Origin of the sequence: Nostoc sp. (assembly GCF_036917195.1) — a bacterium.
GTDB lineage: Bacteria > Cyanobacteriota > Cyanobacteriia > Cyanobacteriales > Nostocaceae > Nostoc.
This window is the reverse complement of sequence record NZ_JBALDG010000028.1, coordinates 115,344-230,686: the sequence shown is the minus strand read 5'-3', so window position 1 is coordinate 230,686 and position 115,343 is coordinate 115,344. Positions and strand designations below refer to the sequence as shown.

The following is a 115,343-nucleotide window of genomic DNA, read 5'->3' as shown; positions in this document are numbered from 1 at the left end:
CTGCTAAATCTGGCTCTAGCACAACGGCTAAAATATCCCCAGTCTTTGAAGATTGAGCAAGTCAGGCGTAAGGAAGCAGAACTGGGCAGTGGATTAACAAATTTTCTCAGTCCTGATTATCCAAGACGCAACCAAACCCGGACACTTGCGCCACAACCCTTTCAACCATTGAGATTGCGCTGGTTATTACCCCTAACTCTGATATTGAGCTTGTTGATCGGGTTGATCCTGGCTCACTATAGTAAGATTGCTCTTTTCTACTGGCATTCTCCAGTTAATAACGCTAGTCTACCCATTCCCGCCTTATTCCGCCCAGAGACAATCTGGCAACTCTTGAGGCAAATTGTTTCTCAAGTCTGGGATCTCGGTTTAATTGTGGGAGTAGCGATCGCAATCTTAATTTATCCCCAATTTTTACTCACTGCGATCGCAGTTTTGTTCAGTCCCATTTTTGCCTTTATCCTATTCCAACACTGGCCAAAGGTGCTGCAATATTTCCACCCCACCCTTTTCAACAGCACTGAGCCTTTATTTGGTCAAGATATCAGCTTTTACATCTTTTCCTTACCCTTTTGGGAACTGCTAGAACTCTGGCTGATGGGATTATGTTTGTATGGCTTTGTCGCCGTTACTCTCACTTATCTCCTGTCAGGGGACAGTTTGAGTCAGGGAATTTTCCCTGGTTTTTCACCCCAGCAGCAGCGTCATTTATCCGGTATGGGTGGCTTATTAATGCTGGTAGCAGCTCTGAGTTATTGGCAAAGTCGCTATGAACTGGTGTATTCTACCCGTGGAGTCAGTTATGGTGCCAGCTATACGGATGTGACAGCCCAGTTGCCAGCTTACACCATCTTGTGTGTCCTGGCAGTTGCGATCGCCTTTTACCTCCTTTGGCGAACGTTTTTCTGGAAACCTAAATCTCAGTATCGTCCTTTGGTATTTTACGGGTTAGGGGTTTATCTAGTTCTAGTTGTAGCAGCTGAGGTTCTTCTACCGACTGTGGTGCAATATTTAATTGTCCAACCTAATGAGTTGCAACGAGAGCAACCCTACATTCAGCGGACTATCGCCTTAACTCGCCAAGCATTCGATTTAGAAGCGATCGATGCTAGAACCTTCAACCCGCAAGGAACATTGACTGAAGCTGATATTCAAAAGAATGACTTGACAATTCGCAATGTTCGCCTGTGGGATGAGCGACCACTGTTAGAAACCAACCGTCAGCTGCAACAAATTCGGCCCTACTATCGGTTCCCCGATGCCGATATTGACCGCTACATTCTCAAAACCGATGTCAGCCAACCATCAGCCTCCCAAAAGCTACCAGAACCAGTTGAACCAGCAGAACGGCAGCAGGTACTGATTGCTGCACGAGAATTAGACTACAGTGCTGTACCACAGGAAGCTCAAACATGGGTTAACCGCCGTTTAATTTATACCCACGGTTTTGGGTTTACTATTAACCCAGTTAATACAGTTGGGCCAGGTGGGCTTCCAGAATATTTTGTCAAAGATATTAGCGGTGATAGTAGCGCCCTTACAACTTCCAATCAAGCTATTCGTGACAGTATTCCCATTGGTCAACCCCGGATTTATTACGGCGAGATTACTAATACTTATGTGATGACAGGCACAAGAGTTAGAGAGCTAGACTACCCTAGTGGTAGCGACAATGTTTATAACTATTACGATGGTCTGGGTGGCGTTGAAATCGGTTCAGCATGGCGACGCTGGCTATTTGCGATGTATTTGAAAGATTGGCAGATGGTGCTGACGCAGGACTTTTTGCCAGATACAAAAGTGCTACTTCGACGAAATGTCAAGCAAAGAATTGAAGCGATCGCCCCCTTTTTGAAATTTGACAGCGACCCCTATTTAGTAGCTGCTACTGCTAATCAAGATTTCCCAAGTAATCCCAGTTATCTTTACTGGATTGTTGATGCCTACACCACGAGCGATCGCTATCCTTACTCAGACACAGGTAACGATGGGATCAATTACATTCGCAATTCTATCAAAGTAGTGATTGATGCTTATCACGGCACTGTTAAGTTTTACATTGCCGATCCAAGCGATCCGATCATTGCCACTTGGTCAGCGATATTTCCCAAAATGTTCAAACCGCTCAGTACAATGCCAGTCAATCTCCGCAGTCATACCCGGTATCCGGTGGACTTTTTCAAAATTCAATCTGAGCGGTTGATGACCTACCACATGACCGACCCCCAGGTATTTTACAATCGGGAAGACCAGTGGCAAATTCCCAACGAAATTTATGGCAGTGAACCCCGTCCAGTAGAGCCGTACTATTTGATTACTAGTTTACCGAATGTAACCTTTGTTGGTGCAGCCTCTCGTAGAGAAGAATTTATCCTGCTGCTACCTTATACTCCCAAACAACGGACTAATTTAATCGCTTGGTTAGCGGCGCGATCGGATGGCAATAACTACGGTAGGCTGGTGCTATATGTCTTTCCTAAGGAACGCCTGGTTTACGGGCCAGAGCAAATCGAGGCGCGGATTAACCAAGACCCAGTAATTTCCCAGCAAATTTCCCTCTGGAATCGCCAGGGGTCGAGAGCCATTCAAGGCAATCTACTAGTAATTCCCATTGAGCAATCGCTGCTGTATGTCGAGCCAATCTATCTAGAAGCCAGACAGAACAGTCTGCCAACTTTGGTGCGGGTAGTCGTGGCTTACGAAAACCGGATTGTCATGGCACAAACATTAGAACAAGCATTGCAGGGAATTTTTAAACCAGAAGTTACACCAGCCCCTGCGATTGTCCGTCCAGTAGAGGAAGCAGCCCCGTCAGGTCAGTGATCTAAATAATTAGCCATTTCACCCTGTTATCGGGTGCAAGACTAATTAACTTTTTGAGAGAAATAAATCAGCCATTCCCTGAAAATCTAACAGTGCTTCACCTGTCTACAACGGGCTACGCCTACGCAGACTCTTGGGCGAGGGCGATTGCCTTTCTAATTTTAGATTATGTATGTTTTTATATTTGTAAATTTATTTATAAGTTTTTTTACTTAGAGTAGAAGCATAAGGAATTGGTATAAATTTTTGTGCGATATCTCTTGACTCGCCAAAAAAGCCTCTACGCATTGTATCAGTTCAATTCTTGCGTTGCTCTACAGCCCTTTGGGCAGCCTACGGCAGACGTTGGCAAAGCCATCGCTTTCGTGTTTAATAAAAGCAAATTTGCTAACTTCCTATATTGAATTCGGGCAGTCGTTGATTGAATTCGGGCAGTCGTTAATTGAATTCGGACAGTCGTTAATTGAATTCGGACAGGCGTTAATTGAATTCGGACAGGCGTTAATTGAATTCGGGCAGTCGTTGATTGAATTCGGGCAGTCGTTAATTGAATTCGGACAGGCGTTAATTGAATTCGGACAGGCGTTAATTGAATTCGGGCAGGCGTTAATTGAATTCGGGCAGTCGTTAATTGAATTCGGGCAGTCGTTGATTGAATTCGGACAGTCGTTGATTGAATTCGGACAGTTGTTGATCGAATTGGGGCAATCACCAAGAATTTACATAAAAAAAATCAATATTGTTGTAATAAATAACTAAAAATATACTGAATAATGCGGGTGTCAATTAACCCTAATTTTATCTATCCTAGTACTGTACAGTCCAGGGTATAAGTCAGTTTTTCTCCTGGCGCATTATTAATAACCGGAGAGTAATTTATGTCACGTCCAAAACGCGGGTCTAAAGTACTTGATAAAGCACAGCGTCGGATTGCGGCTTTGAAATCGATCAGTACCACCTTAGACTTAGGTAATGGGGTAACAATTGACTCCTTTGCAGCCGTCATCAAAACAACCCAAGACAAGTTAGAAGCTTATAACTCAAGCCTCTCCACCGTGGATCTGACTCAGGGAGCCTTAGAACTTGCGGAAAAGTCGCTAATGGAACTAACAGAACATATGTTACTCAGTGTAGCTGCAAAGTATGGCAAGAATAGCGATGAGTACAAAATGGCAGGAGGCGTTCGTCGAAGCGATCGCAAGCGTCCAGTGCGTCAGCCTAAAAAAGAGGCTGTTGCTTTAGGGAACTCTAGAAAATAAATTATCCAATTTCACGCCGATCAAAATGACTTTCCCTCCCCCTGCTCCCTGCTCTCTGTCCCCTGCCCTCACGATGGGATATTTTTTAAATTGGAAGTCCCTGATAAAGATGATGTTCGATGTGGAATATTCAAAATGTTACCCTTACGGGTAACTAAGGAAATCCTGTAGCGTTTGGCGTTCACGTAGTGTGTGCGAAGCACAATCGCGACTAGAATTGTGTCTACTGGATCTTTCTCAAATGTGCCAGCTAGCTGTGTACTTGCGATCACGATTATGAATGTATTCTGCCAAAACTGGAATCAAGTTGATAAAATTTGCGTTAATACCAACCCTGTAATTTTAGAATCATACAATTAATTGAAGCGATCGCACTATTCCAGCACTCTCAACCAAGCTTCCAAGTCTGCGATCGCTTCAAACTTCATCAATGTCTCACCCAGATTTTCTAGTTGTTCCAGAGAAAGGGCGTGGATACGCTATCGTCTCTTGTAGCAGTTCTTGTCCCAATCGGCGCGTTAACTGTTGGGTAATGAGTGCGATCGCTTCCACTTCTGGTTCTTCTTCCTTGGTTTTCCAAATGGCGCGTGGCTCTTGGGTCAAATCCAGTCCTAGCATTGCCCGAATCTTTGCCCGACTTAAATTGGCAAACTTATAGACCATTATAGAGGTGATAATATCGATAATGTCCCCTCGTTGTCTTGGTGTAAATTCCTGTTGCTCAGTCCCAGAGAGCAAATACCGTGCCACTTCTGGCGCTTGTGCTTCTTCTATAATTGTCAATACCGTTGCTGCAACCGTAGGGTGGGAGAATTACTTCAAAAGGTGCTAGAGCGTATTGAAACTCTCTCCTTAGAACAATTAGAAAGCCTCAAAGAAGCATTGTTAGATTTTCAAGCGATTGCTCAAGGGACAATGGCAAAGCTGAACGCAGATTTAGAAGCCTGGTTCAGTACATCAGAGTAACACAAACAGCATCACTAACACTCCATTCTGTTTTGCACTTATTTTTTCAGCAAAAATAAAATTGGAGTCCTATAGTTCAACATATGTAATAGACACTAAAAGTTAATAGACATGGTACAAAGTAACCAACTAGAGATTCGCCACATTAGTTCTAAAGTGAGGCAGTTGATTCAAATGTACGCCGATGTTAATAACTGTACGCAGCCTGAAATGTTAGAAGGCATTGTTTTGGAGTGGAACGCCGAACAAAGCGAGAGCGAAGACTAGCAGGAGACGAAGATGAATAGCTTTCTGCTACAATCTTTAGTCCGCTTTAGGGAAACGTTTTCATTAATTTGGCTCTCTAGTTCAAGAAAAACTTTCTAGAGATTGGATCTTGTTTGAGGGATTGAATAAAATCCCTTAAAGTCATCATGTTGCCCGTTAAGGTAAACTTAGGAGTACCATTTTGAGCAACGATTCTCACTTCACCGTCTTTGATCTGAATCTTATTCTTAATGCTGTCCCATAGAGTATCGAAGCTCTGATCATCCTTGCAACCATTGGCTTCAAGGAATCTTTGGCGCACTTCTGTTTTTAGTGCTAGTGCTTCTGCTGCTTGAGTCCGCGCCTCAAAGTGCTTAATTACATCTTTATAAGCACTCTCCCTCAGGGTTTTGTTTTCAGCCTGAACTTGCTCTAACTGAGTTTTTATGGCTTGCAGTTGGGACGCTAAAGCAGTTGATTTATGGTATTCAAGTTTTAAGGCTTGCTTTGCATTGACTAACAAGGTTTTATAATCTAGCTGATCTTGATCTTGATTTTTTTCAGATTGCATTTTTCTCTCTTGATCAACAGATTTTTGGTGAGAAACTCTCGTCAGTTATATAATAAAAACTGGCGAGAGTTTAGTAAATATTTTCTGTGTTATCTAAGTATTAGTTATTTCACCAATAATGGTAATTCAGAGCTAGGATTATCCTTGATACTACTCACACAAAAATTAATGTGGGAACGGATAGCTCGCTCATAAACTCCAGTCTGCTGAGTGCGTACCCCCACAGCTTGATATATTAAGTTAACTTCTGGGAATTCAGACCAATACATCAAAAAAATGTCTTTAGCTGGAGTAATAATTTCATAATTATTCTCTTGTCTTTTCTTTCTGAGTTTACAATTATTTAGTTGTAATTTTTCTCGGAATAGTTTTTCAAATTCTGGAATGAAATCTGAAGTAATTTTCATGGTTGATACACGTTAAAACGTGTTAATAATGCAAAGACTATCTGGTGATATTACTAAGTATGACACTTCAGATACCTCTTACGATATAGTGTATCAGTTATCGGGTATTTGAGAAGGGAATTTAGACGCAGAATAACTCGTTGGCATAGTCTCTTGTAGAGTTGAGGCTGTGCGATCGCCGCGACCTGTTGATCAGGATTTTACATAGCACAACTCTGCTATTTATTAACCTATAACTTACCAAGAGTTTGGTACAGACCCATTCGCGTAACGTCTTGTAAAGAAGCCGCTTGCCGTGAGGCATCGCTTGGTATCTCAGTGTAGCTAGTTGGCAAAGACACCTGGATAATTGCACGGCTAAATCATTTTCGAGGTAGAAGCCCTGCGGGGCATTCAGTACCTACAGGCTACAGCCTGGGCCTTCAAGACCCTTTGCAAAGCTGATTAATTCCAAGTACTCTAGATTTTCTAGGAACTTTTTAGCAGCCAGCAATCCAGCAATGCTCCAAGTTTGATAAATTCTAGCTTCTTTGGCCATCGTAGTATTCTGAGAATTTATCCTTAAATAAACGCTTTTTGGCAATAGCGATCGCTGCTTGGGCAAGTTCTGTTCGATCTGTTTTCTGTGCCGCAGTCCGTAGCAGGAGAATCCACCACATACAGGAATCAATTGGGGGAACGCGAGCGATCGCCTGCTCACCAAAATCAGCGACCAAAAATTCCTCATTCCCATTAAAGTGTACTTTGAAACTCGCAGGCATTAACCCTGCTCCTGGTTCAAAGCAGTCCATCAGCTTTTCATGACTTTGTAATTTCAGTGAACCAGCAGCTTAGGCGAAAACTTCAAAAAATGCTGGTCATCAAAGTTAATGAAGGCGCAAGAGCCAAGAAACCTATTTTTGAGGTGTAATGAGAAAGTATTTGTTAAGGGATTACGAAATACCCGAGTTAGCAGTTGTAGGTATAGTTATGCCTTGAAGGTTCAGTGAAAATTATCTGCTACAAACCATGAGCAATAACGACCAACCCAAAAATTTTTTTGGTCAGGGCAGCAATTTCAACTCAGACAAAATTAGAGTAGAGATTCTTGCCGAGCAAGAACCGATTTATCACCAGAAAATTCCCTTGAGACTGGTTGAAGACAAAGGTTAAACTGGTCGTCGCATACGTAATTACTTACGCCGTCACGGTATCCATCTAATCAGATCACGGTTATCAAATGAACCACGTCGAGAACCTTTTAGCCGTGAAATTTATCGTCAACGCAACGAACAGTTGACGCGCTATCAATAGACTCAAGCAATTTCGCTGCATTGCTACTCGATATGAAAAACTTGCAGCCAATTATACAGCTATGTTAACCATCGCCTCAATTCTGTTGTGGTTATAGTTTGAAAGCACGCCCTAACGTTAAATTAAGCAGAGACAATGAAAATCATCTATCCCGCTTTAGATTACGTCAAATCTCGCAGTTTTAATTTACGCTTACAGAATCTTCAACATAACGCATTTTTCAAAAACTTTATTCCCGAAATATTTGCAGCTTTAATAATAGTATTTTTTTCGGGAGAATCTTTAAGGCTATTTCCAATTTGGTTCATATTTTTAGTAGGTTCTATCCTACTAAGATTGCTGTGGAATAGCGCGATCATCATTCATGGTTTTGGTCATACTTTATTTACAGCTATTTTTGACAAAAATCGATGTTTTATTAAACTGCATAACGTCTTAGAAAATAGAAAGCCTTTAGATATTCTAAAATCGTTACTGCCTTTTCAGCCAATATTTATCCCATTTATTAATAACGAATTTTATCCTTGGATAGCAGCAGGTAATACTAATATCCAAGCTAAAGCTTTAGGTGGGATATCTTTTAATACTCTGGCTTTAGTAATTACATTTTGGTTTTTATTTACAAAACCAGGTATTAACTTAGGAATGCAGTTTTTTCTTAAAGCTTTTATTGCTGCTAATCTTGTCATCACTTTTAGCTCTTGGTCAGATATAGCCGCTTTTATCCAAGGAACAGCCGCTTGCTTCTATTGCGGAAATTTTGGAATTATCGGTAAACCCAACTCAAATGATGGCAACCAACTTTTACCTAAGCGATTTGTAGATTTTTTTTACAAAATGGGTTACGAAACTGAAATTCGGGGTGAACAAGCAGGAGGTGGGTTAGTTATAGGGCAGAACAAAGACAATCAAATCGTATTTGTTGGTAAAAAGGTTGTCAATCAAAAGAGAAGCAATCTGACAAAATCGTTAGAAGCAGCTTTTGCCCCAGCTAGACAAAAAGCTAAAATTGCAGGGATTAAACCTGCAAAATTGATTGTAGGAGTGTGGCATTACCGTTTCGGTACGAGTTGTCCTCCTTCGGTACTAGAAACTCATTGGCATGAATGGATGCCAGCTAGATTTACTTCAGTTTGGCAAATTGAAAACGGACAATGGGTATGTCAGAGAAAAAATGCCAATCATCGCATCACTCACAACGGCGATTTTGACGCTTGGGCAATTTTTGATCAACAAATAGAAAATACTGAACTCGGCTTGTGGCTAGAAAGAGTATTGCATACCTCTAATGCGACAACGGGGGACTCTCCTAAAATTGCTGGGATGATGGATTTATTAATTACCCAAGGTATGTGGTATGCCTCAACCAGACTAGCTTATCAACTGGCGATCGCAACTTCAATTACAGAGGCTTTTGGCGGAGAAACACCAGCTAAAGATGCGCCTAATACTGCACCAAGCGAAATAGATTTAAGTCGCTGGGCAGACATATTCGATCAGATTTTTTCTTTTTATACCATGCTTCTACCAGAAGCAAAATCGCTTTTTACTTCCGAATATTGGCAGCGCTTTGAGAATGATGCTTGTAATGTGATCGCTAAAGATAGCACAATTGAAAAATGGACGCAGCAACAAAAAACTGCATTCGTAAAAGCGACAATTCAAGCATTTTTATTTAACGACCTCTATCGCGCTATACAAATATTTATGTCTGGCGCACAAGGAAGTTTTGGTTTGATAACGGTTTCCACGCTCGAACCAGAAAGGCTACTATTGAGTGCCAAAGGACAACCAATTGAAATTGGTTGCAATCGCTTGCAAGAATATACAGTTTATGCTTCTGAACCAGCCGCAGTGGATGCAATTTTATTAGGTCAGCCTGAAGCTTACCGCTTAGATTTAGACCAAAAAACAGGAGAAATTGCTGTAGTTAGTGCGACAAATATTCAGCTTTATGCAATGGCAGAAAAACGAGAGTTACTGGCAAATGAATTAGAGCAAAGATGGATACCAATGCAAGGTAATTTACACATTAAGCCTGCCAAACCCACTACCAAAGATCCGGTAGAACGTGACATAAAAGAAATTCCGCAAGTTTTGAGAGCAATTGAAGAGTCTTGGCTCAATCCTTTATCTATTAACTGCCAAAGTGCCAGATATCTCACTCATCTTTTCATCGAAAAAGCGAAATACTTTGAAGCCAAGCAAATCAAAATGCTCCAAGCTGGATTGCAAAGTCAAGTAGGAGTTTCGCTAAGTGTAGATCTGCTAATTATTGGCATTGAGAATAGTTTGTGGTTGGGAGAAAGATTTGCTCAGGATTTAAAGACCATCTTTCCTTTTTTACAAGTTAGCGTTATTTCTTCTAACCAAGTATTGAAAAAGCTGAAACACGATTTTAACAGCTTGTGTTTGGGAAAGCGATCGCTCGTACTAGCAATTACTCAATCTGGTCAAACATTTTCAACCGTACAAGCGATTAATGCTTTTGAGCAACTATCCCGTAAAGGAATTATTAGCGAGTTATTTATTCTGACTGGGGAATTGAGTAGCTTCATGGGTTCGCCAGTTGCACGTGGCGATCACGGCGTTTTTAGTCGGAAAGTTTTCACCAACTGTAGCGGACGAAGAACGGCTGAACCTGCAACTGTTACTACTGCGGCAACTCATCAGACTTTGACAGAAGTATTATTCTATCTTGCCAAGCAACTGAGACGAACTTTTACTAACTCTAGTCCCTTTGGTATGACGCTCACAGAAGTAGATTTATTGGATTTGGAAATTGTCAAAGAAGAGTTTCTCTATAAAAGTGCTGTTAGTATTTGTGGCGCAACAATAACGGGAGCAGCAATTCCTTCTACAATCTATCTTCAAGCGATCGCCAGTGGCAAAAAGTGGGCGCTTCACGTTACAGAAACGCTTTTAGTATGGGGAATTCATGCTTTATATGTATTGATAACGGTTGGCTGGGTAATTCCTTTTGGTTACACGATTCCTATACTACAAACGATTTTAAGTCTAATACTCTGGGCAACAAATCTACCGCCCCTAGGGATACCGCTAGTCACTCTTGTAGTCACGTCAGCGGATATCGCTATTTATATTTTTGGTCCCTGGTTGTGGACGCTCGGCTTACGTTACATTCAAGGTCGGCAATTATTGGCTCGCACGGGGAAAAGAACGCTAGTAATTGGCGATGTGCCTTGGGTGCATCAGTTATTGACAGTTTACGTTAGCAAACTATTTTCCCTGAGTTACGGCATTGCCTCTTTAGAGGTACACGGAGCCAATCCCCAAGATCATTTATTACATCACTTCGGGCATCGAATCGTGAGAGGTACTTTAGTATTTTTAGGCATACCCGATGGGCGGCAAAGTCAGAAGCAACAAAATGAAGCAAATGCTGTTATCATGACGGGGAAGCAAGCAGACGGTGTCAGAAATATTGGCGTAGGTCCAGAAATTATTGTTTTGGGACACAATCCAGAAATTGCTTGCAAAGGATTTCACGGCGCGATCGTTTTGAAAAGTCGTTCTGAATCTCAAGACGCACAAATTTTAGATGGAAAACAGACGATTGAGGAATTAAGAGAATCGCGTTTTAGCGCTTTTGAGCGATTGTTAGCAAGCTACGTATTTTTTTGGGCATTGGCAAAGAAAGTTGCGACGTTTCCTTGTCTCAAGTATCAGTTTTGGAAGTCGCAAAGTAGAACCAAAATTATGACAACTGCTGCTCCTGTATCGGGTTCAAACCTCGATTTATTTGAGGATGAAGCAGTTGAAACTCATCGCCAATCCTCTTTTTTCACTTTCTTGAGAAAATAATTGCAAATAAGCGACGAAACTAAGACTCTAAGCATGAAAGAGCCTCTAAAGTTCAGATAATCAGACTTATCCAACAATAAGAATATATTACTTAACCGTATACTGTATTAAATAAAACTTTTATTTAATACAGTATATTCCTCCATTAAGAACAAGAGTACTAAATTTTTAAACACTAAAGATGTATAAGTAAATTAATTTTGACTTTCAGCTATTTGCCATCAAATTTAATGAAGAGGTGGTTACAATTCACGGTGTACAACTTTGACAACTGTCCACAATAGTGTTGCATGTCTCAAGCTCATGGTAATATTATTTTACTATCAGGAGATACTATTTTATACATCAAGTTACAACCATGCTGAAATAGCTAGTTAAGTGTGCTACCTCCAGAAAACAAAAAATTATTCAATCCACCCAGGAAACCAACAAAAGCGCCAAAGTACAAAGCACGGAGCTTTTGAAAATCTGCTTATATAAGGCACTAAATAGCTAACAAAGCCCTTTTTTAGGAATCATGAGAGCCAGCTAAGAAGGCATAAAAGCCTCTTACAATGGCAAAAAATTAACCAGAATAAATATAAAAGTTTTGACACAATGTCAATTGTTTTTTGTATATGTAAAAGTATCAAAAAGCCCAATTTGTCTTGTCAATAAGACATTAATATTGTGTGTTTTATTTAGATATTTATTCTCTTTGTGCTTAGTCACCTATATATAAAAGTCCTATTTGATTGGTGAAAACTTAAGCTACCCTCGACCAAATGAGGCAAACCTTAAATTCAGCAAATGATTTAGGACTGCTAGATCAATTCTGATTTAGTAACAACTCGATTATTAACAACGTAAAAGAGTAACAGGAAAAATATGAATATCATTGTTCGTTTATTTGGAGCGATCGCTCTCCAAATATCTGCGTTTGCTGCGATGTCTAGTATGGCGATGTCTGATAACAAGCCCCTGCCTATCTATACCCAGGAGGCTCCTACTGTTTCTCAACCGAAAACAACACAGAGGATTTGCTCTTTAGATCCCATTGAGGATTTATTACCTCCACCACAAACCAAAGCAAGTAATTCTTTGCTTTCTTACCTTGCTGAACAGGGTTTTACACAGAATCAAGAGGGTTCCTGGGTCTGTTATGCGAACGATCCTAAAAAAGAAGGGCGTTACTTTACTCTGTTTAAGGTTAAACAAGTTGATGGCAGGCTCATAGCAAGTTCTTTCCTAGATGAGGGCAGTCTGATTCAGGGGCAGGAAAATCGTAGCTTGAACTTCTTTATGATGCTGATTGAGCGTCATATGAATACTACTCAAGAGAATCGTCAAGGTATACGTAGGTATTTAGAAGCCTTCGTTTCCTTAGTAAAGCAAGGGAAGATCAAACCCACACGTCGTGGGTTTCTTTTCGATCAACCAAACCGGGCATTGGTCTTATATCACACACTCTCATCAGGAAATCTCAAAGGTACCGGAATCACGATCAATATTTCTTTACCTAAGAGTTGAACCGGGGAGTGAAATGGGTATAGATGGGGATTCAAACCTCACCCAACTCGGAAAAAATTTTCTCCCAATCCCCAATCCCTAGTTACCAAGGATAGGAACGTTGTTTACAGACTCGATGAGTCTGCGGTATTGCTGCGACTTGTTGAATTTCCAGAGCTATTAATATCGACTTCTCACGGACTGAAAGAGGGACGTGAACAACCAATGAAATTACTGTCATTTAGTGGAGGTGCATCTTGCCTAAATCAATTGTTCAGAGAATTGCAATGCTAAAGACGGTTCGCTTGGCGACCATCGCATTCTCATCTGTTGCAGTAGTACTCACTACGTGTCAGTCTGCTTTTGCACAGCTCAATATTGGACGCTATGGTATCCAACAAGGACTGGAGTCTGAGTATCTCCAGTACCAAATCAATAACCAGAATCTGAGCCAGATGCGAGTCATTCCTGGATGTGATGTGGGATTTGGTCTGACCTGCAATAAAACTGGATCGGTAATCCAACGATTAGTGGAGTTAAACGACGGGACTAGCTATCAAAACCTCCTGATCCGAGCAGCAGGTGGGGAGAAAAACTTTCAGAATTTCGCTAGCTTTTACGGTAACAATCCTAATCTCTCTGCGGTGCCTTACGCCTCATTTTGGAGAAACCAATCCCCCGCAATCATGGATAGCTCTCAATACCTTCTTGGACAACCTGTTGGTCGCAACCCAGTAGAAGGACTCGGACTTGTAACCAAGCAGTTTTACTGGTCACCAGACTCAGGAGTCAATAACTCGGTCAGCCTCCGTAATGGATTAGTAGACTTGAAATTGTCATACGGACGACTGCTGTTTGAGGAGGCCTCAAAAATTTCCAACATTAAGGAGCAGATTCAGTCTTTGGGTCTGTCGCCAGAGATGACTAATTTTTATTTAGATAAAATCTCTACAGGCTTGGATGCGTTGAGTTCTGGAGATCAGAACCAACTCCAACAGAGGATTTTTGAAGTACTATCCTTTCCATACTCCGAAGATGGTGGGGAACTCGGACGCCCCAATAACGCGATTCCACAGGAATTGAATCAACTCTTGGGAGAAGATGTCCCAGGAGATATTTTACTAAGTGACAATCCACTAGCGTTGGAGGGAGAAGCTATGGGACTCGATACTTTCCCTGACGCTGTGGGAGATGTTTTGGTACAAGACAGTTCTGATTCCTTTCCACTCTGGCCAATAATCGGAATTGGGGGTCTTGCTTTAATTCTGCTTCTATTACTAAATGGGGATAGTTCTTCAGATCAAGCATCTGTTTCTTCAGGAAATACACCTACACCTTTGTCTCTCACGAGCAAAGGCGAATGCGATCTGACTCCCAGTGGTAATGGTTCTGATCACACACAGATCATTGAGATTCCATGTAATGTTACTCCTAAAACCCCTACGGAAGTGAAGAAGGTAGTGGAGCCATCAATGATCAAAGCGCTTGTATTGCTAATTGTTCTACTATGCATAGTCCGTTACAAACACCGATCTTTAAAAATCCGTAATTCGTAATTATGTTACATAAGGGGATTTAGACCCCACCTCAAACAAAGCTACCTCTACAGGTAGCTTTGTACAGATTTCTATGAGCGGTTTGACGTCCTTGATAGTATTGCTAACGAGGCTGTTGTGATAAAAGTTGCGTTAGCAAAGCTTACCGAAGGTATCGCCTGTTAATCTGCGGCCAATTCACCACATTCCACCAATTAGTCAAATACTCAGCCCGACGGTTGCGATATTTCAGGTAATAAGCGTGCTCCCATAGATCATTACCCATAATCGGATATAAACCGTCTGTAATCGGGTTATCCTGATTTGCTGTGGTCACGATCTGGAGTTTATTTTGAGGATTGCGTACTAGCCAAACCCAACCACTACCAAAGCGAGCAGTACCGGCTGCGTTAAACTGTTTTTTAAAAGCATCAAAACTGCCAAAAGTTTGGTTAATTTCTTGAGCGATCGCTCCTGATGGCTGTCCACCACCTTCAGGACTCATAAGTTGCCAAAAAATCGTGTGGTTGAGGTGACCACCACCGTTATTACGTACCTTCGTCCGAATATCTTCAGGTACACTATTCAAATCTAGTAGTAAAGCTTCAACACTTCTTTTTTGCAAATCTGGATACTGCTTCAATGCATCATTTAAGTTCTTGACGTAGCTAGCATGGTGCGCGTCATGATGCAATTTCATTGTTTCAGCATCAATAGCTTTTCCTAGTGCCCCATAAGCATAAGGCAATGGTGGTAGCTGTGCGGGGAAAGCACTTAGTGCCCTATTGGGATAAGCTACAGAAGAAAATGACCTAGCAACCGTTGGTGTTGGTATAGAAGATTGTGCCTCAGCTATTAGTACTGGTTCATAATAAATTACCAGAATTGTCAGCACAATTGTTGTGAAGAAAAAAACTGTAGTTTCTCGCCAAAACCTGATCATAAATTGTAGCCTCAAAATCAATATTATTTGGCTTGTAATCTGATCATGTACTGTTGTTTGACAGCCCAATCAAGCCAAATATATATCTTACCTTAGTTGTCAAGTAATTCGAGCAAAAATACTCAAGAGAATAGAATTAATCACAGCCAATGCATGGGGCCACTTAATGCACTTCAAAAGCCCCATTTTCAGCGAAAAAGCTCCACTAGATGCAAAAAAATAATTGCATTCAAAATTTTTGTAATAAATATAACTTAAAAGTGACATAGCTTTAATGTCTAGAAACTTTTAAGAATATCTCTTAATACACTGTAACAACATGCAAATATCTAGTTATAAGTCCATTATCTAATTTCTTCCCTTGGGTATATAACTTAAAATTACAAGCAAAATTCTTGATAGATATAGCTGAAGTTTTATTTTGCTAAACCTATAATTAAAACCTTGTAAACATGAAAATTTGAGATCCTGACAACTGTGTTGTGATTTTTATTTAATTAAAGTACAGATAAACAAATCTAATCTATAAATACCCTTACGTTACCATAATTTTTGATATTTATATCTTTAATAGAGGCGATTTGTAAATTTTCACGACCAATGTAAAATCAAGTCTTATTTATAAATTTATGCTAAATTTTATTTCTTAAAAAATGTTTATATATACCAAAATAAAGAGTCTTGTCAACCTAATAGAGTAATAGGAAAACTTACCGTACCCGTATGGGGAAGCAAGCTAGGCGTAGCGGACGCACCAGAAGGTATCGCTGCGTCTATCTTTAAGATTTCCAATTAAAAAATATTAGACATCTCCCGAAAAGATGTAGAGACGCTTAAGCGGAGCGTCTCTAAGTGCAATTTCGTTTCTATACAAACAATTTCGGGTAAATTTTCCATTATTCAGCTTAGTTTTTTAGTTTTAATCTGTCTGTAGATAGCTGCAATGTTGCGGGCATCATCAATGCCACGATGGTGTGTGCCTTTCAATTCTATCCCCAACTCATTGAGAGCTTGTGCCATGCCAAATTTCTTAGACACACCAAGATATTCTGAAAATTCCTCTTTGATATTTATGTGTTCTGAAATAAAAGGATAAGGGAAATTATGAAACGCGCAGTCTTGAATAAATTGCTTTTTGTCGTAATTACCCCAAGAACAAAAAATATAATTGGTAAATGAATCAATCCATTCTTTGAAGCGAGAAATTGCCTCTATAAATTTTGGTGCTTCGTCAACATCTTGCTGTCGAATACTAGTCAATTCGGTGCAAAAACCTGTCAGTTGTGGATGTCTCACGGGTTGAATGAATTGCTGAAACTCGGAATCAATTTCCCACGTTGCTCGATTAAGCATCACTGCACCAATTTCGATGATTTCCATTTCGTGACGAGGAATAGTCCTATTGTCACAGCACGTAGCCTCCAAATCGACTATCAGATAATAGTGGGATCTCTTCGTTTTCATATTAAGTAATAGAGGGTGAAAATTAGTATCAATCACTCTATATAGAAATTAGGGATTGGCTACTTGTACTGAGCGTTGCCGTAAAGCCTGCGGCATAGCTACGCTTAGGGCGCAGCCTCTCGTAGAGAAGTATTGGGAAAATTCTTTCCCAGTCTTCGTATAATAAATGCTAGAGCAGTTTTGTAATTAATTAAATGCTGCTCTCATGTGGGAATTTTGATGATAAACTCGGTTCCCATACCTGGTTGAGAATTCACATCTAATACACCTTCGTGTTTCTCTACAACTATTTCATAAGCGATCGCCAAGCCAAGTCCAGTACCTTTCCCAACGGGTTTTGTGGTAAACAACGGTTCAAACAAGCGTTTTTTAAGTCGTTCAGGAATACCAATCCCATTGTCAGCAATCCGAATTACAACCAATTCTTCAAAATCTATTTCTGTGGCAATTTTAATCTGAGGAATTAGATTACTCATTTTGCCTTGTGTTATAGCTTCATCAACAGCATCAACTGCATTTGCCAGAATATTCATAAATACTTGATTCATCAGCCCAATATAGCACTTTACCTCTGGTAATACTCCATAATTTTTAATAACTTCAATGCGGGGACGAGCGCCATTAGCCTTGAAGCGGTGTTGCAAAATCATTAGCGTACTATCTAGTCCTTGGTGCAAATCAGCAGATATTTTGGTATCCCTATCCGAGCGGCAGAAGTTGCGAAGTGAATTAGAAATGTTCCGAATTCGTTCACTTCCTAGCTGGAGTGAGTTCAATATTTTTGCCATGTCTTCGAGAACGAAGTTTAGATCCAAGTCTTCAATAGCAGTAGTAATTTTTGCTGTTGGGTTTGGATACTCTTGTTCATACAGTAGGAGCAACTCAGTTACTGCTGCAATATATCCTTGCAAGGGAGAAATATTGCTGGAAATAAAGTTGATGGGGTTGTTGATTTCATGTCCAATACCAGCGATTAATTCTCCAAGTGTTGATAACTTCTCTTGCTGCACTAGCTTGACTTGGGCTTTTTGCAAAGCCTTGGTGCGATCGCTGACTTGTTGTTCCAAAGATTCAGTCAATTGTTTGAGTTGTAAATGCACGCGCACTCTAGAAATGACTTCCTCTTGTGCAAACGGTTTAGGGATATAGTCTACTGCACCAAGGGAAAATCCCTTCGTTTTACTCTCCGTATCCGCTAAGGCAGTGGTGAAAATAATTGGGATATTTTGGGTAACAGGATTGGCTTTGAGGCGACAACAAGTTTCAAATCCATCAATACCCGGCATTTGTACATCCAGCAAAATTAACTCTGGTTGATTGCGTTCAGCTTGGGCGATCGCACTTTCTCCATCGACTGCAACACGGAAACGAAAACCCTCACTATTGAGCGCTTCACACAGGACAGATAAATTTGTCGGATTATCATCCACAATCAAAATAAATCCGTTATTTTGAGTTTTGTTCATGATGGATTTAAAAGTAAAATTTAACTCCAATTAATTGAGATATTGTTGAATAAAAGTTTCCAAACGTTTTAGTTGAAAATTACTAGCAAGCTGGGTGATTTGCTGGGTAAAAGCGCTTAATTGCTCATCAGCTACAGAAAGTTGCTGAGTTATTTCTAAAATACTTTGAATATCCCCGTCTTGTGCTAGTTCGAGTAACTGTTGTAAAACCTCTTTGGCAGGATAAATCATCTCATTGGGTTGATCCAAACCACCTGTATAGGTTTTTTTAATGGCGTCTACCTTACCATCAAAAATCCATTCTAGTTGCAAAAATTGTCGTAGCATTTCTAGAAGCGTTTCCGCTTCAACAGGTTTTGGTAGAAATACATTTGCACCTACATCAATACTCTTATGCTGGTCAATTGCAAACACACTGGCTGAGGAAGCGATGATCGGAATCTCTTTAAATTGCCCAGACTCACGCAAACGATTTATCAATTCAAATCCATCCAATATAGGCATCACTAGGTCAGTGATAATCAAGTCTGGTTTGTGGGCGAGAGCCTGTTCCCATGCTTCCTCACCCTGACTAGCTTCTACAACAGTAAACCCAACTGGCTCTAATAAATTTACAATTACTGATCGGTTTTCCCATCTGTCATCTGCAACCAAAATGGTGCGCCTTTGTCCTTGATAATCAATAATAGTTCCCTGCTCAACCACTCTGGAAACCTTTGCCCAGTCTTTAGATTCTGGTAATTTTGCCTCAAACCAAAAAGTGCTACCTTTACCAAATTCACTTTCTACCTGAATTTGACCACCGAGCAACAAAACAATTTTTTGGCTGATTGCTAATCCCAAGCCTGTACCTTCAGATTGTTGTTTTTGATTTCCCACTTGCTCAAAGGGCTGGAAGATTTTCTCGGCTTGTTCAGGGGTTATACCCGTGCCGGTATCTATTACTTGAAAGCGAATTTTGTAGTTAGTCTGTCCATTGGCATTTGATTCTTGGCCAATGACCTGAACTTTGAAGGTGACACTGCCTTGATGAGTAAATTTAATGGCATTACCAAGCAAGTTAATCAGTACTTGCCGCAAGCGTTTTTCATCAGCATGAATGCCCGTTGGCAAATCAGGATCGAGTTCGACGAGAAATGCGATCACCTTTTGTTCTGCCCGGATGCGGCACATTTCAGTCACACTATCTATAAAGGCAGGCAAGTAGAAATCAACAGCATGCAATTCTAATTTGCGAGCTTCTATCTTCGAGAGATCCAGGACATCATTAATTAGAGTTAGTAGATGGGAACCACATTGATAAATAACCCCAACTCCTTTGCGTCCTTTCTCGGTCAAAGATTCTGTGCGTTGGAGGATTTGTGTAAAGCCCAGGATGCCGTTAAGGGGTGTGCGTAGTTCATGACTCATATTGGCAAGAAATTCACTCTTGGCTTGACTGGAGTTTTGAGCGACTTCTTCTGCAAAGCGTAGTTGTTTCTCGATGCGCTTGCGCTCGACAATTTCAGTTGAAAGCACTCGATTGATAGCTTCTAACTGGGCTGGGCTGGGTAGTGTCAAAGCTTGAGGTATGAGATAAAATAGCGCAAATGCCGTATATATCGAAATAATGGCAGTTAAAGCTTTTAAACTACCTGCAATCCAATAGTCTGGATACCAAAGCGTCCAAATGTCCATCAAGTGTCCAGTACCGCAGGCAATGATAAAAGCACCAAATAATAAAAAGACTCCATTGAAAGGAACGTCTTTGCGCTTGGAAATAAAGTAAATCAGTAGGAAGGGAATAGAATAATAGGCAAGAGCGATCGTGGCATCAGAAATAATATGGAGCCAAACTAATCCAGTTTGCCAGAGATAACAATGTCCGTGGGGAATAAAACCGTTAGAGTGGAAAGGATAGTTGAAAAATGTCGGCATAATACTAGAGGTTGCTGGATTTGAAATGTAGACCGATAACCTTAGTATTCCCAAAACATCAAGACAAAAGCGCGATCGCCACTTTTTTATATTAGTTTTTATTATTACGTAAAGTACTAGGGTATCAAGAAAAGATGGTGTCTGGTTTGCGACGCCGATAGCGTTCGCGCAGCGTCTCGTAGAGAAGCGTTAGCGAGTCTTGTCTGCGACACGCTACGCGAACGAGCGTCATAGCCCGTCTTAAATATCGCCTGCAAAACTTACAATCTCATTGAGAAAAAAATCTCAGCCTGCCCAATCCCTGTATGATAAATATTAGAAACCTTTTGTAATTATTTGAAAACTGGGACTATGGAGATTTTGACACTAGGTTGGGTATCACTGTTAGTTGTGTTCACTTGGTCAATTGCAATGGTAGTTTGGGGACGTAACGGACTGTAGAGGCATGGTGGAAAGTCCATTTTTGAGTATTTTGGCTTTATTTGCTGTAGTGCTGCTGGTTGTAGTCACTGGTGGTATTGGTTATTTGACCCTGGCAGATTGGCGCGATCGCCGTCGCCGAGATGAAGAAAAACGCACTAGCCGCAGCGCCACTCCCAAGCGGCGATAATTTTCTCGTAGTTAAAAAATGTTTTTGTAGGGACACGATATTATCGTGCCCCTACACTGTTTTATCTGGCATTTAAAGGAAATAACTGTTACCTTTGCGATCGCTGCGGGAATCATAAGATAGAAGACTTTCAATATTTTAAGTCCCACTGGGAATGGAAAACTCCTCTACTATTCAACCCATACAACCAAATTCAGAACAGCAAAAATCTCATTCAGATATGACATTCTCCCTGCATCAGAATGAGCAACAAAAAGCCTTGTCTGGAGTTATTGCCCGCATTCGCGAGTCTCTAGACATAGACGCTATCTTCAAAATTACAGTCACTGAAGTACGTCAGCTTCTGAAAACCGATCGGGTTAGTGTGTTTCGTTTTTATCCTGATTTGGCATCGGAAGGGGAATTTATCTATGAAGATGTGGGAGAAGAATGGGGTTCGACACTAGCAGCCAAACTACGCGACCACTGCTTTGCTACGGAGTTTGCTGGACTATATCAGCAAGGTCGGATTAAAGCAATGGCTGATATATATCAAGCTAGTGTCAGTGATTGTCACGTCCAGATGCTAGAAAGATTCCAAGTACGTGCCAATATAGCTGCCCCCTTGATCAAAGGTAAAAATTTATGGGGATTGCTGTGTATTCATCAATGTAGTAGTCCTCGGCAATGGGAAGTATCAGAAATTGAGTTTGTGCAACTTATTGCTGAACATCTAGGAGTTGCTTTGCAGCAAGCAGATTACCTGGAACAAGTAAAACTACAATCGGCACAACTAGCACAAGCAAAAGCTAGAGAAAAAGCAGCCGAATGGCAAAAAACCATAGCCATAACTATTGAGAAAATTCGTCAATTCCTAGACTTGGAAAGCATTTTCCACACAACCACCGCAGAACTTAGGCGGTTGCTAAATGCTGACCGCGTGGGTATTTATCGCTTCAATCCCGATTGGAGTGGTGAATTTGTGTTTGAATCAGTGGCAGAGGGTTGGATCTCCCTGATGCATGAGCAGTTGCAGCGGCCGGAATTGAATGAAAACATCAGCGAATGTAGCACCAAAGATTTAGCTAAACCCCCAGTGGCTGATACCTACTTACAAGATACAGAGGGTGGTAGCTTCAGCAGTTCTGAAGTATACCGGATTTGTAATGATATTTACAGTGCAGGCTTTAGCGATTGCTACATTAAAATCTTAGAAATATATCAAGCAAGAGCTTATGTGATCATTGCCATTTACCATGGTCAGAAGCTCTGGGGTTTGCTAGCAGTATACCAAAACGCCAGAACCCGTGATTGGCAAAAAGATGAGGTTTACTTGCTCACCCAAGTTGGCACCCAACTAGGTGTGGCTTTGCAGCAAGCGGAATTTATCCAACAAATGCAAATCCAAGCAGCAGAGATTAGCAAAGCTGCCCAAAGGCAAAGGGCGTTGGCGAACACCATAGAAAAAATTCGTCAGTCACTTGAAATTGAAGCCATATTTAAAACGACTACTCAAGAAGTCCGTCGGCTATTAGAAGTGGAACGAGTCGCAATTTACCGCTTTTATCCTGACTGGAGTGGCGAATTTGTGGCTGATTCGATTGTTGATGGCTGGATGCCACTGGTTAAGCCGCAGCCTGTCACAGAAAGCGTTCTAGTGCAGGGAACCAAAGCGGGTAAGTATGCACGAAATGAAATTTTTGTACCAATTTCTCAGGGCGAAAAGCTGTGGGGATTGCTAGTCGCTTATCAAAACTCCCAGCCCCGTTATTGGCAAGATGAGGAAATCAACTTATTGGCACAAGTTGGTGTCCAATTGGGGGTAGCATTACAGCAAGCTGAGTCCTTGAAACAGATGCATGTGCAGACCCAAAAACTGGCTCAAGCTGCTGCACGAGAACGGAAAGCAGCCGAAAGAGAGAAGGCTTTAGCCGCAACCGTGGAGAAAATTCGCCAGTCTCTTGATATTGATACCATCTTTGCCACCAGTACAGAAGAAGTCCGGCGGTTATTGGAAGTTGATCGAGTGACAATCTATCGATTCCGCGCTGATTGGAGTGGCGAATTTGTTGCTGAGTCTTTAGCCCCAGGTTGGACACCAGTAAGGGAAATTGTACCTGCAATGTCTACGACGGGCGTAGCTGCCTCAGGTAATTACCTGCAAGAAACCCAAAGCGGAGATTTTGCTAATAGTAAAACTCTTGTTATTAAGGATATTTACAGCAGTGATGATTCTATTCCTTATATTACCCTGATCGAGCTAATGGAGGCTAGGGCATATATGATTGTGCCAATTTTTCAGGGTGAGAAACTTTGGGGATTACTAGCAGCTTATCAAAATATCAAACCCCGTGATTGGCAAGAAGATGAGGTAGATTTGCTGATGCAGATTGGTATTCAGTTAGGGGTAGGACTTCAGCAAGCGGAATTACTCGAACAAACTCAACGTCAAAAAGAAGAACTCACCCAGACTCTTAAAGAATTACAGCACACTCAGAGCCAGTTGATTCAAAGTGAGAAAATGGCAGGCTTAGGGCAGTTAGTTGCTGGTGTATCACATGAAATTAACAACCCGATTAGTTTCATTTACGGTAACATCACTTATGTTACTGAACATGCCGAAAATTTATTTAAAATACTGGGCCTCTATCAGAAACAGTATCCTAAGACAACAGGAGAAATTCAAAAACAAGCAGCAGCACTGGATTTAGATTTCATTAGTAATGACTTGCCCAAAACTCTGACTTCAATGAAGATGGGGGCAGAGCGAATTTCTAGATTAGTCTTGTCATTACGAAGTTTTTCTCGACTTGACGAAGCAGGAATGAAGCCCGTTGACCTACATGAAGGCATCGACAGTACTTTGCTAATTTTACAAAATCGACTGCAATCACAGACTAATTCTTTTGCTATTGAGGTAGTTAAGCAATATGGTGAATTGCCCCCATTAGTCTGCTATGCAGCCCAGATAAATCAGGTGTTTATGAATATTCTCAACAATGCGATCGATGCACTGGAAAACTCAGTAACTAGTGGAAAAATAATTGACAATCCTAAAATTTGGATTCGTACAGAAGTTATAGAAGGGAATACTATTCTTATTTGGATTGGCGACAATGGTTGTGGGATTCCAGAGATTATGCGATCGCGCATTTTTGAACCTTTCTTTACTACAAAGGAACCTGGTAAAGGTACTGGTTTAGGTCTATCTATTAGTTATCAAATTATTGTAGAAAAACACGGCGGCCAACTCAAGTATGTTTCTGAACTTGGTAACGGCTCTGAGTTCTGTATCCAAATTCCGAGCAAACTGTGAGTTAGCTAGAAGAACTCCAAGCCCAACACAGCACTGTCAGACGACGATAATTTTTTTATATTTCGCTCAAAGGTAGAAATATTTATTAGTACTTTTACACCTATGCTACAATCAGCCCCTAGCTTGGAGAACAGCTACTCTGTAGAAAAGCTTACAGAAAAAGTGAATACTAGTTGTTGGGCTTTCACTAAAGGTCTGAAAAGTTTGATTCTTATTAATATACATAATTATAGATTTATATAGTGCGTAAGTCTTACCTAAGAATGAGGGCAATTCCGTAGAGTCTTTATAAAGTGATACCTGTACACTTATTTAATTTTGTTACGGAAATTACACCATGAGTTCTCAACAAAAATCCAATAGTAAACAAGGGGAGACTGCTGCCAAGAAAGAAAGCACAGCAGCTAAAAAAGCTGATAAAGCTGATAACTTGGATTTAGATTCACTTCTTTCTGCATTAGAAGGAGACTTGACTGCTCTTGATAGCGAAACTGCTACTGGCTTAATCGAGGAGTGGTATACTTATTTACACAAAGCTAAAGAGCCAGAAATCAAAGAAATTGCCGATAACCTTAAGCAACTCAAGCAACTGGTGAAAAGTGGTAAGGCCACAGGTCATGAAATTGGTGAAGTGCTAACTGAAGTTGGTGAGCAAACAGGTAATGTCGCTTCTGATACTGATAAGGAACTAAAAACTCCGTTACAGAAGTTGGGTAAGCAACTTCGCAATATAGGTGTTTCACTAGGTAAGGCGGAAGACCACGAACAGATTGAACACATAGAATCAGTAATAGAAACCCTTGAAGGAGACTTGACTAAAATTGAACCTGAGGCGGCGCAAGGTGCGATTGATACGTGGTACACCTTATTGCATAAGTCTGAAAACGAGAATCTCCAAGAAGTTGCTAATGGACTTAAAGAACTTAAGCAACTTTTGAAGCGCAAAACCGCCAAAGGTACTGACTTTGCCGAAGTGCTGACGAAACTGGGCGAACAAACTCAACAAGCTGCAACTGAAGCCCCAAGGGGATTTAAGGGGCCAATTCAAAGATTGGGTAAGCTTCTAAGTAAAGCTGGCAAGTCATTGGATTAATTTTAAAGTCTGTTTAATTACCGATAATAAAAGCACCTCATTTCACTTTGGCTGAGGCTAATGTGGAGTGGGGTGTTTTGTATAATTACATTACTACGTTTTCGCGTCTTACAACTGGTTTATTTCAGTTACCAAATTATTTATTAACGAACCACAAAGACACAAAGGAAGAAAAGGCGATGCCTTTGACGGGCTCTCCTGCGGAACGCTACGCGAACGCCTACACACTGTGGAGATTTTTACAGGCGATCACTTATCATAATTTCACTACCATTAGTAATATAAAGCGATCACATTTTGGTGGGTGAGTGGCGATCGCTTGTTGATATATAGCAAGAAAAAAATATAATACGGTTAGTTAATTTAATTATTTTGCAACAAATATTCTACCAATGAATGAAAAATATATATGTGAATTTGCTATATACATTGATGATTCTGGAAGTCCAAAGCCAGACCCTAAAGACCAATATCCCTTCTTTGCTATGGGTGGTGTCTTAATCAAAAGGAACGATGAGCAAATAATTAAACAATTAATATCAGAGTTCAAAAGTCGCTGGTCTATTCCTCTAGAACAACCCTTGCACGGTAATGAAATACGCTCTCGAAAAAAAGGCTTTGCTTGGTTAGGTAAGCTTCAAAAACCAGAGCAAGATAAATTTTTGGAAGACTTGACACTTACTATCATTAGTTGTCCAATAATTGTTCATGCCTGCATAGTGTCTCGTCAAGGATATCTCAATCGTTATCTTGAAAAGTATGGTGAGGAAACCTGGGAGATGATGAGAAGTGCATTCTCTATTGTAGTTGAACGTAGTGCCAAGTATGCTGGAATAAATAATGGTAGTCTAATGGTTTATTTTGAAGCCGCAGGAAAAAACGAAGATACTTTACTTAAGCAATACTTTCATGATTTAAGAGCAAAAGGACATCCTTTTGATGCTAATAGATCGGATAAATATTCACCTTTATCTACTGAAGATTTATCAACCACACTACGTGGAATAGATAGTAAGACGAAGGCAAACGCAATTATGCAGATTGCTGATTTGTGTTTGTATCCCATCGTTCGTAGCAAAGACAATCCCGATAACCAAGCATTTTTGTCCCTCAAAAATGCTGATCTCCTTGTCGATTGTCACTTGACACAGAATCAGATTAATACATTAGGAATTAAGTACTATTGCTTTGACAACCCCTAAAAACAACAAAACCGCCTTGTTAGCGGTTTGTGATGCGGCAGTCATACGACTACCCCCAGGCTGTGCCTAATCACTATAATATCTTCAAACTTGCTGATTGTCAACTCAGAACCACTTAATGGAAATTTGGAGGTGCGATCGCTCATTTTAACGAACCGCAGAGGCGCAGAGGACACAGAGGAAGAGAAGGAGCGATCGCATGGTAAAGATTTTGCAGGCGATCGCTTTTTTTAACTAATCGCAGAGGCGCAGAAGACACAGACGAAGAAGGGGAGCAATCGCTTCGCTTTTTTTCACAAACCAAAACTCCTTGTTTAATTCTTGGGTTCTTCTTTGAGTTTATTGTTCTGGTTTTTGTGTTGGCGTAGCTAGATTTTATTATCCAAATAGGGAATTGTGTGGTTACTCCATTCTTCGTGTATATAATACTGCTAAGTGAATAGCATTCAGTGTCATTTCATAATCGTGCAGTCTCCTTTCATGCTCTTTTGCTAACTCGTTACTTCTTGTTTGAGTTTCTTCCTCTAGTTTTTGTTGATTTGCTGGTGTAGCCCAAAAAGTTGGGCTAAATAGTGAATAATGTTGTTTGTTCATTATTTTTCCTGGGTATTGTAGCGAGGTAAAGCGAATAGAGTTTTTATCCATATTAAACCTCCTAATGGAGAATATAAAACATTTGTACTATAAAATAGCAGATATAAGAATTATTTTTGACTAAAAAACTTGCCTTGGAAATAACAAATTCCCAAAGCAAGCCCAATTGCTAATTCTTTTTTTCTTCGCACCTTGTGTGCAAAAAGCGTTATGAACGCAGTTCGTTAAAGTTGCTTCACTTCCGAAACCAACTTCGCCACCATATCCTTCGCACTACCAAAAAGCATCGTAGTTTTATCCTTGTAGAACAACTCATTATCTACACCGGCAAAACCCGTACTCATCCCGCGCTTAATTACAATCGTCTGCTTCGCCCGATCTACTTCCAAAATTGGCATACCATAAATTGGGCTATTTGCATCACTCCGCGCTGCCGGATTTACCACATCATTTGCCCCAATTACTAAAGCCACATCCGCTTGCTCAAACTGAGGATTAATATCTTCCATGTCGTGAAGCTGAGTATAAGGCACATTTGCCTCTGCTAGCAACACATTCATGTGTCCTGGCATTCTCCCAGCAACGGGGTGAATGGCATACTTGACATCAACGCCCATCCGTTCTAGCTGATCTGACAATTCCCGGACGCTATGTTGCGCTTGGGCAACTGCCATACCATAACCAGGCACAATTACCACAGAACGGGCATAACCCAACATCATCGCCCCTTCTTCGGGATCGATGCTGCGAACGGTTTGATCGATCGCACTACCACTAGCAGCAGCACCACCAGAAGTAGATCCTGTACCAAAAGCGCTGAACAGCACACTAAATAAGGAGCGGTTCATCGCCTTACACATAATCTCGGTAAGAATTAAGCCAGATGCTCCCACCAATGCGCCAGCGATGATTAACATATTGTTCATCACCACAAATCCCGCCGCCGCCGCCGCCACACCTGACAACGAGTTCAACAGCGAAATTACCACTGGCATATCGCCGCCACCAATGGGGATGACGAACATTACACCCAGCACTAAGGAAACAGCTACGACTCCTAAGAATATGGGTAAGCTATCTGGTGTAATGATTAAATAGGCACTGCCTACCAAATAAGCACCTAGAAGTAAGAGGTTAAATGGTTGCTGAAAAGGAAATGTTATGGGGGAACCACTGATTAAACCTTGCAATTTCGCAAAGGCTAGAAAACTACCTGTGAAGGTAACACCACCGATTAACACGTCCAACAGCATGGAAATGTTCACATCTAAGGGTACGGGTGCGCCAGAATCCAATAAGCGCCAGAATTCCGCAACAGCGACTAATGCCGAAGCTGCACCGCCTAAACCATTGAGTAAACCCACCATTTGGGGCATTTCGGTCATTTGGACTTTGTAGGCAACGATCGCCCCAATTCCCGATCCAATCGCCAAACCCAACAATATCATCTCGTAGTTCAACACATGCTGATCTAGCATTGTCGCCACAATTGCCAGCAGCATTCCCACAGATGCAATCACATTACCGTTTCGCGCTGTAGCTGGTGATCCCAGCTTTTTCAAACCAAAAATGAATAAGGATGCAGCGACTAAATATGTCAGCTGAATGCCAGTTGGTAAAAAGTCGCTCACGCCTTAATCTCCTTTTTCTTGAACATTTGCAGCATTCTATCTGTGACTAGAAAGCCACCTACAACGTTGACTGTAGCTAGTACTACAGCAATTAAACCGAGAATCACTGACACAGTTGTTTCTCTAGCACCTGAGGCCACTATTGCCCCAAGTACCGAAATGCCAGAAATCGCGTTTGAGCCTGACATTAAGGGCGTGTGTAGAGTCGGTGGTATTTTGTTGATGACTTCAAAGCCGATAAAAGATGCCAAAACAAATACAAACAAAGCAGCAAGTAATGCCTCTGTCATGAAATCAAAACTCCTTATGGTATATTTGGCTACTAACCTGCTCCAACGCCGCTCAAAGCTTGTAGCGCATCCTGCACGCGTTGATTGCGAATTTCACCTGCGTGGGTAACGCAAGCTGCATCAACGATGTCGTCGCTAAAGTCAACCTGCAAAGCTTTGTCTTTAATTAGCAGTTGCATCAACGAAGTTACGTTCTTGGCATACAATTGGCTGGCATGAATTGGCATCGATGATGGGAGATTGATGGGGCCGATAATTGTCACGCCGTTCCACACAATATCTTTGCCGGGTTCGGTGCAGGCGCAGTTACCACCCTGGTCAGCAGCCAAATCCACAATCACCGAACCTGGTTTCATTTGTGCCACCATCTCTTCTGTAACTAACCGTGGTGCTTGTCTCCCAGGGACTTGGGCGGTGGTAATTACAACATCAGAATTTTTGACGTGTTCGGCGACAACTTCTTGGGTACGTTGTTTGCTCGCTTCAGAAATTTCCTTGGCGTAACCACCTGCGGCGACGGTTTCTTCCTCTAATTTGACTTCAACGAATTTTGCCCCTAAGCTTTGCACTTCTTCTTTAACGGCGGGACGGATATCAAAGGCTTCTACTACTGCTCCCAAACGTCTAGCGGTGGCGATCGCTTGCAATCCGGCTACACCAGCGCCCATAATAAATACTTTGGCTGGAGCGATCGTACCTGCGGCTGTGGTTAACATCGGAAAATATTTCGGCAATGCCGCTGCGGCAATTAATACTGCCTTATAACCTGCTAATGAAGCTTGCGAGGACAAAGCATCCATACTTTGCGCCCTGGTAGTACGGGGAATCATTTCCATACTCAAGGCTGTGACTTTCCGATTTGCTAGTTGCTGCGCCACAACAGGATTTCCCAAAGGATTGAGGAAACTGACTAATACTGCTCCTTCTTTTAACAAGTCAATTTCTGAGCGTCCATCTTCTCGCTCTTGCGGTGGGCTGACTTTCAGCAGAATATCTGTTTCGCCCCATAATTTGGCAGTATCGCTGATTATTGTGGCTCCTGCTGCTTCATAGTCAGTATCATTGAAAAAAGATCGCTCTCCTGCACCCGCTTCTACCCAGACTTCCAAACCTTGTTTTACCAATCGAGCAACGGTGTCAGGAATTAATGCTACACGACGTTCACAAACTTCAATTTCTTTAGCAACTGCTATTCTCATGAAATCTCCTGAAGATAAATACCTAATCTTTGCCAAGTAAGCGATTGTCTAAATGAGGGATATCCCGCACTCTATAGTACTTAGGCAGGAACATCAGCTATGACTTTTACTTGTAGATTGAACCTTGAAACTTTCCTCTCCCACTCTTAGCTGTCCAGGCAAAGCATGACTTTGCCGCTCGCAGATGTCATATTTTCAGATAGTTGCAAACAGGGTTACGTATTGCACATCCTAGATTGATTCCCAAATTTTGCATCTTTATCTTCAGCTTATTTTCGTGATTGAGAAATTTTGGTATTCCTTTCTTATAGAGTAATATTGACCCAATTTTGAAAGCTTTATAATTTCCAAATCAAATTTTAATGATTACGACTTTGATTCAAACTCATTTTAATCAATTTAGCCCAAGTTAACTGGCGATCGCTGATGGCACGCCTCAATTTTTATCACAAAATTATCAAATTTAGATACACTTATACATATTTGGAAACACAATCCAATCCCAACTGTGTTTCTATTTAGTTCCAAATTTGACCAGCCTAGTCATCAAATCAGCACTCTGTAAGGGTAATGAAGTAAATTAATTATACGTTAAATTGATAACTAAGTAATTTTACTGTCGCCCAAACCTCAGGGAGGATGGCACTTTTTGTTGTTACTGAACGTCAATTGTCAGGAAGTGAGTAGTAAACTTTAGTAACGAATACTAACACACGGTTATTTAGATAACAAATTTATATTTTGGTAGAGGAAGCCCAATTATGCGACGTTTACTTTCCGCTTTAGCCGTGACTAGCTGTTTAGTGACTGGATTTCCAGCCCTGACTTGGGCGCAAAGTTTACCTGGATTTACGCTCTTTAGCGGCGTCAAAAGCGAAAATCAACTGCCCTTTCGGTTAGATTTTGGTGGACAAGCTAATGGTTGGGATCGATACATATTGAGGATTCCAGCCAAAAGAATGAAATTGGCAGTTGGTCAATTTGCCATTACCTACCCTGATTATTACAAAGGAACTTTTGACCAGAAAAAAATTGAAGTCCGAGTCAAAGGCAAAGCAGTTCCGCTTTCTGAGGTGAAATGGGACAAAGAAGGTAAGCTGATTAATATTTTTCCCCAAGACCCGGTGCCAGCGGGTAGCGCAGTTGAGGTAGTCTTATCTAACGTGAAAAACCCAGCCTTCGGCGGAGTTTACTACTTTAACTGTCAAGTGCTCTCTCCTGGCGATGTGCCACTACTACGCTACATGGGAACATGGATTTTAAGCATCAATTAAGCTTGGGAGCGGGGAGTAAGAATTTTAGATTTTAGACTTTCCTGCGGAACGCTACGCAAACGGCTACGCTCAGTCGAACGATTTTGGATTAAGAATTGAAATTTAATCCAAAAGACGCTCGATAGCGAAGAGGAGAGGGAGTCCAAGAGCGTCTCACTCGCTATCGTCAATCCAAAATTGAATTGCCTAATCCCCAATTCCCTAATAAAGTGATACAATTAGAGATTGTGAGTTTTTAAAAAAAATCACCTAAGAGGAGAACAGTATGAAAAGGACACTAGGCGGTACTAGCCGTAAGAGAAAAAGAACCTCTGGTTTTCGCGCCAGAATGCGGACACCAGATGGCAGAAACGTGATTAGCGCCAGGAGAAGAAAGGGACGTCACCGTCTGAGCGTTTAGGCCATATTCAGCTAAAAGAGCATCTGTGGCTTTGCCCAAAGCAAATCGGCTAAAATCTCGCAAGGATTTCCAGGCAGTTTTCCGGGAAGGAATTCGGCGTCATGGTTCTTATTTAACATTGAGAGCCTTAAAGCCGTTGTGTTTAACAAAACCTTCTTTGGCCACTGCTACTCAGACTACACAAGCAACTGACTCAGCACATCTTGCCAGCACGCGAATTGGCATTTCCATTAGCACAAAAGTCAGCAAAAGGGCAGTGGTTCGCAACCGAATCAAACGGCAAATTACTGCTGCTTTGCACAACTTGCTGCCCAAATTATCACCAGGATGGCGGCTAGTGCTCATTGTCAAACCCACAGCAGCAGAATCTAAGTGCGTAAGCCCACAATTTCTGCAAGAATTAGAGCAGTTGTTGGCACAAGCCGAGGTGTTCGATGGGAATTCGTGAAGATGTTTATTATGAAGGTGGACCCCATATTGGGGATTTGATTATCAACCTGCTGATAGGGTTAACTGTCGTTGGCATACCATTAACAGTTGGGGCAATTGTCAGGGCATTGTGGCTGCGTTTCCGCATCACCGATCGCCGAATTACCGTGACGGGAGGTTGGCAGGGGCGCGATCGCACTGACATAATTTACTCAGAAATTGTCAAAGTTGTCACAATCCCCCGTGGCATTGGCTTATGGGGAGATATGGTGCTAACTCTAAGAAATGGGAGTCGTCTAGAATTGCGTGCAATTCCCAAATTTCGGGAAGTCTATGACTATATTAATGAAAGAATAGCTGCGAAAAATCCCGAATATAGCAGCACTGCCAATAAGTGATGGGATTAGGGGAAGCAGGGGAGGCAGTGGGTTGCGCGGGTTCCTCGGTTGTAGCAACTGCCGGGAAGTAGAAAAAAATGAGAGAGAAGAATCATACACCATGCCCCATGACGCCACTTGCTCCACTTGGGCAGACCCCAGACGCTCGTTCGCCTTTGGCGTCTCCCCTTCTCCCATTCGTGAGAGGCTAACGCCTGCCGTAGGATGCCCAAAGGGCTGTAGGGAGAAGACCGCAGTGGCTCCCCCATGCCTCATTTAAATGTGCGGCTATCCGTAGTCAAGGATAGTCGCCGATAAATGATCATTTAGATAAATTAGATTCAGTCAGTTTACAGTACCTCAGGTTGAATTCAGAATAATGGATTTTGGTATCGGCTTTCTCTCGAACAACGTGATGCTGCCAATCATAGATTTTTTCTATGGTATTGTGCCTAGCTACGGATTAGCGATCGTTGCTTTGACATTGATAGTCCGCTTCGCGCTCTATCCCCTGAGTGCTGGCTCAATTCGCAACATGCGGAAAATGCGGATTGTACAACCTCTGATGCAGAAGCGGATGGCAGCAATCAAAGAGCGGTATAAGGATGAACCGCAAAAGCAGCAGGAGGAAATGGTCAATGTCCAAAAAGAATTTGGCAACCCCTTAGCAGGCTGTTTTCCATTACTAGTGCAAATGCCGGTCTTATTAGCGCTGTTTGCCACTTTGCGGGGTTCGCCTTTTGCAAGTGCGAACTACAGCGTTAACTTGCAAATCTTTCCCGCAGAACAAATCGAACAAATTCAACCGCAAGCCTTTGCCACTGCTGCTCAAAATATTTACGTTGCAGATGGGGAACACGTTAAAGTAGCTGCAATCCTTCCCAGTGGTAACAAACTAACGGTAGGAGAACAAACTAAGATCCAATATCAGACTATTCAGGGCAAACCATTTCAGGTAGTCTTAGCAGAACATCCAGAAAATAAGCTGATTCCTGATTGGAAAGTCACCAAAGGTGAAGATCGGATAAAAATTGATACCCAGGGCAATGTAGAAGCCTTGCAGCCCGGAGAGGTCACCATTCAAGGAACAATTCCTGGACTAGCAGCAGAAAAAGGCTTTTTATTCATTGATGCTTTAGGCAGGGTTGGTGCAACTGATCCAGATGGTACAATCCACTGGGATATTGTCGCCATGATCGTCTTCTTTGGAATCAGCCTTTATGTTAGCCAAATGCTTTCTGGGCAAAATTCCAGCGGTGGCAATCCGCAGCAGGATACAGTTAACAAAATCACCCCAGTTATCTTTTCTGGGATGTTTTTGTTCTTTCCCCTACCAGCTGGGGTGCTGATGTATATGGTGATTGGTAATATTTTCCAAACCGCACAAACTTATCTTCTTTCCCGCGAACCTCTATCAGAAGAACTGCAAAAAATCGTAGAAACTCAAGAGAAGGAAGCAGCAGTCAGCGAACAAAAGGCATTGCCATTTGAACCGAAAAGTTCTAAGAAAAAGGCGACAGGGGGATCATGAGCAACATTCCGATGCAGCGGGGTCAGCAGTGGTTAAAAACCCTGCTGGAACTCACTGGAATACCTGCACAGATTCAGGGTCATTTAGAAACTACCCAATCTCTTGACGACAATTTCCCAGAACCAGATAACTACTGGTTGACAATTGATCGAACTAATTTGACGACAGAACAAATCCAGGTATTAATTGGTGCCGATGGTTCTGTATTAGATGCGATTCAGTATCTAGCAAATTCGGTTCTTAATTTAAGCCAACCCCAAGAGGAACAAGCCTCTTACACCATTGAGTTGAATGGCTACCGGGTCAAAAGAGAAGCGGAAATTCGCGCATTAGCAGAAGCAGCAGCCGATGAAGTGCGCTTTTCTGGTAGAGAAGTGGAAATTAAATCCCTTAGTTCTGCTGAAAGGCGTCAAATCCATACCTTCTTGAAGGAATTTGGAGATTTGGAAACCTTCAGTCGCGGTAAAGAGCCGCATCGTCATCTGGTTGTCCGTCCAGCTTCGTTGGAAGAAGTTAGGGGTTAGAAGTTGTTCAATTTTAGATTTTAAATTTTGGATTTTGGATTGAAGGGAAAATCTAAAATCCGAAATTGGCAGAGTTAGGAGTTAATTGAAAGCTCATAACTATATAATTTCAAGATTTCTCTTGTTCCTAAAAGCTAAAATAAAGATGTAGCATCAGTATAATTGCTGATAATCACCATTAATTTTCGTGAGGATGTCTCACAAATCCTATGGACGCAATTTATATTCCGCAGCTAACTAGAGCATCGGAGCGGACAGAGGAAGTTCAGGTTCAGGAATTTCTGCCTGGTCTGGAAACGTTGACACCAGTTCGCGGTCATTTGCGCGTGCAACATCATGGCAATTACCTGGAAGTGTCCGGTCAGGCAGAAACAATTATTACTTGTACCTGCAATCGCTGTTTGCAGCAATACAATCGACGTTTAAGGCTTGACACGAAAGAAATTATCTGGTTAGACGAAACTGCAAATCAGCCAAATGACTTGCCCTTAGAGCGGGAAGTGATTATGGAAGATTTGCTTGAAACCCTACCACCCGATGGTTATTTTTATCCCAATGAATGGTTGTATGAGCAGATGTGTTTGGCAATACCCCAGCGCCAGTTATGCGATCGCAATTGTCCAGGTATTCCTGTAAGTAGTACTGTTGATAGTTCTGATATTCCTGAAACTCTAGTCGATAACCGTTGGGCTTCTCTGGAAGCACTGAAAAAACAACTTCCGGGATAGATATTTAATGCGCCGTTTGCTGTATTACGGCGCAATTAATTATCTCTTTGTAAGTATAAATTGCCTAGAGTACCTAACACGCCCTATAAACTCTACTCCTGATTAAAAAATCCGTTCTTGTGTAGCAAAGCAGCAATTTTATCAGTACATTCTATAGCTAATTCTGATGCCATTTCTTTAGTAAAAACTGTATCTTGTGGAATATCTTTGAAGGAATTTTCTATAGCATTTTCAACTTTTTTGCTGAAGCTCTCATAAATTTGCTTATTATTTATAGTTTTAAATAGGCATCTCAAAGAACTCTGAATTTGCTGCAAGTTATTCTCTCGAAGTGTTACGGTTTTCAAAACTTCATCTCTAGAGAGATTAATCTCACTAACTTTATCCATAATTTTTTGACCTATAACATCAAAAGAATAGAATTCTTGATATTCTTTGCCTGTGTAATGATCTGATAGTAAAACTATAAATTTGAAGGTACTAAAAAGCTCGATATAAGCATATAGTATTTTCTCGCTAGGATTGCCTACAACAAATAAAGTATGTAAAACTTCTATATTTTCTGAATTGTAATTAGTAACATTTTCTGGATAATAGTGCCAAACAGTATTATTTAACTGACCATCTATTATATAAGGAATTAAGTGCGATATATGATTTCGCTCCCCTCCTTTGTAAATATAGAAACTAGTTGCCATTTTACAGATAGCTCGAAATGCTTCATCTCCTGCAAATGTGAGTTGATACTTAATAGGGCTATCAATGAATTCTTGTCGCTTGATTGCATTACTCATAACTTCCTGAACGTCAATCCAGGGGTGATTACGTTTAAGCCCATTAAGCGCCTCTCTCATCTGATTTTCATCTCTAGTAGAGACAGAAAGATAGACATTATCTCCATCGACTCTCACATCAATGTTTGGTTCTATTCGTGCTATTTTGCCGCCAGGAAGTAGAAAAACTTTTTCAGATGTGCTAATTATTTCTGCTTTGGTGTGCGGATTCTTACCTCTATCGCGCTTGATATCAAGAATTAAACCTATAGTATTTAGCTGCTTACCAAGAGCAGCATCTATGCCATCCAAGTGCGGGGCACATTTGTTACAAATCAAAGATGATGATTTGAGCCTGCCTCCTATGGAATTGAGTATTATATGTTCTTTGTAAGTATTGTCTGGACTAATTTCGCATTCACAGATGTAACATTTAGACATATATTTTGCTAAATTCTTAAAATAGTCAATATTTATAAATTTTAGCGAAACTAGTCTGAATTTGCCGACGAAAAACAATGTTTACATCCAGATTTTAATAATTTTCTAGCAATAGTCTGTAAAAAAGTGAACAAATGGAATAGTTTTAAGCACCTGATTATCCTGACAGGTGATTCAACTATACTCACCACAAAAGAGCGATCGCTCACCTTTAAAAAATATCTCACATAGAGCGATCCCGCCGTAAACTGGTAGATGTTGGTTTTTTAGTTGTTAGAGGTGATACAAACCTGAACAATGAGAGAAGAACTAATAACCACAGCTAGATATGAACTTCCGTGACGAGTTTAAACTGCTGCTACGCGCCCGCTACCCCTTAATTTATATTCCCACTTATGAAGAAGAGCGGGTAGAAGCAGCTATCCGGGAAGAAGCAAGCAACCAGGGTAATCGCCCAGTGTACACTTGGGATTTTGTCGATGGCTACCAGGGAAACCCCAATGATGTCGGGTTTGGGCGACGTAACCCCCTGCAAGCTTTGGAATTTATCGAAAAATTACCAGCCTCTGCGCCAGCAGTTTTGATTTTACGAGACTATCATCGCTTTTTAGATGATGTAGCGATCGCCCGCAAACTCCGCAATCTGTCCAGACTCCTGAAGTCGCAACCAAAAAACATTGTCCTACTGTCGCCGCGCGTCGCCATTCCTGACGATTTAACCGAAGTGCTGACAGTCGTCGAGTTTCCCTTACCCGCCGCTCCAGAAATTAAAACTGAGGTGGAACGCTTACTGCAAAATACTAGGAACTCCCTTTCTGGCAAAGTTCTAGATGACTTGGTACGCTCTTGTCAAGGACTTTCAATGGAACGGATTCGCCGGGTTTTGGCAAAAGCGATCGCTACCCACGGTGAATTGCAATCAGAAGACGTGGATCTAGTTTTGGAAGAAAAGCGCCAAACTATCCGTCAAACCCAAATCCTGGACTTCTACCCCGCCACTGAGCAAATTTCTGATATTGGCGGACTGGATAACTTGAAAGACTGGCTGATCCGCCGGGGAGGTTCATTTACTGATCGAGCGCGACAGTACGGATTACCGCACCCCCGTGGTTTAATGTTGGTGGGTATTCAGGGAACTGGTAAATCGTTAACGGCAAAAGCGATCGCTCATCACTGGCATTTACCCTTGCTACGTCTGGATGTGGGAAGGTTATTTGGTGGTTTGGTAGGTGAATCAGAATCTCGGACTCGGCAAATGATCCAAGTAGCTGAAGCCCTAGCTCCCTGTATTTTGTGGATTGATGAAATAGATAAAGCCTTTGCCGGACTTGGTAGCAAAGGTGATGCAGGAACAGCCAGCCGTGTGTTTGGCACTTTTATCACCTGGCTAGCCGAAAAAACCTCACCCGTTTTTGTTGTCGCCACCGCCAACGATATCCAAGCTTTACCGCCGGAAATGCTCCGTAAGGGGCGATTTGATGAAATTTTCTTTGTGGGATTGCCCACCCAAGAAGAGAGAAAAGCAATTTATGATGTTCATTTATCCCGATTGCGCCCCCATAACTTAAAAAGTTATGACATCGACAGGCTAGCATACGAAACGCCCGATTTTTCTGGGGCAGAGATTGAGCAAACTTTAATTGAAGCGATGCATATCGGATTTAGCCAAAATCGCGACTTTGCTACTGACGACATTTTAGAAGCAGCCAGTCAGATCATACCCTTGGCGCGAACTGCCGTAGAGCAAATTCAGCAACTCCAAGAATGGGCTGCTGCTGGGAGAGCGCGTTTAGCATCTAAACACAGTCCTTTGAGCGAACGCCTCCGGCGCACTACGTGAACGCATTCAGCAGTAGCTACAATAATGAGTTAGTCAAAAGATCATAGTCAATAGTTAATGATCAATTATTATGGACTATTGATTCTTGTATGGATAGGTTACATTGCTTCTCTACTCGTAACCCTTGAAAGCCAGTTCAACGCCATTCCCCTCAATGGAGCAAACCTCCCCACAGGGGTGGCTCCTCAACGGGGGAAATACGCACATGGCTGGCTTCTCTTGAACGGCACTTGACTTTTAATAATCAGGGTTTTAACTATGTTGTCTAGCGTAACAAAATTTCTACTTGGGTTTTTCTTAGCGATCGCTGTGCTAGTAGGTGGCGGTGTTGCAATTGCATTATATTTCGTGAATCGCACCGGCGTTCCCCCTGCCAAACCCGTTTTTTCTAATGATAGCCCCTCGGTGAAAGTCCAAGCTCCAAAAGCAACTGAGCCTAGAGGAGGTAAATCCAGCCTTAAACCTGGAAATCAGGCTCAATCGTCTCCAACCTCAACTTCCACTCCCACAGAATCATCAAAGGCTACCCCGTCACCAAAACCATTGCCATCGGGAGCTTACCGAGGGCGTGTTAGTTGGGCTGAAGGCTTGAGTTTGCGATCGCAACCAAATCAAGAAGCTGAAAAGATTGGTGGGGTTACTTTTAATCAAAAAATTATTGTTTTGTCAGAAAGCGAGGACAAATCCTGGCAAAAGATCCGTTTGGAAGGTAGCGAACAAGAAGGTTGGGTAAAAGCAGGTAATACTGAAAAAGTTGATCAACAATAGCTCAAAAAATCAAAGCAACTAGAATAACCACAACATTTATCACAAACAGGAAAACAAGACTAAAAATAAGATGTATCTACTCAATACCTTCATCTGGAATTAGTTTAGATTGCTTTCCCAAAAAACAGGAAGTATGTATCAATGTATCAATTGGAAGCTCAATTTGAAAAGTAGTTCCTTGCCCCTTGGCAGAAATACAGTTGAGCCTACCACCATGTGTTTGAACGACAATCTGAAAGCTAATTGATAATCCTAATCCAGTTCCTTGTCCAACTGGTTTAGTTGTGAAAAAGGGATCATAGATTTTATTTTGCACGTCTTCACTAATGCCAGATCCATTGTCGAAAATTTGAATGTTGACCCAACCGACTTGATTAATAGTTGTTTTAATCCGAATTAAAGGTGTAAAACTGGACTTTGATTTTAAGCTATTCAGCTTTTCTTCTAACACATCAATAGCATTTGAAATAATGTTGAAAAATACTTGGTTTAACTGTCCTGGATAGCAATTTACTAAGGGTAAATTACCATATTCTTTAATTACAATAATTTCTGGGCGATTGTTCGGCGGATAACTAATACGGTTCTGAAGAATGAGCAGTGTAGAATTAAGCCCTTCGTGGATGTCCACAGCTTTCAATTGTGCCTCGTCTAAACGAGAGAAGTTACGCAGGGATTCCACAATATGCTTAATACGTTCTGCTCCGGCTTGCATTGAGTTGAGTAGTTTAGGTAAATCTTCTAGCAAGAATGGGAAATCAATAGACTCTAATTTTGCTTGAATTGCAAGCTCTGGTTCCGGATAATGTTGCTGATAAGTGTTGATTAATTCTAAAAGTTGTCGTAGATAAATTTCCGTATGAAACAGGTTTCCATAAATGAAGTTAGCAGGATTGTTAATCTCATGAGCAACTCCCGCAACTATTTGTCCCAAAGACGACATTTTTTCTGCTTGAAGAAATTGCAATTGAGCTTTCTGAAGTGCCAACATCGCTGTCTCTAATTCTTCAGACCGAGACTCAGCTAGAGCAGCCAGCGCTTCTTGGTTTTGTAAGGCTTGTTTGAGACGTTCTTCGTTTTCTTTAAGATCAGCTGTTTTGACTAGTTGAACACTCAATTGTTCATTGAAAAAAGATGTGATCAGCGTCCATCCTAGAAGGAGTAATGTGAATAAGCCAATAATCGCAGCCATCCAATAGGTTGCAGCGCTATCAACTGCTGAAAAATCGACCAATTCGACGACTGAAAAATGGGTAGCCATCATGCCTGTGTAGTGCATTGAGGGAATGGCAGCACCCATGAGAATTGCACTGCAAATCCTCAAAATGCGTCCTGTTACTGTACTATTAGCTCTGAGGTTAAACCCCAGCCAGAGAGCAACCAGTGAGATGAGAATGGCGATCGCAATTGAGAGTGCAACCACATTTAAGTCATAAGACATTTTGGCTGGTAAACGAATCGCAGCCATACCGATGTAGTGCATTGCACTAATCCCTATGCCCATCAGGAGGCTACCACTCAACAACCGCAAAATACCAAATTCTGGCTGGCTAACTAAGTACAGGGCTAATCCAGAGGCGAAAATTGCAGGTAGCACCGAAATCAAAACTGTTAACCAGTCATAGCTAATCGGAATCGGCAGACTGAACGCCAGCATAGCAATAAAATGCATTGCCCAAATGCCGATTCCCATAGCGATCGCTCCCCCTAGCAGCCACGACCACTTTGACTGCGATTTAGCGTCTGTGACTCTTATAGCTAGATCAAGTGTGGTGTAAGCCGTAAATGTGGCAATGACAATGGAAAATAAGACTAAGCGAATATCGTAGATCCCGTGGAGCATTAGGTTGAATATTATCCGCAATTCAATGGAAGACTAGACCCACTATTTGTCTGCGTTCCTCATGCTCTAAACCCAAATGGGTATAGCAAAAATTTTGTCAGGCAAATAGAAAACAAGCCTCCAAAGCTTTACATTGCTTATTATTCCCTCTACAGAAGCTTGTGTATCAGATCAGCGTGCGGGAATTTTTGTAAAGAATCATACTAAAAAAAATCTAATACAGAGAAAGTGGTATAATCCGGTGTAGCCGTAACTTGAAAAAAGCAAGTGAAAACAGGGGTAGATAGCTATTTAACCAAGCTTGCCTCAGTCTATGAGGCATCCGAAAGCGTCAACGTTGTTCCTACCGTAGCTAATTTTAAATTTTTGAATTGGAAAAATTTATCTAGCGGTGCGGTAATACGTCTTTTCTCTGTGGCACTGATTATGGGGCTTTTGAGTATAGCCGGGCAAGCTTTAGCACTTCAGAAAATAGGAAGTAATCGGCCTGAAGTTACCAATAGCCAGAGGTGTTTAAAAAAGTTAGGCTACTTTAACGGCCCGGTAACAGGTAAATTTGCTGGCTTGACTCAGAATGCTGTGATCAAATTCCAGCAAGCCAATAGAATACCTGCTGATGGAGTTGTGGGTACTAATACTCAACGAGCCTTGCAACGAGCATGTCAGAGTAGAACTTCTAGTAGGAATACCAGTGGCACATTGCCCTCGCCAAGTGGTCAATATCCTGTTCTCTCTCAAGGCAAAACTGGTGCAGCCGTGACAAGGTTGCAACAGCGTCTACGACAATTAGGCTATTTGAATGCTAATCCCAATGGGAATTTTGGTCCAATGACCAGAGATGCTGTAATTAGATTCCAACGAAATTATCGCATAGCTGCTAACGGGATTGTAAATCGACAAACTTGGAACGCACTACTGGGTTACTCTTCGACTCCAGCCAGATCAAGTCTCTCTACTCAACAAGTGAGAGAACTACAAGTGCGTTTGCGGCAGCTAGGTTATTTTAAGACTAATCCCACTGGGAATATTGGCCCAATTACTAGAAAAGCTGTCATTCAATACCAGCGAAATTATCGCCTACCTGTTAATGGCATTGCCAATGCCCAAGTCTTGGAGTCAGTGCGTAGAACCTCGACAAGTGGATATACTACTCAACAACCAGGCAGAAATTATCTGACTCTAGGCGATCAAGGAGATAATGTCAGATTAGTTCAAGAGCGTTTGTTGCAGCTGGGTTTCTCTAATACCAATTCTGATGGCATTTTCAACGATTACACCAGACAATCTGTGATTGCATTCCAACAATCTTCTCGACTTAATTCTACTGGAAATGTAGATTGGCAAACTTGGCAAGCATTAGGGTTGAATAACTCAACTGTGGGCAATTCTGCTGAGAGTAATGGTTATGTATTAGCTGAGACTAATGGCTATGCATTACCTCCTACTAATGATTATGTAGTACCTGGGACTAATCGCTATGCATTACCTCCTACTAATGGCTACGTAGTACCTGAGACTAATGGCAACACATTAGTTACTAATAATCCTTACAGAGTAATAGTACCAATTTCCAATAATGATACTCTGAGTAAAGTACAACAGTATATACCCAATGCTGTCAAGGAGCAATCCAATCTAGGAGATTACGTGAATGCTGGGGCATTTAGCGATCGCGCACAAGCAGAAACGCTATCAAAAAAGCTCCGCTTTTATGGTCTGGATGCACGGGTAAAATTCAATTAAATTGACAAACTCAACTGCGAACCTTCCTGGGTTTTATTAACTTCAATCCTAGCTTGAAAAGCTTCTTTGAGGTGGGGCATATGGGTAACAGTGAGGATACAGGCAAAATCAGAGGCGATCGCATTAATCGCTGCAATCAAGCGATCGCATCCTTCAGCATCCTGTGTACCAAAGCCTTCATCCACAATCAACAATTGCAACGCCGCCCCCGCCCGTTGCGCTAATAATTTCGCCAAAGCCAAACGGATGGCAAAGTTAATTCTAAAGGCTTCCCCACCAGAGTAAGTTTCATAAGCTCGTGTTCCTCTAGAATCGGCGATTAAGATATCCAAAGTATCTATCAGCTTGGCATTTTTCTTTGTTGATTTAGCACTGCGCCCAGCTTTTTGAGTAATAAATTGTACATGGAACTGATTCCCACTCAGCCGCGAAAGTAGTTGATTTGTTTCAGCTTCCAGTTGCGGCAACACATTCTCAATCATCAGTGTTTGGATGCCATTTTTACCAAAAGCTTGCGCTAATTCCTGATAAACACGATATTCCTGCTTGCAAGATTGTAGTTGCTGCTGCTGTTGTTCGTACTGAATTTGCAGCGTTTCCAGTTGATGCGCCAACTGCTCTAAACGCCCCAACTTGGCTATTTGCTCATCAAGTTGCCGTCTGCGTATTGCTAACTGCTGCTCTAGAACTGGAATTTGGGCAGATGGGTTAGCTGTTGCTTGTAGTTGCTGGATAATGCTTTCAATTTGTCCGCCGAGTTTTTGCCGCTCCGTTACTCTGGCGCTTCTGGATTCTTCTAACTCTTGCAATCTCGTCTGAAGTTGGGGATACTGCTGCTGGGCTGATAGCAGTTGTTGATAGCGCAAATGCCAAGATTGAGCTTGGCGTACAGCCATACGCAGATTATTGTGCTGCTCGGAACTATAGCCAATTTCGGTAATGTGACGCTCAAGAGCCGCGATTTGTTTAGCACATTCAGAATCAGTCTGATCCTGCTGGATTCTGACTTCTAATTGAGCAATTGTGGCTTGCAGTTCTGGTTTTCGGGCTAATAGTTGCACTTGTCGCTTAGTTGCATCTTTAATCTGCCCTTGTTTGATTTCTGCCCATCGCCACCGCTCAACTTCACTCCGAGCGAGGGCATGGTCTTGTTCATTATAATTAACTTGTTGCAGATATTGGTCTAGCTGCCGAAGTTCGGCTTGTTTATCGGGAGCGTAATCACCAGCTTGGAGCGATCGCTCTAAATGCTGTTTTTCGCCAGTAATTTGTTGTAACTGTTGTTGGACATCAGTTGTAGCTTCCAACTGTGCTGCCAACTGTCCCCGTTGTTCACGTAAACCATCGTAACTCGCCAATTGTTGGGAAATTTCGCGATATTCTTGCCTCAGTACCTGAATTTCTCTGTCAGATACAGCCATTTGTTCCCGGACTACCCAAAACTGCCCTTGAGTATCCTCTATCTCTGTCTGGGTTTTTTCCACCACCCGACTCCAGTGATGTTCATTCAGGGGACGCTCACATAATGGACAAAGAGCTTCAGGGTTTTGGAGCATTTGCAATTTCTGCTCTAATTCTCCCAGGAGTTTTTCATAATCCCGTTGATGAGCTTGCAGGCGTTCGATAAAGTGCCGCCTTTCTTGCCCTTTTTCTTGAACTCGTTGCAGATAAACCCGCTTTTTTTCTAATTCCTCAATCTGGATTGCTACATCCATCACCGCTTGTTGCAGTTGCGGTTGGCGTCGCTGCTGGCGTTGCAATTGATTCTCAGTACTTTGCAGTTGTTCGAGTCGCGCTACTAAACCAGCATGGGTGCGATCAAGTTGGCTTTGTAAAGTTGCTCGTTGTTGCAACAAGGGAGTCACTTGCATTTGCAGTTGATCCAAGCGAGCAACATGGTGACGTGCTGCGGCGAGTTGTGACAAAGCAGCTTCTACTTCACCTGATTTAGTGAGAGTTTGCTGAATTTCTCGCTCTTGTTGTTGTAAAGCTTCGATTTGGGCTTGGGCTTGTTGCAGTTGCCGTTCGATTTCGTGAATTTGTTTGGTAAGCTGTTGTTGCTTTTGTTGGCGAGTCTGCCCAGCGCGGGTGTATTCTTCAAATTTGGTAGCAAAGGCTTCTTCTTGAGATTGGAGACTTTGATATTGGGCGTATCCAGCTTTAATCTCAGCTTCTTGGTGTAATATTTTTTCTAAATCTGATAGCTGAGAACCAATAGCTGATTGTTCTTGTTGGAGGCGATCGCAATCTTGGGTAAGATTTTGGTATTGCTGCTTTACAAAACTGAGTTGTTGTTCCCAATTTTGGCGCTGGTGCTGGACAACTTGCAAACTTTGTAATTGAATATTATCAAAAGCTTGTACCTGTTGCAGTTGATTGAGTTCGGCTTCTAACTCCACTCTTTGCGCTTCGGTTGTTTCGCGTTGTTGCAGTTGAATTTTTATCGACTCCAAAGAACGCTCTAACTCTACTGCCTGTGCTTTGAACTGACGAGAAGATTCTTTTGCCCGTTCTTCCAAATCATCGTACTGATTGAGTTTCAACAACTCCGCTAAAATTTCTTTGCGTTCCGTGGGGCGCTTGAGCATGAACTCATCTGCACGACCTTGACGTAAGTAGGCAGAATTAATAAAAGTATCGTAATCGAGCTTGATGTGTTCTAAAATCAAATCTTGGGTTGCTCTTACCCCTTTGCCAGTCAGTGAGCGAAACCCAGATGGTATTTCAATTTGAAATTCAAGAACGCTAGTACCTCCCCGAATTCGGGTACGAATCACCCGATATTTTTGCTGGTTGCTTTTGAAAGTAAAATCAACTCGAACTTCTTTTGCGCCAGAATAGATCACATCATCTTCGGTAGTGGCGCGGCTTTCACCCCAAATTGCCCAAGTGATTGCTTCCAAAAGTGAAGATTTACCCGCACCATTGGAACCCGAAATACAAGCCGTATGCAAACCGCCAAAATCTAAAGTTGCATCACGGTAACTAAGAAAGTTTTTGAGGATAAGTTGTACTGGGATCATTCACGCTATAGCGCCACATCTACTTTTAATAAATAACAGTACAGATGCACTGTTTGTTAGTTTAGCTATCTGGTTATCAGGTTTCTAGTCTTGAAGACATCAATTTTACAAAATTTAACAATAGGATGAGCAAATTTCTCTTGTTGCATGAAAAACTTTTGCTGTCTTTGGAGAAAAATAAAACTTATGTGGAGGTTTGTTGTTATTTCTGCCTCTTATCTAAGAGAAAAACATTCATAGAAGAGTGGCAATACTGCGTAGGTTTTGCCTAAAGAATCACTTTGGTGTATGTTGGGTTGAAGAACGAAACCCAACAAACCATACAAAATGTTGGGTAACGCATTGCCTCAACCCAACCTACAATATCAGGCGATGGCGTAGCCCAGAGCAGGCATCGGACTTTTGATCTCAATGTCTGAGCCGTCCCCCCAAAGCATCGGGGCGACTACAGGGGGGTTAAAACGATCTCAAATTCTCACGAATGATTTAGGACTGCTATATAAGCAACAGATACCTCGAAATCATGTTGAAGTACTTGAAAGTCGGGTTGAGGTACTCCAAAGTCATGTTGAGGTACTTGAAAATCGTGTTGAGGTACTTGAAAGTCGTGTTGATGTACTTGAAAGTCGTGTTGAGGTACTTGAAAATCGTATTGAAGTACTTGAAAGTCGTGTTGATGTACTTGAAAATCGTGTTGAAGTACTTGAAAATCGTATTGAAGTACTCCAAAATCGTGTTGAGGTACTCCGAAGTCGTGTTGGAGTACTTCAAACTTTGTCGCACCGCGATTAAGTACACAGGTGTATAGGCGTAGCCCGCACTTCTCTACGAGACGCTGCGCGTAGCTTGCTTCCACGAAGTGGTACGACAAAGCTTAGTGACCACCGTAGGCATCGCTTTCATAAATCTCCACAAACAAAATGATCACTTGACTTTTAAAACAGTTGCTACAAATCTTCAAAACTACTGGTATCAAGTAGGAAATTATGACTCGGCATTTGATGTATTAAACGCTTGCAATAATTTTTTAACCTTGCGGGGTTATTATGCAGACCAAGTAGAATTATATGGGCAGTTGGTAAGTAAATGGAAAGAAATTGGCGCTAGAGAAAATTGGAATTATTGCGCTGCTCTCACTTCATTAGGCAATGCTTACTTATACCAGGGACAGTACCAACGGGCGATTGAGTTTTACCAGCAGTCTTTATATATAGCTACCGAAATAGGCGATCGCAATTCTGAAGGCAAATCCTTAGCTAATTTGGGTAATGCTTACTTATCCCAGGGGCAGTATGAACGGGCGATTGAGTTCTTGCAGCAGTCTTTATATATAGCTACCGAAATAGGCGATCGCAATTCTGAAGGCTTATCCTTAATGAATTTGGGTCTTGCTTACAATTATTTGGGGCAGTATGAACGGGCGATTGAGTTCTTGCAGCAGTCTTTATATATAGCTACCGAAATTAGCGATCGCAATTTTGAAGGCAAATCCTTAATGAATTTGGGTAATGCTTACTTATCTCTGGGGCAGTACCAATGGGCAATAGAGTTCTACCAGCAGTCTTTGGAAATAGCTACAGAGATAGGCGATCGCAATTCTGAAGGTAAATCCTTAAATAATTTGGGCAATGCTTACAACTCCCTGGGACAGTACCAACGGGGGATTGAGTTCTTGCAGCAGTCTTTGGAAATATCTAGGGAGATAGGTGATCGCAATGGCAAAGGTAATTCCTTAATCGGTTTGGGCAACGTTTACTACTCTCTGGGACAGTACCAACGGGGGATTGAGTTCCACCAGCAGTCTTTGGAAATATCTAGGGAGATAGGCGATCGCAATGGCGAAGGTATTTCCTTAGGCAATTTGGGCAACGTTTACTACTCCCTGGGACAGTACCAACGGGGGATTGAGTTCCACCAGCAGTCTTTGGAAATATCTAGGGAGATAGGCGATCGCAATGGCGAAGGTGCTTCCTTAATCGGTTTGGGCAACGTTTACTACTCTCTGGGACAGTACCAACGGGCGATTGAGTTGTTGCAGGAGTCTTTGGAAATCACAAGGGACAGACATAGGCGATCGCAATGGCGAAGGTATTTCCTTGGGCAATTTGGGCAGTGCTTACAACTTGCTGGGACAGTACCAACGGGCGATTGACTTCTACCAGCAGTCTTTGGAAATCACAAGGGACATAGGCGATCGCAATGGCGAAGGTAATTCCTTGGGCAATTTGGGCAGTGCTTACAAGTCCCTAGGACAGTACCAACAAGCGATTGAGTTCTACCAGCAGTCTTTGGAAATCAAAAGGCAGATAGGTGATCGCAATGGCGAAGGTAATTCCTTAATCGGTTTGGGCAATGCTTATTATCAGTGTGGCAGGATTCAAGAAGGATTTGTAGCTTCTTATCAAGCCCAGCAGATTTTCCAATAACTTGAGCTTCCTTTTGAAGCGATGCCTTATCCTCAGTGGCTAAAATCATTAATAAAGTTGGCTCAACGTGGGCGTTTACAGTTAATTTTGTGTTTTATTTTCGGTTTGATAGCCTTTCCTTTTGCCTTGGTATGGCTGATTCTGCTGCTTTTGTGGCGTTTAATACGTGCCCAGTTTATAAAATGAACACTGAGGTTTTCTCACCGTGGGTTTTGGGCGTGGTTGCGTCGGTTGTGACGTTGGGTACGCAGTTGGTTTCGGCGGTAAAATAAGGTGTAGGAATAGTGATGAACATAAATTTAAGACAGGATAATATTTGACACTATGTTACAAAATACCTATCAACTCCCCTTGACATTTGAACAAATTCTTACTCTAATTAAACAACTTTCTGATTCAGAAAAATTGTTACTTAGCAAAGAGCTAGAAAAAGAAACTTTGAATAAAAAGTTAACACAGTTAATAGAAATATTTCAAACCGATAAATTATCTCTAGAGGAAATTACAGAGGAAGTAGAATTAGTCAGTTCTCAAATTTATGCAAGAAAACAAAATAATCAAGATAATCATTGATACTAATCTTTGGATTAGCTTTCTAATTGGTAAGTAATTCAAACAACTACAAAACCTTTAACGTAAAAATTATGACTCAAACACAAACCACTGAATATAAACATATTCTAGTTAATGAAAGCAATGTTCCTTTCATTAAAGGAACATCAATGAAAGTTGTAGAATTAATTACTTCCATTCATGCTTATGGTTGGAGTCCAGAAGAATTACATTTTCAATATCCACATTTGAGCATGAGCCAGATTTATTCTGCTTTAGCTTATTATTGGCAACATAAAGAAGAAGTTGATGCTGATATGCAGCAACGTTTTGAGTATGCGGAAAGATTACGTTTAGAAACAGGAGAATCTCCATTAGCAAAAAGACTCCGTGCAGAAGGATTAATTAAATGAGCGTTGCTCTTTATATTGATGAGAATGTGCATCGAGGAATTACAGATGGATTACGAATTCGGGGTGTAGATGTATTAACAGTACAAGAAGATGGGCGGACTAGCTTTCCTGATCCTCTTATACTTGACCGTGTGACAGAACTTGAGCGTGTTTTGTTTTCCCAAGATGACGATTTTCTAGCTGAAGCTAACCATCGTCAAGACAAACAAATAAATTTTGCTGGTGTTATTTATGCTCATAAACTCAGAGTTACTGTTGGCGATTGTGTTCGTAATTTAGAAATTATTGCTAAAACTGCCTATCTTGAAGAATTAAGTAATCGTGTTCAATACTTACCTTTGTAAGACTCGTGGGGAACATGAGATGGAAACTAAAAGTGTAGATAAAGCAAAATCATTCTACATTGCTATAATTCTCTACAAATCATCTTCAGATGCACCTAGTTATCAATCCTTGTACCAAGAAAGCTTTGTTTTGATTAAAGCTACTTCTTTAGAGGAAGCAAAAGTAAAGGCTTTGAATCATGGTAAAAATGAAAGTGTCAGCTATACAAATGAGAATGGAGAAACTATTACTTGGTCTTTGCAGCAAGTAGTAGACGTAAATTCAGTTCTGTATGATGACTTTGATTCATCTGAAGATATTGTTAATTTATATGCTCGACATTTTCGGAACTATAAGGCTTACCAATCATTTGAGCCATTATTATCTAAAGAGCAATTTGGAGAAGAGTTATAAAACCATGCGATCGCTCTTGTCTATTCCCATCAATGATACACTCATCACCTGACCCAACAGCGATCGCAATTGATCAATGCGGCGGGAAACTGAAAATAGGGTGTCTGATGCTAAAGAAAAAACTTGCTCCAAGCCCATAGCCGCAAACTATATCTGGAAAAATCTGCAAGAGCGCTCCTGTGGGTTCCCATCAATGATAATTTTAAACATTGGGAACCCTTAAAAATCAAAGTTTATGAACGCAGCCGACGAGAAAATAATTGTTCGCGACTATTTCAATTCCACAGGTTTTGACCGTTGGAGGCGAATCTACGGCGATGGCGAAGTCAACAAAATCCAATTAGATATCCGCAATGGACATCAGCAAACCGTGGATACAGTTCTCAACTGGCTGAAGGCTGATAACAATTTACCAGATTTATCAATTTGCGATGCTGGGTGTGGTGTCGGCAGTCTCAGCATCCCCCTAGCGGTAGATGGTGCGAAAGTCTATGCCACCGATATTTCGGAAAAAATGGTAGAAGAAGGTAAGCATAGAGCCAAGCAAATCTTGTCAAATGCTGAAAATCCCACTTTTGCCGTGCAGGATTTGGAATCGTTGAGTGGTAGTTACCATACTGTTATTTGCTTGGATGTTCTTATCCACTACCCCCAAGAAAAAGCTGATGAGATGATTTCTCACCTCTGTTCTTTAGCACAGTCGCGGATAATTCTCAGTTTTGCGCCGAAGACCTTCGCTTTGAGTATACTCAAGAAAATTGGCAGTTTCTTTCCCGGGCCAAGTAAAGCGACTCGTGCATATTTGCATCGTGAGGCTGATGTGGTAAGAATTTTGGAAAGTAATGGCTTTTCTTTGCAACGAAAGGCGATGACGAAGACTCGCTTCTATTTTTCTCGCCTACTTGAAGCTACACGTAAATGAAGTTAAAATCGCAGCAAGATGAATCCTATACCTTTGCTGCGATTTGACAATCTCAAAGTTTAACACTGGTAGGTATTGCACTTGACATCCAGTTCTGCTTTTTATCTTGGCGTAGGCGTAGCCCGCACAACTCTTGGAGACGCTGCGCGTAGCTTGCTTCCACGAAGTGGTACGACAAGCTTAGTGACCATCAAAGACATCGCTCTAATTGGGAGGATGAATAACTATCATCGCGATCACACAGCCTTATTTATGTAATAGCAGCAAAAATAATACTATATTTTTGACATTTAATGCTTGCGTAAACCTTCGCTTACTACGACTGTGACAGTTGAAGGTACGGAGTGTGGGATAAAAACTAGGAGAACCGAACCGTAAGCGCCTGGATGCTATCGAGAAAACGCTGAATAACACAGAAGAAGTGCTTACAAAACTATTGTCAGGAGTACATTGATATACTAGAACCTTTGCGAAGGTCAAGTTAAAATCGCTAGCAAAGTTAAAATCTAAAGTGGAACTATGAAAACTGCTGAAAAATTGGCTGCTGGTTGGCTACTAACACTTGGATTTATGTTTTTAACGCTATCAGCAACAGCGACATTGAAAAAATTTGCTGCACGTGAGGTGTACATACCAGTGCAAAATGGGGATACTTTTACCGCACCAAATGCTACTTATGAAGATGATAATACTGCTGTAGGTGGTCTAATTTTTGGTGTGCCTAGCTTAACATTGGGGGGATGGTTAGCATTGGGATTGTATCGTCAAAGCCGACAGGAGAAGAAGGTGCTTAATCAACAAGTTAACGATCGCTTGCAATCTATTTTTTATGAAATGCTACAAGAAAATCATGGACGCGTAACTGTTTTAGGCTTTGCAATGCAGTCACAACTACCCCCAGCCAACGCCAGACAATATTTAGATGAAAAAGCTAAAGAATTCAATGCAAACTTTAAGGTGAACGAAGAAGGGGCTATATCATATCATTTTGATGTCTAATTGATATCTAATGGTTCGTTAAATTCCACACCAACTTACGGCTAGGTCTAATGACGCAGATTTTTTTGAGCATAGCTGCCATTTTAGGCGGTTTGTCAGTTGCTGCTGGTGCTTTTGCTTCCCATGCTTTACGGGAGAAAATTAGTGAGCGATCGCTAGAAATTTTTGAGACTGGCGCTCGTTACCAAATGTATCATGCTCTAGCACTTTTTCTAGTAGCAATACTAATTAGTCGTACTGAGTCTCCCCAACCCACTCTCATTGCTAGTGGATGGCTGTTTATGATTGGCATTGCTATTTTCTCAGGTAGCTTGTACGCCCTTAGCTTAACAGGTATTAAATCCTTAGGAGCGATCGCACCACTAGGCGGCACAGCCTTTCTTGCTGGTTGGGGTACTTTAGCTTTTGCTGCGTGGACTTTGAAGTTGTAAAAAAGTTATAAATGGGGAGTTAAAAGTTAAGAGCTTTTAACTCTAACTCCATTTATTGGAGGCTCAATTTCCTCCTTTTTACAATTTTCTCTAGTCATAACTCCATCGCCTGATTCATAATTTAATAACACCATAGATCCTTTAATGATTGAGTTTATTGTTTGGACATATTCATCACTATTATAAATAGTAAAAAATGAAATTTAAGCAGTTGGACGGAAGCAAAATGCTTCTTCAGTAATATTTTTTGAACTCTCTCTTGACTTTAATATATGCCTAATAAAACCAAAATATAAAAATGTTTTTTCATCAAACTTATAAATATTTAATTTATTACAAATTAAGTCCATTATTTGTTTTGGATCAGAGGACGCAAAAATTTATAAGTAATAATTAATAGACATATTAGTAAAGAAAATTTATGCTCCCGTTCTTTATTGTAATGATTTCTGCTAACCCAGATATTGGGTAATCAGCAATTTGCTGCTGTAACATTTCTGTTGTGACTTGAGTACATTTAAATTAGCCACAAATCTATTTGCTTGGACACCATTAATTTTTTCTTAAATTGTGTTAGCAATATTACGAACCAGTGATGATGGTGAATAAAAGCGGGTAAGGCTGTTGCCCAATAATTGTGCTAATAGAAGGTGGAAAATTCATAATGTGCCGTTTACTTGCTTACCTCGGTTCGCCTATTTCTTTAGATCATCTTCTGTATAAACCAGAACACTCGCTGATAGTCCAGAGTTATCAACCCCGCGAAATGACCTCTGGAATAATAAATGCAGATGGCTTTGGTGTGGGTTGGTATGATAGTCAAAAAGATACTGACCCTTTTATTTACAAAAATATCCTACCTATTTGGAATGATATCAACCTACCCAGTCTCAGCCGTTATGTTGAATCAAAGTGTGTACTTGCTTATGTCCGCAGTGCTACATCCGAACAAGCTCTAGATTTTGCTAATTGTCAGCCCTTTAACCATCAACAACAGCTATTTATTCACAATGGACGAATCGAAAATTTTCGGAAAACATTACACAGAAAAATCCGCAGCACTTTAACCCAAGATTTTTACGAAAAAATTAATGGCAGTACTGACTCCGAACACATTTTTGCATTGTTACTTTCACAAAGTCAAATTAACAAACATCGACCTCCAGAGTATGCTTTACGTAGTACATTAGTAACCCTCTTAGAGATGGCAAAGCGCTATCAAGTAGAAGCCTCACTCAATGTAATCTCTAGTGACGGACATAGCCTGATAGCTTCTCGTGTTGCTACCACTTCACCGCCTCCATCTCTTTACTGGATACGAGATGATCCGACTTTTCCAAAATCTGTAATTATTGCGTCCGAACCTCTATTTATAGGTAATTGGATTGCTTGCCCAGAAAATAGCATTATTAGTGTGGGAGCAGACTGTGAGATTCAAATTGAGCAAATCTAGTGTGAAAGAGACTATTTCTCAAGCCTTCGATGAATGTTACCCAAAAACTTTTGCAATATTCCAGTGTATTTAGATACCTACTTGATTGACCATTACCCTGTGACTTCTGGATAGTATCGTGCATTCATAGAGGCGGGAGGCTACCAAAATTATCGCTGGTGGTCACAGGTGCTAATGGTTACAAACGGAGTCAGTCACACAACCCTTTACTAGTACGACGATGCCTACGGTATTCACTGACTTGTACTGAGCGCAGTCGTAAAGCCTGCGGCATAGCCACGCTTAGGGCCCAGCCTCTCCAAGAGTTGTAGCCTGTCGTACCCCTGGAAGCAAGCTAGCAAGAGCGTTTCGTAGAGAAGTGTGGCAAGCTACGCAGTTGGGATAAACACTTAGTTAACCCTAGTATTCTTTGTTAGAAAAATTATCAATAGCTGGATAAGTTATCCTATGTGCTAGTTCACAGGACAGAATTTCAAAAGCGATCGCCCTCTTCAAGTAAGGCGATCGCTTTTTTCATCTCAGCCATCGCTCAATCCCTACTTGCAAAGGGACAAAGTTGGTATTGGCTGCTTCCCGTTGGCAAGCTCGATTCAACGTTTCCGTTTTTGTTGAGAATTTTCTTCAATCACAAATTAGTTTCTGAGGTAGACGCTGCCTAGATTATCCGCTAATAAAAAATTAATTATTGATATTGATTCTTAATAGTTTACAATAATATCTAACGATTTTTAGGAGTATTTTATGTCACTTGATCTGACACCGACAGATAACCTGCCGGATGAAATCGTCTATGTCCTGCTGAATAAGATTAAACAAGATGAAGAAGGACAGCGAGATGTTAGCTTTTTTGCTGAGGACTTCGAGGGTAAACAAGTTAATCGAGAAGAATTGCTCGAGTTACTCAATCGTCTTAAGGAGTCTGGATACTTCATTGGTGAGATTGAAAGCAACAAAGCCAATCCAGAATCAGGCTCATCAACCCTTCTGGCGACCTGTAAGAATGCAGAAATAACGACAGACGGTCGAGCAATGTTAAAAGCCATATATTTCAAGCCGGTGTAGCAGCTAAGGAAAGTTATTTGTTGAGGCGAGATTGGGTATAGGGGAGAGTAGGGGGAGATAAGGGAGCAAAATCCTCCTTATCTTCCTGAAGTTATGATGCGTGCGGCGGGCTGTGACGCTCGTTCGTGCCAGCCTGCTGTAGGCAAAACTCGCTTTGCGCGTCGCTATCAGTGTCGCCAGAAGCCAGCGTTCAGACTTCTCTCCTCATCCCCCTTATCTTCACCTTCACTCTTGTTATCCAAACCGTATTGATTCCTCACTTCCAGAATTTGAGAGGCGATCGCTCCTTCACGAAATGCGATCGCCCCACAACGGATATATCTTTCTTGTATTGGCTGCCTGACTAGATGTTTTAGCTGTAGGGTACTGAAGAAAGAATGTCAAATTCGTCTAAAGGGTGGTAGCGTTGTTTGGTCTGTTCAACTTCAAAAAAGACTTGCCAGAAGAAATCTTGCGAAATGGCGATGGTCATCGTTGAATTGGGCAATGATTGCAATACTTGCAATATTTTTTTATAAAGAGAATAGCTCAATCACCTGGTATCCCATTTGATTGAGGGCGTTTTAGATAATGACTTTTCCAAGAAACGCCACAAAATGCGCTCACAATGCTCTTTGGAAAGTAGACTTTTTACATAGAACCCCACATACTTTAACACGAGGATCAATGTCAATATCTAAAGCTGTTACCAGCAAGATTACTTCTCCAGAAAATATCGAAGAACGCTTGCAGATACAGCGTTTGCTAGGCGCAACTATTTTAGTTGCACCTAGTGCTGGGAGTGATGTAGTGAAGGGATTAACTCAAACACCTAAGTCTTTACCTCCCTGTTACTTTTATGATGACCGTGGTTCTGAGCTATTTGAGCAAATCTGTGATTTACCAGAATATTATCTTACACGCACAGAAACAACGATTTTACAAAAGTATGCTGGCGAAATTGCCAAAATAACTGGCGCTTGTGAATTGGTAGAACTTGGTAGTGGCAGTTCTAGCAAAACCCGCATTTTACTAGATGCCTACCAGCAGCTAGGCTATCCCCTGCACTATCTACCAATTGATGTATCTGCAGGTATTTTGGAAAGTAGCGCCAAGCAGTTATTAAGTGATTATCCTTTACTGCAAGTTCATGCACTAGCGGGAACTTATGAATTAGCCCTTGCACAACTCTTACCGACGCAATTACCCAGCAGGATGATTTGTTTTATTGGTAGCAGTTTAGGTAATCTGACAGCTGGTGAGTGTGATGTGTTCTTCTCTCAAATTACAGAAGCCCTACAAATAGGTGAGTATTTCTTGTTGGGGATAGATTTACGAAAGGCAAAACAGATTTTGGAACCAGCTTATAACGACAACCAAGGAGTGACAGCAGCATTCAACCTGAATATGCTGGAACATTTAAATCAGCGGTTTGAGGGGAATTTCGACACCACGCAGTTTGAACACTGGGCGTTTTACAATGAAAGTGAGTATCAAATAGAAATGCATTTACGCAGCCTGCGATCGCAAATTGTAGAATTACGCGCTCTTAACCTCAAGGTTAATTTTGCACTAGGTGAGACTATCCTCACCGAAATTTCGCGTAAATTTGACTTCGATACTATCAAGCAGCAACTGACTGCACAGGGTTTATTACCTATTCATGTGTGGACAGATCCAAATCAATGGTTTGGTTTACTGCTGTGTCAACTGCAAGCATAAAGCAAATCAGGGTATACCTCACATATATAGCGGTTCTCAGTTGAGTCCAATATAGACCTAATAAAAACAGCCCTAATTCTTGTAGCATTGGCTTGGAGAAAGGTCAAAGTATATTGCATACAAACGAGAAGGGCTATAGTTGATATTCCTCCCACCCCAGTGAGAGAGAACAATTAAAATCTCTTTTGCTGGAGTGGTATTTTCACTAAGTACAGTTGTACATCATGTATATAATGGATTCATACATTTTCCTATCAGCTCAAATGAGAAACTCAATATTTAGCGGTTAATTATTGCTGCATCGAAGGTGTGGGAAAAATTCTGCTGAAGATAGGAACCCGTGGCTTCGGCTTAGTTGCAGTTATATTGGCATCAGAAACAGAAGAGTTCTTAGCTGCCTCAGAGAGGATAGGTGGTTTGCTATTAGTAGAATTGGCAAAATCACTCAATTGGATAGCGAAAGGTGAATTTGAAGATAGGGAACTAATATTATTAGTATTTTGACTGTTGGGTTTTACTGGAGTTTGAGCTTGAGATGGAGTAACGATGAAAGTCGAGCTTGTTCCTAATACCAGTATGATCAAATAAGAAGTATATTGTCGCATGGGGATTTATCAAATTGCTTAATAAATGTTTAAAGCTTGAATAACTTGTGTTTTTTCTCAGTTTTAAATAAAACCGTGATTTCCCAAGATCAATCATTCCGCTGTCAAAGAAAATCTGATTACAGCAATTTCCAGATGAATATACTACTAACTTCTGCTTCATCTTTGAATGCAGCTTAGTACATCGATTCACTAACAAAAACCTAACCCCCCAATAACCTTTTATATGAGGTAAGGGGAAGCTAAACTCCTCTCTGATAAAAGGAAAACGGTGATTTTAGGAATATTGAATCAGTCTTATAGAGAGTATGCAAATAGATACACCTGGAATAATTGACGTTTTGTCATCAACTAACCCAGCACAACTATTAATAATTTAGTTTTATTTAAGTTGTTATTAAAAGAGGAATAATACTGAACTTATTGAGCAAGCTATTTTTCAGTAATTAAGCTATTAAATTGCATATTTAATAAAGCAAAATATCAAATATATGAAGTTTTTATAAAACGTGAGTTTTATGAAGCAATATGCTTGGGTTAAAGAGAGGACTTACGCAAATTTAAGAAAAAACGAACTGCAAAGGGCGCAAAAAAAGAGGCAGTGCGCCCTTGGTGGTTCACGCCGTTGTAGCGACTGCCGTCACAAAGGAATAAGAGTTTCAGAGAGTTTTACGTAAGTCCTGAAAGGTTTTTGGCGCTAACCCAAGCTTCTTGGCGATTTTAAATAGTAGTATTTACCAAGACTCAGTAGATCACAAAGGTTTTTAGAAGTCTTGCCAGATGGTCATTCCAGCAAAATACTCGAATATCAAAAAAGCACGTTTTAATCACCATTTTAGCCAATGGCTTTAACTGTTCTGAGGTGATCGCTATTAAACAAATACTGTTCGCTCCTTGCTGGTAAGGGCTGAAATCCTTGTTTTTACGTTCGTTCTCAAAAGTTTGTGATCTACTGAGACTGTATTTAAATGTTATGTATGCAGCAAAACCCGCATTTTTTAGCGATCGCGTACCTTTGTGATCACCCTCAGGGAAAAATGGATAAAGTCGAGCTTGAGAGATTTCCATTAATTACCTATGGGTATCCGGTGAGAAAATGTGACTTAAATGTACAATAAATAATCTATATCTGATTTGACGTGAATTGCTAAAATCGCGATGCCTACGGCGGGCTACGTCTACGCAGCATATTAAAGCGGCTATGCACACACTTGGCAACACAACTCCATCATTGGGCTACATATTAGCACTGGACTTAGGTACAACAGGCAACCGCGCCTTTGTGTTTAACGCAGACGGTAAGATTGTTGGGCAGGCATACAAAGAACTAACTCAGTATTATCCTCAGTCCGGATGGTTAGAACATGACCCTCAACAAATCTGGCATGATACCTGTTGGGTGATGCAAACCGCAATTGGGAATGCCCAGATTGTTCCATCAGCGATCGCAGCGCTAGGACTGACTGTACAGCGTGAAACCTGTTTGATTTGGGATAAAATTACTGGTAAACCACTCCAAAGAGCGATCGTCTGGCAAGATCGCCGCACTGCTCCCCTTTGTCACCAGTTACAAGAGCAAGGCTATGCTCAAGACATTTATGATCGCACTGGATTAATTATTGATGCCTATTTTTCTGCTACTAAGCTCAGGTGGCTGTTAGACAAGTTTGCTGATGTTGACTTAAACAATGTCTTAGCTGGCACTATTGATACCTGGCTGCTGTGGAACCTTACAGGTGGGAAAGTCCATGCTACTGACCACAGCAATGCCAGCCGGACAATGTTGATGAATCTCAAAACCTGTGAATGGGATGAGAATTTACTGGATCTGTTTCAAATTCCGGCTCATATTTTGCCCCAGATTCAGCCTAGTTTAGGAATATTTGGAGTTACTGATGCTACTTTGTTGGGCGCTGAAATTCCTATTACTGCCATCTTGGGAGATCAACAAGCTGCTCTATTTGGTCATGGCTGCGATCACCCAGGCTTAATGAAATGCACTTACGGGACTGGTAGCTTTTTGGTAGCTCACACAGGCTCTGAAATTGTGCGATCGCACCATCAAATCATTTCTACAGTGGCATGGACACAAGCAAATCCAAGGGAGACTTTAGATGTAGGCTATGCTCTTGAAGGCAGTATGTTTACTAGTGGAGCTTGTATTCAATGGTTACGCGATCGCCTGAAGCTGATTAAAACTGCTGCTGAAACTGAAGCGATGGCAAATCAGGTAAAAGATAATGGCGGAGTCTACTTTGTGCCTGCATTTAGTGGACTGGGGGCACCCTATTGGGATATGAGCGCTAGGGGAGCCTTTTTTGGCATTACCGCCAGTGTACAACCAGAGCATCTAGTCCGCGCTGTATTGGAAGCGATCGCTTACCAAGTTCTGGAGGTAGTGCAGGCGATAAATGCATCTAGCAGTACTCCAGTTGGGCGATTAAGCGTAGATGGTGGTGCTTGCGAAAATAATTTTCTAATGCAGTTCCAGGCTGATGTATTAGGTATTCCAGTTGAACGTCCGATAATGCGCGATACAACTGTTCAGGGTGCAGCATTTGCAGCAGGTTTAGCTGTAGGATTTTGGGAGAGCTATGAAGCACTGGTGCAGCAACGGCAGATTGAGTGCGTGTTTGAGCCGGGAAGCAATGGTTCATTGTCCAATTTTGCTACTTGGCAAAAGGCAGTGAAACGCACTCTGGCTTGGGTGGAGTAGTTAAGAGGTCAAAAACTTAATTAAAAATTGCTCAATTATTATTAAATAATAGGATTATCGACTTTTTCATAACAGTGAAATAAAAAATTGATATTATGTCCGGTAAATTACTGTTAATTCTCGCAAGACCTCTGCCGCAACCCTTCCCCTAGTAGGCGACGGTGTATACACAAGTCCTAAAATCCTTGCCTGGTAAGATACAAGCCGGATATTGGCAAGGTTTTGAGTTGATCAAACTGATTATCAATACTATCAGCTTATTAATAGAGTTCTGAGAGAAAATTAAGAATTTTAAAAATAATTTTCCGTTCTTTTCTGTCCATTTGATTATCAACTTGAATTGTGTGTACACGGTAGCCCTAGTAAGGGAGGGGAGTTTTGGTGTAAGCCATAAGCGGGGAGAGGTTGATTTATCAGACTTGATATGATAACTCGATTAATCGGTCAAAATACCACTCATATATAAGGATGCTGGACGCATGATTACTAAACCTAAGATTTTTATTGATGGGGAATCGGGAACCACAGGCTTACAAATTTACTCACGCCTCAATCAACGGGATGATATCGAGTTAGTTAGTATTGAGGCATCTAAACGTAAGGATGCAACTGAGCGAGCCAAACTAATCAATGCTGTCGATGTTGTTATTCTCTGCCTACCGGATGATGCAGCCCGCGAAGCTGTTAGCTTGGTCAGTAGTACTACGGTTAAGATCCTGGATGCTAGTAGTGCCCATCGCACAGCTAAAGGCTGGGTATATGGCTTCCCTGAACTAAATCCAGGACAGCGAGAGAATATTGCCAGCGCCCAGTTTGTCAGCAATCCAGGCTGTTATCCCACAGGATTTTTAGCCTGTATCCGTCCGTTGATTGCTAAGGGACTTTTGAAGAATAGCTTTCCCATCACCGTTAATGCAGTGTCAGGTTACTCTGGTGGCGGAAAGAATCTGATCAAACAATACCATACCTTCCATAAACAGCAAGCCGAGGCAGAGTCACTCTACCCTTATGGCATCTATGGTTTGCAGTTTGGGCATAAGCACGTTAAGGAAATGCATCATTACTCAGGGTTAGCATCGCCGCCCCTATTCGTACCGGCAGTAGGAGATTTTGAGCAAGGAATGCTGGTGCAGGTGCCTTTGCCACTGGGGACTTTGGATAATCCACCATCAGGTGAAGTTATTCATCAAGCAATTGCTAACTACTACCAAAGTGAAAAATTTGTGCAGGTTGCTCCATTCCAAGATTCTACTCTGCTGCGAGACGGAATATTTCTAGATGCGATGTCTACGACGGGCTACGCCTACGCAATCAACGGCACCAATATTGTTCAGGTTTTTGTATTCGCCAATGACGCTAGCAAAGAAGTGTTGCTAGTTGCTCGTCTCGACAATTTGGGCAAAGGCGCATCGGGAGCCGCAATCCAAAACTTAAATATCATGCTGGGCTTTCCAGAAGAGTTAGGATTGTAGTCAAAAGCTCAGATTCCCGACTTCTTGGAAGATAGTAGTACCGCAAGGCGGAAGTCAAAAATCAAAAGTCAAAAGTCAAAAGTATTATGGAATAAGCTCTTTAAGGATTTTAAATGGTTGCTCTATTTACGCCGTAGGGTACTAGCTTGGAAATAAGGACAGGGAAGCAAGCGAACAACTATTATTTTCCTCATCTACCTAATGTTTAATGGCTTGTGCGACACAGCGATAACTGTTATGAGTGCATAAATTACTCATTTGAATCCCCAGTCAGTCCATCGGCAAGATGCTAATTATCTTTCTCAATCGTGTTTTGATTTTAGATTAAATATGCTTTGATTTCTCTGAGTTCATTATTCTGAGCGGTCAAATATAGGTTGCTTGTAGCTTCTGAATTGTCGTTGTGGAAGACAATAACTAACTACTAGGAAGGTAAGGCGATGCTGCAACATATGATAACTCAACAACATTATTTCGCATTGAAGCTTTTCTCGGCACTGGGCTGCGGGCTGATAGCTGGAGTCTTCTTTGCCTTCTCGACTTTTGTGATGAACGCCCTTGCTCGGCTGAAGCCGACGCAGGGTATTGCCGCCATGCAATCCATCAATATCACGGTGATCAATCCCTTGTTTATGGCAGCGTTTTTGGGAACGGCTGCGGCTTGTATCTTTCTTTTAATCTCCTCGCTATTAAGGTGGCATCAACCCGGTGCCGCCTACTTGCTCCTTGGCAGCTTGCTTTACCTTGTTTTAGGCGTGACAATCGTGTTCAATGTGCCGCTTAACGAGGCCCTGGCGAAAGTCGAGTCGGACAGCACTGACGCTGCGAGTCTATGGTCTAGCTACCTTGCCAACTGGACAATCTGGAATCACATTCGGGCGGCAGCGGCGCTAGCAGCAGCAACATCGCTCACCATCGCGCTTTGTTTGGGTTCAAGAATCGTAGGGGGACTCGATAATACGGTTAGTTAAAGAAAGTAAAACTTGATGCGGCTGATTTCTGACGTTGAATGGTGCGATCGCTCATCTCACCTTACCTTGAGCAATAGGCATATTTTTGAGACAAATTATATGGTTTGTTTAGTGGCGATCGCTATCGACTTAAGTGGAAATTATTTTATACACGACCAGAAGTAGCAGTCGGGGGTGCGATCAATTCTTATACAAGAAGGTGATAGCATCACAATTGATGCCCTCTTCTAATTATTTGTGCCTACTTACTTAGTTAAATAGTCGGTCGATAACCACCAAAAACAGCAAAGCTAAAATTTTTGTACCAGCAATCCACATTTTCAAACCCAGCCGCTTCTAGCCAATGAAGTTGAATATCAAGAGTTGCCATGCGATCGTATTCCATGCGTTTTTGTGCAGGTTTGAGATCCTCCTCTGAGATATTCTTAGCGCGGACAGAATCTAGCCAGTGTTGACGGTAAAGTTGTTCTAAATCAGGGGTTTTGCCGAGAACTTGATCGGCGTTGACAAATATCCCTCCAGGATTGAGAACATTATAAATCCGTTGATAAAGAAGTTCTTTGTCAAAATCTGACAGATGATGAATTGATAAAGCAGAGATTATAAGGTCATAGGAACCACCTAAATCAGTCTCAATGTAATCACCAACTAAGATTTTGGGAGATTTACCCATTTGGCTAAATCTAAACTTAGCTTTCTCCAACATCTCAGGGGCTAAGTCCAGTAAGGTGAACTCTGCATTGGGGAAGACGGACTGAACCATACCTGAGTAAAGTCCAGTACCAGCACCCAAATCTAGAACCTTCAACGGTGCAGTGCAATCGCCTGGTATGATTTCAACGGCTGTTTTGTAAAAGTCATCAAAACAGGGAATTAAGATGCGACGTAAGTTATCATAATCAACTGCGGCAGAATTAAAAGCTTCTTGAATATTCATTTTTTAATTTTTAATAGCGGTAGAACTTTCTGTTTTAACAACTCAATTAAAGCTGGTTCCATATATTCATATTCATCTGGTATATCTAAGCAGATAATTTTTTTATCTTTAAGAAAGGGCTGAAAATTTTTTGATAGCTTGTTTTTATGTGACTTCTCCATCACAAAGATAATATCAGCCCATGCGATCGCTTCAGTTGATAATGGTACTTCGGCATAGCGATCTAAACCTGTCGAGCCAGTACAAAATATTGTTGGTTTGAGTCGTGTGTTGTGCCAGACTCATCTGCATACAGCAAATACATGGCTGTTCTTTATTCTTAGACAATAAAAATCAGTCAAGGGAAGACCTAGCTTCCGCGATCTAAAAAGGTCAGACCTCTTGACTGTTATTCATATTATATCAGCTACTTTATAGGCTAGCTTGTCTCTGGTTGCTTAGTTATTAAAGTAAAATAGCTTACTCTGGGATCGCCCCATAGACAACGCCAAAACTACGTCTAGCATAAGTGATCACTTACAATACACTCAGATAAGTTTGCTCAGAATTCATCGGCAAAACCCGCAACTTCCGATTTTTTAGGTCTGGTTCTAACCCTAAAACTTCCATTGGCGTCACACCCAAAAGCGCATAGGGTACTTCTGTGAGTTCCAAACAATCAAAGGTTCCTTGACGCTCTGCAATACTAAGTTCAACATCTCGCAAAATCCGCCCCTGCTGCACTCCAGCAGCAGTCTCTATTTGGGCTTCTCCACCTTGAACTAAACCTAGTTGACTAATAATGCTAGCAGGTAAACACAGCAAAGTTGCGCTCGTATCAACTAAAACATTATCCAAAATACAAGAGCGAACTTCCCCCGAAGAAATGAAGCCTCGTTGAGCCAAAAGTTGATCAATTCGATTGGTGAGAGTAAAGGTAACTATTACTTGCCCCATTGCTTATCTTGAAGATTTGGCAGTACTAGCTTACCCATTTCAGCAAACTCCTGAAAACAAAATATTTTGAGAGATGCCTTAAAACACAAAGACGCAAAAACGCCTCTGCGCCTTTGCGTCTCTGCATAAGATATTCCCTATCTACACCATCTCTGATTCTGCCTGCATCATCTGCTGAGGCTGCGGTTGGAACATGAACAATGAATAAACCACATCTCGGCGAATGTTAACCATCATATCCAAGAAGAGTTCGTAACCCTCGCTCTTATACTCAATTAGCGGGTCTTTTTGACCATAACCACGCAATCCCACTGATTCGCGTAAGGCATCCATTTGTTGCAGGTGTTCCCGCCACAGGGTATCAATGCGTTGCAAGATAAAGAAGCGTTCAGCTTGGCGCATCAGTCCGGGTTGAACTTGGTCAATCTGCGCTTCTTTGAGGTCATAAGCAATTCGCACCTGTTCGTGGAGGAAAGCTTTAATCTCACTGACTGACATATCCTCTAATTGACTTGGCTGCAAATCCGCTAGCAGATAAACGAATTCTTTGACTTTCTCAACCAGCTTTTCTAACTCCCACTCTTCCGAGGGTAAGTCTACGTTGATATAGTAGTCAACGATGTCATCCATCGTTTTTTCAGCGTACTTGATTACCTGTTCTTTCAAATCTTGACCTTCTAATACCCGACGGCGTTCAGCGTAAATAGCACGACGTTGATTATTCATCACCTCGTCATACTCAAACACCTGCTTCCGAATGTCATAGTAGTAGGTTTCGACTTTTTTCTGTGCGCCTTCCAAACTGCGAGTGAGCATCCCAGATTCGATGGGCATATCTTCTTCCACTTGGAAAGCATTCATTAACCCAGCAACGCGATCGCCACCAAAAATCCGCAGTAGGTTATCCTCTAAACTGAGGAAGAATCTCGTGGTTCCAGGGTCACCTTGTCTTCCTGCACGTCCGCGCAACTGGTTGTCAATCCGCCGCGATTCATGGCGTTCTGTACCAATTACGTGCAAACCACCGATTTCCACTACCTCATTATGTTCGCGGGTAGTAAATTGTTCGTATTCCTGCTTAACACGGTTGTAAGCTGACCGCAATTTCTCAATCACGGGGTCGTCGATGGGAGCTTTTTCTGCTGCTATAGCTACCTTGTCTTCTGCTTCCAATTCCGGTAAGCTGCGATCGCCATACTCACGCACCGCAATTTCTACTGCGTCTTTGAGTAGTTTTTCTGTTTCTTTTGTTAACTGGGTGGGGAAAATTTCTGGCGAAGCTCGCCAAGTTTTGACTTTTTTACCAGGGACAAAGCCTTGACCACCACCATGTCCTGTAGGCAATCCGGCTGGTCTTTGAACGCCAAAGGTGTCTTCATCTTCTGGCATGACGATCCGGGGCATGAAGTATTCCCGCAGCTTCAAACGTGCCATATATTCGGAGTTTCCACCCAGGATGATGTCTGTACCTCTACCAGCCATGTTAGTAGCAATAGTCACAGCGCCTTTTCGTCCTGCTTGGGCGACGATTTCTGCCTCACGCTCGACGTTTTCCGGACGGGCGTTGAGTAATTCGTGGGGAATCTCCAGCTGCTTCAGCAGTCGGCTGAGAAGTTCGGATTTTTCCACACTAGTGGTTCCTACTAATACAGGTCTGCCGAGTTCGTGCATTTCGGCACATTCTCTAGCGATTGCACCCCACTTGCCTGGTTCTGTCTTAAAGACCATATCAGACAAGTCTTCCCGTCTTCTGGCTTGATTGGTGGGAATTACCGCGACTTCCAGTTTGTAAATTTTTTCAAATTCTGGTTCTTCTGTTTTTGCTGTTCCGGTCATTCCACCCAGTTTTGGATACAGCAAGAATAGATTTTGATAAGTAATTGTCGCTAAAGTTTGAGTTTCTGGCTGAATTTCTACATGTTCTTTGGCTTCAATAGCCTGGTGTAGTCCATCACTCCAACGCCGTCCCGGTAGCACCCGACCGGTAAATTCATCCACAATTACCACTTCCCCATTGCGGACAATATAATTTACGTCCTTGAGAAAAAGTTCTTTGGCCTTTATCGCATTGAAAACGAAGTGCGCCCAAGGATCTTCTGGGTCAAATAAATCTGTGACTCCCAAAAGATTTTCGGCTTCAGCAAAGCCTTCATCTGTCAATAGCACGTTACGAGCTTTTTCATCCACATCGTAATGCTCATCTTTTTTGAGTGTGAATGCTATTTCAGAGGCTTGCAGATACTTTTCTGTAGGCCTTTCCACCTGCCCAGAAATAATCAGTGGTGTCCGCGCTTCATCAATTAAAATCGAGTCTACCTCGTCAATCACGCAAAAATTGAACGGGCGTTGCACCACATCTGCCATTGATGTCGCCATGTTATCCCGCAGGTAGTCAAACCCTACCTCGCTGTTGGTGACATAAGTAATATCACAATCGTAATTTTTCTGGCGTTCACTGGGAGTCATGCTTGACTGGATTAGCCCCACACTCAGCCCCAAGAACCGATGCACCTGTCCCATCCATTCCGCATCCCGACGAGCCAGGTAATCGTTCACAGTGACAACGTGTACACCTTTACCAGTAAGGCCATTTAAATAACTCGGTAAGGTTGCCACGAGCGTTTTTCCCTCACCGGTTTTCATTTCGGCAATTTGCCCTATATGCAAAATGATCCCGCCAACGAGTTGGACATCAAAGTGCCGCAAGCCTAAGACTCGCCGTGCTGCTTCCCGGACAACGGCGTAAGCTTCTGGCAAAATGTCATCCAGAGTTTCGCCTTTGGCAAGCCGTTGTTTAAATTCAGCAGTTTTACCTTTTAACTCCTCATCGGAAAGAACCTTAATTTCTTCCTCTAAAAGGTTAATTTCAGTAACAGAAGGTTGGTATTTTTTAAGCTTACGAGCGTTGGGGTCGCCCAACAAAAGTTTTAACATGGCAGGTTATAGAACTGAATCAAGGGGGATGGGAATTAAAGGTTCGGTATTGATTATAAACATTTAACCCAACCCAACCGTCTTGGTCGTGGATGGGTCTAACCGAGAATTAACTCAAAAACAGGAGAAAAACTAGCCAATCATTTAGTAAACTGATTGGTTTTAACTCTTATCTTATATTTAGTCTTTCTTCATAGTATCATTTTGCCCCTAGATAGGGCCAGAGAGGGAGTGGGGGAATAGAGTTATGAGATATGAGTTATGAATTTTTCAACTCATAATACCGTTTCACTTTAATAATTAGGACTTACGCACACTCTCTGAATTATTCTCTACCAGACGCTGCGCGTTGGCAGTTCGATATGATTAAGCTTTTGGGCGGTTTTTGCATAAGTCCTAATAATGATACAAGTACGTTAGTAGAGGCAGGGCAATGTCCATGCGTGTCAACTTAACGTGAAACCCTAGTCAAGACGTGATATTCAGTTCTCTGGCTTCTCATCACGATCCGCGTCACCCCACCCTAACCCTCCCCGATGGATTGGGGAGCCACTGCGTTGGGCGGGCAATGCCCGACTTGAAGCATGTGGCGTGAGGGAACTAAATTTCCTGTTTCCCCCAATCCATCGGGGATTAAGGGGGGTAAAACGCCTGTGGGTCAGGCTTTTGAACTTAAGTTGACACCAATGGGCAATGCCGTGCCTCTACGATAAATCTATATGTATCAGGGTTTCGGTGAAATGCTATAATTCCTAACTCTTCACTTCCACTCTGGTGTCAGGCGGCGGAAATTGTAATCATTAGCACTGGGATGACAGCTAACACAACTGCCAAGCTGGATAGGACGTGGTAACTTAACTCCTGGATGTAGAGCTTTGAAATAACGCGAGTTGTTGAGGCGATAGGGTGTTTCTTCGTCGTCTAGCTGCACACGCGAGAAAGTCGAAAGATATTTCCACACCAAGATGCGTGGCGGATCGACTAAAGGCTTTAATTGTGCGCCGTAGTGCTGCGAGTCTTGCAGGAGATTTTTCCAAGTTTGGGTGGGTAAAACAGCTGGTGGTAAGGCGATGTGGCATGTGGAGCAGTTTTCCAAATACAGTTCTTGCCCTAGTTGGTACTGTGCAGGAACTACGTCAACTGTGCTAATTTCGGCAGGGGGAGTAGCACTGTAGGCATTAGTTGCCAAGGCTAGAAGCCAGCCCATAGCTAGGCTCCACGTTACAATTACCAAAAGTAAACCGAAAAATTGGCGCTTAAATTGGCGTTCGGCGCTTTGCTGTAGTACTTGGCGATCGCTTCGGGCGGGACGTAGCCCATCGCTGTTAGGCAGCCGCTTTTTGCCATTGTGGGTTTTGCGCTTAACAAAAATTGACATTCCTCACATTCCCAGATATTTAGAAGTAGCGCTTGTGCTAATCATAGGACTTACGCAGTCTTAGCAGTGTTTCACATTTTGCGTAAGTACTTTTAGTAATGTGGCGATGTTTATTGGCAAGCCGCTCTGCGTCTACGCCTCTCTCCATGCATAACAGTAATATAAATGTCTATTCAGCGCACTACTGACTATACAAGAAAAAATATTCTGACAGTTTTAATCTGACTCACTAGAAAAATCAGCTAAAATACCTCGGATTTCATTTACACCAATATCTTCTCGGTCAAACTTAGAATAAATCGTTAGTAACAAAATACTTGTAAGTGACTCAACTTGATAAATCAATCGGTATCCAGCACTTTTACTTTTTTGGATACTACTGTTTCTCACTTTTGGTTATCAGGAACAAAGTAACCCAACCGATAACTTTCAAAGAGGTTGAACACTGTGATTAGTCAGCTAAGGGACTTCCAAATAAAAAAATGTCCCAAAACTGACGCAAAAACCCTCTCATTTTTCCTCTCTCTGTGTTCTCTGCGTCTCTGTGGTTCGTTTATTTGGATAATTTATTTCTTGGAAGTCCCTAAGACAAAATATCTGGATAACCAGGTAACAGATGGGGAAAATTGCTTCAGTTGCCAATGACTTACTCTAATGGTGAGGATATGCTGACAGATTCACTGAACCTCTCCCCTTGTTCCTTGTTTATAACAATCCCTCCAATTCAGCGAATTTACGCAAACGTGGTAGACATTGGCGCTGATAAAAACTGCTTAATGTCGGAATTGACAGCCCAAATTCCTCAGATAATTCTCTCCAGCTAACTTCCGGGGGTAGGCGTTTGAGAATTAACACCTGACAATTCACATCTGGACGCCCTTTAATGTAAGTACGGCGCAGTTCTCCTTCGGAATCTGTCTTAGCCCATATCTCCAAGTCTTCCAGAATGGGAGGTGCTTGGGGGGTAGCTGGGAGGTTATCAACAGGATCAATGGTTTCCCTGATTCCACCTGATATAGACTGACGAACCCAAAGAGGAACTGTTGTGGCTTGTTCTCGGTTCTGGTTAGTGTAAAAGTCTTGTAGTCTCCGTTTTAGGTAAGCATTTAGCCAAGTGATGACACTGCCATAGGTGGGGTCATAGATTTGACCTGTCAAACCTTCACAAACATTGCGGCAGAAATACAACCAAGTTTGTTGTAGTGCATCTTGATAGTAGGGAGTACTTTCCCTCCAGAGTCTATTTGCTGTCAAGCGAATAATTTGCGTGAGCAGCTTCTGACGCTGAGGGCTTCCAGGTGGGTGTCCACAGGCTTCGCTAACTAAGCAGCGTAGCTGTTCATCGAATTGAACCATGACAATCTTGGGGCAGAAAGCAAGAATATCTTAGTATTGCTTATAACAACCCCCTAAAAAATTACCTTTGGTCAAGATGCGGTATTTTTTTTCAAATCCTTTCAATATAATCCCAGCCAGGACAATACATTTTCCCACCAGGAATATGTCAGATTACCAATACTCAGCTTCATTTTGTTGCGAATGTCTTGGATATTCCAATTGGTTAGTTTAGCTAGAGTTTGCGCCTCTTGTTCAAAACGCTTGGGCAAAGACTGCTTATATTCTCTACCTGCTTGACATTTGAGTTCCCCTTGGAACGGATGTTGCAAAACATAACGCCCTTGGAAAGATTCACTGTTAGCAGTTTGTTGGAATATCAGGTCTTCAGGGAATTTGTCGCGGGTGTAGCGGACATGCAGCCGGGAGATGAAGACGTTATTTTTAGGAGAAGGACGACGAAAGCTGGGGGATACTGGCAGATTACTTTCAGAATTATCATCTAGCCAAAATACGCCTGCTTGCTTTAGTTCATCTTGGGTTAGGGGATCAGCAGAACAGGGATCGCAACTACTCATGTCCCAAGCGTATTCCAAAAAACCAACTTTCCTGTCTTCTTTGGTGTAGACAGTTTGAAACATGGATTTGTAGAATTCACCAAATTCATCTTTGACAAACAAAGGAATGTTCGTGTTAGAAGGGATTTTCACCGTCCGGTAGTTAGTGATTTCTGCCTGTCCTTGGGGCGAGAGGATATAGACAATCAAATCCTGCTCTGTCGTAGCATTGATCATGCCTAAACGAATTGGCAGCATGAATTTGGGTGACTGGTAGGAAATTTGTAGCGGACGAAGGAATTGGTAGCCAGATTTCTCGAATTTATCCAAGTTGACTTTGGCAACAAAGAATTTCATTGAGGAGCGGATGTAGGGCTTTAGTAACTGTTTCGCACCTCTGGGGATTTTGTAGCCATTGCGTTTGAGCCAAGTTTCTAGTCCTCCAGATTCTTTGGCACTAAGGATCACGATGTCGTATTCGCCGACGTTGAAACGTGCTTCGACTGTTACACCCAAACTGCGATCGCTTGTCTTTTCAGCTTCCTGATTGACTGCGCGTCCTCTAGGTGCCGCAGCAGGTAGATTTACCGAATCAGTAACAGCACAAGGATCTGAGTCAAAATATTCTACCAATCGCGGCGCACTAAAAGCATCCAAGCGCTCGATAATTTTCGGTTCAGTTACGCGAACTTGCTCTTTTTGCAGCACCGTTGGCACAGGTACTACTATTGCAAAATCTTTGACTTCGCCTTGAAAGTCGTTTGCCATTGTTAGGACAGTGCGTTCCTCATCCCGTGCTATCACCACCTGAGAAGCTTTGTTATACAGTTTTGTATCAGCCTTGGCTACATAAAATCCACAAAATGCCCAAGCTGCGGGTGCGAAGCATAAAACAGCTATAATTGTCAACAATAATGGTGTTAAGAGTCGAAAAAACTTCATTTTATACCTCTACTTTTTTAGTGCTGAGTTTAGAGAGACGCGATTAATCGCGTCTGTACAGGAGTTAGGAGTAAGAAGTTCTCCCCCTGCTTCCTCTGCTCCCTCATCTCCCTCTTGCCAAGCAAACCGTGGAGCTACCCAGAGAACATCTAGCAGAATGGTCAATGGTGCAAGGGCAAACAGTGCCCAGAAAACTGCTGTGGAAACAAAGAAATAATTCCGCAGGATAAAAGTTAATCCGGCGATGCAAACTGCCCAAACTACACGCCCAATTCTCGAATTGGGGATTGATCGCGGATCTGTAATCATAAATAGGGCGAACAGCAGCAAAGACCCGCTCATCAATCGATGCCAGTAAACATCCCAAGTCCAACCCAGCCAGAGATTGCGAATCGCCTCCAGCAAGGAGTAGCTACCCAAAAAAGCTGCTGTGGTGTCCCAGCGACCAATGCGCTGCAAAATCATGCCACCAGTTCCGGCAAATAATAGCCCATACCACCACTCTTCACCCCATTGTCCCGGCGAAACCCAAGCATCGGGGGTGAGAATCAAGGCAGAAATGATCCCAAAATTGGCGGGATTAAAGAAATGCTTATCACCGACTTGGAAGATAAATTTGCTGGCGATCGCAATTGCTGCGGCTATTGCCATTGTTGTCCAGTGGTCAGCCCGCAACAGCAGGGACAGTCCCAGTGAGGTAATTAAAGCACTCCGAAGATTCGTCATTTGTTCTTTGCCAGTAACTAATGACAATATCCATTGGGTTGCAAGACTTGTGGCGATCGCTACTCCAATCAACTCTGGTCGCAGCGTCCAATCTCGTGTACTGATTCCCACGACTAGAAACAAGCCCAGAAATAAAATTTGATAATCTCGTATATCTTTGAGCAACATTACCCTTTCATTCAGGGATTCCCCGTAGATTTTTCATCAATCTAGACGAGTACAAGCTAAAACAATGTTACTGTTACAAATTTTGTTACAAAATAAAGCAGTAAATCTAAAACCCTTCGAGGATAAAGTTAGAGATAGAAATGTATTGAGGGTATGAGAGTAGAAGAAAGAGAGGCTTGGTGTTAGCTTTGTTTTTTCCTTTGTTGACCCTTATACACCCGTAGTCTTGCACCCTTATACCCTGGCTCAACAAAAAATCTTTTTGCGTAAATCCTACCCACTAACCTATCAGATGTAGATTACCATTTAAGCAAACATGCTTCATCGCCAGAAGTTGCAGCTACGCCCGTCGCAGACATCGTAGTTTCACAAGCAACACCGACAAAAAGTTGTCAGCAGCAGATAAACGCAAAATGCAGCTAGCTCCCCTGTTCCCCATTTTTTACCGCATTCTCCAGCCAAGTTTTCCCAATTGCCTTTGGGCTGGAAATCCCCATTCTAAAGCGATCGCCCTGACTTTTGATGATGGGCCCCATCCTCAATACACACCCGAAGTCTTGGCAGTATTAGATCGTTACAACATTACTGCCAGTTTTTTTTGGTTGGGTGTTTGCGTCAACCGTTCACCAGCCATTGCTAAAGCCGTGAGCGATCGCGGACACTGGATCGGATTGCATGGCTACGATCATCGCTCTTTTGCCATGCTTTCCCCAAATGACTTGAAGGACAGTTTAGAAAAAACCCAAGCTGCCATCTACAATGCCTGCAACCTGCAACCTGAACAAGTGCGGGATGTCCGCCCCCCCAATGGTTTATTTACACCTGCAACTTTAAAGTTATTTTTCCAGTGGAATTACCGCCCAGTTATGTGGAGTGTTGTACCAGAAGACTGGGTGCGACCAGGTGTCACCACCGTGGTAGAGCGAGTTATGCAGCAAGTCAAAAATGGTTCACTGATTGTCTTGCATGATGGTGTTTGCGGAGGAGAAGATGTTGCTGCCATAATTCAAATCCTGATTCCGCAACTGCTACAACAAGGCTATAAGTTTGTGACTGTTGATACTCTGTGGCAACGAGCTAAGACCAACCATTGACTATTACACATTTAATAATAGATGAAGTTAATAATTTGCTCTAAATCAGGCTTTCGCATAAATTATGCCAGAGCAGTTTCCTATCATTGATGTTCCCCTAGATGCCCCAGAGGCTGATGAAGATTTGGGAACAAAAGAAAAGTTCTGGTTTCGTCATCAGGATCTAGGTCGTTGTCTATTCAAGAAAGCTAGACCAAACACAGGAGAAGATTGGGCAGAGAAGATTGCAGCCCAGTTGTGTGAGTTGCTGGGTTTACCCCATGCTGGTTATGAACTAGCGACATTCAATGGGGAAAATGGCATTGTTTCACCCTCATTTTTGCCGCATCAACAAGGTGCAATTCTCACCTTTGGTAATGAAATTCTGGCTGGGATAGTATCCAATTATCCAGAAGATTCTAAAGACCTATCTCAACACACAATAGATAATGTATTCAATGCTATCAGAGATACTTCACTAAATTTGCCCATTAACTGGACACCACCAGAGGGAATTAGTCATGCGAGGGAAACTTTTGTTGGGTATTTACTTTTAGATGCTTGGATTGGAAATAGTGATCGACACCATGAAAATTGGGCATTCATCAGTTTACAAGAGAAGATTTATCTAGCACCAACTTATGACCACGCCTCCTGTCTCGGTAGGAACGAGTCTGATTTTAATAGGAAAAGCAGGCTAACCACAAAAGACGCTGGCTTTTCTGTGCAAGCGTATGTAGAAAGATGCAATTCTGCGTTGTATGCTAGATTTAGTGATAAAAAACCTCTCAAGGCTTTTAATGCATTTTGTGAAGCGCAACAACGGTATCCAGATGCAGCCAGGGTATGGTTAAACAATCTAGCAAGGGTGTCAAGCAATGATACGTTAGAGCTTTTTGAGCGTATTCCATCTAATCGCATATCGCAAACAGCAATTGAATTTGCACAAAAGATATTGGAGTTAAATCAAAGTAAGCTGCTGGACATCCTACTATGAAAACACTTTTTTTAGCTTGGCAAGATCCAAAAAGTTGCGCTTGGCTTCCCATTGGTCGTTTAACATTTGACGGAAAAAAATATCAGTTTGTATATACGCAAGGTGCTGTTAAAGCTCAAGCTGAATATAATTTTCAGCTGTTGTATTCCTTCCCAGACTTGAACAAAGAATACGCATCAGTTGAACTATTCCCCTTGTTTTATAATCGATTAATGCGACGCTCTCGCCCGGACTACAAAGATTATATTAAATCGCTAAATATTTCCGAAGGTGAAGATGATCCAGTTAGCATTCTTTCTCGGAGTGGTGGACGCAAGGTAACAGATTATTTTGAAGTTTTCCCCTGTCCAGAACCAGATGAAAATGGTTTATACCATATCCATTTTTTTGCACATGGATTACGACACCTTCCTGCTTGTGCAACTGAGCGAATTAATCAATTACAAACGGGTGAAGTATTATATTTAGCTAACGAATTTCAAAATCCCTATGACCTGCGGGCATTGCTCTTATGCACTGAGGATCATTACATCGTAGGTTATTGCCCTCGATATATTGTCGATGATGTTTTTAAACTCAAAAACAAAAATCCTGAACTTGTAAAAGTACACGTTGAGCGCGTTAACCCAGTGCCGACACCTCTCCAACTACGTTTATTGTGCAATATGACCGCAGAATGGCATGAGGATTTTCGTCCATTTTCTAGTCGGGAGTATCAGCCTTTGGTAGCTGATATCCCGATGACTTATGCTAGTTCCTAGAGTTGATGTGCGGCTAGAAAAGCTTCGACTTCAGCATTTGTAGGTTGGGAAGCAATCGCACCTGCTTTAATGGTAGTCAGCGCTCCAACAGCACTGGCATATGTGACAATGCGTTTTGCTGTTTTTGCATCTCGCAAGCTGTGGATGCCGTGCTGACTCAGTTGGTGGATGAATCCTGCCAAAAAGCTATCACCTGCACCAGTTGTATCAACTACGGGGATGGAAAACGCAGATAATTTGCCTTCGTTCTCACCCAGACAGTAGGTGCAACCGTTTTCACCATCTGTCACTAATACTCCTTCAATTGAACCCAGACGGTAAGTGATGGCTCCGGGATCTACGGTTTCAAATAGCCATTCAGCTTCTTCTTTGGAGAGTTTGAGGAAATCGACTCGCTTAAATAATTCTGGAATTTTTTGATGAGCGATGTTTGGCTCGTCCCAAAATACAGGACGCCAGTTGACATCTAACACAATCTTCAAGTCGTAATATTCTGCTAACTCTAGGGCGCGGTAAATAGCCTGTTCACTTTCAGGATAGGCTAATTCCAAAGTACCCAAAACCAGAAAATCTGCCTCTTGAAACAACGAATTTGGCAATTGTTTAGCTTGCAGACAAGTATCAGCAAATTCTGCGGTATCATACTGACCAAATCCGGCGAAGGTGCGATCGCCAGCCAGATCCCGTGTAACATAAACTTGCCGCGTTGGTGCTGTGGGATGGCGTTGTACCCCCGTCGTCTCTACACCTATATCTTGTAATACCTTGACTAGTGCATTCCCTGGTTCATCTTCGCCAACGGCTCCGACAAAGCCGGCTGATGTCCCCAGCTTGACTAAAGCACAAGCTACGTTAGCTGGTGCCCCTCCTGGGTAGGGAGTCCAAGATTTCACTTCTTCCAGCTTTAGCCCCAATTGATCAGCTAAACAATCAAACAAAATTTCACCAAGGCACAAAACACGGGGATTGCTCATCTCATTTTTAATTTTAGATTTCGATTTGAAATTAGGAATTTACAGTATAAAATCTACAATAATTTTTGCTAATCTGTCGCCAGTCCTTCATAGAATTAAATAGCAATTTTTACTACTCTATAACATCTATATGCTTTTGAGCATCGCCTAGATTATCTAAATATTTTTACTAACTTTTAAAAATAAATCAGTGTTATATAGTACTTATCTATAGTCATGGTTTATATACTTGCCAACTTGAAATCCAAAGAAAATATTGACAATGGTATTACTGCTAACACTTGAAACCCCTACCAACAAAAGAATCTTCTAGAATTAGAAAGAGCGATTAAGTACATATACCAAGCGAGGATAGAAATAGTCATGGCTGGTGGCAAGTCTGAGACCCCCGTTAGTCTGTCAGACAGAGAACTGCAAATTATCGACTTAGTGGCCACTGGCTTAACTAACCAAGAGATTGCAGCAAAACTGGAGATTAGCAAGCGTACAGTTGATAACCATATCAGTAATATTCTGACTAAGACCCAGACAGAAAATCGAGTAGCTCTTGTCCGCTGGGCTTTACAGTGGGGAAAAGTCTGTTTAAATGATGTTAATTGTTGTCTTCTGCCTAACCAGATCGAATAAACAATTTATTTAGTAGCAACGTAATTGCTCTGGTCTGGTATACTGACAAGCCAATTTTGAGGTTTACTGATTTTTCCCCTCCTCACGCCTAAGTTTTCAGTGTGAACACTCTACCAAAAGTTCCGAGTCCTTCACTCAGCCGGAGTTTATGTTAGTGGAGCCAGCTGACCCTCGGACTCGGAAACTATAAAGATCAGAATGGGCACAGCATTGCTCATGCGTGTCAATGCCCAAATTCAACAATCATCTACAAAAATTAGCAACAATTCAGTGGTGCAAGCGTTACATTTGAAAGAAATCTATGTTGCTCCATCGGCTTGGAGAGCAGTGTTCCAATGAATACTTCTGCTTCTTTTCAGAGTGGCTTGTCTCCCTTTGAATTTTTTAAGTTTGATCTTACGACACCAGTATCTGAGAAAGTTTCGACCCCAGAATACCGACCCTTAGACTTTCCACAACCCACACAAGATGCCGACTTACTCAGGCAGCTATCGTTTATTCCAGGGTTGAAAGAAATTTTGATTGTCCGGCAGGTTCACGCCTTAGAACACGCTACTGTTTGGGTTCTTAGCGAATCAAAAAGTGCCTATCCTGTCAAAGGAGAACCTACTAACGTTCAACTAGATAACGAACTATTAGGCGGTTTGTCTACTGAGCAGGGATTCTACCTCTATGGTGAGGTGAATATTAGTGACTTGCGGCGTGCGGTCATACTTGCTCGACATCGCCTCACCAGTGGAGAATGGGATTTGGCTGTACATCCTCGTTGCGGCACAAATTTATCAGTAGCAATGCTCTTAACAGCTGGACTAGCTGTCGGTGTGCATCTGTTACTACCATTTCGACCAATCGAGCAACTTATCGGTTTGGGGTTAGCAGCGACGACAGCCGCCGAACTCGCACCTGATTTAGGTTCTATGGCACAGCGTTACCTAACAACTGCCATTCCTTTTAACCTAACAATTGAAAATATTACCCGTACACGCGACGTTTGGGGGCGTGAGGCACATTTTGTTAAAGTGGGCTGGCAAGAATGAAGACAGCAAGAGGGGATGAGGGAGGCAACAAAAATGGAATCAAAACTACGCACCTTCAAAGAAACTGCTAAAGAAACATCTCTAATGTTTGCAGGGGGCGCTGGCGCTGGACTAATCATCTTTGCCCTGTTCGGCGGCTTATGGCACGTCACTCACTTTTGGTGGGTGATGGCAGCAACTACAATGTTCTGCGGTTTATTAGCCGTAGTGTCCCGTCAAAACTTCCAGAAGATGTTAGATTCTTTGATGGATAATGCTCCCTGGATGTAGGAACACAAGGTTAAACATTTCCTTACTCAAAAATCCTGTAGGGAGAATTGCGATCGCGGCATTGTTTGCGTTTGTCCTCCATCTGGGAATTCAGGCATGGGTGGGTCAGCTTCTCAGGTTAATGGTTAGAGGATCATTAACTCACCCTCGTAAATTGGCGTTCGGTAGCGTGTCCTTTGGGACAAGGTATTGCCATAGTCTACCCCATCCCCCACTCCCCTAATAAAATTATGAGAAAACTTTACTTCTTACTTCCCGGTACAGATGGCAAATTTGCTTGTGGTGGCCTTTGGGCTGAGTTAAAAGCACTTAATCTGGTTCAGCAGTTCTCTAGTGCCGATGTTGTAACTTACCGCCAACGGGAAAAAGGTAAGCTTTTTATTGATGATTTGCTAAAAGAGAAAAATTTAAGTGATGTAATTTTTGTCATCAGTTGGGGATTTGATATAGCTCAACTCGTGGCTAAACTTAAGCAATACAATGTCGTTTACCATGCACATAGTGCAGGTTATCCATTTAGACTGCCTGCAAGTATTCCGATCATTACTGTTAGCCGCTATACAATGGGATATTGGGGAGAAAAATCACCCAATTCTCTTATTTATTATTTGCCTAATCAAATTTCTGATGAGTTTCAAAATTTAGGTCTTGAACGGGATATTGATGTTTTAGTTCAGGCTCGTAAATCTTCTGAGTATTTAATTAAAGAATTAATTCCAGCTTTGCAAAAACGTTGTAAAGTATTGGTTGTTGACTCTTATGTAGAGGATTTACCTGGACTATTTAACCGAGCTAAGGTTTACCTCTATGATTCGGCTGAATACTGGGCACAACAGCGTGTTAGTGAAGGATTTGGTCTGCAACCAATGGAAGCTCTTGCCTGTGGTTGTCAAGTATTTTCTAGTGTTAATGGTGGACTGGCAGATTACTTAGATCCTGGATTTAATTGCTATAAAATTGCTGGATATTCACAAGAATATGATGTCCAGCGGATTCTAAAGGTGATTGATACTTCAGTAGCTTTTAGTTTGTCTGAAGAGTTTTTGGTTGAACATCGAACTGAAAATATTATTAAGCGTTTCCAAGTTATTTTGGATGAGTTAAATGAATTTTTTGACCATAAGATACAGCAGCCATCTAATATTAAGAGTTTAACGAGAATACGTGTGGCAAAATTACTGACTCAGAGGATATACGGTAAGCTGAGGAAGAAATATTTTAAGTAATAGAAACGTAGACGCGTAGCGGCTTGCCGCAGGCTACCGCTCCAGACGCTGAGAATACAGAGACCAGAGAGGCAATTGGATGAATCGGCGGTTATTAGTTACTGGGGGTGCGGGGTTTATTGGGGCGAATTTTCTGCATCACTGGTGTCGAGTTTATCCAGATGACCAGGTGGTAGTGTTGGATGCTCTTACCTATGCGGGAAATCGTCTAAATTTGGCGCTGGTTGAGGGAGGAGAAAATTTTCGATTTGTCCAGGGGGATATTTGCGATCGCACCATTGTAGATCAGTTACTAGTATCTGAAAATATAGATACCATCGCCCATTTTGCCGCTGAATCTCATGTTGATCGTTCAATTCTTGGGCCAGCAGCTTTTGTGCAAACTAATGTGGTGGGAACTTTCACGCTACTGGAAGCTTTTCGGCAACATTGGGAGGCAAAAGCAGAGCCATCTGATTATCGTTTCCTGCACGTTTCTACGGATGAAGTCTATGGTAGTCTGGGCACAGATGATGCGGCTTTTTGTGAAACTACACCCTACGCTCCCAATAGTCCCTATTCAGCCTCGAAAGCTGGTAGTGACCATTTAGTGCGTGCTTATTATCATACTTATAAATTTCCAACCATTATCACAAATTGCTCTAATAATTACGGTCCTTATCAGTTTCCCGAAAAACTAATTCCCCTGATGTGCATCAACACTTTGATAGGGAAACAATTACCTGTTTATGGTGATGGTAAAAATGTGCGGGATTGGCTTTATGTGGGCGATCATTGTCTGGCTCTGGATGCGGTAATTAATCATGGTAAACCAGGGGAAACATATAATATTGGTGGCAATAATGAGGTAGAAAATATTAACCTCGTGCAACTTTTGTGTCAGATGATGGATGAATTAGCACCTGATTTACCAGTACGTCCAGCAGAGCAATTGATTACTTTTGTCAAAGATAGACAGGGACATGACAGAAGATATGCAATTAATGCCAACAAAATTAAAACTCAGCTTGGTTGGACACCTTCAGTAACGATTGTTGAGGGTTTACGTTTAACTGTTGAATGGTATCTCAATCATCGTAATTGGTGGGAACCTCTGCTATCTGCGGAATATCAAGCCTACTATCGCAAAAATTATCTATAGAATAATCTAAAATTAGGCTAACTCTAACGAGTAACTTCCTCAAATTTTTATAGTGAACTAATTTATTATAATGTAAGCGACCAATAATTATGCCTGAATGTCTATTTTAATTTTGAGCAAATTCTTCAATTGCTTTCCGAGAAAAGGCTTTTTTACTACTGATTGCTCAACAGGCATTATGGATGGAGTTTGTGCGATCGCAGAACTTTTTGGTCTACTAAAAAGGTTGAATTAAAATTTGAACTGGATGCCCCATCATTTCTGCTAAATCTTTGTGTGTCCAGCCACGGGCTTCTATTTCTCGACTTAAAATTTTTCCTGGTGTTGGTATTCTTGCTGGTACTAGCTTCTGGCTCATATTGCTGTCTCCTCTACTGACACTTTTTGCAACCTCCTTCGTGTCGCCATACTTATTTGCTATGCTACCTAAGTAATTTGCTGTACACGGACAACAACGCGCAAAGATGCCAACAATGGCTAGAATCGTTGTTTTCTGAATATTCCTGAAAAATCTCAGTCAAATAATCGTCGATTTCTTCCAGGTGCTTAAGAAATACTCTTCTTTAAATTCATCGAGTGTTCTAAATTTTCTCACGGCTTAGGTACTCCTTTTTCAATAAATTATCTAGCTCACACAGTTTTCTTAGATAATGACTATCCTTAAATAATAAGGAAATCAGATCAGCGTAAATTGCCAGCAGGTGTCAGATGCTGCAACCAGAACAGATATTACAAGATCGTTATCAAATTCAGCGCCAACTCGGCAACAATGGAATTCGTCAAACTTGGCAAGCATTGGATTTACAAGCCTCTGATGGCGAAAATTCGACCGTTGTGGTCAAACTTTTGGCCTTTGGCGGTACTGTACAGTGGGATGACCTGAAACTTTTTGAGAGGGAAGCACAAATTCTTAAACAGCTAAATCATCCCCGCATTCCTCGATATATAGATTATTTTTGTATCGACGATCGCACACTCTGGTTTGGCTTAATCCAAGAATATATTCCTGGTGAATCGCTTAAGGAAAAACTTGCTCTTGGCAAAAGGTTTACTGAAAAGCGAGCTAGAAAAATTGCCGATGAGATTTTAAATATTCTCGTGTATCTACATGAGTTGAATCCAGGGGTATTACATAGAGATATTAAACCGAGTAATTTAATCTGGGGTGAAGATAATCGGATTTATTTAGTTGATTTTGGCGCAGTTCAGGATAAAGCAGCAAGAGAAGGCGTTACTTTTACCGTTGTGGGTACTTATGGTTATGCCCCAATGGAACAATTTGGTGGTCGGGCGGTTCCAGCTTCAGACCTCTATGCACTGGGTGCAACTTTAATTCATTTGTTAACTGGGACTTCCCCCTCTGATTTACCCCAGCAGGATTTACGACTGCAATTTACAGACCGAGTTAACCTCAGTCCTAGTTTTGTCAGTTGGCTGCAAAAGTTGATAGAACCCGCTCCAGAACAACGATTTACTAGTGCTAGCCAAGCGCTAAGTACTCTCAAATCTGGTTTAGCTGTCAAATCTGCAAATAAGAATCAGCTTTTACCGCTAAAAGAAATAATCAATAATTCTGGGTGCGGGATAAATAATCACAATGAAACAGTCCCAGAGGAAATTCTTGGTTGGAACTGGGGCGCGTTTCTTATGCCTTGGTTGTGGATGTGGCCGAATCAAGTGTGGTATGGCCTATTCTGTTTTATACCCCAGATTTCGGGGTTCATGGCGATCGCACTCGGTGCCAAAGGCAATGAATGGGCTTGGAAAAGTAGACGGTGGCACAGTATTGAACAATTCAAAGCCCATCAAAGAGGCTGGGCGATCGCTGGTATACTAATTGGAGCGCCTATTAGTATTGTCTTGTGGGTCACAGCGATCGCTTTGCTCAAAGCTGCACTGTAATTCAGCAGTCAGGAGAAAGTACTTATTCTCCCCCATGCCGCCTTTGCCTCGTTAAGAGTCTCTGACTGGGAATGCCTGAGTCCACGCTCTGCAATGAAAGAGCATTTCCAGGTTGAACCTGGAAACGAGGTTTCAAAGGGATTTTCGCTTAAGTTGATCCCAATGACATGGGCACTCCTATCAACTCACTTGCGATTCAACTACGCCCACGGGACAAGATACGTTTGTCCCTCCTAAACCACAATACCCGTTGGGATTTTTAGCAAGATATTGCTGATGGTAAGCTTCTGCGTAGTAGAATTCAGGTGCATCCAGGATTTCTGTAGTAATCTTGCCATAACCTGCACCGTTGAGAGCTTGTTGATAAGCTTCCCGCGATGCTTCTGCTAGCTGCTTTTGACTTTCAGAATATACGTAAATTCCTGAACGATACTGAGTGCCAGCATCATTACCTTGGCGCATCCCTTGGGTAGGATTGTGGCTTTCCCAGAATACTTTAAGCAGTTCCGAATAACTAATCACTTTGGGATCAAACACAACCAACACCACTTCATTGTGACCAGTTCGCCCACTACATACCTCTTCATAGGTGGGGTTGGGTGTTAACCCAGCAGCGTAACCCACTGCGGTGGTGTAAACTCCTTTAAGTTGCCAGAATTTACGTTCTGCACCCCAAAAACAACCCAAGCCAAAGATTGCTTTCTCTAATCCATCGGGATAAGGAGGTTTCAGGGGATTCTTGTTGACATAATGAGCAGCGGGTACTGACATAGACTGTGCCCTTCCTGACAAAGCTTCCTCAGGCGTGGGCATAACTTGCTTTTTGCCAAATCCAAATAACGCCATTGATTTTGACTCTGATATACATCTTTACCTTACTTACTATTGTAAAGATTCTAGCGATCGCTTGGGGTTTTCTCAAAGTCCTGACTGGATTGTGTTGACCCTTACGAGATGCGTCTGGGTGTTTGTTTCACTAGTTAATGCTATATCAAGGGGAACTTGGGGTCACAAAATGGATAAAATACCGAAAATTGACCGTCAAAGAGAGCATCAAGCGAACGAACGGACTTTTCTGGCTTGGCTACGCACTTCTATTGCATTGATTGGCTTTGGTTTTGCTATTGCGCGATTTGGCATATTTTTGCGCCAGCTTAATATTGCTCTTACTCAACAAGAACCTCCGGTAAATCCATTATCCAACTCAGAAAATTTGGGTCTGGCTTTGGTAATTTTTGGAATTTTGATTATTGCCTTAGCTGCGTGGCGATACAACCAAGTTTTCTGGCAAATTGAGCGAGGGGATTATAGACCAAATAGGTTAATGGTTTGGATAATGACTGGAGTAGTAATTATTTTGGGGTTTCTCAGTATTCCTTTGCTTTTAAGACGTGATCAAGTCCCTTTTCGTTCTCCTGTTCCAATTCAACCACAGTCCCGAAAGTTGCAAAGATAAACCCTAAACCTCAATGTTAAAAAGGGGACAATTACTACTCGATACAAACAAATATTTTTATTTTTTAAATAGATCATTATGCTTACTATTAGCAAATTATAGTAAATCTAATGAAGATAAATTTGGATTTTCCAAGCTTGCTAATTGTTCTCTAAGCATCAAATAAAGTTTAGGATTCGCCTAAGCTGCTCTAACTTCTGGATTGCAATCATTAATTAACTTCTAAGCAACAAATAAAGTTTAGGATTCGTCTAAGCTGCTGCTTTAACTTCTGGGTTGCGATCATTCATTAACTTATCTAAAGATTGGACTTTGGATAAATAAAAAAGGTTCACTAATTTTTTTACGCGAACTAAAAATTCACATCACAAATTGCCTCAGTTTTTTTTTGAACTTAAGTCAAAATATTTCCCGCTACTGAGCAATCCATGACAGATAAGCTAATCGACATTTAAGCTGCATAATATAAATGTGTTCCAGTTTCAATTCCCCTGTACTAGGCGCACTTTGGGTATCATGGGTTTGCGTACCCGGACGGCAGCCTGGGTATCTAAAGATTCTGGCATTAGCTTCAAAATCTGGCACGTCAAATACTGTTCCATCCACTACCAAAACCATAGGAGCGTTCCTTGGAGGATTAGCGTAAGTCCTAGTATTGATGAAAATAATAAAACTATTAGGTAAGATGATATATAGCAGTCCTAAATCATATGTGAAAACTCCTTTTTCTTTTTTTGGCGCTCTTCTCTTCGAGACGCTTTGCCAACGCGAAGCCTCTCGTAGAAAAGGCGACTTGGCAGTTATTTCATTTTTAAAACTAATTTAGGATTGCTATATTCACAAAGTTGATTTATCTAATAAGGCAATTTTTATGAGAATAGCATATGTAATTTTAGTCCATAAATCTGTGGAACAATTAGTACGTCTTATTGATCAACTAAACACAGAATATGTTTCATTTTTTATACATATAGATAAAAAAGCTGATGATAAATTTTATCATCAGGTACTGACTCAATTCAAGGATTTTCCAAATGTCTCTTTTATCAAGAGATACAGTACAGCATGGTGTAGTTTTGATGCAGTCAAAGCTAGTCTTGAAGGAATAAAATCAATAGTTGAAACAGGTACTTACTTCGATTATGTTATACACTTATCGGGTCAACACTATTCCATCAAGTCAAATGAACAGATTAAGAAGTTTTTTCAAGAGAATAAAGGTAAAGAATTTATACAGTGTTTCCCACTACCTACTCCTGGCTATAGCTTAACAAGACTAGAATGTTGGTATTTTCCTGGAAAAAATAGAGGTTTTCGTATCCCAGGAGAACATAAGTTTAAATCTCGTATTAACTCTTTCTTATATTCATTGTTGATTTTGCTAATACCGAAAAGACGTAAATTCCCTAAAGGCTTTGCTCTTTATGGAGGTTCAGCATTTTGGTGCTTAACAGGAGAATCCATAAAATGGATAAATGATTTTGTTAAGCAAAACCCTAAGTTTGTGAATCGTTTTAATTACACTTATTGTTCAGATGAATTGTTTTATCAGATTCTAATTGCAAATTCACCTTTTAAGGAAAATATTATTAACACTCGCTTGACATATCTAGAGTGGCCTAGCTCTGAATCTTTTCATCCTAAAATTTTAGAAAAAAATGATTTTGATAAAATTATAGAATCAGAAAAACTATTTGCCAGGAAGTTTGATATGACTATAGACTCGGATATATTAGATATGATTGATCAAATGATATTGAGTCAATCTTAACTTGCAAATAAATTTTGAATTTTGGTCATAGAAAAGAAATAGTAAATGTTCTCGACTATTGAACTTTGGACAAAAAAGAGTGGTTCGCGTAAAATATCCGCAAACCAAACGTTATCTAAAGAATACTCAGATGATTGCTCAACGTTGACGTTGAGCCAACCGCCATTCTTCGACGAACGGACAGTCCACCAGCATCCGTGAGAGGTAAAGATAAAGTGCCTTTTGTCAATCATTTGAAATACTCAAAAAATTGATAATAAAAATGATAATTGCTACTTTGGAGGAGAGAGGGTGAGAGTCGCTCGCTCTCTCTCCTCATTTTTTATTATCATTATTATTCAAGAATTGGACAACCTCAAATAATGGTGATATTACTTATAATAATTGAGACGAAACTGCTAAAATAGCGGATGAATTATTATGCGAATTTAGAGAACTTTGGATAAGCTTTATATAACGGAATGCGTTACACAGGCATTCACTAAAGGTAACAGCGGCCCTAGTTGTTCTTGTCCATTTACTGCTAAATCGCTGTGACACAAATAAACTCTCTCGGAAACACGAGATAGTAAATCGGTCAAAATCCTTCGCAGTCGTTGTTCTTGTGCCAATTTCTCATCTTCTGCTGTCCAAGGTTCGCCTAACCTGTCTCGCAGGAAAAACGGCGCACCAAATAAAGTCGCCGCCCCACCTTTCGCCCATAAAGATGAACCAGCATCAAGCCAAAAATGCCAGCGGTGCGATCGCCTACTAGATCGATATTGAAATATAGTTGCTAAGGTGACAGCCCTTCTGGCTCCACCGATGGGGCGTACAGGGTAAGGGTTGGCGGTAATTGTACCACGTCGCAGTAGTTGAATGAATTCGATAATAGTTGTGTGAGGCGTTGTTTCATCTGGGGCAATTTGCCGTAACCTGGTGTCAATTTCCCAGTAGTGTTGGGCGGTTTCTAATAATTCCCGTAATGCTGCTAGTTGTTCGTAAGGGAGATTGCTACCATTCCATAAAAAACGCTGAATTGCCCTATCTAAGAGGGAAATGGGACTGGGAATTAAACGCAGTTCTTGTTGCGATCGCTGCTGTTCTAACCACTGTAATATCTCACCATAGGCTGTAGTAGCCGCATAGCCGATTCTATCCCAGCGCTCGAAGGTTGACACTGGCAGCAAGTTGGGGCGATCAGGATGTGGTACAAAGCAGTAATCTGCAATTAAACCAGCCCGTACCGGGTCAATATCAGTAGAGACGCGATTAATCGCGTCTGTTTGGAGTGAGGAGTTTTCTGGTGGTTGTTTTCTACTCAATACAACCAGCATTTCTGCCACAGCATCCCGATCTACGAGGCGTCCCAAGCCGGGATAAACTAGTGCCAACATGGTGAGTAAGGCGCGAATGACGGGTGAACTAACTAAGGGACGTTGGTCATTGAGCAATTCTACTTGGATGTTTTGCTTGATCAGGATTTCTACTAAAGTATAACGAGCGATCGCATCTAAACCTGGTGCAATAATTGCCACTTGTTCTGCTTGCACTTGCTGTGATTGGATGGTATTAGCAATTACCTCTGCTGTTTGCCGCAATAATTGGGCGCGGGAGGTGGTTTGAATTGAATGCACCATTTTTGGTAAACTCAACAGTACCATCGGTTCTGTGACTAATTCCACCATCTGTTTAGTAAGTTCCTCACCAAGGGACTCTGAAGGCGGCTCGGTTAAGATTTCTATTCGACAACGCTCTGCTAACCCTTCTAGATAGCTAGGATCTGCCCCCAATCCCAATCGCACTGCGCCATCGGGATTGTAGCTAAAGGCCCCGACTGCACCTTGATTTAACAACAACTCAAACAAAAGACGCGCTACGCTAGGATAATCATCTACATCATCCGCCAGTACCGCCTGATAGCGTTTAGTTAGGTGCTGCTGGTAATTGCGATCGCTTAACAAATATTGACTATAAAGTTCGGTAATAATCCCATAACTTAGTAACCCCCTCTCTAAACACCAGTTACGCCAATCTAGGAGCAAAGAGGCTAGAAATTCCGGCTCTAAAGTTGTAGTATTATCCCCCAGACCCCTTGCCAAAATCTGGGCAATATCTTCGCAACGTATACCACTGTAAGCTGCTAATTGCAATAAGTCTAGAATGCGACGCACCAATCGAGACTCATTCACTCCCGCAATCCGTAAAATTTCTTCGTCTAATTGGGGACGCCAGAGTTTGGTTGCTAACTCTTGTTCCGTTTCTGGTCGCAATCTTACTGGAAACTGTGCCTTCAGGCTCAAGGAGTTAATTAGCAACGGCCAAAATAAAATAACTTCATCCTGGAAAAAACCTAGCGGTGTCTTGGCACGAACCGGATATTTTCCCAAGGTAGATGTAACAATTATATCTCCCAATTCTCGACGATTATCATCATTGGCAGCTAAGACTAAAACTCCTGGCTCTGTTTGTTTAAGATATAAAAATTCCGGTATGCGAACGCCTTTTTTTTCTCTCTGTTTTTTAGTATAAAATGATTCACTATGTTTTTCAGGTTGTACCCAACTACAAAATTGCTCTACCAAACGAGCCGTCTTACCACTGCGGCTAGTGCCAACAATCCAAACCGAATGAGAAACCACAAACTTTCTCCTTGTAGATTTGCTAGTATACCTCGTGCGTTAACTTAAGGTTAAGAATCACCAAATAATGCTGGATGATTGTCTGCAATGAAAAACTCTGTTTTTAGCCAAAAAATCTATTCCTTCTTACTTGCTGCTTATCGACGGTACTTACAAACTCCTGAACGTTCTTTACATGAAGCTTACGATGCAGCATTAAAGATTCAGGAAATAGAAAATAAGCATTTCAATGGTAATAAAATAGACACTGACTCAGCCATGTACAGTAACAGTGTGATGGATTATTTTGAGTCAGACCTCAAGAAGCTATTAAAAATTGTTAGAATGCGGCTGACGGAGTTTAGAGCAAGCCGTTGGTTTCTAAATGAAGAAAATCAAAAAGCTGCTCAAAAAGCAGGTATAGAGCATCCAAGTCCTTCTTTGATTTTGGAAAAGCTAAACTTTATCGATCAAGTTGTATCCAAATACACAACAAATTCTGATCAAATAACTTCTAAAGCTTTAGTAGTCAAACCTGCAAATCTACCAGTTAACTCTGTAATATCGGACAACAAGTCGTTGCTCGTTAATACTCCAACGTTACCACCCAAAATACCAACTCAAGACTCGCATAAAAAACCACAACTGCGTAAAGTCGATACAACAGGCGTTTTACCGCGCTCTATTTTAAGTACTATCACTCGTCTGCAAGTTGAATTAGATCCTAATTCGGAAAAAGAAGTAATTCAGAGTTTTCGTCAGGCTCAAAGAAGAACAATAATATCTATCAGATTTATTTTACTATTAATTATCGTACCACTTTTGACGCATCAGATAGCAAAAACTTTCGTAGTCGGCCCATCTGTTGAGCGGTTTAGAAGCAGTGAGCAAATGCAGATATTCCTCAATTCAGAAATGGAAGAGGAAGCACTTGCAGAATTACAAAGATTTGAAGAAAAGCTCAAGTTTGAAAATTTCATTAGAAACGCCCCTCCACTGTCGTCTGAACAGATGGAAATTGAAATGACACATAAGGCTGTAGAGCTTGCTGAAGAATTTCGTCACGAAAGCTCTAATGCAATCAAAAATGTTTTTGCAGATATTTTTTCCGTGGGTGCTTTTATCTGGCTTTTGGTTGTCAGCAAGTCTTCTATTGCTGTACTCAAAGATTTCTTTGATAATATTGTCTATGGACTTAGTGATAGTGCCAAGGCATTTATCATCATTTTGTTTACTGATATATTTGTAGGATTCCACTCTCCTCATGGGTGGGAAGTACTTCTAGAAGGTGTATCGCGTCATTGGGGATTACCAGCAAATCGAGATTTTATCTTCTTATTTATTGCTACATTTCCAGTGATTTTAGATACTATTTTCAAATACTGGATATTCCGATATTTGAACCGGATATCGCCTTCAGCAGTTGCCACTTACCGTAATATGAATGAATAAGGTCTTGGGAATTGGAAATTGTTGAGCTAGTGGCTTAAGAGTTTCTCTCACTTGTAGCAACTGGCGTCAAAAACAAGCAACAAACAATCTTTGATTATGTTTTGCTTTATTGTCGTCTACCTAGTAGACTGTGGCAATAGTTTACCTAACTTGAACAAGGGGTTTTTCCCCTTGTTAAGTCTGGTTAATTGAGATGGTAGCTGGATTTATGCGCCAGCTGTACTACTAGTCTGTGTGATTAATTTTCAGAGGTTCGTAGTAAGTGATAAATCGCTCAATTTCAAAGGCTATATCTGCTGCGTGCGAACTTTCACAACCCATCAACACTAATGACATAAACCACAATTTGGTGGAGTATGGGAAGGCAAAAATTTTTAATTTTGATGAAAAATACACTTACTAGGTTAAGAAAGTTCAACAAAGTTATCTGCATCAGCTTACCTGTGGTTTTGTCGATTTTGCTGGTGCGGATGCAATCTCTGACGCATCGAGAACTCAGTCCGCCAGAATGTCGTGTGAAAAAGTGGGATATACCAGTTTCCTTGACTGCTGAAAATCAAAATGTATTTACACAAAAGCAAAAAGCAGTATTAATTCAGAGATTACCAGTTACTTGTTGTCAGGGTGATACCTCTTGTTTAGATGAAGTTCTGTATGGAGAAATACCAGACAAAAAAGCGCTGGTGAGTGCGATCGCTCGCAGTCTCCAATATCTGCAAACAGTTAATGCTGTGGCTGCTTATCAAAACTATCAGCTAGCTGAGATTAAACGCGACCGCGTGTTCAAAAGCTTGAAAAGATTCCGCGAACTCCTATTAAAAACTAATTCTGCAACCGAATTACAGCAAGCCATCGAGCGGGAATTTGTTCTTTACCAGTCAGTTGGTAAAGACAATAAAGGTTCCGTTTTATTCACCGCCTATTATGAACCGCTTTACGCAGCCAGTCGTGTTTCTACAGCAGAATATCGTTATCCTGTTTATCGATTACCTCCTGATTTAAACTCCTGGTCTAAGCCTCATCCTACACGCAAGGAATTAGAAGGAGCAGATGGTTTACAAGGCGCAAAAGGGAAATTGCGAGGATTAGAGTTATTTTGGTTTCGCGATCGCCTCGAACCATATCTAGCTCAAATTGAAGGTTCAGCGAGGCTTCAGCTTCCTGATGGGACTCAAACAACAATCGGCTATGCTGGTAATAACGCTTATAACTACAAAAGCATTGGGCGAGAATTAGTGAATGATGGCAAATTACCGCTAGAAGGTATAACTATGCCAGTTATTCTCAACTATTTCCAAAAGCATCCCCAAGAATTAAATATTTATATTCCGCGCGATCGCAGTTTTGTTTTTTTTCAAGAAAACCATGGTGAGCCAGCCCAAGGTTTTATCAACGTCCCACTAACAGCAGAGCGTTCTATCGCTACAGATAAATCCCTCATGCCTCCTGGTGCTTTAGCGTTGATTCACACTTCTATTCCCTTTGTTAATCCTACTGGAAAAATGCAGGAGCGCATCGTTAGTCGCTATGTTCTTGACCAAGATACCGGAGGTGCAATTAAAGGCGCAGGTAGGGTAGATTATTTTTTAGGTACTGGGAAATTAGCAGGCGATCGCGCTGGTGTCACAGTTAGCAATGGACAATTATTTTATCTATTACTCAAGTAGTTAACTTAACCTGAAATCGGCGATTTCTAACCACATCTACACAGTCAAAACCCGCCTGCGCGGGTTTTAAACTCTTAATTTTCCATTAGCCCAGGTCGATGTAGCTCTCGTTTGTATAGCCACAAATTTCATTCGCCAGGGCTAGGCTTCAATATCCATATCAGCATCATCATCGTCATGATCGTAAGGGATATCGTCAAGGTCGATCATTTCTGAAATTTCTTCTACTTCATTTAGATACTCAGATTCTTGATGTTCACGCTCGATGAGACGACCAGTTGACTTTAGCCATTCCAAGAGAATAAACTCATTACTTGTACGAATTACAGGCGCTCGCTGATTACGAGGTTCTTCACGTAAAGGACTTATAGGCATAAAAAAACTCACTTTGAATTATGGGTCACTGTACAAAAACAGGAAAATTGTACATTAAGCTTAAAAAGCTTGTTATACAAGACTTTTCTGAATAGATGAAATATGAACTATTGAGTTTTTTATCTCTAGTCCGTCTAGTTATTTACCATTAAAATGTCTTTGTGTCAGTCCTAAATAATAAATATTCAAGTGGACGCGATATCACAAGGCATTTGGCAGGTTGGCGAGAGTTTCATACATATTAGAGGGTAATGCAGACAATCTGTTCGCGACAGCGACTGCATCAGCTAAGTTGCTAAATTGACACCGGACAATCTCTTGTCCATTTCCTGAGGGGAATCGCTTCCTAGCTTTGTTAGATACAGCACAAATAATCGCTAAAGCTTTGGCGAACCCATCTTTTGTCAATATTGTTTCTTTTGCGAACCCTTCAACAGGGATAAGGCAAACCTCAAACCGATAGCCAGGTCTGGGAGAAACAGCTATGTCAATATACGGTTTATCTTCTTTCCTGATTCTGCGTAAATATTGGGCTGTCAAATTAGCATCGTGTAAATCAGTACCAAGGGCGTAAGTAAAGAAACAATCTTCTGTCAGGGATTCAGGACGGGTAATTATATCCGTTGCCATAAGTTCAAGTACTAACCGTATATTATTTGGGCTTGTGACACATTAAAGTTGTCCGTTCTTCTTAGCACATTTTTGGACAGTGAGATATACCAGTTTACACGAGGTATTCCAATACAGTTTGGCTAACTAAAAATTTTAATTTTTGTAATGCTGAAGACTCTCATCTTTCAAAAAATAGATTGGCAATATCAACAGACATAAAACACCTCCACAATCTAAGGATGTAGAGATTTAGATTCAAAGAGGCGTCTATTATAGTCAGTTACATGACCGAAAATATTTCTCAATTATCTAATTATAACATTATAACATAGTTAACGGTTGAACTTTTTTCAACTACTGTGACCCATAGATATTAAGCCATCAACAATAGTAAAGTTGTATTCAATTCCGACTTTTAGATAACTAAATACGTATATTAGTTAGTTGTTATTGTTACTAATATTAATTCAAAAATGGGAATAAATACTTAGTTTATTGCCTCATCTCATAAAGTAAACTAGGCATTGTTTTCGGTTTGCTCAAATCCTTATTTTAGCTTGTAGTCAATGCCCAACCCCAGATTACCATGCGGGTTCTCCAAAGGAGTACAAGCCCACGCCAGTTGGGAGATTCATCCATTCGGTTATCCCAAGACTGCCTTGTTCACCTTTTTTGGTGGTTATAAACTCTTAAAATTACTAGACAGCACTCAAATTAGCTCGCACAGTAACATCGTTAAAATCTTTGTCACCACCACTTGCTAAATCCTCAAAGCCAAAGGTGCTATTCCCTAACAGACGAATAAGATCTACCTAATCAGTATTAGCACCCAAGAATGAGCGTAATTACAAACTATCTGATATTTATTTATACCCATCTATTTGTAAGCTTTGAAGCCACTCAACTTACTATCTCTAGTTGAATAAGATAAACTGCTAAAACACTTGGCTATGCACTGCTGAAATACCCTAAATTTGCTAAATATTAAGGGTATCTTCAGGAGTTATTGATATAAATCATCGCCTAAATAAATCCCCAGGATTGTAAATATAATCCTGGGGTATAACCTTCATATCCTTACCAAGATATTTATAAACCTAAAAGAGGCAAGGGCGGTTAAGACTAAAAATGGTATTCACGCGATTATGGAGCGGGTTTAAAAACAGTATCCACGTAAGTATTGACAAGAGTTCGAGCCTGATTTTTAATGGTATCGGGAAGAGGAGCATATCCCCGATCTATAGCTATGTTATTCGGGTTGGTTGTGACATTTGCTGGTGCTGGAACAGGTGGTACTCCTAAAGCCCAGTTGATGAATCCTTTAATACCATTTGCTACCTTGACGTCTGCATATTTGTCATAAAATAGTATGTAAGTTGCGGTAACAATGGGATATGCATTTGCAGCTGTTGGATCGGTGACTACGAGTTTAATCCGTCGAGCATTTGTATCTTGGTCAGTCGCACCTACAAAAGCATTTGAAATTGTAGTTGGTGAGATGGGATTGTAAGTACCTGCCTTGTTCTGTAAAACAACAGCTTGCAGACTATTAGCTAACCGCGTAGCACTATCCACATAACCAATTGCACCAGCAGTAGTTTTGATCTTGGTGGCTACACCTCCACCTCCTGAGGCAGATTGGAAATTGGCTGGCCAAACAACTGTATCGGCTGGTAATGGATTGGGTATACCGCCAGCTTGAGCAATACTTTTTTTACCAACTCCTCTGTTCCAGGCAACACCAAATGCCGCCTTGAGATGACTGCTTAAAGCAAAAGTGGTTCCACTATCGTCACTACGACGTACTACAACGATGGGCTTATTTACTGAAATTATTGCGCCGCCGTTATCTGCTTTAATTTTGGGATCATTCCAATTTGTAATGGTGCCGTTAAGAATACCAAGGTAAGTAGCTCGTGAAAGCTTAATTCCACCTGCTGGTACATTTAGACCACTAGGGTTGTAAGCTAACGCGATTCCGACGCTGATCACAGGTACTTGAATGTATGGAACTGGGTTTTGGGGGGTGCCTGCGGGGGTGGGAACATCATTGGGACTGCCAGTAACTCTTTCTGTTCCTGATACGGGGTCGTCACTAGCTGCAAAAGAGACTGGGAGATTGATGGTAGCAGTATTAGGTGGTACTGGTGGCACGGTTTGATTGAAAAAAGCTGTTAACCCTACGCCACTGCCAACCGAAGCATATCTGAATGTGACGGTCGGATTGATTGATCCCGGAGGATTGAGGCTTGAAGGATTTCCAACACCGTAAGCGTTAAACCATGAGCCTTTTGGGGCAAAAGGAGAGGTAGTTCCTGTACCTACAAACAAAGTATTCACGGTGCTTGCACCTGCACCATTTATCGATGTTACCCCAGCTGGAGCCGGGGTCGTGGAGGTCTGAGCTAAAGATTTCTGAGTAGCAGATTGACCTACTACTAAACCAGTTGCTATGGCAAGTACAGAAATTGAACTTGCCAAGTAGGTCAATTGACGATTAGGATAAAAAGCCATGTCAAGCTCCTTCAAATTAATTTCCGGTTCAACACCTTATCAAATCAAAATCAAGTGTCAAACTGGTGATTATAAATAACCTTATATAATGACAAAATTTTGGCATTATAAAGGTTATCAGTAAATCAAAAGTTTTCACAAAGCTATGAAGAATGTAGAGTAAAATCAAGGGAAAGTTTTCAAAGATGTATAGGACATTTAGGTGTTGCTAATTGACCCTATTACATGATTATTTGCTACTTAAAAACTCTCCATTTATAAGTAAATTTGTAGAAACAAATTTTGAGAGGCTTTATTATCAGGGAGTGTGGTTACTAGGTACTATGAGTCATACCTCAATTCCCATTCTCAGTCTCTTATTCCCTTTTAAAAAGCCATGTTTAATTCTACCTACTTACTTATTTGGGATGGCAATGTTTACCTAAAATTATGAAAATCACTATCTTTAAATGTACATGCCCAGCAGTTTGCCACAAACTACTGCCAAGGTGCTAAGTAAAGAAAGTTAGTATTTCACAAATCTTTTAGGTAGCTAATAGCTGTTAAAATTTGCCAACGAAATCAACAGTATAATCTCAAGGTAAAGTTCAAGTAATGATTGTATTATGGAATGATTAAAAAAACTTAAATATATTTCTGGAATTTAGAGGTGTTTGAAAAGTGGTTTTTGTCGCATTTATTATTCTTTTTTCAGAGTAAAATGTGAAATTTTCGCTTATATATGGTTTTCCTTAATTAACCTTTTTTTAGAGGTATTAATAAGTATTTCATAGAGTTTACGCAGTTGACAAATTAATCAGCGCGTGTATTAACAAAAATACGTTGTTTTAGCATTTTATCAATCATCCTTTTATTAGTTGCATAGGCGTAGCCCAACCCACACGTCGCAAAAAAATAGCACAAAAATCTAGTTATTATACCAGAAACCCAAATCTCATATTTAGTATTTTATGTCAATGGGTAAGTCATAGTATTAGCCCTTTCAAAGAAGATAAAAATTTTGCTCAAGAAACTCCTCTTTAAGTGGTTAAATAAAATGCTTTTGTGTCCTACCAGTAAACAGGGCTGGATGCAATACTTTTGGGTTAAGGATTTTTGGTATTGATTTTAGGTATGTAGAGACGTTGCAAGGCAACGAACGTCTCTACAAAAGATTTCCGGCTTAACCCAAGCGTATTGGGGCTGGATGGGTTGGATGTCTGTCTTGGACACCTTTAATTTGACGAGGGGTTAATTTAATAGCCAAGCGATCGCTTGGCTATTATACCAATTGGAGTAATCATTAAATATCTTTCGTAAAAGTATTGTTTTAAAAGCATTTGAGATTATCCTCTCATCAAAGTAATAAAAAAGCTTTATTTTGTCAAAATTTAGGGTTTTTTCCAATTTTTTGTGTTGATCACGACATCTAAAAAAAAAATAGTTATTTATGCTACTAAACGAAGTCATCAACGAGGTCAATTTTACGTTATTGACTTAAGCGCTATATCCAGTCTCATCAAATTTTTTCTAGGTTTTAAATGAACAAGACTAATCTGTACAAACAACGTCAAAACAAAAACAGGGTATCAATTTTAACTTCCCTGGCTGTTTTGGCTTCTCCATTGGTATTGCCTTTGCATCAAGCTATTGCTGCATCATTGACTACTGTTGCAAATTTCAACGGTGCTAATGGAGCTGCGCCAAGAGCTGGTGTATTTCAGGGTAAGGATCTCAATCTTTATGGAACCACTTCTGCTGGTGGCTCATCTAACAACGGAAGTGCATTCAAGTTGAGTGGTGCCGGTTTCAGTACTTTGACCACATTGATCAACTTTACGGGAACAGCCCTACCCAACAGAGGAACTAATCCAATAGCTAGATTATTCCAGGCAAGCAATGGCAATTTATATGGGGCGACCTTTACAGGTGGCGCAAGTAACCTCGGTACATTGTTTAGCTTGGCATCACCAGCTTTTACAGGTCTGACAACTCTTGTGAATTTTACTGGCATCAGTAATGGAGCTAACCCAGCAGGTCGACTGATTGCGGATAGCACTGGCAATGTTTTGTGGGGGACAACCTCGGCAGGTGGGGCCAGTAATAAAGGAACTATATTCAATGTTCCGCTGGGTGGCAGTCCAGTCACCACAATAAGTTTCACCGGTACTAATGGAGCAACCCCATTAGCAAGATTGCAACTGGTGACTACCAATGGAAGCTACTATGGCACTGCCTCTTTAGGTGGAGCAAGTAATAAGGGAGTTGTATTCAAGTACACTCCTGCTAATCCTATTGCTACTAGGTATAGTTTTTCTAGCTTTACTGGCGCTAATGGGGCAAGTCCAGAGGCTGGATTAATTGTATCTAGCGGATTCCTCTACGGCACTACTAGGTTAGGTGGAGCCAGCAATGTAGGTGCTATATTCAAAGTTCCAATTGGAACAGCCACCAATCCTATCGGTGCACCCGTTTTAGTTGCCAGTTTTAATGGCGCTAATGGAGCCAACCCAAAGGCTGCGCTTACACCAGGAGCAAGCAGTGGTATCTTCTATGGCACAGCTTCTACTGGCGGGGCAAATAACAAAGGAGTTGTCTATCGATTGAATGTTGGAACTACTTCAACTATCACCCAGTTGATTAGTTTTAATACCACTAATGGGGCAACGCCAGAGTCCACGCTAATTTCGGTCGGCACTGATTATTACGGTACTGCCTCTGCTGGTGGCACTTCTGGTAAAGGAACTGTATTTAAATTTACACCTTAGCCTGAAGATAATCTGCGTGTAAAATAAAAAGTAAAACGTAGATTTGAAAAATGTTGATTAATTACTTTCAGATAGTCAGGGAAGCGTAGCTATCTGAAAGTAATTATAAACAGTGGGAGAAACTAAATTTCCTAAAATGGAAATAAATTTGGTGCAATCAATGCCGTTATAATAATTTATACATAATTTTTCTGAGATCATCTCCGTTTAATTGCCCATAATTAAGAGAATCTCATCTTGCCTATAGCTAAAGCTACAGGCTCCCTACCTCTAATCCCCACTTCGTAGAGGCACCGAGTTTCCCTACTAGGGGAAAGGCTGCTTTGCATGAATCATAAGTAATTTGCCAGACATCATATGAAATGCCTAATAATGCCCAATCGGCTTTAAGAAGTGATCAGTGATAGCATAGGTGGTAATAATTTAATTCAACATAAATCCCTTCTAATTTTTCTCTGGAGGGGATTTTATTCCTTAAATGATCTTGTTGCGATCGCCTGAATCAATAACTGGCAACCTGGGTTAGTAGTACATCCTACTATGAGGATAATATCTTACAAAGCGGTTGCTTGGAGGAATAGAAGGTTTTTCTATAAAACCTATAACTATCGCTATTGTATGACTTTGGTGAGATAATAACGAGTTTTAACGAGCTTAAACGATGAAGTCAGATTTGTTAGGGAATTAGCGATGCCTGGCGGCAAGCCCTACGGGTGACGCTCGTAGCTTCATACTTATTAAATAAATATTAATGCTTTCTTAACTTAACTTAATATGAATTTATGTATAGTATAGAACTTTGCTAAACTTTATAAGTTGAGGAAAAATTAAGTATTCAATCATGTTAAATTGGAAATAATTGTAAAATTTTAGACAACCAACACTCAAGTACATTATAGGAAAATTAGCAAATGTCTAGACAAAGTTCTCACAAGAGAAACTTTTTCAAAGCTTTAACTGGTAGCGCTGTCAAAGGATCTCAGAAGTTAAAACTGGGACTTGAATCCAGCTTGATTATTCTGGTTGAATCTATACCTTTTTTGATTGCTTGTGCTGTATTTATAAGCGTTATCAGCCTAAAAAGTCCTATCCTGCTTTTTTGTTTACTAGTTGGTAGTTTAATTGCAGTCATTACCCAGCAAATTGGGCAGCAGGTGAATTTACCAAGGCGATCGCTAATATTATTACAAATTTTAGCAGCAGCAATCATTCTGAGTTTGTATTGGTTAGACTGGTTTGCAGCCCCTGCACAAGCACAGTTTTTTGGGGAAGCTGAAAAGTTTTTCAAAAGAAACTTGGGTGGAGCACAAGCAGCTGGTGGTGGTAGTGAGACAGCAATAAGTTTGATATTTAATGTGTTGCGGGCGATTTACTTACTTTATATTGCAATTTCTCTGGTTGGTGTGATTAACGCAGTGCGTAAAGATGAAGATTGGCAAAGCATTGCCAGAACTCCCCTATTAGTCGTTGTTGCTGTTACCATTGCTGATGTACTCACACGCTTTGTAATTGGTCCACAAGGGCAGTAAATAATTCAGATATTTCAAATGTCTCAACAAGAGCGGGAACAAGATTTTCGTCCAGTCAATCAGGTTCTAGGAAGTCAACCTTCGTTAGGGCCAATCCCTGCCGATCAAATTCTTCCTTGGACGGTAATTGCCCTAGCCTCCTACTTTATTATCAATGGAATTTTTGGTGGTATTTTCCAAGAAGAGTTTCAAAAGTGGTTGTGGACAATACTAATGACTGGTTGGGGAATAGGAACTTGGTGGATTTTAACTGGTGGTAGGAGTTGGAGTTTTTTAAGTAAATTTATTGGCGTTCCCGCTTGGACAAGAGGCTTTGCTCGTTATCAAAGCTTATTGGAAGTTAACCATGAAGCAAAAAATCGGAAAACAAAGCGTCGGCATCGCCGGAAATGAAAGTAGATTAACACCATTTGAAGATGCCTTACACTTGGCGACAATGCTACGTGTAGCAATGAATGGACGTGATATTGGCGCTTATCTTTTGACAAAAGGCACTCAAAGAGATCGGTTTTGCTTTGTTTTTGGTTTTGACTGTAAGGGAATTCATACCACTTTAAGACCCGAACAAATCGATACACTTTTTAATAACATTGAAGCCGGATTGAAAGATATTCCTAGCGGTGAAAGAATGACACTGCATTTGGGATCTTTTAGTTCCGATAAAGAGCGCCAAAAAGAATTAGTATCGCTAATCAGAAATGCGCCATCACGAGATATCAAATATTTGTTGATGGCAGAAAGAGCCAGAGTCAAAGAACTTACTATTTCTGGTGTTCGGAAGCCGAAATTTTTACGAATTTACGTCACTTACACGATTGAATCTAACTCGCAACATGCAGACGATTGGATAGAGAAACTTTTAGTCAAAGCTGAATCATGGTGGTTGAAATTCAAAGGGGATCTCTCAGAAGTAGAAAACCAACGCATTGAAACACTGATCACAAATGCTTATAAACAGGGTTTTCTCCGCTGGGAACAAACTTTATCTAACCAAATGGGATTGGATGTCAAGCCTTTGACAGCTGTTGAACTCTGGAAGGAGATATGGAAAAGGTTTAATGATACAGAGCCAATAGAGATTCCCCAGTTGATGACTTTAGATGAACAAGGACTGCATGAGCAAGTTAATTCAGATTTAGCTAGTACTAAATTGCTTATAGACAATATCCACGGCACAACTTTGCTGATGGAGTCTAGCGTACCTTGTGCTGATCGCCGCTGGGTTAATGTTAACAATCGTTATATTGGCGCACTGTCATTTCTGGAAAAACCCGGAGGTTGGCCAAATAAGTCTGCTCAACTGCGCTATTTATGGGAACTGTTGGCCAGAGAAAGAGTAGTAGATACAGAGATTTTTTGTGAGTTAACAGCGGCAAATCCGGCATTGGTGAAAACTACTTTGCAACGAGTCTTGAAGCAGTCCAACATGACAACAATCATGGCTCAAGAAAAAAGCAAAACTATTGATGTCAACGCACAATTAAAGTTGAAGAAATCGGTAGCAGCACAAGAACAATTATTTGAAGGTGCAGTCCCGATTTATACGAGTATCGTTATTTTGGTACATCGTCCAACTGTCGAGAAATTAGATGAGGCAACAAGATATATTGAAAACTGTTTTCAACGTCCAGCAAGGGTAATTAGGGAAACTGAGTATGCCTGGAAAATTTGGCTGCAAACTCTACCAATAGTTTGGGAAGGCTTGTTGGCAACACCCTTCAACCGTCGCCAGCTATATTTAACAAGTGAAGTTCCTGGATTAATGCCTTTAGTTTTAACTAAACAGGGTGATAGACAAGGCTTTGAGTTGATTGCTGAAGAAGGCGGAACACCTGTACATTTAGATTTATTTAATCAACACAAAAATTTAGCTTTGTTTGCCACAACTCGTGCTGGTAAATCGGTGTTGGTGTCAGGGATTTTAACTCAGGCTTTGGCGCATGGCATTCCTGTAGTGGCTTTAGATTTCCCTAAACCCGATGGCACATCTACTTTCACTGATTATACAGAGTTTATGGAGGGGAATGGAGCCTATTTTGATATCTCTAAACAATCGAATAACTTATTTGAACAGCCAGACTTACGATCGCTAGAACCAGAACAACAGCGCGATCGCTTTAACGATTATACCGCCTTCCTAGAATCAGCTTTAATGACAATGGTTTTAGGATCATCGACTGAAAGTCAAATTTTATCGCAAACCGTGCGATCGCTGCTCAACTTAGCATTAGAAGCTTTCTTTGCTGATCAGGGCATAAAAGAGCGATATATACAGGCAATGGCAGGGGGATTTGGCACTCAGGCTTGGCTGAAAACTCCTACCTTAAAAGATTTTCTGTTTTTCTGTTCATCAGAACACTTGCAGCTAAGTTCTTTAACTGGCAGAGTAGAAGACGCCCTCAGTCAAATTCAGCTGCGCTTGCGGTTTTGGCTTTCTAGCCGCGTGGGACAAGCTATTTCTGCACCATCCAGCTTTCCTACCGATGCACAACTTTTAGTTTTTGCTCTCAGAAACCTATCAGATAGTGAAGATGCAGCCGTACTATCTTTGAGTGCCTATTCAGCAGCACTACGACGCGCACTCAGCAGCCCAGCTTCTATATTCTTCATTGATGAAGCACCAATTCTATTTGAATTCGAGCAAATTTCCGACTTAGTTGGCAGAATTTGTGCCAACGGTGCTAAAGCCGGCATTAGAGTCATTTTATCAGGACAAGATCCTGATACCATTGCCAAATCTAAAGCTGCATCTAAAATTTTGCAAAACCTGACAACACGATTGATTGGACGCATTCAGCCAGTTGCAGTGGATAGTTTTGCAGATATCTTAAAGTATCCCCGCCAAGTTATTTCTCGTAATGCTTCAGAAAGCTTTTTTCCCCGCAAAGAAGGCGTTTATAGCCAATGGCTGCTAGATGATAACGGTATTTATACATTCTGCCGTTACTATCCAGGTTACGAACAATTGGCAGCAGTTGCTAATAACCCCTCTGAACAAACTGCACGCAGTAAAATGATGCAACTTCATAGCGATAAATATGAAGCAATTTCTGCATTTGCACGTCAGTTAGTGGCTACTTTACGTAGTAGTTAATCAGGTTATGTAAGCAGTTAACAGTGATTCAAAAAGTTGTAAATCATAGTTAAAAATTTAGCTTTTTAACTTATTGCTTAATTTCGTCTACCTTTTTCAGGCACAGATGTATGCGAAAAACTACCATTTTTACTCTGACGTTGCTATCCCTGGCAATCTTACCAGCAATGGCACAAGTTCAACTTGGCTCGGGATTAGGCGAGGTTTGGACTAATTTTAAATTATATTCCACAGATATGGGAAAATACTTTCAAAATAATCTGAGCGAAAACTTAAACCCTGTAGAAACACAAAGTCGAAATGCTCTTGATAGTGCCAAGGGAGATACAGAATTGAAGATACCCAACCCCGTCGATGCGGGACAAAAGGTTCGTGATAACATTATCAACGAATCTTATCGTTCACAATCTAATGCAAGCCGCTTTGAAAATAATGTAGCAGTACGGGCAAATTTAGTTAGTAATGAACTCAATCGTTTTATTACTCGTGGAGCAGCGGAAGCTATTCTTGGTAAAGATGGACAAAATCGGACACAAGTAAAGTTAGAAAATACTGAAAATACACTAAAAGATATTGACGCAATTAGCGATACGGCGGGGGCAGGGAAAAACCTAGATAGTGTTAGATTTGATAATTTAAGTAGGGGAATAAAGCAATCTGTACTAGATGCGACGGGTGTAGGGGCGACTCTTTCGGGTTTATCAGAGTTAGGAAAAATCCTAAATGAAAATAACTTGCAAACTATTAAGATTCAACAGGCACAATCAGCAATTATAGGTGAAACATTTGCTCAGACAATACAAACGAATCAGTCTTTACAATATTCTAATTTAAATTTAGCAAATATTTCTCAGCAGGCAGAAGAGGCGAATCGCGCTCGGAGAGTAGATACATCTACAGAAGCGGCGCGACTTTTACGAGCTACTTCTCAACTAGATTTGTTTGGCAGAAAAGTTGTGAAGTAGAATTTTAGGATAAAAAAACTCTAATTTCCATACAATTTTTAAAATTCTTAAACTTTTTACAAACCAACAGCAAATTTCAAAAAACGGTTTGGTAGGGTGCTTTAACGACAGCCTAACGCACCGAAAGCATTTTGGATGGTGCGTTACGTTCCTAACGCACCCTACGAAATATAAAAAAAACAGCCCATCAAATCAAAATGCAACTTGCTATTCAACTAATTTTTGCCCAAGTAGGTGCCCAAGTAGGCATTGATGAGGTTCTTAATAATGGTACGGCAACTTCTCTAAGTATTGCTGATGGTTGGAATAAACAATGGCTGGATTTATTACAAAATAATACCACTAATAACTTGTATGGAGCGCTGACAAATCTGGGTATTTTTTTTGCAGTAGGAACCCTGTTATTTTTTATGATACAATTCCTCAAAGACTTAATATCCTACGAATATAGTCGGCCAATATCAGCTTTAATCTGGCCTTTTGTGGTGGTGATCCTCTTAAGTAATTCAGGTAAGGGAAGTATGCTTTCCAATCTGACACTGGGAGTCAGGGATTTTTTAAACACTGTGAATCAGCAAGTAGTGGTATCAGCAGATGCGGGTAAAATGTACCAACAAGCACTGAATATGAGTATTGCCGAAGAAGTAACTGGTTCTTTTCTGCGTCCTTGCCAATCGCTAATTGGCGCTCAACAAAATCAATGCTTTGTCAGCGCTGCCGATAAAGTCAACATTCTCTTGCAGAAATATAGAAATACATACGGAAGGAAAATTTGGATAAATAGGCTACAAACTAAGTTAGATAATATTAGATATAACAAAGGCTTTATATCAGAAATCTCATTTAATTCTTTGTTAGGTTCTACAGTTCAAACAAGCATCAAAAACTTTTTAGTTTCCTTACAATATGCCTTCCAAAATTTGATAGAAGCTACTATGTTGCTGATAGCGGTTTTAGGCCCAATAGCCGTAGGTGGGTCTTTACTGCCTGTAGCTGGTAAACCAATTTTTGCATGGGTGACCGGATTTTTATCTATTGGAATCGCCAAGATTTCATTTAATATTATTGCTGTGCTAACTGCCACAGTTATTGTAAATGGACCGGGCCAAAATGCTAATGCTGATCCAGACTTAATGTGGTTCATAATTTTTCTGGGAATTTTAGCACCAATTTTATCGTTACTTGTGGCTGCTGCTGGCGGTTTTGCAGTCTTCAGTGCGATTAGCAATACGGCTTCTTTAGTAAAGGAAAGGATATAATAAATTCAAAATTAAAAAAAATCTGATATTAGCAAGTGTCCTGACTGCTGACTAAATGTAAATCATCATATATAATATCTGAAGTTTTTTGCAGTAGGAGATAAGTAAATGGTGAGTTTACTAGAAAAAAGACAAATAACGGTAAGTGTTTTAACAATTTTTGCGATCGCAACCTTCAGTTTACATATATTAGTTTTATTTTTATTCTTATTACAAGGGCTAAATATTCGCCAACTCAGTCTGAGAAAACCTCCCAACTTTGTACAATTAATAGACGGTAAACCAGTAGGTAATATCGATGATTTAGTAAGAGATCCAGAAGCAATTCGCCAATTCATCAGTAAAACGATGATATCAATGTTTAGCTGGTCTGGAACCTTGCCACCACAAAATATCGAAGAAGTTGCAAACCCCAAACCAGATTTAGGAGTTCTTATTCAAACACCTCAAGCGAGTAGCCAAAAAGTTAGTACCAGCAGTTGGATAGCTAGTTTTGCCTTGTCCGAAGACTTTCGCAAAGGTTTCTTAAGCACAGTTGCAGAAATGACACCGCCAGAAGTTTTCTCTGAAAATCCCAGCCTAGCTATGACGTCACAATTAGTTATTAAGCGGGTTTATCCGCCAAAACAAATTGCACCAGGAAAGTGGCGAGTGGGTATGGTAGCCGACTTAATTCAAAAAAACCGAGTTGGTGGTGCAAGACTCATAACTCCTTTTAACAAAGATTTACTTGTACGTGCAGCAGATTATTTTGGTAATCCCCAAGGCGACAATGGGACAGACTTGCAAAAAGCAATTTATAGTGTCCGCGCTGATAGATTAGAAATTTATGAAATTCGGAACTTATGTTTGCTAGATGGCAACAACGGCCTCAACAATGATAAATTTACACAATGCGGCGCTGGACAAACATCTGATAGCTTTATCAGATGAGTAGGTAGGGAGAGACGCGATTAATCGCGTCTGTACTGGGGAGTAGGGAATCAGCCTTTTCGAGTTGTACAGAGTTTTTTAAAAAATCAAATAAGACCTATAGATTTCTAATTCACTAATTTTATATAAATATAAATGCAAATACTTAAACCAGAAAATAGGAAAAATAACCCATTGCCTCTGTTAGCAGTAGGAACATTTGGGTTAAATGTATTTACCCTGCTTTTACTACTATTTAACGGGTCTATGTTACAGCAACTAGGTCGTCAACTCACACCTCAAAGTTTAGTGCAGCTTGTTGATGGTCGCACTATAACCGTAAACCCCCAACCAAATTTAGAGCGACAGCCAGAGGCGATTCGGCGGTTTGCGGGTGAAACTATGAGCTTAATGCTTACTTGGTCAGATCAACAGCTGCCAACGCAAGTCTGGGAAATTACCTCCCAACTGGTAGCTGATAATTTTAAACAAAAACTTAAGTCAGAAATTACCAATTTAAATCTAGATAGCCAATTTGAAAATGTTAATAGAGGAGCAGAAAATGTATTAGTAATTCAAAAAATCTCTCAACCTACAAAAATAGGTGATGGACAGTGGAAAGTGGAGATGTTTGCTAATCAACTAGTTTTTAGCGGTTATGATAGGTTGGGAAAATCAACTTCATTTAATAAACAAATTTTAGTTAGAGCAATAGATGAACCCGCAACTTCTCTACCAAATGCAGCACTACCATTGCAGTTCGCAGCTTACCGTCTTGGTGAAGCCAGACTAGAAATTTATAATGTATGTGATATCAAAGATAAAAATTGTTCTGGAAATCCCAACCAAGCTTTACCATGACTAAATACTCAATTCCTGCGGAAACACCTCCTCAAAATAAATTTACTTTAACCACCGATGCTCACCAACAAGATGTAGAATCTTTTGATTGGGAATCGCGGATGTCAAGGTTGGTTGGCTTTGAAGAAGAATCTTCTACCGATACTCAAGGTTCAGAAGACTCTGCAACGCCGCAAGAGTCGCTTTCTCAACCACAAGAAGTTCAGACTAAGCAAGCCTTCTCATCTAATCCCTTTGCAAAGTTAGGCTTGGTAGGCGCTGCTACCTTAGCGATAGTTTTGGTGGGTGGTGTGTTTTTGTCCCAGTTGATGAGTAGTAGCAATTCAAAGCCAAAAAATATTGTTTCCCCACAAGTATCATCGCAGCCAACTAATGAATCTAGCTCTCAACAGCTAGAAGGCGAAGTAGATACTCTCAAAACGAAATTAGCCCTGACTGAACAAGCACAAATGGTGAAAGCCGCCCAACAACAGCTCAGAATTGCCAAATCAACGCCGACAGTAGCCTTAAAAGCAGAACCGTCAGTTTCTTCCAGACGTAGAGAGAAAGTGATCCCAACACCCGCACCAACATACGTACCTCGGACAGTGACAATTGAGCGCATCGTTAAAGTACCTGCTTCTCAACCTTTGCCATTACCCCAGATACCAGTTGTAAAGCCAAACACTCAACCCGTAGTCAGTATAACTCCATCACCTCCACCAACCCCATTACAAGAGTGGGCAAGGTTAGCAAAGTTAGGTAGCTACGGTCAAGTAAGTGTCACTGATCAACTTAATAACATAGCAGCTGCTCCTGAACCTGCAAACAATACGCAGCCGCAGGAACAGACACCAAACCCCAATCCTGACCAAACCCCACAACAGGAAACTCCTGCTCCAGTGGTGAGCCAAGCGCAAGCGAAGGGAGAGAAATCTGTAGCAGTAGGAAGTAGTGCTAAAGCTGTGTTAGCAACAGCGATATTTGGGGAAACTAATACTAAATCAGGCGGTGGTGATGAAACAGGTGAACAGAAAAACGTATTTGTGATCCGATTGAAAGAACCACTAAAATCTACCGATGGTTCGATCGCTCTACCTGCAAACACCGAATTCCTCGCTGAAATTGGTTCCCTTTCCGAACAAGGTCTTTTGCAGATGAACGTAGTCAAAGTTATCTCGCAAAATAACGGCAACCCTACAGAACAAAGCTTACCCAACAATGCAATTATTCTTCGCGGTACCCAAGGTAAACCTTTAATTGCAAATAAATATCCCAGTTCAAGTTCATCCATAGCATCGATGGATGCAGGACTATTCGTTTTGGGAGGTATTGGTAAAGCAGCAGAGTTAATAAATCGCCCTGATACCAAACTCGTGCCATATTCTATAACATCAACATCTTCCAACCCTACCGAAAACGACCCAAACAGTACCAACACCAACACCTCCACTGGTCTTGTTAGTGAAACTGAGAACAGACGCAATCTTGCAGCTGCGGTTCTGGAAGGTGGTATGAACTCTGTAGTTCCCCAGATTGCCCAACGTAATCAACAGGCGATCGCCCAAATGTCACAACAAACTAATGTTTGGTTTTTGGCAGCCGGTACAAATATTGAAATATACGTTAATCAAGCAACCCAGTTTTAGAAGGTAGGATTTATACTAATTTTAAATTTTGGATTGGGTAATGGTAATTGGTAATTAGTTTTCCTTTCATCTTTCCCATCTTGCTTTATTCTATCTACCAATCTACCTCATTTGCAATCATGAAAAATAATACTAACTTGTCAGGAAATACCTCAAATAATTATTATTTCCTACCTATAGCTTCCTTAATTTTCTCGGTTGCTATGTTCTTGTTAGTAGGTCGTGCTGTAGCTAATAATGCTGTTCTACGTTCCGTATTTTCTTGCCAAGCACAGGGTTTAGGGGGATTAATACCTACTATCAACGTTTGGTATCAACAAGGAACAAACTTAAGTTTTATTCCGGCTGGAGAAGTAATTAAAAAAGTTTGGTTAAACGATCCATCACAGGTAACTATGGATTTTGATGGGCCGGTATGTATGCAGTTTGGTCAAGATCCTAATACTAGCGGAGGAGATTGTAAAAACTCAACAGCGAATGTCATTCAACTCAGACGAATTAAAAAACTGGACATTCCTGGACTTCCTCCTACTAGCAATACACTTTTAACAGTTGTTACCGAAGCGCAAGGTAAAAATAAGTTGTATACTTTCCGAGTGATATATGGAAAAGATAACCCTGAATATCACACTTTAGCAATTTTTCCCGATCCTTCTGGTCAGGAAGGAGCTTGTGCGAGAGTTTCACAATAAACTTCTAGCAAAAGTACCAGACGACAACGACTGAAGTTTCCCTCTACAAAAAGGGCTGATGCTTACGTATATCTGCATTGTGGCTTTTCAAAAGCCTTGCTCTAATTCCCTCCTTAGAAAGGAGGGTTAGGGAGAATCTAAGTCTTTTAGCAGTTTTTTTCTTTATAAAGTAGGGTTTAAGATAGACAATAGACAGTGGTGTAGTTCAATCAATTAAAAAATGCTATAACTTAACCCTCTTAACTGATTCAGGCGTTTTCAGCCTACATCTTTATAAATCTTTAGATAAAAACTAACTACAAATTCTAAATCCGTGCAAATATAAAGAAAAGCTTAAGAGGTTACATACTCATGGTGACTGCTAAAATGATGCAACAGCTCTGGGCTGTAATCGAATCTACCCAGGTCAGCACCTTGCTCCAGTTTGACGATGCTGCTTTAGTACAATTGCTCCTCCAGCAGTTAAAAGTTAAACAGGGGATTGATGCCCAGGCAGATAGCACCCTCAATACTTATATAAAATCTAAACTGCCCCTGATTCGCGATACAGCGGAAGGTCGATTATCCTTCGGACAAGGCGGCAATGATTAGCACGAGAAATCAAATAATTGCTCACTGCCAAGCATACGCTCGTAGTTCAAACAGTGGAATATTATGAATCACTGGCTAGTAATTGCCCTGGTAGCTTATCTAATTGGAGCAGCGATTGAAGGGGTGAGTACAGCCAGTCAGTTATCTCATTCAGTGCCAGAACTAGCTAAAAGTACACAAGCTCATCCTTCAGATTCTGCCACTGGGCCTAGTTCGAGTTGGCGAGTTGTGGCCGCCATCGCCTCAGTAAGTATCTGTGGAGCTTTTTTATGGCCTTGCCGTCTTTTCCACCGTTTAATTAAAGGCAACGTTCATTCGTAAGCCTAGCCTGGCTGAAGCATGGGGGCAAAAAATATATCTATTTGCGGTTGGTTAATTATGCAGTTTGTTCTGGTGTCTCTACATTTTGCCCAATTTTTGGCTCCGTTCCCGCAAGCAGTCGTTCAATATTAGTGCGATGGCGCAAAATTACATATAATCCACCGGCAATCCCAAATAGAACATAGGGTAACGGTTGATGCAAAAGTATCATGAAAATGGAAACAGTGATCGCACCTGCAATTGAACTCAAAGAGACAAGCCGCGATATCGCCACAACGACAGCAAACACACCCGCTGTTGCTAAACCTACCTGCCAGCTCATTGCCAACAAAATTCCCAAGCTGATAGCAACAGATTTACCACCCGTAAAGCCCAAAAAAATCGATTTACTATGTCCCAGGATGGCAGCTAACCCAACTAAAGTTACCAACCAGGGTTGCCACACTTGTGCATCTACCGTTGAGGGGATAAAATTTTGACTAGGTGCAAAATTAAACAACCAATAAACCAGAGCGATCGCTAATACTCCCTTTAAGGAATCAAGTACTAAAACCAATGCTCCTGGCCCTTTCCCCAAGGTTCTTAGTACATTAGTTGCACCAGTGGAACCTGAACCAACTTCCCGAATATCAATACCTTTTAACTGCTTCACAGCAATGTACCCAGTGGGAAAAGAACCCAACAGGTAGGCTATGACCACAATTGCCCCACATCCGGTTAACCAAATAGCCATAATAAAATTTAAAATTCACTCATTCAAAATTCAAAAAAGTCCAGAGAAATAGCTTTTAACTCTGGACTATTGACTAATTAAAAGTCATCATCATAGTTTCTCACGGTTTTGGGGTCAGGGGCAAAGGCTAACCACAGAGGAAATTGCAGTAATGACAAACTGATTTGCTCCTCTGAATCGTCAATTATAATTAAGGGCAGTTGATTGGCCTTCGTCAATCGGTCTGCTTTCTGAGCTAGAGCATCAGACGCCTCAAATAATACCACACCTCGGTCTGGGCCAAAATCTGGACGACCGATTCCTAGACAGTCTTGCAAGCCGCGCCGCCATTCACCTAATCGCTCCGGTGTATTAGCTAAAACTAAAGTACGGACGCGATCGCCATACAGCTTGTGTAATATCGAAATTGCGGCTGAGGCAATTAGGATATTCTGTAAGCGGCTACCCATTGTCCGCAAACCACCCCGTCCTCCTTGGGTAAAAAACCAGTTGGAGACTCGTTCTGCGTGGATTGGTTCAAAGGTACGGCGTAGTTGCCATGCTGGCCCGTAGTAATCTGGTTTGTTGCGGTATTGGTCAATTAGGCGGCGAATTTGCTTTGTAGTATCTTGAAATTGCTGTTGGGCAAATTGGGGTGTTCCAGGTTGGGGTTCAACTGGTTTAGCCTCTTTTACAGATGGTTTTTCTCGTTCCACCACACTTGGTGTCAGTTGCAACTGTTCAGCGGCTGCGGCCAAATCCTGTAAGCTACCTGTGAGATAGTCTTTAAAACCTTGCACCCGAATTGCTAAGTCTTGGGATGCTCCGGCAAAAGTGGTTCGCATCTCGTTGCGGATACGTTCTTGACGGCGTTCTAGCTGTTCTACAGAAATTTGCAGCGCTTGTTTGCGTTGTTCTAATTGTACCAGTGACTCTTGCACGAGCCGTCCCAGTAAGGTTTCAGTTTCAGTCACTTGTGACTGAAGGTTTTTGTAAGAAGCTTGCAGCTTGGCTATTTCTTCCTTGAGGGCAGCTTCAGCGCTCTGCAACTCTGCCACTCGCTGCTCTGCCTCTGCATATAATGAATTATTTCCTGATCCGATTTTTGACCCCAGTCCGACATTTCCCGCTTCTAACTGCGCTACAAACTCGCCATTTGAATTTTCTGTTAGCTCTACTGTAGAATCTACCACTTCTGCATTGGAGATGAGTGGCTCAAAAGTTGCATAGTCTGGTGATGAGCTAATGGCTGCTGTTTCTACCACTAACTCAACAGATGGATTTACTGGATGTTCTACTGCATTGTTCTGTTCTTGTTTTTCTGCTAACCGCTCATCAATTGGTTCTGGGGTTTGAGATTCCTCTGGGTTCATAAACAATAGTGTAATTCCTATGACGCGAATAAATAGCTTTCAGAAATATTACAATTGACCTGCCATAAAAGTCCTGAGTCATGAGTGCTGAGTTATGAGTCTAGAGCAAAACGACTCAGCACAGATGGTACTCATACCAATTATTTGTGAAGTTGCACAAAATCAAGCTTGGTTAGACTTGGGGATTTTGCCCCAGAACTTGGGGCAACCTTATCGGTAATCAATGTCAGCACTAAATACGTGGACAACGTTGTTCTAAGCAATTTTTCAAGGTATTGGGGTCAAATAAAATCGGCAAAAAGTGAATGCTTTTAATTTCTTTAAAGTAAAACAGGATAGGGACTCTACTCCAAAATATCCGCCAGTTTTGCCATTCCTGGTAGGGAAAGCGCCGAATCAATTTTTCGCCTCTGTAAATATCTAAGTCGGTGGCGGTAAATTGTAAACGCAGCGTTAACGCCTGAAACATGAGAAACAAACCAAACAGTGTGAAAACGGAACCTACCAACGGTTGTACCAACAGTAGTGGAATGGCGGCAATCACTAACACTATAGGTATATTGTAACTAGGCTTAAGTTCCACAGTTGATGTGGAGTTAGGAGCAAATGAACTAGTCACAGTCTTAAATCCTGCTTTATTAATAGGCATCTCTCCTATTTTAAGAGTTAGGAGTAAGGAGTTTTAACTCATAACTCTTAACCGGAGGCGGAGCGTCTTTGGCTTTGCTCTTAACCGGAGGCGGAGCGTCTCCGGCTTTGACTCCTTACTTTTATTGGCCTTGCAAGAATGCACTGCCAGTCCCCTGAAACATTAACCAAGAAAGAAAGAAGTTGCTAACAAATATAATCAGTAAGGCAGTCACAACAGCAGTTGTGGTTGACTGTCCTACACCTTTGGCTCCTCCTGTTGTCGTCAACCCCCAACTGCAACCAATTACGGCGATTAAAATGCCAAAGCAACACGCCTTAATCATGGCGCTCAAAATATCCCAGATACCAAGAAAGTTACGGGCTGAGTCTAGAAATACCGTATCAGACAGGTTGTAGATATTTATCGCAATTATTAATCCCCCGAACATCCCTGTTACCAAAGACAAGAGGGTTAAAATTGGTAGCATTAAACAGCAAGCAAGGACGCGGGGGATAACCAGGTAATCGATTGGATCTGTTCTTAACATCAACATGGCATCGATTTGTTCTGTGACCCGCATGGTACCGATTTCGGCTGCAAAGGCAGAACCGACTCGCCCCGCCAAAACCACTGCTGTCAACACGGGAGCGAGTTCTCGTGTCAACGCGACAGAAAGCACTCCGCCGATAATGTTTCCTGCGCCAAAGTTGATAAATTCCCGCGCCACCTGAATTGTAAACACTGCGCCAACAAAAATAGCCGTTAATAGAGCAATAAATAGGGAATCTGGCCCAACTGCTGCCATTTGTTGCAAGGTGTTGCGCCGATGGATTTTGCCTTTCAATAGGTGAACTAGTACTTGCCCACCCAGAAAAATCGCTGCCAGCAGCCGCTGACTCCATTCTCCTAAACTGGATTTGGATGTAGTCTGGTTCAATGTTCTGTAGCTAACTCGGTAACTGCCTTAAGAATAGCGGAAGTCGTTGAAAATAGGGAATGGGGACTGGCGACTGGGCATTGGTTATTTCTCCCATCTCCCTGATCTCTCCATACCCCCAACGGGGCTGAATATTAACTTAGATTAAAGATGCTCTCAGAAAATGAAGCTGTTGTTAAACATACTGCAAACCAATAAATAGGTACTAGCCTTGGCTATAACCTTGATTTTACAAGGTTTTTGTAGATTTAAGTCATTTTTTATATCCCCAGCATGTGCTGTAACTGGTAGCCATTTCTTTTAATGAAAACTTAAGATTTTTGACAGATTGTCTGCTCTGAAGCGATCGCACGTATTGTAGAAAATGACAAACCGCTATCGAGCTATTGTCATCTCTACTCACGGAGTTTGTCCTAAATGACTATTTTCATTAACTTTCTCCGCTCTTTACTACTTACGATCATTTTTAGTTTTGTCGCTCCCATGTTAATCGTTGGCGGCGGATTGTTCCTTTTATCCCTCATCGGTCACTTCCCCGGTTTACAAGAGTTAACTGAGGCGATTGCTACTGAGATTATGCATTTTCTCGCCACCTTTGGCAGTGGAACTCCCCTCCGGGGATTATTTGTGATTAGCTTGACCTGGAGTTTCGTCGGGGCACTGTTTGATATGTACGCTTATTATCGGTGTCAAATTTTACGAATTGATTCATAAGTGGTGTAAATACCTTCGTCAGGTGCTTATAGGCTGTACAACAAAGGAAAAAGTGATATTTCCAAAAGTGAAACTACTACTGGTCTTAACCTAAATAGGGATTAATGTTGCTAAATGAATTTTTATTGATTAAATTGACTACCGAAATTATTGATTAAATACTTATTATTCATTAGTTATTAGTTATTAATTACTGACGACTAGTACAGGTGCGCGACGGTAGCCAAGTAATTATCAAGAGGTCAAAAAGATTAATTTTCAAGGGTTTTAGAATTTTGAATTCTACAAAACCGCTAAAAAAGTATGTGCTAAATCACCACGTTTGACGTTAAACTAGAGTTTGGCATTTTGTGTTAGCTAGAATCTTTAAAGACTTGATTAGTATTTATCGAGAATATCAAATAAAACCCACTGCAAAATATAAAAATTTCCTTAAAATCCTGATCAGCACAGTGCCTACTCATGTTTCTTAACAGAGCAAAGCAAGTCGTATGACCTCTGGGCATCTTATATTGAATTATATTACGAGGTATGTTGACAACTCATGATTTGGCCGTTTAAGCCTAAGTTTAGAAAACAAATTGCGCGGATTGAAATTACTGGTGCGATCGCCGGTACTACTCGCAAACGCGTCCTAGAAGCCCTGAAAACTATAGAAGAAAAAAAGTTTCCGGCATTATTGCTACGTATTGATAGTCCTGGCGGTACAGTCGGAGATTCCCAAGAAATCTACAGCGCCCTGAAGCGTTTGCGCGAAAAAATTAAAATCGTCGCTAGCTTTGGCAATATTTCGGCTTCTGGAGGAGTCTACATCGGCATGGGAGCGGAACACATCGTAGCTAACCCAGGTACGATTACAGGTAGTATCGGTGTGATTTTGCGTGGGAATAACTTGGAACGCTTGTTAGAAAAAATCGGTGTTTCCTTCCAGGTAATTAAGTCTGGCCCTTACAAAGACATTTTGGCTTTTGACCGGGAACTGACTCAACCAGAAGCAAACATCCTGCAAGAGTTGATTGACACAAGTTATCAGCAGTTTGTCCAAACCGTAGCTGATGGCCGTTCTTTAGCAGTAGAAACTGTGAAAAGTTTCGCCGATGGTCGAATTTTTACTGGACAGCAAGCCCTAGAGTTGGGTATTGTAGACCGCCTGGGTACAGAAGAAGATGCCCGTCGCTGGACAGCAGAACTGGTCGGTCTTGATCCGGAAAAAACTCTCTGCTATACCTTAGAAGAACGTAAACCTTTATTGAGTCGCCTTTTACCAGGGAGTCGTCAGGTTTCATCAGGAATTGGGGCTGGTATTGATTGGCTCGAATTTGAAATGTCTACCAGTGGTTTACCGTTGTGGTTATATCGACCCTAGTATGAGTTAGGAGCGGAGCAGGAGACGCTCCGCCTCCGGTTATGAGTGAGGAATTATGAGTTAAAAATCTTAACTTCTCATTCTTAACTCTTAACTCCTCACTTTTGTGTTTTAAGGAGGATTTTGGCGTGGACTGGCAAATGCGGGCTATTCGCGGAGCAACAACTGCTTCAGAAAATACTGTTGAGGCAATCCGAGAGGTGGTGACAGAACTACTAGATGAACTGGAAAACCGGAATCAATTCCAGCCGAGGGACATAATTAGTGTGACTTTCTCTGTGACACGTGATTTAGACGTAGTTTTTCCAGCTGCGATCGCCAGAGCGCGTCCTGGTTGGGATAATGTGGCCATGTTAGATGTGCAGCAAATG

The 115,343-nt window shown here is 41.3% G+C and carries 113 protein-coding genes and 4 pseudogenes (2 of these 117 cut by a window edge); 75 read left to right on the top strand and 42 right to left on the bottom strand.

Annotated features, from left to right (window positions below; genetic code table 11):
* The 3 genes from V7K40_RS10475 to V7K40_RS10465 all read left to right on the top strand — a co-directional run.
* On the top strand, positions 1-2,823 hold the 3' portion of the coding sequence (locus tag V7K40_RS10475) for a UPF0182 family protein (protein WP_334959185.1). 192 nt of this gene lie to the left of the window's left edge; 2,823 of the gene's 3,015 nt are visible here — the last part of the coding sequence; its start codon lies off the left edge, out of view; it ends in the stop codon at positions 2,821-2,823.
* A 384-nt stretch (positions 2,824-3,207) separates the two neighbouring features.
* Entirely contained in the window at positions 3,208-3,582 is a 375-nt protein-coding gene (locus V7K40_RS10470) for a hypothetical protein (RefSeq protein ID WP_334959183.1), read from the top strand.
* Positions 3,583-3,701: 119 nt separating this feature from the next.
* On the top strand, positions 3,702-4,082 hold the full coding sequence (locus tag V7K40_RS10465; RefSeq protein WP_334959181.1) for a hypothetical protein: 381 nt from the start codon (positions 3,702-3,704) through the stop codon (positions 4,080-4,082).
* A gap of 374 nt (positions 4,083-4,456) precedes the next feature.
* Here V7K40_RS10465 and V7K40_RS10460 read toward each other — a convergent pair whose 3' ends face one another.
* Together V7K40_RS10460 and V7K40_RS10455 are read right to left on the bottom strand one after the other, a co-directional pair.
* Positions 4,457-4,525, bottom strand: coding sequence for a hypothetical protein (locus V7K40_RS10460; RefSeq protein ID WP_334959209.1), 69 nt, complete (start codon positions 4,523-4,525; stop codon positions 4,457-4,459).
* Positions 4,518-4,865 (bottom strand): DUF2887 domain-containing protein, encoded by a 348-nt coding sequence (locus V7K40_RS10455; RefSeq protein ID WP_334959179.1) that lies wholly within the window; start codon positions 4,863-4,865, stop codon positions 4,518-4,520. The genes V7K40_RS10460 and V7K40_RS10455 overlap by 8 nt, the downstream gene beginning before the upstream one ends.
* 15 nt (positions 4,866-4,880) lie before the next feature.
* On the opposite strand from V7K40_RS10455, the pseudogene V7K40_RS10450 reads away from it, so the two are divergent.
* Positions 4,881-5,048 (top strand): annotated as a pseudogene (locus V7K40_RS10450) (DUF4351 domain-containing protein); the annotation flags it as partial.
* Between the two features lie 111 nt (positions 5,049-5,159).
* A complete protein-coding gene (locus V7K40_RS10445) occupies positions 5,160-5,315 on the top strand; it encodes a hypothetical protein (RefSeq protein WP_334959177.1) in 156 nt (51 codons plus the stop codon).
* A gap of 76 nt (positions 5,316-5,391) precedes the next feature.
* Here the strand turns inward: V7K40_RS10445 and V7K40_RS10440 are convergent, their stop codons facing one another.
* From V7K40_RS10440 to V7K40_RS10425, 4 genes and pseudogenes are all read right to left on the bottom strand, one after another.
* Positions 5,392-5,865 carry a hypothetical protein gene (locus V7K40_RS10440; RefSeq protein ID WP_334959174.1) on the bottom strand — a complete coding sequence of 158 codons (474 nt, stop codon included), beginning with the start codon at positions 5,863-5,865 and terminating at the stop codon, positions 5,392-5,394.
* 104 nt (positions 5,866-5,969) lie between these two features.
* Positions 5,970-6,272, bottom strand: a complete 303-nt coding sequence (locus V7K40_RS10435) for a hypothetical protein (RefSeq protein ID WP_334959172.1) — start codon at positions 6,270-6,272, stop codon at positions 5,970-5,972.
* A gap of 521 nt (positions 6,273-6,793) precedes the next feature.
* Complete coding sequence (locus tag V7K40_RS10430; RefSeq protein ID WP_334959207.1) at positions 6,794-6,931, bottom strand: glycoside hydrolase 100 family protein; 138 nt, start codon at positions 6,929-6,931, stop codon at positions 6,794-6,796.
* Positions 6,908-7,093: pseudogene (locus V7K40_RS10425) on the bottom strand (glycoside hydrolase 100 family protein); the annotation flags it as partial. The gene V7K40_RS10430 and the pseudogene V7K40_RS10425, both read right to left, overlap by 24 nt.
* A 187-nt stretch (positions 7,094-7,280) precedes the next feature.
* On the opposite strand from V7K40_RS10425, the gene V7K40_RS10420 reads away from it, so the two are divergent.
* The 5 genes and pseudogenes from V7K40_RS10420 (at position 7,281) to V7K40_RS10400 (ending at position 14,434) form a co-directional block, all read left to right on the top strand.
* A complete protein-coding gene (locus V7K40_RS10420) occupies positions 7,281-7,424 on the top strand; it encodes a hypothetical protein (protein WP_334959170.1) in 144 nt (47 codons plus the stop codon).
* 139 nt (positions 7,425-7,563) lie between these two features.
* Positions 7,564-7,662, top strand: a pseudogene (locus V7K40_RS10415) (IS5/IS1182 family transposase); the annotation flags it as partial.
* Positions 7,663-7,700: 38 nt separating this feature from the next.
* Positions 7,701-11,390 carry a hypothetical protein gene (locus V7K40_RS10410; RefSeq protein WP_334959168.1) on the top strand — a complete coding sequence of 1,230 codons (3,690 nt, stop codon included), beginning with the start codon at positions 7,701-7,703 and terminating at the stop codon, positions 11,388-11,390.
* Between the two features lie 867 nt (positions 11,391-12,257).
* Complete coding sequence (locus tag V7K40_RS10405) at positions 12,258-12,899, top strand: hypothetical protein (RefSeq protein WP_334959166.1); 642 nt, start codon at positions 12,258-12,260, stop codon at positions 12,897-12,899.
* A gap of 266 nt (positions 12,900-13,165) precedes the next feature.
* A complete protein-coding gene (locus V7K40_RS10400) occupies positions 13,166-14,434 on the top strand; it encodes a hypothetical protein (protein ID WP_334959164.1) in 1,269 nt (422 codons plus the stop codon).
* Positions 14,435-14,576: 142 nt separating this feature from the next.
* On the opposite strand, the gene V7K40_RS10395 is transcribed toward V7K40_RS10400, so the two are convergent.
* From V7K40_RS10395 to V7K40_RS10380, 4 genes are all read right to left on the bottom strand, one after another.
* Positions 14,577-15,356 (bottom strand): superoxide dismutase, encoded by a 780-nt coding sequence (locus V7K40_RS10395; RefSeq protein WP_334959162.1) that lies wholly within the window; start codon positions 15,354-15,356, stop codon positions 14,577-14,579.
* A 900-nt stretch (positions 15,357-16,256) separates the two neighbouring features.
* Entirely contained in the window at positions 16,257-16,820 is a 564-nt protein-coding gene (locus tag V7K40_RS10390; RefSeq protein WP_334959160.1) for a 3'-5' exonuclease, read from the bottom strand.
* Positions 16,821-17,023: 203 nt separating this feature from the next.
* The gene (locus V7K40_RS10385; RefSeq protein ID WP_334959158.1) at positions 17,024-18,286 is read right to left on the bottom strand and encodes a response regulator; all 1,263 of its coding nucleotides are present in this window, start codon (positions 18,284-18,286) and stop codon (positions 17,024-17,026) included.
* Positions 18,287-18,316: 30 nt separating this feature from the next.
* The gene (locus V7K40_RS10380; RefSeq protein WP_334959156.1) at positions 18,317-20,203 is read right to left on the bottom strand and encodes an ATP-binding protein; all 1,887 of its coding nucleotides are present in this window, start codon (positions 20,201-20,203) and stop codon (positions 18,317-18,319) included.
* 351 nt (positions 20,204-20,554) lie between these two features.
* Between V7K40_RS10380 and petN the strand changes: the two genes are divergently transcribed.
* The 7 genes from petN (at position 20,555) to V7K40_RS10345 (ending at position 26,637) form a co-directional block, all read left to right on the top strand.
* Positions 20,555-20,644: a cytochrome b6-f complex subunit PetN gene (gene petN / locus V7K40_RS10375; protein ID WP_012408302.1), complete on the top strand. Its 90-nt coding sequence runs from the start codon at positions 20,555-20,557 to the stop codon at positions 20,642-20,644.
* Between the two features lie 4 nt (positions 20,645-20,648).
* Positions 20,649-20,813: a hypothetical protein gene (locus V7K40_RS10370; RefSeq protein ID WP_298909391.1), complete on the top strand. Its 165-nt coding sequence runs from the start codon at positions 20,649-20,651 to the stop codon at positions 20,811-20,813.
* A gap of 154 nt (positions 20,814-20,967) precedes the next feature.
* A complete protein-coding gene (locus V7K40_RS10365) occupies positions 20,968-24,108 on the top strand; it encodes a GAF domain-containing protein (protein ID WP_334959154.1) in 3,141 nt (1,046 codons plus the stop codon).
* 337 nt (positions 24,109-24,445) lie between these two features.
* On the top strand, positions 24,446-25,201 hold the full coding sequence (locus V7K40_RS10360; protein WP_334959152.1) for a hypothetical protein: 756 nt from the start codon (positions 24,446-24,448) through the stop codon (positions 25,199-25,201).
* A gap of 179 nt (positions 25,202-25,380) precedes the next feature.
* The gene (locus tag V7K40_RS10355; protein ID WP_334959150.1) at positions 25,381-25,509 is read left to right on the top strand and encodes a hypothetical protein; all 129 of its coding nucleotides are present in this window, start codon (positions 25,381-25,383) and stop codon (positions 25,507-25,509) included.
* 84 nt (positions 25,510-25,593) lie between these two features.
* Positions 25,594-26,403: a DUF3800 domain-containing protein gene (locus V7K40_RS10350; protein ID WP_334959148.1), complete on the top strand. Its 810-nt coding sequence runs from the start codon at positions 25,594-25,596 to the stop codon at positions 26,401-26,403.
* A gap of 90 nt (positions 26,404-26,493) precedes the next feature.
* The gene (locus V7K40_RS10345) at positions 26,494-26,637 is read left to right on the top strand and encodes a hypothetical protein (protein ID WP_334959147.1); all 144 of its coding nucleotides are present in this window, start codon (positions 26,494-26,496) and stop codon (positions 26,635-26,637) included.
* Between the two features lie 168 nt (positions 26,638-26,805).
* Here the strand turns inward: V7K40_RS10345 and V7K40_RS10340 are convergent, their stop codons facing one another.
* The 4 genes from V7K40_RS10340 to V7K40_RS10325 all read right to left on the bottom strand — a co-directional run bounded on the left by V7K40_RS10340 (position 26,806) and on the right by V7K40_RS10325 (position 30,117).
* Positions 26,806-27,048, bottom strand: a complete 243-nt coding sequence (locus V7K40_RS10340) for a hypothetical protein (protein WP_334959145.1) — start codon at positions 27,046-27,048, stop codon at positions 26,806-26,808.
* 173 nt (positions 27,049-27,221) lie between these two features.
* A complete protein-coding gene (locus V7K40_RS10335; RefSeq protein ID WP_334959143.1) occupies positions 27,222-28,628 on the bottom strand; it encodes an NAD(P)(+) transhydrogenase (Re/Si-specific) subunit beta in 1,407 nt (468 codons plus the stop codon).
* Positions 28,625-28,918: an NAD(P) transhydrogenase subunit alpha gene (locus V7K40_RS10330; protein WP_138499926.1), complete on the bottom strand. Its 294-nt coding sequence runs from the start codon at positions 28,916-28,918 to the stop codon at positions 28,625-28,627. The genes V7K40_RS10335 and V7K40_RS10330 overlap by 4 nt, the downstream gene beginning before the upstream one ends.
* Before the next feature lie 32 nt (positions 28,919-28,950).
* Complete coding sequence (locus V7K40_RS10325; protein ID WP_334959141.1) at positions 28,951-30,117, bottom strand: Re/Si-specific NAD(P)(+) transhydrogenase subunit alpha; 1,167 nt, start codon at positions 30,115-30,117, stop codon at positions 28,951-28,953.
* Between the two features lie 761 nt (positions 30,118-30,878).
* On the opposite strand from V7K40_RS10325, the gene V7K40_RS10320 reads away from it, so the two are divergent.
* The 7 genes from V7K40_RS10320 to V7K40_RS10290 all read left to right on the top strand — a co-directional run bounded on the left by V7K40_RS10320 (position 30,879) and on the right by V7K40_RS10290 (position 35,380).
* Complete coding sequence (locus V7K40_RS10320; RefSeq protein ID WP_334959139.1) at positions 30,879-31,391, top strand: DUF2808 domain-containing protein; 513 nt, start codon at positions 30,879-30,881, stop codon at positions 31,389-31,391.
* A gap of 265 nt (positions 31,392-31,656) precedes the next feature.
* A complete protein-coding gene (gene rpmH / locus V7K40_RS10315; RefSeq protein ID WP_094327629.1) occupies positions 31,657-31,791 on the top strand; it encodes a 50S ribosomal protein L34 in 135 nt (44 codons plus the stop codon).
* Positions 31,792-31,816: 25 nt separating this feature from the next.
* Entirely contained in the window at positions 31,817-32,239 is a 423-nt protein-coding gene (gene rnpA / locus V7K40_RS10310) for a ribonuclease P protein component (RefSeq protein ID WP_334959137.1), read from the top strand.
* Positions 32,226-32,618 carry a PH domain-containing protein gene (locus V7K40_RS10305; RefSeq protein ID WP_273766163.1) on the top strand — a complete coding sequence of 131 codons (393 nt, stop codon included), beginning with the start codon at positions 32,226-32,228 and terminating at the stop codon, positions 32,616-32,618. Before rnpA ends, V7K40_RS10305 begins: the two co-directional genes overlap by 14 nt.
* A gap of 358 nt (positions 32,619-32,976) precedes the next feature.
* Positions 32,977-34,128 carry a membrane protein insertase YidC gene (gene yidC, locus V7K40_RS10300; protein WP_334959135.1) on the top strand — a complete coding sequence of 384 codons (1,152 nt, stop codon included), beginning with the start codon at positions 32,977-32,979 and terminating at the stop codon, positions 34,126-34,128.
* Entirely contained in the window at positions 34,125-34,652 is a 528-nt protein-coding gene (locus tag V7K40_RS10295) for a R3H domain-containing nucleic acid-binding protein (RefSeq protein ID WP_334959133.1), read from the top strand. Before yidC ends, V7K40_RS10295 begins: the two co-directional genes overlap by 4 nt.
* Before the next feature lie 209 nt (positions 34,653-34,861).
* Positions 34,862-35,380: a DUF177 domain-containing protein gene (locus V7K40_RS10290; RefSeq protein WP_334959131.1), complete on the top strand. Its 519-nt coding sequence runs from the start codon at positions 34,862-34,864 to the stop codon at positions 35,378-35,380.
* 92 nt (positions 35,381-35,472) lie between these two features.
* On the opposite strand, the gene V7K40_RS10285 is transcribed toward V7K40_RS10290, so the two are convergent.
* Positions 35,473-36,594, bottom strand: coding sequence for an HNH endonuclease (locus tag V7K40_RS10285; RefSeq protein ID WP_334959129.1), 1,122 nt, complete (start codon positions 36,592-36,594; stop codon positions 35,473-35,475).
* 328 nt (positions 36,595-36,922) lie between these two features.
* Between V7K40_RS10285 and V7K40_RS10280 the strand changes: the two genes are divergently transcribed.
* Together V7K40_RS10280 and V7K40_RS10275 are read left to right on the top strand one after the other, a co-directional pair.
* On the top strand, positions 36,923-38,434 hold the full coding sequence (locus tag V7K40_RS10280; protein WP_334959127.1) for an AAA family ATPase: 1,512 nt from the start codon (positions 36,923-36,925) through the stop codon (positions 38,432-38,434).
* A 258-nt stretch (positions 38,435-38,692) separates the two neighbouring features.
* Positions 38,693-39,202: an SH3 domain-containing protein gene (locus V7K40_RS10275; protein WP_334959125.1), complete on the top strand. Its 510-nt coding sequence runs from the start codon at positions 38,693-38,695 to the stop codon at positions 39,200-39,202.
* 76 nt (positions 39,203-39,278) lie between these two features.
* Here the strand turns inward: V7K40_RS10275 and V7K40_RS10270 are convergent, their stop codons facing one another.
* The gene (locus V7K40_RS10270) at positions 39,279-41,045 is read right to left on the bottom strand and encodes an MHYT domain-containing protein (RefSeq protein ID WP_334959124.1); all 1,767 of its coding nucleotides are present in this window, start codon (positions 41,043-41,045) and stop codon (positions 39,279-39,281) included.
* A 267-nt stretch (positions 41,046-41,312) separates the two neighbouring features.
* Here V7K40_RS10270 and V7K40_RS10265 point away from each other — a divergent pair, with 267 nt between their 5' ends.
* Positions 41,313-42,788, top strand: a complete 1,476-nt coding sequence (locus V7K40_RS10265) for a peptidoglycan-binding protein (protein ID WP_334959122.1) — start codon at positions 41,313-41,315, stop codon at positions 42,786-42,788.
* On the opposite strand, the gene V7K40_RS10260 is transcribed toward V7K40_RS10265, so the two are convergent.
* Complete coding sequence (locus V7K40_RS10260; protein WP_334959120.1) at positions 42,785-45,811, bottom strand: SMC family ATPase; 3,027 nt, start codon at positions 45,809-45,811, stop codon at positions 42,785-42,787. The two genes, V7K40_RS10265 and V7K40_RS10260, sit on opposite strands and share 4 nt — an antisense overlap.
* Before the next feature lie 411 nt (positions 45,812-46,222).
* On the opposite strand from V7K40_RS10260, the gene V7K40_RS10255 reads away from it, so the two are divergent.
* From V7K40_RS10255 to V7K40_RS10225, 7 genes are all read left to right on the top strand, one after another.
* Positions 46,223-46,603 (top strand): hypothetical protein, encoded by a 381-nt coding sequence (locus V7K40_RS10255; protein WP_334959118.1) that lies wholly within the window; start codon positions 46,223-46,225, stop codon positions 46,601-46,603.
* 85 nt (positions 46,604-46,688) lie between these two features.
* The gene (locus tag V7K40_RS10250; RefSeq protein ID WP_334959116.1) at positions 46,689-47,963 is read left to right on the top strand and encodes a tetratricopeptide repeat protein; all 1,275 of its coding nucleotides are present in this window, start codon (positions 46,689-46,691) and stop codon (positions 47,961-47,963) included.
* The gene (locus V7K40_RS10245) at positions 47,935-48,237 is read left to right on the top strand and encodes a tetratricopeptide repeat protein (protein ID WP_334959114.1); all 303 of its coding nucleotides are present in this window, start codon (positions 47,935-47,937) and stop codon (positions 48,235-48,237) included. The genes V7K40_RS10250 and V7K40_RS10245 overlap by 29 nt, the downstream gene beginning before the upstream one ends.
* Before the next feature lie 324 nt (positions 48,238-48,561).
* On the top strand, positions 48,562-48,810 hold the full coding sequence (locus V7K40_RS10240; RefSeq protein ID WP_334959112.1) for a hypothetical protein: 249 nt from the start codon (positions 48,562-48,564) through the stop codon (positions 48,808-48,810).
* A 71-nt stretch (positions 48,811-48,881) separates the two neighbouring features.
* The gene (locus V7K40_RS10235) at positions 48,882-49,202 is read left to right on the top strand and encodes a DUF433 domain-containing protein (protein WP_334959110.1); all 321 of its coding nucleotides are present in this window, start codon (positions 48,882-48,884) and stop codon (positions 49,200-49,202) included.
* Positions 49,199-49,546 carry a DUF5615 family PIN-like protein gene (locus V7K40_RS10230; protein ID WP_334959108.1) on the top strand — a complete coding sequence of 116 codons (348 nt, stop codon included), beginning with the start codon at positions 49,199-49,201 and terminating at the stop codon, positions 49,544-49,546. The genes V7K40_RS10235 and V7K40_RS10230 overlap by 4 nt, the downstream gene beginning before the upstream one ends.
* A 19-nt stretch (positions 49,547-49,565) precedes the next feature.
* Complete coding sequence (locus V7K40_RS10225) at positions 49,566-49,940, top strand: DUF4288 domain-containing protein (protein ID WP_334959106.1); 375 nt, start codon at positions 49,566-49,568, stop codon at positions 49,938-49,940.
* On the opposite strand, the gene V7K40_RS10220 is transcribed toward V7K40_RS10225, so the two are convergent.
* The gene (locus V7K40_RS10220; RefSeq protein ID WP_334959104.1) at positions 49,935-50,072 is read right to left on the bottom strand and encodes a hypothetical protein; all 138 of its coding nucleotides are present in this window, start codon (positions 50,070-50,072) and stop codon (positions 49,935-49,937) included. The genes V7K40_RS10225 and V7K40_RS10220 overlap by 6 nt on opposite strands.
* A gap of 103 nt (positions 50,073-50,175) precedes the next feature.
* Between V7K40_RS10220 and bchM the strand changes: the two genes are divergently transcribed.
* The 8 genes from bchM to egtD all read left to right on the top strand — a co-directional run bounded on the left by bchM (position 50,176) and on the right by egtD (position 56,508).
* Positions 50,176-50,862 carry a magnesium protoporphyrin IX methyltransferase gene (gene bchM / locus V7K40_RS10215; RefSeq protein WP_334959102.1) on the top strand — a complete coding sequence of 229 codons (687 nt, stop codon included), beginning with the start codon at positions 50,176-50,178 and terminating at the stop codon, positions 50,860-50,862.
* A 519-nt stretch (positions 50,863-51,381) separates the two neighbouring features.
* Positions 51,382-51,861 (top strand): hypothetical protein, encoded by a 480-nt coding sequence (locus tag V7K40_RS10210; protein ID WP_334959100.1) that lies wholly within the window; start codon positions 51,382-51,384, stop codon positions 51,859-51,861.
* Positions 51,862-51,911: 50 nt separating this feature from the next.
* A complete protein-coding gene (locus V7K40_RS10205) occupies positions 51,912-52,292 on the top strand; it encodes a DUF423 domain-containing protein (RefSeq protein WP_334959098.1) in 381 nt (126 codons plus the stop codon).
* Between the two features lie 664 nt (positions 52,293-52,956).
* The gene (gene egtC, locus V7K40_RS10200) at positions 52,957-53,745 is read left to right on the top strand and encodes an ergothioneine biosynthesis protein EgtC (protein WP_334959096.1); all 789 of its coding nucleotides are present in this window, start codon (positions 52,957-52,959) and stop codon (positions 53,743-53,745) included.
* A 449-nt stretch (positions 53,746-54,194) separates the two neighbouring features.
* Positions 54,195-54,404, top strand: a complete 210-nt coding sequence (locus V7K40_RS10195; RefSeq protein WP_334959094.1) for a hypothetical protein — start codon at positions 54,195-54,197, stop codon at positions 54,402-54,404.
* Positions 54,405-54,486: 82 nt separating this feature from the next.
* Entirely contained in the window at positions 54,487-54,807 is a 321-nt protein-coding gene (locus tag V7K40_RS10190) for a hypothetical protein (protein WP_334959093.1), read from the top strand.
* A 154-nt stretch (positions 54,808-54,961) separates the two neighbouring features.
* Positions 54,962-55,150 carry a hypothetical protein gene (locus tag V7K40_RS10185; RefSeq protein WP_334959091.1) on the top strand — a complete coding sequence of 63 codons (189 nt, stop codon included), beginning with the start codon at positions 54,962-54,964 and terminating at the stop codon, positions 55,148-55,150.
* Positions 55,151-55,473: 323 nt separating this feature from the next.
* Entirely contained in the window at positions 55,474-56,508 is a 1,035-nt protein-coding gene (gene egtD / locus V7K40_RS10180) for an L-histidine N(alpha)-methyltransferase (RefSeq protein WP_334959089.1), read from the top strand.
* Between the two features lie 290 nt (positions 56,509-56,798).
* Here egtD and V7K40_RS10175 read toward each other — a convergent pair whose 3' ends face one another.
* Together V7K40_RS10175 and V7K40_RS10170 are read right to left on the bottom strand one after the other, a co-directional pair.
* Positions 56,799-57,113 carry a hypothetical protein gene (locus tag V7K40_RS10175; protein WP_334959088.1) on the bottom strand — a complete coding sequence of 105 codons (315 nt, stop codon included), beginning with the start codon at positions 57,111-57,113 and terminating at the stop codon, positions 56,799-56,801.
* A 744-nt stretch (positions 57,114-57,857) separates the two neighbouring features.
* The gene (locus V7K40_RS10170; RefSeq protein ID WP_334959086.1) at positions 57,858-58,181 is read right to left on the bottom strand and encodes a hypothetical protein; all 324 of its coding nucleotides are present in this window, start codon (positions 58,179-58,181) and stop codon (positions 57,858-57,860) included.
* 133 nt (positions 58,182-58,314) lie between these two features.
* Here V7K40_RS10170 and glpK point away from each other — a divergent pair, with 133 nt between their 5' ends.
* From glpK to V7K40_RS10150, 4 genes are all read left to right on the top strand, one after another.
* On the top strand, positions 58,315-59,829 hold the full coding sequence (gene glpK / locus V7K40_RS10165) for a glycerol kinase GlpK (RefSeq protein WP_334959084.1): 1,515 nt from the start codon (positions 58,315-58,317) through the stop codon (positions 59,827-59,829).
* A 482-nt stretch (positions 59,830-60,311) separates the two neighbouring features.
* A complete protein-coding gene (argC, locus tag V7K40_RS10160; protein WP_334959205.1) occupies positions 60,312-61,301 on the top strand; it encodes an N-acetyl-gamma-glutamyl-phosphate reductase in 990 nt (329 codons plus the stop codon).
* Between the two features lie 440 nt (positions 61,302-61,741).
* Positions 61,742-62,272 (top strand): anthrone oxygenase family protein, encoded by a 531-nt coding sequence (locus tag V7K40_RS10155; protein WP_334959082.1) that lies wholly within the window; start codon positions 61,742-61,744, stop codon positions 62,270-62,272.
* A gap of 15 nt (positions 62,273-62,287) precedes the next feature.
* Positions 62,288-62,437 carry a hypothetical protein gene (locus tag V7K40_RS10150; protein WP_334959080.1) on the top strand — a complete coding sequence of 50 codons (150 nt, stop codon included), beginning with the start codon at positions 62,288-62,290 and terminating at the stop codon, positions 62,435-62,437.
* 88 nt (positions 62,438-62,525) lie between these two features.
* Here V7K40_RS10150 and V7K40_RS10145 read toward each other — a convergent pair whose 3' ends face one another.
* The 9 genes and pseudogenes from V7K40_RS10145 to V7K40_RS10105 all read right to left on the bottom strand — a co-directional run bounded on the left by V7K40_RS10145 (position 62,526) and on the right by V7K40_RS10105 (position 72,185).
* Positions 62,526-63,209, bottom strand: a complete 684-nt coding sequence (locus V7K40_RS10145) for a methyltransferase domain-containing protein (RefSeq protein ID WP_334959078.1) — start codon at positions 63,207-63,209, stop codon at positions 62,526-62,528.
* Positions 63,206-63,439 (bottom strand): annotated as a pseudogene (locus V7K40_RS10140) (phosphotyrosine protein phosphatase); the annotation flags it as partial. The pseudogene V7K40_RS10140 and the gene V7K40_RS10145, both read right to left, overlap by 4 nt.
* Before the next feature lie 286 nt (positions 63,440-63,725).
* A complete protein-coding gene (locus tag V7K40_RS10135; RefSeq protein ID WP_334959076.1) occupies positions 63,726-64,145 on the bottom strand; it encodes an aspartyl protease in 420 nt (139 codons plus the stop codon).
* A 141-nt stretch (positions 64,146-64,286) separates the two neighbouring features.
* On the bottom strand, positions 64,287-67,079 hold the full coding sequence (gene secA / locus V7K40_RS10130) for a preprotein translocase subunit SecA (RefSeq protein WP_334959075.1): 2,793 nt from the start codon (positions 67,077-67,079) through the stop codon (positions 64,287-64,289).
* Between the two features lie 760 nt (positions 67,080-67,839).
* Complete coding sequence (locus V7K40_RS10125) at positions 67,840-68,457, bottom strand: cytochrome C (RefSeq protein ID WP_334959073.1); 618 nt, start codon at positions 68,455-68,457, stop codon at positions 67,840-67,842.
* 216 nt (positions 68,458-68,673) lie between these two features.
* A complete protein-coding gene (locus V7K40_RS10120) occupies positions 68,674-68,847 on the bottom strand; it encodes a hypothetical protein (protein ID WP_334959071.1) in 174 nt (57 codons plus the stop codon).
* Between the two features lie 315 nt (positions 68,848-69,162).
* The gene (locus tag V7K40_RS10115; protein WP_334959069.1) at positions 69,163-69,813 is read right to left on the bottom strand and encodes a sigma-70 family RNA polymerase sigma factor; all 651 of its coding nucleotides are present in this window, start codon (positions 69,811-69,813) and stop codon (positions 69,163-69,165) included.
* A 101-nt stretch (positions 69,814-69,914) separates the two neighbouring features.
* Entirely contained in the window at positions 69,915-71,291 is a 1,377-nt protein-coding gene (locus V7K40_RS10110; RefSeq protein ID WP_334959066.1) for a DUF2330 domain-containing protein, read from the bottom strand.
* A gap of 9 nt (positions 71,292-71,300) precedes the next feature.
* Positions 71,301-72,185 (bottom strand): RnfABCDGE type electron transport complex subunit D, encoded by an 885-nt coding sequence (locus V7K40_RS10105; protein WP_334959064.1) that lies wholly within the window; start codon positions 72,183-72,185, stop codon positions 71,301-71,303.
* A gap of 413 nt (positions 72,186-72,598) precedes the next feature.
* On the opposite strand from V7K40_RS10105, the gene V7K40_RS10100 reads away from it, so the two are divergent.
* From V7K40_RS10100 to V7K40_RS10090, 3 genes are all read left to right on the top strand, one after another.
* Positions 72,599-73,279, top strand: a complete 681-nt coding sequence (locus V7K40_RS10100; protein ID WP_334959062.1) for a polysaccharide deacetylase family protein — start codon at positions 72,599-72,601, stop codon at positions 73,277-73,279.
* A gap of 64 nt (positions 73,280-73,343) precedes the next feature.
* The gene (locus V7K40_RS10095; RefSeq protein ID WP_334959060.1) at positions 73,344-74,255 is read left to right on the top strand and encodes a HipA domain-containing protein; all 912 of its coding nucleotides are present in this window, start codon (positions 73,344-73,346) and stop codon (positions 74,253-74,255) included.
* Positions 74,252-75,016 carry an HIRAN domain-containing protein gene (locus V7K40_RS10090; RefSeq protein WP_334959058.1) on the top strand — a complete coding sequence of 255 codons (765 nt, stop codon included), beginning with the start codon at positions 74,252-74,254 and terminating at the stop codon, positions 75,014-75,016. Before V7K40_RS10095 ends, V7K40_RS10090 begins: the two co-directional genes overlap by 4 nt.
* Here the strand turns inward: V7K40_RS10090 and V7K40_RS10085 are convergent.
* Positions 75,013-75,990 (bottom strand): carbohydrate kinase, encoded by a 978-nt coding sequence (locus V7K40_RS10085; protein WP_334959056.1) that lies wholly within the window; start codon positions 75,988-75,990, stop codon positions 75,013-75,015. The two genes, V7K40_RS10090 and V7K40_RS10085, sit on opposite strands and share 4 nt — an antisense overlap.
* A gap of 363 nt (positions 75,991-76,353) precedes the next feature.
* On the opposite strand from V7K40_RS10085, the gene V7K40_RS10080 reads away from it, so the two are divergent.
* The 5 genes from V7K40_RS10080 to rfbB all read left to right on the top strand — a co-directional run bounded on the left by V7K40_RS10080 (position 76,354) and on the right by rfbB (position 80,291).
* On the top strand, positions 76,354-76,617 hold the full coding sequence (locus V7K40_RS10080; RefSeq protein ID WP_334959054.1) for a helix-turn-helix transcriptional regulator: 264 nt from the start codon (positions 76,354-76,356) through the stop codon (positions 76,615-76,617).
* Between the two features lie 335 nt (positions 76,618-76,952).
* Complete coding sequence (locus tag V7K40_RS10075; RefSeq protein WP_334959052.1) at positions 76,953-77,654, top strand: DUF6391 domain-containing protein; 702 nt, start codon at positions 76,953-76,955, stop codon at positions 77,652-77,654.
* Positions 77,655-77,687: 33 nt separating this feature from the next.
* On the top strand, positions 77,688-77,924 hold the full coding sequence (locus V7K40_RS10070) for a hypothetical protein (protein ID WP_334959050.1): 237 nt from the start codon (positions 77,688-77,690) through the stop codon (positions 77,922-77,924).
* A gap of 230 nt (positions 77,925-78,154) precedes the next feature.
* Positions 78,155-79,150: a glycosyltransferase gene (locus V7K40_RS10065; protein WP_334959204.1), complete on the top strand. Its 996-nt coding sequence runs from the start codon at positions 78,155-78,157 to the stop codon at positions 79,148-79,150.
* Between the two features lie 79 nt (positions 79,151-79,229).
* Complete coding sequence (rfbB, locus tag V7K40_RS10060; RefSeq protein ID WP_334959048.1) at positions 79,230-80,291, top strand: dTDP-glucose 4,6-dehydratase; 1,062 nt, start codon at positions 79,230-79,232, stop codon at positions 80,289-80,291.
* Positions 80,292-80,508: 217 nt separating this feature from the next.
* Here the strand turns inward: rfbB and V7K40_RS10055 are convergent, their stop codons facing one another.
* Positions 80,509-80,649, bottom strand: coding sequence for a hypothetical protein (locus V7K40_RS10055; protein WP_334959046.1), 141 nt, complete (start codon positions 80,647-80,649; stop codon positions 80,509-80,511).
* Positions 80,650-80,999: 350 nt separating this feature from the next.
* On the opposite strand from V7K40_RS10055, the gene V7K40_RS10050 reads away from it, so the two are divergent.
* The gene (locus V7K40_RS10050; RefSeq protein WP_334959044.1) at positions 81,000-82,193 is read left to right on the top strand and encodes a serine/threonine-protein kinase; all 1,194 of its coding nucleotides are present in this window, start codon (positions 81,000-81,002) and stop codon (positions 82,191-82,193) included.
* Between the two features lie 180 nt (positions 82,194-82,373).
* On the opposite strand, the gene msrA is transcribed toward V7K40_RS10050, so the two are convergent.
* Complete coding sequence (gene msrA, locus V7K40_RS10045; protein WP_298914544.1) at positions 82,374-83,039, bottom strand: peptide-methionine (S)-S-oxide reductase MsrA; 666 nt, start codon at positions 83,037-83,039, stop codon at positions 82,374-82,376.
* Between the two features lie 169 nt (positions 83,040-83,208).
* Here msrA and V7K40_RS10040 point away from each other — a divergent pair, with 169 nt between their 5' ends.
* Positions 83,209-83,649 carry a DUF202 domain-containing protein gene (locus V7K40_RS10040; protein WP_334959203.1) on the top strand — a complete coding sequence of 147 codons (441 nt, stop codon included), beginning with the start codon at positions 83,209-83,211 and terminating at the stop codon, positions 83,647-83,649.
* Between the two features lie 414 nt (positions 83,650-84,063).
* Here V7K40_RS10040 and V7K40_RS10035 read toward each other — a convergent pair whose 3' ends face one another.
* The gene (locus V7K40_RS10035) at positions 84,064-84,267 is read right to left on the bottom strand and encodes a hypothetical protein (RefSeq protein ID WP_334959042.1); all 204 of its coding nucleotides are present in this window, start codon (positions 84,265-84,267) and stop codon (positions 84,064-84,066) included.
* A gap of 253 nt (positions 84,268-84,520) precedes the next feature.
* On the opposite strand from V7K40_RS10035, the gene V7K40_RS10030 reads away from it, so the two are divergent.
* Entirely contained in the window at positions 84,521-85,420 is a 900-nt protein-coding gene (locus V7K40_RS10030) for a beta-1,6-N-acetylglucosaminyltransferase (RefSeq protein WP_334959040.1), read from the top strand.
* A 449-nt stretch (positions 85,421-85,869) separates the two neighbouring features.
* Here the strand turns inward: V7K40_RS10030 and V7K40_RS10025 are convergent, their stop codons facing one another.
* Complete coding sequence (locus V7K40_RS10025; protein WP_334959039.1) at positions 85,870-88,041, bottom strand: recombinase family protein; 2,172 nt, start codon at positions 88,039-88,041, stop codon at positions 85,870-85,872.
* Positions 88,042-88,119: 78 nt separating this feature from the next.
* On the opposite strand from V7K40_RS10025, the gene V7K40_RS10020 reads away from it, so the two are divergent.
* Both V7K40_RS10020 and V7K40_RS10015 read left to right on the top strand, forming a co-directional pair.
* A complete protein-coding gene (locus tag V7K40_RS10020) occupies positions 88,120-89,472 on the top strand; it encodes a proton extrusion protein PcxA (RefSeq protein WP_334959037.1) in 1,353 nt (450 codons plus the stop codon).
* A 383-nt stretch (positions 89,473-89,855) separates the two neighbouring features.
* A complete protein-coding gene (locus V7K40_RS10015; protein ID WP_334959035.1) occupies positions 89,856-91,139 on the top strand; it encodes a murein transglycosylase A in 1,284 nt (427 codons plus the stop codon).
* Between the two features lie 141 nt (positions 91,140-91,280).
* On the opposite strand, the gene V7K40_RS10010 is transcribed toward V7K40_RS10015, so the two are convergent.
* From V7K40_RS10010 to V7K40_RS09995, 4 genes are all read right to left on the bottom strand, one after another.
* Entirely contained in the window at positions 91,281-91,514 is a 234-nt protein-coding gene (locus V7K40_RS10010; RefSeq protein WP_179074150.1) for a DUF3134 domain-containing protein, read from the bottom strand.
* A gap of 201 nt (positions 91,515-91,715) precedes the next feature.
* Positions 91,716-92,144: a hypothetical protein gene (locus tag V7K40_RS10005; RefSeq protein ID WP_334959033.1), complete on the bottom strand. Its 429-nt coding sequence runs from the start codon at positions 92,142-92,144 to the stop codon at positions 91,716-91,718.
* A gap of 680 nt (positions 92,145-92,824) precedes the next feature.
* Positions 92,825-92,923, bottom strand: a complete 99-nt coding sequence (locus V7K40_RS10000; protein WP_334959202.1) for a DUF4114 domain-containing protein — start codon at positions 92,921-92,923, stop codon at positions 92,825-92,827.
* A 346-nt stretch (positions 92,924-93,269) separates the two neighbouring features.
* A complete protein-coding gene (locus V7K40_RS09995; protein ID WP_334959031.1) occupies positions 93,270-94,640 on the bottom strand; it encodes a substrate-binding domain-containing protein in 1,371 nt (456 codons plus the stop codon).
* A 1,520-nt stretch (positions 94,641-96,160) separates the two neighbouring features.
* On the opposite strand from V7K40_RS09995, the gene V7K40_RS09990 reads away from it, so the two are divergent.
* From V7K40_RS09990 to V7K40_RS09935, 12 genes are all read left to right on the top strand, one after another.
* On the top strand, positions 96,161-97,387 hold the full coding sequence (locus V7K40_RS09990; RefSeq protein ID WP_334959029.1) for a choice-of-anchor tandem repeat GloVer-containing protein: 1,227 nt from the start codon (positions 96,161-96,163) through the stop codon (positions 97,385-97,387).
* 911 nt (positions 97,388-98,298) lie between these two features.
* The gene (locus V7K40_RS09985) at positions 98,299-98,916 is read left to right on the top strand and encodes a hypothetical protein (protein WP_334959027.1); all 618 of its coding nucleotides are present in this window, start codon (positions 98,299-98,301) and stop codon (positions 98,914-98,916) included.
* Positions 98,917-98,934: 18 nt separating this feature from the next.
* On the top strand, positions 98,935-99,309 hold the full coding sequence (locus V7K40_RS09980; protein WP_334959025.1) for a hypothetical protein: 375 nt from the start codon (positions 98,935-98,937) through the stop codon (positions 99,307-99,309).
* Entirely contained in the window at positions 99,263-102,010 is a 2,748-nt protein-coding gene (locus tag V7K40_RS09975; RefSeq protein WP_334959023.1) for a hypothetical protein, read from the top strand. Before V7K40_RS09980 ends, V7K40_RS09975 begins: the two co-directional genes overlap by 47 nt.
* A gap of 110 nt (positions 102,011-102,120) precedes the next feature.
* Positions 102,121-102,975, top strand: coding sequence for a hypothetical protein (locus V7K40_RS09970; RefSeq protein WP_334959021.1), 855 nt, complete (start codon positions 102,121-102,123; stop codon positions 102,973-102,975).
* A 197-nt stretch (positions 102,976-103,172) separates the two neighbouring features.
* Positions 103,173-104,234: a hypothetical protein gene (locus V7K40_RS09965; protein WP_334959019.1), complete on the top strand. Its 1,062-nt coding sequence runs from the start codon at positions 103,173-103,175 to the stop codon at positions 104,232-104,234.
* A 108-nt stretch (positions 104,235-104,342) separates the two neighbouring features.
* On the top strand, positions 104,343-105,167 hold the full coding sequence (locus tag V7K40_RS09960; protein ID WP_334959017.1) for a hypothetical protein: 825 nt from the start codon (positions 104,343-104,345) through the stop codon (positions 105,165-105,167).
* A 135-nt stretch (positions 105,168-105,302) separates the two neighbouring features.
* Positions 105,303-106,007, top strand: coding sequence for a hypothetical protein (locus V7K40_RS09955; RefSeq protein ID WP_334959015.1), 705 nt, complete (start codon positions 105,303-105,305; stop codon positions 106,005-106,007).
* Entirely contained in the window at positions 106,004-107,635 is a 1,632-nt protein-coding gene (locus V7K40_RS09950; RefSeq protein ID WP_334959013.1) for a hypothetical protein, read from the top strand. Before V7K40_RS09955 ends, V7K40_RS09950 begins: the two co-directional genes overlap by 4 nt.
* A gap of 119 nt (positions 107,636-107,754) precedes the next feature.
* Positions 107,755-108,327 (top strand): hypothetical protein, encoded by a 573-nt coding sequence (locus tag V7K40_RS09945; RefSeq protein WP_334959012.1) that lies wholly within the window; start codon positions 107,755-107,757, stop codon positions 108,325-108,327.
* 351 nt (positions 108,328-108,678) lie between these two features.
* Entirely contained in the window at positions 108,679-108,918 is a 240-nt protein-coding gene (locus tag V7K40_RS09940) for a hypothetical protein (RefSeq protein ID WP_334725213.1), read from the top strand.
* A 63-nt stretch (positions 108,919-108,981) separates the two neighbouring features.
* A complete protein-coding gene (locus tag V7K40_RS09935; RefSeq protein WP_334959010.1) occupies positions 108,982-109,239 on the top strand; it encodes a hypothetical protein in 258 nt (85 codons plus the stop codon).
* Between the two features lie 55 nt (positions 109,240-109,294).
* Here the strand turns inward: V7K40_RS09935 and plsY are convergent, their stop codons facing one another.
* Together plsY and V7K40_RS09925 are read right to left on the bottom strand one after the other, a co-directional pair.
* Complete coding sequence (gene plsY / locus V7K40_RS09930; protein WP_334959007.1) at positions 109,295-109,972, bottom strand: glycerol-3-phosphate 1-O-acyltransferase PlsY; 678 nt, start codon at positions 109,970-109,972, stop codon at positions 109,295-109,297.
* Positions 109,973-110,049: 77 nt separating this feature from the next.
* Positions 110,050-111,324 (bottom strand): DUF3086 domain-containing protein, encoded by a 1,275-nt coding sequence (locus V7K40_RS09925; RefSeq protein ID WP_334959005.1) that lies wholly within the window; start codon positions 111,322-111,324, stop codon positions 110,050-110,052.
* A gap of 94 nt (positions 111,325-111,418) precedes the next feature.
* Here V7K40_RS09925 and V7K40_RS09920 point away from each other — a divergent pair, with 94 nt between their 5' ends.
* Positions 111,419-111,544 carry a hypothetical protein gene (locus tag V7K40_RS09920; protein WP_334959003.1) on the top strand — a complete coding sequence of 42 codons (126 nt, stop codon included), beginning with the start codon at positions 111,419-111,421 and terminating at the stop codon, positions 111,542-111,544.
* Between the two features lie 12 nt (positions 111,545-111,556).
* Here the strand turns inward: V7K40_RS09920 and V7K40_RS09915 are convergent, their stop codons facing one another.
* The gene (locus V7K40_RS09915) at positions 111,557-111,973 is read right to left on the bottom strand and encodes a DUF3119 family protein (RefSeq protein ID WP_334959001.1); all 417 of its coding nucleotides are present in this window, start codon (positions 111,971-111,973) and stop codon (positions 111,557-111,559) included.
* Positions 111,974-112,094: 121 nt separating this feature from the next.
* A complete protein-coding gene (locus V7K40_RS09910; RefSeq protein WP_273766268.1) occupies positions 112,095-112,892 on the bottom strand; it encodes an MlaE family lipid ABC transporter permease subunit in 798 nt (265 codons plus the stop codon).
* 417 nt (positions 112,893-113,309) lie between these two features.
* Here V7K40_RS09910 and V7K40_RS09905 point away from each other — a divergent pair, with 417 nt between their 5' ends.
* The 3 genes from V7K40_RS09905 to aroH form a co-directional block, all read left to right on the top strand.
* Positions 113,310-113,606: a hypothetical protein gene (locus tag V7K40_RS09905; protein WP_334958998.1), complete on the top strand. Its 297-nt coding sequence runs from the start codon at positions 113,310-113,312 to the stop codon at positions 113,604-113,606.
* A 544-nt stretch (positions 113,607-114,150) separates the two neighbouring features.
* Positions 114,151-114,972 carry a signal peptide peptidase SppA gene (sppA, locus tag V7K40_RS09900; RefSeq protein WP_334958996.1) on the top strand — a complete coding sequence of 274 codons (822 nt, stop codon included), beginning with the start codon at positions 114,151-114,153 and terminating at the stop codon, positions 114,970-114,972.
* 128 nt (positions 114,973-115,100) lie between these two features.
* Positions 115,101-115,343, top strand: the 5' portion of a protein-coding gene (gene aroH, locus V7K40_RS09895; RefSeq protein ID WP_334958994.1) for a chorismate mutase. 171 nt of this gene lie beyond the right edge of the window; only the first 243 of its 414 coding nucleotides appear in the window; it begins with the start codon at positions 115,101-115,103; its stop codon lies beyond the right edge, outside the window.

Bases quoted from the DNA above. Each gene is read 5' to 3' on its own strand.
- egtC (WP_334959096.1), top strand. From the start codon at position 52,957: ATGTGCCGTTTACTTGCTTACCTCGGTTCGCCTATTTCTTTAGATCAT.
- msrA (WP_298914544.1), bottom strand. From the start codon at position 83,039: ATGGCGTTATTTGGATTTGGCAAAAAGCAAGTTATGCCCACGCCTGAG.
- V7K40_RS09920 (WP_334959003.1), top strand. From the start codon at position 111,419: ATGAGTCTAGAGCAAAACGACTCAGCACAGATGGTACTCATACCAATT.
- V7K40_RS10040 (WP_334959203.1), top strand. From the start codon at position 83,209: ATGGATAAAATACCGAAAATTGACCGTCAAAGAGAGCATCAAGCGAAC.
- V7K40_RS10295 (WP_334959133.1), top strand. From the start codon at position 34,125: ATGAGCAACATTCCGATGCAGCGGGGTCAGCAGTGGTTAAAAACCCTG.
- V7K40_RS10445 (WP_334959177.1), top strand. From the start codon at position 5,160: ATGGTACAAAGTAACCAACTAGAGATTCGCCACATTAGTTCTAAAGTG.
- V7K40_RS10435 (WP_334959172.1), bottom strand. From the start codon at position 6,272: ATGAAAATTACTTCAGATTTCATTCCAGAATTTGAAAAACTATTCCGA.
- V7K40_RS10170 (WP_334959086.1), bottom strand. From the start codon at position 58,181: ATGGAAATCTCTCAAGCTCGACTTTATCCATTTTTCCCTGAGGGTGAT.
- V7K40_RS09970 (WP_334959021.1), top strand. From the start codon at position 102,121: ATGCGAAAAACTACCATTTTTACTCTGACGTTGCTATCCCTGGCAATC.
- V7K40_RS10260 (WP_334959120.1), bottom strand. From the start codon at position 45,811: ATGATCCCAGTACAACTTATCCTCAAAAACTTTCTTAGTTACCGTGAT.
- V7K40_RS10465 (WP_334959181.1), top strand. From the start codon at position 3,702: ATGTCACGTCCAAAACGCGGGTCTAAAGTACTTGATAAAGCACAGCGT.
- V7K40_RS10010 (WP_179074150.1), bottom strand. From the start codon at position 91,514: ATGCCTATAAGTCCTTTACGTGAAGAACCTCGTAATCAGCGAGCGCCT.
- V7K40_RS10090 (WP_334959058.1), top strand. From the start codon at position 74,252: ATGAAAACACTTTTTTTAGCTTGGCAAGATCCAAAAAGTTGCGCTTGG.
- rfbB (WP_334959048.1), top strand. From the start codon at position 79,230: ATGAATCGGCGGTTATTAGTTACTGGGGGTGCGGGGTTTATTGGGGCG.
- V7K40_RS10190 (WP_334959093.1), top strand. From the start codon at position 54,487: ATGTCACTTGATCTGACACCGACAGATAACCTGCCGGATGAAATCGTC.
- plsY (WP_334959007.1), bottom strand. From the start codon at position 109,972: ATGGCTATTTGGTTAACCGGATGTGGGGCAATTGTGGTCATAGCCTAC.
- V7K40_RS09960 (WP_334959017.1), top strand. From the start codon at position 104,343: ATGGTGAGTTTACTAGAAAAAAGACAAATAACGGTAAGTGTTTTAACA.
- V7K40_RS09950 (WP_334959013.1), top strand. From the start codon at position 106,004: ATGACTAAATACTCAATTCCTGCGGAAACACCTCCTCAAAATAAATTT.
- V7K40_RS10095 (WP_334959060.1), top strand. From the start codon at position 73,344: ATGCCAGAGCAGTTTCCTATCATTGATGTTCCCCTAGATGCCCCAGAG.
- V7K40_RS10030 (WP_334959040.1), top strand. From the start codon at position 84,521: ATGAGAATAGCATATGTAATTTTAGTCCATAAATCTGTGGAACAATTA.
- V7K40_RS10150 (WP_334959080.1), top strand. From the start codon at position 62,288: ATGCGGCTGATTTCTGACGTTGAATGGTGCGATCGCTCATCTCACCTT.
- V7K40_RS10270 (WP_334959124.1), bottom strand. From the start codon at position 41,045: ATGCTCCACGGGATCTACGATATTCGCTTAGTCTTATTTTCCATTGTC.
- V7K40_RS10230 (WP_334959108.1), top strand. From the start codon at position 49,199: ATGAGCGTTGCTCTTTATATTGATGAGAATGTGCATCGAGGAATTACA.
- V7K40_RS09980 (WP_334959025.1), top strand. From the start codon at position 98,935: ATGTCTCAACAAGAGCGGGAACAAGATTTTCGTCCAGTCAATCAGGTT.
- V7K40_RS09975 (WP_334959023.1), top strand. From the start codon at position 99,263: ATGAAGCAAAAAATCGGAAAACAAAGCGTCGGCATCGCCGGAAATGAA.
- V7K40_RS10110 (WP_334959066.1), bottom strand. From the start codon at position 71,291: ATGAAGTTTTTTCGACTCTTAACACCATTATTGTTGACAATTATAGCT.
- V7K40_RS10275 (WP_334959125.1), top strand. From the start codon at position 38,693: ATGTTGTCTAGCGTAACAAAATTTCTACTTGGGTTTTTCTTAGCGATC.
- V7K40_RS10420 (WP_334959170.1), top strand. From the start codon at position 7,281: ATGAGCAATAACGACCAACCCAAAAATTTTTTTGGTCAGGGCAGCAAT.
- V7K40_RS10370 (WP_298909391.1), top strand. From the start codon at position 20,649: ATGGTGGAAAGTCCATTTTTGAGTATTTTGGCTTTATTTGCTGTAGTG.
- V7K40_RS10005 (WP_334959033.1), bottom strand. From the start codon at position 92,144: ATGGCAACGGATATAATTACCCGTCCTGAATCCCTGACAGAAGATTGT.
- rpmH (WP_094327629.1), top strand. From the start codon at position 31,657: ATGAAAAGGACACTAGGCGGTACTAGCCGTAAGAGAAAAAGAACCTCT.
- V7K40_RS10085 (WP_334959056.1), bottom strand. From the start codon at position 75,990: ATGAGCAATCCCCGTGTTTTGTGCCTTGGTGAAATTTTGTTTGATTGT.
- V7K40_RS10410 (WP_334959168.1), top strand. From the start codon at position 7,701: ATGAAAATCATCTATCCCGCTTTAGATTACGTCAAATCTCGCAGTTTT.
- V7K40_RS10325 (WP_334959141.1), bottom strand. From the start codon at position 30,117: ATGAGAATAGCAGTTGCTAAAGAAATTGAAGTTTGTGAACGTCGTGTA.
- V7K40_RS10355 (WP_334959150.1), top strand. From the start codon at position 25,381: ATGCCTTTGACGGGCTCTCCTGCGGAACGCTACGCGAACGCCTACACA.
- V7K40_RS10235 (WP_334959110.1), top strand. From the start codon at position 48,882: ATGACTCAAACACAAACCACTGAATATAAACATATTCTAGTTAATGAA.
- egtD (WP_334959089.1), top strand. From the start codon at position 55,474: ATGTCAATATCTAAAGCTGTTACCAGCAAGATTACTTCTCCAGAAAAT.
- V7K40_RS09940 (WP_334725213.1), top strand. From the start codon at position 108,679: ATGGTGACTGCTAAAATGATGCAACAGCTCTGGGCTGTAATCGAATCT.
- petN (WP_012408302.1), top strand. From the start codon at position 20,555: ATGGAGATTTTGACACTAGGTTGGGTATCACTGTTAGTTGTGTTCACT.
- V7K40_RS09990 (WP_334959029.1), top strand. From the start codon at position 96,161: ATGAACAAGACTAATCTGTACAAACAACGTCAAAACAAAAACAGGGTA.
- V7K40_RS10210 (WP_334959100.1), top strand. From the start codon at position 51,382: ATGAAAACTGCTGAAAAATTGGCTGCTGGTTGGCTACTAACACTTGGA.
- secA (WP_334959075.1), bottom strand. From the start codon at position 67,079: ATGTTAAAACTTTTGTTGGGCGACCCCAACGCTCGTAAGCTTAAAAAA.
- V7K40_RS10255 (WP_334959118.1), top strand. From the start codon at position 46,223: ATGTCTGAGCCGTCCCCCCAAAGCATCGGGGCGACTACAGGGGGGTTA.
- V7K40_RS10035 (WP_334959042.1), bottom strand. From the start codon at position 84,267: ATGGTTTTGGTAGTGGATGGAACAGTATTTGACGTGCCAGATTTTGAA.
- V7K40_RS09995 (WP_334959031.1), bottom strand. From the start codon at position 94,640: ATGGCTTTTTATCCTAATCGTCAATTGACCTACTTGGCAAGTTCAATT.
- V7K40_RS09955 (WP_334959015.1), top strand. From the start codon at position 105,303: ATGCAAATACTTAAACCAGAAAATAGGAAAAATAACCCATTGCCTCTG.
- V7K40_RS10405 (WP_334959166.1), top strand. From the start codon at position 12,258: ATGAATATCATTGTTCGTTTATTTGGAGCGATCGCTCTCCAAATATCT.
- yidC (WP_334959135.1), top strand. From the start codon at position 32,977: ATGGATTTTGGTATCGGCTTTCTCTCGAACAACGTGATGCTGCCAATC.
- V7K40_RS10100 (WP_334959062.1), top strand. From the start codon at position 72,599: ATGCAGCTAGCTCCCCTGTTCCCCATTTTTTACCGCATTCTCCAGCCA.
- V7K40_RS10135 (WP_334959076.1), bottom strand. From the start codon at position 64,145: ATGGGGCAAGTAATAGTTACCTTTACTCTCACCAATCGAATTGATCAA.
- V7K40_RS10285 (WP_334959129.1), bottom strand. From the start codon at position 36,594: ATGTCTAAATGTTACATCTGTGAATGCGAAATTAGTCCAGACAATACT.
- V7K40_RS10075 (WP_334959052.1), top strand. From the start codon at position 76,953: ATGAATACTTCTGCTTCTTTTCAGAGTGGCTTGTCTCCCTTTGAATTT.
- V7K40_RS10330 (WP_138499926.1), bottom strand. From the start codon at position 28,918: ATGACAGAGGCATTACTTGCTGCTTTGTTTGTATTTGTTTTGGCATCT.
- V7K40_RS10395 (WP_334959162.1), bottom strand. From the start codon at position 15,356: ATGATCAGGTTTTGGCGAGAAACTACAGTTTTTTTCTTCACAACAATT.
- V7K40_RS10430 (WP_334959207.1), bottom strand. From the start codon at position 6,931: ATGTGGTGGATTCTCCTGCTACGGACTGCGGCACAGAAAACAGATCGA.
- V7K40_RS10400 (WP_334959164.1), top strand. From the start codon at position 13,166: ATGCTAAAGACGGTTCGCTTGGCGACCATCGCATTCTCATCTGTTGCA.
- V7K40_RS09945 (WP_334959012.1), top strand. From the start codon at position 107,755: ATGAAAAATAATACTAACTTGTCAGGAAATACCTCAAATAATTATTAT.
- glpK (WP_334959084.1), top strand. From the start codon at position 58,315: ATGCACACACTTGGCAACACAACTCCATCATTGGGCTACATATTAGCA.
- V7K40_RS10205 (WP_334959098.1), top strand. From the start codon at position 51,912: ATGACGCAGATTTTTTTGAGCATAGCTGCCATTTTAGGCGGTTTGTCA.
- V7K40_RS10125 (WP_334959073.1), bottom strand. From the start codon at position 68,457: ATGTCAATTTTTGTTAAGCGCAAAACCCACAATGGCAAAAAGCGGCTG.
- V7K40_RS10225 (WP_334959106.1), top strand. From the start codon at position 49,566: ATGGAAACTAAAAGTGTAGATAAAGCAAAATCATTCTACATTGCTATA.
- V7K40_RS10305 (WP_273766163.1), top strand. From the start codon at position 32,226: ATGGGAATTCGTGAAGATGTTTATTATGAAGGTGGACCCCATATTGGG.
- V7K40_RS10440 (WP_334959174.1), bottom strand. From the start codon at position 5,865: ATGCAATCTGAAAAAAATCAAGATCAAGATCAGCTAGATTATAAAACC.
- V7K40_RS10290 (WP_334959131.1), top strand. From the start codon at position 34,862: ATGGACGCAATTTATATTCCGCAGCTAACTAGAGCATCGGAGCGGACA.
- V7K40_RS10280 (WP_334959127.1), top strand. From the start codon at position 36,923: ATGAACTTCCGTGACGAGTTTAAACTGCTGCTACGCGCCCGCTACCCC.
- V7K40_RS10155 (WP_334959082.1), top strand. From the start codon at position 61,742: ATGCTGCAACATATGATAACTCAACAACATTATTTCGCATTGAAGCTT.
- V7K40_RS09965 (WP_334959019.1), top strand. From the start codon at position 103,173: ATGCAACTTGCTATTCAACTAATTTTTGCCCAAGTAGGTGCCCAAGTA.
- V7K40_RS10050 (WP_334959044.1), top strand. From the start codon at position 81,000: ATGCTGCAACCAGAACAGATATTACAAGATCGTTATCAAATTCAGCGC.
- V7K40_RS09935 (WP_334959010.1), top strand. From the start codon at position 108,982: ATGAATCACTGGCTAGTAATTGCCCTGGTAGCTTATCTAATTGGAGCA.
- V7K40_RS09905 (WP_334958998.1), top strand. From the start codon at position 113,310: ATGACTATTTTCATTAACTTTCTCCGCTCTTTACTACTTACGATCATT.
- V7K40_RS10380 (WP_334959156.1), bottom strand. From the start codon at position 20,203: ATGCCGACATTTTTCAACTATCCTTTCCACTCTAACGGTTTTATTCCC.
- V7K40_RS10080 (WP_334959054.1), top strand. From the start codon at position 76,354: ATGGCTGGTGGCAAGTCTGAGACCCCCGTTAGTCTGTCAGACAGAGAA.
- V7K40_RS10240 (WP_334959112.1), top strand. From the start codon at position 48,562: ATGTTACAAAATACCTATCAACTCCCCTTGACATTTGAACAAATTCTT.
- V7K40_RS10145 (WP_334959078.1), bottom strand. From the start codon at position 63,209: ATGAATATTCAAGAAGCTTTTAATTCTGCCGCAGTTGATTATGATAAC.
- V7K40_RS10115 (WP_334959069.1), bottom strand. From the start codon at position 69,813: ATGGTTCAATTCGATGAACAGCTACGCTGCTTAGTTAGCGAAGCCTGT.
- V7K40_RS10055 (WP_334959046.1), bottom strand. From the start codon at position 80,649: ATGAGCCAGAAGCTAGTACCAGCAAGAATACCAACACCAGGAAAAATT.
- V7K40_RS09925 (WP_334959005.1), bottom strand. From the start codon at position 111,324: ATGAACCCAGAGGAATCTCAAACCCCAGAACCAATTGATGAGCGGTTA.
- V7K40_RS10340 (WP_334959145.1), bottom strand. From the start codon at position 27,048: ATGGATAAAAACTCTATTCGCTTTACCTCGCTACAATACCCAGGAAAA.
- V7K40_RS10175 (WP_334959088.1), bottom strand. From the start codon at position 57,113: ATGCGACAATATACTTCTTATTTGATCATACTGGTATTAGGAACAAGC.
- V7K40_RS10350 (WP_334959148.1), top strand. From the start codon at position 25,594: ATGAATGAAAAATATATATGTGAATTTGCTATATACATTGATGATTCT.
- V7K40_RS09985 (WP_334959027.1), top strand. From the start codon at position 98,299: ATGTCTAGACAAAGTTCTCACAAGAGAAACTTTTTCAAAGCTTTAACT.
- V7K40_RS10070 (WP_334959050.1), top strand. From the start codon at position 77,688: ATGGAATCAAAACTACGCACCTTCAAAGAAACTGCTAAAGAAACATCT.
- bchM (WP_334959102.1), top strand. From the start codon at position 50,176: ATGAACGCAGCCGACGAGAAAATAATTGTTCGCGACTATTTCAATTCC.
- V7K40_RS10065 (WP_334959204.1), top strand. From the start codon at position 78,155: ATGAGAAAACTTTACTTCTTACTTCCCGGTACAGATGGCAAATTTGCT.
- V7K40_RS10105 (WP_334959064.1), bottom strand. From the start codon at position 72,185: ATGTTGCTCAAAGATATACGAGATTATCAAATTTTATTTCTGGGCTTG.
- sppA (WP_334958996.1), top strand. From the start codon at position 114,151: ATGATTTGGCCGTTTAAGCCTAAGTTTAGAAAACAAATTGCGCGGATT.
- V7K40_RS09915 (WP_334959001.1), bottom strand. From the start codon at position 111,973: ATGCCTATTAATAAAGCAGGATTTAAGACTGTGACTAGTTCATTTGCT.
- V7K40_RS10320 (WP_334959139.1), top strand. From the start codon at position 30,879: ATGCGACGTTTACTTTCCGCTTTAGCCGTGACTAGCTGTTTAGTGACT.
- V7K40_RS10360 (WP_334959152.1), top strand. From the start codon at position 24,446: ATGAGTTCTCAACAAAAATCCAATAGTAAACAAGGGGAGACTGCTGCC.
- V7K40_RS10385 (WP_334959158.1), bottom strand. From the start codon at position 18,286: ATGAACAAAACTCAAAATAACGGATTTATTTTGATTGTGGATGATAAT.
- V7K40_RS10390 (WP_334959160.1), bottom strand. From the start codon at position 16,820: ATGAAAACGAAGAGATCCCACTATTATCTGATAGTCGATTTGGAGGCT.
- V7K40_RS10015 (WP_334959035.1), top strand. From the start codon at position 89,856: ATGAAAAATACACTTACTAGGTTAAGAAAGTTCAACAAAGTTATCTGC.
- V7K40_RS10365 (WP_334959154.1), top strand. From the start codon at position 20,968: ATGGAAAACTCCTCTACTATTCAACCCATACAACCAAATTCAGAACAG.